The sequence below is a fragment of the Oligoflexia bacterium genome, assembly GCA_034439615.1.
Classification (GTDB): Bacteria; Bdellovibrionota; Bdellovibrionia; order JABDDW01; family JABDDW01; genus JAWXAT01.
Genome location: JAWXAT010000034.1, coordinates 1 through 105,246, shown reverse-complemented (window position 1 = coordinate 105,246; position 105,246 = coordinate 1). Strand labels below are relative to the sequence as shown.

The 105,246-nt window shown below is 39.1% G+C and carries 95 protein-coding genes and 3 tRNA genes; 49 read left to right on the top strand and 49 right to left on the bottom strand.

The genetic code is table 11. The features are described 5' to 3' along the window. The 5 genes from SGI74_08475 to queF all read left to right on the top strand — a co-directional run. The coding region (locus tag SGI74_08475; protein MDZ4677531.1) for a UDP-glucose 4-epimerase at nucleotides 1–370 on the top strand (370 nt) is incomplete at its 5' end. Further along, on the top strand, nucleotides 370–1,095 hold the full coding sequence (locus SGI74_08470; protein ID MDZ4677530.1) for a sugar phosphate nucleotidyltransferase: 726 nt from the start codon (nucleotides 370–372) through the stop codon (nucleotides 1,093–1,095). The genes SGI74_08475 and SGI74_08470, both read left to right, overlap by 1 nt. Next, nucleotides 1,070–2,041, top strand: coding sequence for a GHMP kinase (locus SGI74_08465; protein MDZ4677529.1), 972 nt, complete (start codon nucleotides 1,070–1,072; stop codon nucleotides 2,039–2,041). Before SGI74_08470 ends, SGI74_08465 begins: the two co-directional genes overlap by 26 nt. 29 nt (nucleotides 2,042–2,070) lie before the next feature. After that, on the top strand, nucleotides 2,071–2,664 hold the full coding sequence (locus SGI74_08460) for an SIS domain-containing protein (GenBank protein ID MDZ4677528.1): 594 nt from the start codon (nucleotides 2,071–2,073) through the stop codon (nucleotides 2,662–2,664). 26 nt (nucleotides 2,665–2,690) lie between these two features. Further along, the gene (gene queF / locus SGI74_08455) at nucleotides 2,691–3,056 is read left to right on the top strand and encodes a preQ(1) synthase (GenBank protein ID MDZ4677527.1); all 366 of its coding nucleotides are present in this window, start codon (nucleotides 2,691–2,693) and stop codon (nucleotides 3,054–3,056) included. A 20-nt stretch (nucleotides 3,057–3,076) separates the two neighbouring features. On the opposite strand, the gene SGI74_08450 is transcribed toward queF, so the two are convergent. Next, the gene (locus tag SGI74_08450) at nucleotides 3,077–4,669 is read right to left on the bottom strand and encodes a class I SAM-dependent methyltransferase (GenBank protein ID MDZ4677526.1); all 1,593 of its coding nucleotides are present in this window, start codon (nucleotides 4,667–4,669) and stop codon (nucleotides 3,077–3,079) included. Between the two features lie 285 nt (nucleotides 4,670–4,954). Between SGI74_08450 and SGI74_08445 the strand changes: the two genes are divergently transcribed. Then, entirely contained in the window at nucleotides 4,955–5,470 is a 516-nt protein-coding gene (locus tag SGI74_08445) for an NYN domain-containing protein (protein ID MDZ4677525.1), read from the top strand. 12 nt (nucleotides 5,471–5,482) lie between these two features. Here SGI74_08445 and SGI74_08440 read toward each other — a convergent pair whose 3' ends face one another. Then, entirely contained in the window at nucleotides 5,483–7,162 is a 1,680-nt protein-coding gene (locus SGI74_08440) for an RDD family protein (GenBank protein MDZ4677524.1), read from the bottom strand. A gap of 145 nt (nucleotides 7,163–7,307) precedes the next feature. Between SGI74_08440 and SGI74_08435 the strand changes: the two genes are divergently transcribed. After that, a tRNA-Arg gene (locus SGI74_08435) sits at nucleotides 7,308–7,384 on the top strand. 34 nt (nucleotides 7,385–7,418) lie between these two features. On the opposite strand, the gene SGI74_08430 is transcribed toward SGI74_08435, so the two are convergent. Together SGI74_08430 and SGI74_08425 are read right to left on the bottom strand one after the other, a co-directional pair. Continuing rightward, nucleotides 7,419–8,063: a transposase gene (locus tag SGI74_08430; protein MDZ4677523.1), complete on the bottom strand. Its 645-nt coding sequence runs from the start codon at nucleotides 8,061–8,063 to the stop codon at nucleotides 7,419–7,421. 240 nt (nucleotides 8,064–8,303) lie between these two features. Then, entirely contained in the window at nucleotides 8,304–10,166 is a 1,863-nt protein-coding gene (locus SGI74_08425) for a DUF6298 domain-containing protein (protein MDZ4677522.1), read from the bottom strand. 210 nt (nucleotides 10,167–10,376) lie between these two features. Between SGI74_08425 and SGI74_08420 the strand changes: the two genes are divergently transcribed. Both SGI74_08420 and SGI74_08415 read left to right on the top strand, forming a co-directional pair. Beyond that, entirely contained in the window at nucleotides 10,377–11,129 is a 753-nt protein-coding gene (locus tag SGI74_08420; GenBank protein MDZ4677521.1) for a response regulator transcription factor, read from the top strand. Next, entirely contained in the window at nucleotides 11,111–11,422 is a 312-nt protein-coding gene (locus tag SGI74_08415) for a hypothetical protein (protein ID MDZ4677520.1), read from the top strand. Before SGI74_08420 ends, SGI74_08415 begins: the two co-directional genes overlap by 19 nt. An 8-nt stretch (nucleotides 11,423–11,430) precedes the next feature. On the opposite strand, the gene SGI74_08410 is transcribed toward SGI74_08415, so the two are convergent. Further along, nucleotides 11,431–12,882, bottom strand: a complete 1,452-nt coding sequence (locus SGI74_08410) for a chemotaxis response regulator protein-glutamate methylesterase (protein ID MDZ4677519.1) — start codon at nucleotides 12,880–12,882, stop codon at nucleotides 11,431–11,433. Then, complete coding sequence (locus tag SGI74_08405) at nucleotides 12,875–13,333, bottom strand: hypothetical protein (GenBank protein ID MDZ4677518.1); 459 nt, start codon at nucleotides 13,331–13,333, stop codon at nucleotides 12,875–12,877. The genes SGI74_08410 and SGI74_08405 overlap by 8 nt, the downstream gene beginning before the upstream one ends. A 126-nt stretch (nucleotides 13,334–13,459) precedes the next feature. Here SGI74_08405 and SGI74_08400 point away from each other — a divergent pair, with 126 nt between their 5' ends. Continuing rightward, nucleotides 13,460–15,118 (top strand): methyl-accepting chemotaxis protein, encoded by a 1,659-nt coding sequence (locus tag SGI74_08400; GenBank protein MDZ4677517.1) that lies wholly within the window; start codon nucleotides 13,460–13,462, stop codon nucleotides 15,116–15,118. 476 nt (nucleotides 15,119–15,594) lie between these two features. Then, nucleotides 15,595–16,503, top strand: coding sequence for a hypothetical protein (locus SGI74_08395; GenBank protein MDZ4677516.1), 909 nt, complete (start codon nucleotides 15,595–15,597; stop codon nucleotides 16,501–16,503). Between the two features lie 352 nt (nucleotides 16,504–16,855). Here SGI74_08395 and SGI74_08390 read toward each other — a convergent pair whose 3' ends face one another. Continuing rightward, nucleotides 16,856–17,722, bottom strand: coding sequence for a hypothetical protein (locus SGI74_08390; GenBank protein MDZ4677515.1), 867 nt, complete (start codon nucleotides 17,720–17,722; stop codon nucleotides 16,856–16,858). A 224-nt stretch (nucleotides 17,723–17,946) separates the two neighbouring features. Between SGI74_08390 and SGI74_08385 the strand changes: the two genes are divergently transcribed. The 5 genes from SGI74_08385 to SGI74_08365 all read left to right on the top strand — a co-directional run bounded on the left by SGI74_08385 (nucleotide 17,947) and on the right by SGI74_08365 (nucleotide 22,307). Further along, complete coding sequence (locus SGI74_08385; protein MDZ4677514.1) at nucleotides 17,947–18,846, top strand: hypothetical protein; 900 nt, start codon at nucleotides 17,947–17,949, stop codon at nucleotides 18,844–18,846. Nucleotides 18,847–18,951: 105 nt separating this feature from the next. Beyond that, on the top strand, nucleotides 18,952–19,296 hold the full coding sequence (locus SGI74_08380; protein ID MDZ4677513.1) for a hypothetical protein: 345 nt from the start codon (nucleotides 18,952–18,954) through the stop codon (nucleotides 19,294–19,296). A gap of 122 nt (nucleotides 19,297–19,418) precedes the next feature. Next, complete coding sequence (locus SGI74_08375) at nucleotides 19,419–21,143, top strand: C25 family cysteine peptidase (protein MDZ4677512.1); 1,725 nt, start codon at nucleotides 19,419–19,421, stop codon at nucleotides 21,141–21,143. A gap of 69 nt (nucleotides 21,144–21,212) precedes the next feature. Then, nucleotides 21,213–21,569, top strand: coding sequence for an AgmX/PglI C-terminal domain-containing protein (locus SGI74_08370; protein MDZ4677511.1), 357 nt, complete (start codon nucleotides 21,213–21,215; stop codon nucleotides 21,567–21,569). A gap of 177 nt (nucleotides 21,570–21,746) precedes the next feature. Further along, the gene (locus tag SGI74_08365) at nucleotides 21,747–22,307 is read left to right on the top strand and encodes a hypothetical protein (GenBank protein MDZ4677510.1); all 561 of its coding nucleotides are present in this window, start codon (nucleotides 21,747–21,749) and stop codon (nucleotides 22,305–22,307) included. A gap of 63 nt (nucleotides 22,308–22,370) precedes the next feature. Here SGI74_08365 and SGI74_08360 read toward each other — a convergent pair whose 3' ends face one another. Next, on the bottom strand, nucleotides 22,371–23,906 hold the full coding sequence (locus SGI74_08360) for an ATP-binding protein (protein ID MDZ4677509.1): 1,536 nt from the start codon (nucleotides 23,904–23,906) through the stop codon (nucleotides 22,371–22,373). Nucleotides 23,907–24,068: 162 nt separating this feature from the next. Then, the gene (gene pepN / locus SGI74_08355) at nucleotides 24,069–26,756 is read right to left on the bottom strand and encodes an aminopeptidase N (protein MDZ4677508.1); all 2,688 of its coding nucleotides are present in this window, start codon (nucleotides 26,754–26,756) and stop codon (nucleotides 24,069–24,071) included. 169 nt (nucleotides 26,757–26,925) lie between these two features. Here pepN and SGI74_08350 point away from each other — a divergent pair, with 169 nt between their 5' ends. The 3 genes from SGI74_08350 (at nucleotide 26,926) to SGI74_08340 (ending at nucleotide 28,797) form a co-directional block, all read left to right on the top strand. Next, nucleotides 26,926–27,177, top strand: a complete 252-nt coding sequence (locus SGI74_08350) for a hypothetical protein (GenBank protein ID MDZ4677507.1) — start codon at nucleotides 26,926–26,928, stop codon at nucleotides 27,175–27,177. A 129-nt stretch (nucleotides 27,178–27,306) separates the two neighbouring features. After that, a complete protein-coding gene (locus tag SGI74_08345) occupies nucleotides 27,307–27,984 on the top strand; it encodes a DUF2306 domain-containing protein (protein ID MDZ4677506.1) in 678 nt (225 codons plus the stop codon). Between the two features lie 225 nt (nucleotides 27,985–28,209). Continuing rightward, entirely contained in the window at nucleotides 28,210–28,797 is a 588-nt protein-coding gene (locus tag SGI74_08340) for a hypothetical protein (GenBank protein ID MDZ4677505.1), read from the top strand. Here the strand turns inward: SGI74_08340 and pruA are convergent. The 8 genes from pruA to sthA form a co-directional block, all read right to left on the bottom strand. Further along, a complete protein-coding gene (gene pruA / locus SGI74_08335) occupies nucleotides 28,794–31,799 on the bottom strand; it encodes an L-glutamate gamma-semialdehyde dehydrogenase (protein MDZ4677504.1) in 3,006 nt (1,001 codons plus the stop codon). The two genes, SGI74_08340 and pruA, sit on opposite strands and share 4 nt — an antisense overlap. 48 nt (nucleotides 31,800–31,847) lie before the next feature. Further along, on the bottom strand, nucleotides 31,848–32,426 hold the full coding sequence (locus SGI74_08330; GenBank protein ID MDZ4677503.1) for a fumarylacetoacetate hydrolase family protein: 579 nt from the start codon (nucleotides 32,424–32,426) through the stop codon (nucleotides 31,848–31,850). Beyond that, nucleotides 32,423–32,875, bottom strand: coding sequence for a phosphoglycerate mutase family protein (locus SGI74_08325; GenBank protein ID MDZ4677502.1), 453 nt, complete (start codon nucleotides 32,873–32,875; stop codon nucleotides 32,423–32,425). Before SGI74_08325 ends, SGI74_08330 begins: the two co-directional genes overlap by 4 nt. Nucleotides 32,876–32,949: 74 nt before the next feature. Further along, nucleotides 32,950–33,435, bottom strand: a complete 486-nt coding sequence (locus SGI74_08320; GenBank protein ID MDZ4677501.1) for a hypothetical protein — start codon at nucleotides 33,433–33,435, stop codon at nucleotides 32,950–32,952. A 1-nt stretch (nucleotide 33,436) separates the two neighbouring features. Continuing rightward, nucleotides 33,437–35,323, bottom strand: a complete 1,887-nt coding sequence (locus SGI74_08315) for a hypothetical protein (GenBank protein ID MDZ4677500.1) — start codon at nucleotides 35,321–35,323, stop codon at nucleotides 33,437–33,439. A 1-nt stretch (nucleotide 35,324) separates the two neighbouring features. Then, nucleotides 35,325–37,250, bottom strand: coding sequence for a hypothetical protein (locus SGI74_08310; protein MDZ4677499.1), 1,926 nt, complete (start codon nucleotides 37,248–37,250; stop codon nucleotides 35,325–35,327). A 44-nt stretch (nucleotides 37,251–37,294) separates the two neighbouring features. After that, nucleotides 37,295–37,855: a hypothetical protein gene (locus tag SGI74_08305; protein ID MDZ4677498.1), complete on the bottom strand. Its 561-nt coding sequence runs from the start codon at nucleotides 37,853–37,855 to the stop codon at nucleotides 37,295–37,297. Between the two features lie 179 nt (nucleotides 37,856–38,034). Continuing rightward, nucleotides 38,035–39,441 carry a Si-specific NAD(P)(+) transhydrogenase gene (gene sthA, locus SGI74_08300; protein MDZ4677497.1) on the bottom strand — a complete coding sequence of 469 codons (1,407 nt, stop codon included), beginning with the start codon at nucleotides 39,439–39,441 and terminating at the stop codon, nucleotides 38,035–38,037. 121 nt (nucleotides 39,442–39,562) lie between these two features. On the opposite strand from sthA, the gene SGI74_08295 reads away from it, so the two are divergent. From SGI74_08295 to SGI74_08280, 4 genes are read left to right on the top strand one after another with little or no spacing between them, the layout of a single operon-like run. After that, nucleotides 39,563–40,156 carry a LemA family protein gene (locus SGI74_08295; GenBank protein ID MDZ4677496.1) on the top strand — a complete coding sequence of 198 codons (594 nt, stop codon included), beginning with the start codon at nucleotides 39,563–39,565 and terminating at the stop codon, nucleotides 40,154–40,156. 4 nt (nucleotides 40,157–40,160) lie between these two features. Beyond that, a complete protein-coding gene (hslO, locus tag SGI74_08290) occupies nucleotides 40,161–41,051 on the top strand; it encodes an Hsp33 family molecular chaperone HslO (GenBank protein MDZ4677495.1) in 891 nt (296 codons plus the stop codon). Between the two features lie 59 nt (nucleotides 41,052–41,110). After that, nucleotides 41,111–43,240 (top strand): FecR domain-containing protein, encoded by a 2,130-nt coding sequence (locus tag SGI74_08285; protein MDZ4677494.1) that lies wholly within the window; start codon nucleotides 41,111–41,113, stop codon nucleotides 43,238–43,240. After that, entirely contained in the window at nucleotides 43,237–44,907 is a 1,671-nt protein-coding gene (locus tag SGI74_08280; GenBank protein ID MDZ4677493.1) for a hypothetical protein, read from the top strand. Before SGI74_08285 ends, SGI74_08280 begins: the two co-directional genes overlap by 4 nt. 10 nt (nucleotides 44,908–44,917) lie before the next feature. Here the strand turns inward: SGI74_08280 and SGI74_08275 are convergent, their stop codons facing one another. The 7 genes from SGI74_08275 to SGI74_08245 all read right to left on the bottom strand — a co-directional run bounded on the left by SGI74_08275 (nucleotide 44,918) and on the right by SGI74_08245 (nucleotide 52,968). Beyond that, nucleotides 44,918–45,616 carry a class I SAM-dependent methyltransferase gene (locus tag SGI74_08275; protein ID MDZ4677492.1) on the bottom strand — a complete coding sequence of 233 codons (699 nt, stop codon included), beginning with the start codon at nucleotides 45,614–45,616 and terminating at the stop codon, nucleotides 44,918–44,920. A 2-nt stretch (nucleotides 45,617–45,618) separates the two neighbouring features. Beyond that, on the bottom strand, nucleotides 45,619–47,685 hold the full coding sequence (locus tag SGI74_08270; protein ID MDZ4677491.1) for an adenylate/guanylate cyclase domain-containing protein: 2,067 nt from the start codon (nucleotides 47,683–47,685) through the stop codon (nucleotides 45,619–45,621). A gap of 118 nt (nucleotides 47,686–47,803) precedes the next feature. Then, the gene (locus SGI74_08265; GenBank protein ID MDZ4677490.1) at nucleotides 47,804–48,874 is read right to left on the bottom strand and encodes a 2-oxoacid:ferredoxin oxidoreductase subunit beta; all 1,071 of its coding nucleotides are present in this window, start codon (nucleotides 48,872–48,874) and stop codon (nucleotides 47,804–47,806) included. Next, on the bottom strand, nucleotides 48,871–50,670 hold the full coding sequence (locus tag SGI74_08260; GenBank protein MDZ4677489.1) for a 2-oxoacid:acceptor oxidoreductase subunit alpha: 1,800 nt from the start codon (nucleotides 50,668–50,670) through the stop codon (nucleotides 48,871–48,873). Before SGI74_08260 ends, SGI74_08265 begins: the two co-directional genes overlap by 4 nt. 107 nt (nucleotides 50,671–50,777) lie before the next feature. Continuing rightward, nucleotides 50,778–51,284 carry a tetratricopeptide repeat protein gene (locus tag SGI74_08255; protein ID MDZ4677488.1) on the bottom strand — a complete coding sequence of 169 codons (507 nt, stop codon included), beginning with the start codon at nucleotides 51,282–51,284 and terminating at the stop codon, nucleotides 50,778–50,780. Nucleotides 51,285–51,310: 26 nt separating this feature from the next. Continuing rightward, nucleotides 51,311–51,889, bottom strand: a complete 579-nt coding sequence (locus tag SGI74_08250) for a hypothetical protein (GenBank protein MDZ4677487.1) — start codon at nucleotides 51,887–51,889, stop codon at nucleotides 51,311–51,313. Further along, nucleotides 51,886–52,968 (bottom strand): class I SAM-dependent methyltransferase, encoded by a 1,083-nt coding sequence (locus tag SGI74_08245; protein MDZ4677486.1) that lies wholly within the window; start codon nucleotides 52,966–52,968, stop codon nucleotides 51,886–51,888. The genes SGI74_08250 and SGI74_08245 overlap by 4 nt, the downstream gene beginning before the upstream one ends. A gap of 92 nt (nucleotides 52,969–53,060) precedes the next feature. On the opposite strand from SGI74_08245, the gene ppk1 reads away from it, so the two are divergent. Further along, nucleotides 53,061–55,211, top strand: a complete 2,151-nt coding sequence (ppk1, locus tag SGI74_08240) for a polyphosphate kinase 1 (protein ID MDZ4677485.1) — start codon at nucleotides 53,061–53,063, stop codon at nucleotides 55,209–55,211. Then, nucleotides 55,208–56,971, top strand: a complete 1,764-nt coding sequence (locus SGI74_08235; GenBank protein ID MDZ4677484.1) for a thioredoxin family protein — start codon at nucleotides 55,208–55,210, stop codon at nucleotides 56,969–56,971. Before ppk1 ends, SGI74_08235 begins: the two co-directional genes overlap by 4 nt. Here SGI74_08235 and SGI74_08230 read toward each other — a convergent pair whose 3' ends face one another. Then, on the bottom strand, nucleotides 56,972–58,471 hold the full coding sequence (locus SGI74_08230; GenBank protein MDZ4677483.1) for a class I adenylate-forming enzyme family protein: 1,500 nt from the start codon (nucleotides 58,469–58,471) through the stop codon (nucleotides 56,972–56,974). It abuts the gene before it with no gap. Nucleotides 58,472–58,577: 106 nt separating this feature from the next. Between SGI74_08230 and serA the strand changes: the two genes are divergently transcribed. Further along, nucleotides 58,578–59,804, top strand: a complete 1,227-nt coding sequence (serA, locus tag SGI74_08225) for a phosphoglycerate dehydrogenase (protein MDZ4677482.1) — start codon at nucleotides 58,578–58,580, stop codon at nucleotides 59,802–59,804. Here the strand turns inward: serA and SGI74_08220 are convergent. Further along, nucleotides 59,801–61,186, bottom strand: a complete 1,386-nt coding sequence (locus SGI74_08220) for an FAD-binding oxidoreductase (protein ID MDZ4677481.1) — start codon at nucleotides 61,184–61,186, stop codon at nucleotides 59,801–59,803. The genes serA and SGI74_08220 overlap by 4 nt on opposite strands. A 147-nt stretch (nucleotides 61,187–61,333) precedes the next feature. On the opposite strand from SGI74_08220, the gene SGI74_08215 reads away from it, so the two are divergent. After that, entirely contained in the window at nucleotides 61,334–61,600 is a 267-nt protein-coding gene (locus SGI74_08215) for a hypothetical protein (protein MDZ4677480.1), read from the top strand. Nucleotides 61,601–61,605: 5 nt separating this feature from the next. On the opposite strand, the gene SGI74_08210 is transcribed toward SGI74_08215, so the two are convergent. From SGI74_08210 to SGI74_08180, 7 genes are all read right to left on the bottom strand, one after another. Next, a complete protein-coding gene (locus SGI74_08210; GenBank protein ID MDZ4677479.1) occupies nucleotides 61,606–62,601 on the bottom strand; it encodes a serine/threonine protein kinase in 996 nt (331 codons plus the stop codon). Beyond that, nucleotides 62,582–63,811: an AmpG family muropeptide MFS transporter gene (locus SGI74_08205; GenBank protein MDZ4677478.1), complete on the bottom strand. Its 1,230-nt coding sequence runs from the start codon at nucleotides 63,809–63,811 to the stop codon at nucleotides 62,582–62,584. The genes SGI74_08210 and SGI74_08205 overlap by 20 nt, the downstream gene beginning before the upstream one ends. 40 nt (nucleotides 63,812–63,851) lie before the next feature. Continuing rightward, entirely contained in the window at nucleotides 63,852–64,136 is a 285-nt protein-coding gene (locus SGI74_08200; protein MDZ4677477.1) for a hypothetical protein, read from the bottom strand. Continuing rightward, a complete protein-coding gene (locus SGI74_08195; protein ID MDZ4677476.1) occupies nucleotides 64,100–64,390 on the bottom strand; it encodes a helix-turn-helix transcriptional regulator in 291 nt (96 codons plus the stop codon). The genes SGI74_08200 and SGI74_08195 overlap by 37 nt, the downstream gene beginning before the upstream one ends. Before the next feature lie 166 nt (nucleotides 64,391–64,556). After that, nucleotides 64,557–64,802: a Smr/MutS family protein gene (locus SGI74_08190; GenBank protein MDZ4677475.1), complete on the bottom strand. Its 246-nt coding sequence runs from the start codon at nucleotides 64,800–64,802 to the stop codon at nucleotides 64,557–64,559. A 61-nt stretch (nucleotides 64,803–64,863) separates the two neighbouring features. After that, on the bottom strand, nucleotides 64,864–66,186 hold the full coding sequence (locus SGI74_08185; GenBank protein ID MDZ4677474.1) for a nitrate/sulfonate/bicarbonate ABC transporter ATP-binding protein: 1,323 nt from the start codon (nucleotides 66,184–66,186) through the stop codon (nucleotides 64,864–64,866). Further along, on the bottom strand, nucleotides 66,187–67,932 hold the full coding sequence (locus tag SGI74_08180) for an ABC transporter permease subunit (protein MDZ4677473.1): 1,746 nt from the start codon (nucleotides 67,930–67,932) through the stop codon (nucleotides 66,187–66,189). It lies immediately after the preceding gene. 79 nt (nucleotides 67,933–68,011) lie between these two features. Here SGI74_08180 and fumC point away from each other — a divergent pair, with 79 nt between their 5' ends. Beyond that, nucleotides 68,012–69,406: a class II fumarate hydratase gene (gene fumC / locus SGI74_08175; GenBank protein ID MDZ4677472.1), complete on the top strand. Its 1,395-nt coding sequence runs from the start codon at nucleotides 68,012–68,014 to the stop codon at nucleotides 69,404–69,406. A 7-nt stretch (nucleotides 69,407–69,413) separates the two neighbouring features. Here fumC and SGI74_08170 read toward each other — a convergent pair whose 3' ends face one another. Beyond that, nucleotides 69,414–69,782 carry a hypothetical protein gene (locus tag SGI74_08170; GenBank protein ID MDZ4677471.1) on the bottom strand — a complete coding sequence of 123 codons (369 nt, stop codon included), beginning with the start codon at nucleotides 69,780–69,782 and terminating at the stop codon, nucleotides 69,414–69,416. Nucleotides 69,783–69,915: 133 nt separating this feature from the next. Here SGI74_08170 and SGI74_08165 point away from each other — a divergent pair, with 133 nt between their 5' ends. Both SGI74_08165 and SGI74_08160 read left to right on the top strand, forming a co-directional pair. After that, entirely contained in the window at nucleotides 69,916–70,794 is an 879-nt protein-coding gene (locus SGI74_08165) for a hypothetical protein (GenBank protein ID MDZ4677470.1), read from the top strand. Nucleotides 70,795–70,884: 90 nt separating this feature from the next. Continuing rightward, on the top strand, nucleotides 70,885–72,891 hold the full coding sequence (locus SGI74_08160; GenBank protein ID MDZ4677469.1) for a S41 family peptidase: 2,007 nt from the start codon (nucleotides 70,885–70,887) through the stop codon (nucleotides 72,889–72,891). Here SGI74_08160 and SGI74_08155 read toward each other — a convergent pair. Beyond that, entirely contained in the window at nucleotides 72,885–73,748 is an 864-nt protein-coding gene (locus SGI74_08155) for a 2'-5' RNA ligase family protein (protein ID MDZ4677468.1), read from the bottom strand. The two genes, SGI74_08160 and SGI74_08155, sit on opposite strands and share 7 nt — an antisense overlap. Nucleotides 73,749–73,753: 5 nt before the next feature. Here SGI74_08155 and SGI74_08150 point away from each other — a divergent pair, with 5 nt between their 5' ends. Continuing rightward, complete coding sequence (locus SGI74_08150; GenBank protein ID MDZ4677467.1) at nucleotides 73,754–74,692, top strand: radical SAM/SPASM domain-containing protein; 939 nt, start codon at nucleotides 73,754–73,756, stop codon at nucleotides 74,690–74,692. Here the strand turns inward: SGI74_08150 and SGI74_08145 are convergent. Together SGI74_08145 and SGI74_08140 are read right to left on the bottom strand one after the other, a co-directional pair. Next, a complete protein-coding gene (locus SGI74_08145; protein MDZ4677466.1) occupies nucleotides 74,646–75,350 on the bottom strand; it encodes a YebC/PmpR family DNA-binding transcriptional regulator in 705 nt (234 codons plus the stop codon). The genes SGI74_08150 and SGI74_08145 overlap by 47 nt on opposite strands. Nucleotides 75,351–75,367: 17 nt before the next feature. Further along, nucleotides 75,368–76,168 (bottom strand): MnmC family methyltransferase, encoded by an 801-nt coding sequence (locus SGI74_08140; GenBank protein ID MDZ4677465.1) that lies wholly within the window; start codon nucleotides 76,166–76,168, stop codon nucleotides 75,368–75,370. A gap of 25 nt (nucleotides 76,169–76,193) precedes the next feature. On the opposite strand from SGI74_08140, the gene SGI74_08135 reads away from it, so the two are divergent. Beyond that, nucleotides 76,194–76,958, top strand: coding sequence for a rhodanese-like domain-containing protein (locus SGI74_08135; GenBank protein MDZ4677464.1), 765 nt, complete (start codon nucleotides 76,194–76,196; stop codon nucleotides 76,956–76,958). 16 nt (nucleotides 76,959–76,974) lie between these two features. Here SGI74_08135 and SGI74_08130 read toward each other — a convergent pair whose 3' ends face one another. After that, nucleotides 76,975–77,415: a DUF1328 domain-containing protein gene (locus tag SGI74_08130; protein MDZ4677463.1), complete on the bottom strand. Its 441-nt coding sequence runs from the start codon at nucleotides 77,413–77,415 to the stop codon at nucleotides 76,975–76,977. 146 nt (nucleotides 77,416–77,561) lie between these two features. Then, a complete protein-coding gene (locus tag SGI74_08125; protein ID MDZ4677462.1) occupies nucleotides 77,562–78,398 on the bottom strand; it encodes an amidohydrolase family protein in 837 nt (278 codons plus the stop codon). A 50-nt stretch (nucleotides 78,399–78,448) separates the two neighbouring features. Between SGI74_08125 and SGI74_08120 the strand changes: the two genes are divergently transcribed. From SGI74_08120 to SGI74_08100, 5 genes are all read left to right on the top strand, one after another. Then, complete coding sequence (locus SGI74_08120; protein MDZ4677461.1) at nucleotides 78,449–79,273, top strand: SAM-dependent methyltransferase; 825 nt, start codon at nucleotides 78,449–78,451, stop codon at nucleotides 79,271–79,273. After that, the gene (locus SGI74_08115; GenBank protein MDZ4677460.1) at nucleotides 79,270–80,037 is read left to right on the top strand and encodes a class I SAM-dependent methyltransferase; all 768 of its coding nucleotides are present in this window, start codon (nucleotides 79,270–79,272) and stop codon (nucleotides 80,035–80,037) included. Before SGI74_08120 ends, SGI74_08115 begins: the two co-directional genes overlap by 4 nt. Nucleotides 80,038–80,046: 9 nt before the next feature. Further along, nucleotides 80,047–81,261, top strand: coding sequence for an MFS transporter (locus tag SGI74_08110; GenBank protein ID MDZ4677459.1), 1,215 nt, complete (start codon nucleotides 80,047–80,049; stop codon nucleotides 81,259–81,261). A gap of 56 nt (nucleotides 81,262–81,317) precedes the next feature. Beyond that, nucleotides 81,318–82,676 carry a hypothetical protein gene (locus SGI74_08105; GenBank protein MDZ4677458.1) on the top strand — a complete coding sequence of 453 codons (1,359 nt, stop codon included), beginning with the start codon at nucleotides 81,318–81,320 and terminating at the stop codon, nucleotides 82,674–82,676. Nucleotides 82,677–82,771: 95 nt separating this feature from the next. Then, nucleotides 82,772–83,623, top strand: coding sequence for a hypothetical protein (locus SGI74_08100; protein MDZ4677457.1), 852 nt, complete (start codon nucleotides 82,772–82,774; stop codon nucleotides 83,621–83,623). A gap of 3 nt (nucleotides 83,624–83,626) precedes the next feature. Here the strand turns inward: SGI74_08100 and SGI74_08095 are convergent, their stop codons facing one another. Further along, entirely contained in the window at nucleotides 83,627–84,487 is an 861-nt protein-coding gene (locus tag SGI74_08095) for a response regulator (GenBank protein ID MDZ4677456.1), read from the bottom strand. Nucleotides 84,488–84,625: 138 nt separating this feature from the next. Here SGI74_08095 and SGI74_08090 point away from each other — a divergent pair, with 138 nt between their 5' ends. Together SGI74_08090 and SGI74_08085 are read left to right on the top strand one after the other, a co-directional pair. Beyond that, nucleotides 84,626–85,792 (top strand): alpha/beta hydrolase, encoded by a 1,167-nt coding sequence (locus SGI74_08090; protein MDZ4677455.1) that lies wholly within the window; start codon nucleotides 84,626–84,628, stop codon nucleotides 85,790–85,792. A gap of 222 nt (nucleotides 85,793–86,014) precedes the next feature. Then, a complete protein-coding gene (locus tag SGI74_08085) occupies nucleotides 86,015–87,286 on the top strand; it encodes a matrixin family metalloprotease (GenBank protein MDZ4677454.1) in 1,272 nt (423 codons plus the stop codon). A 22-nt stretch (nucleotides 87,287–87,308) separates the two neighbouring features. On the opposite strand, the gene SGI74_08080 is transcribed toward SGI74_08085, so the two are convergent. From SGI74_08080 to SGI74_08055, 6 genes are all read right to left on the bottom strand, one after another. Further along, a complete protein-coding gene (locus SGI74_08080) occupies nucleotides 87,309–88,046 on the bottom strand; it encodes a hypothetical protein (protein ID MDZ4677453.1) in 738 nt (245 codons plus the stop codon). Between the two features lie 47 nt (nucleotides 88,047–88,093). Beyond that, nucleotides 88,094–89,299, bottom strand: a complete 1,206-nt coding sequence (locus SGI74_08075) for a S1 RNA-binding domain-containing protein (GenBank protein ID MDZ4677452.1) — start codon at nucleotides 89,297–89,299, stop codon at nucleotides 88,094–88,096. A gap of 10 nt (nucleotides 89,300–89,309) precedes the next feature. After that, on the bottom strand, nucleotides 89,310–91,610 hold the full coding sequence (locus SGI74_08070) for a Tex family protein (GenBank protein ID MDZ4677451.1): 2,301 nt from the start codon (nucleotides 91,608–91,610) through the stop codon (nucleotides 89,310–89,312). Between the two features lie 195 nt (nucleotides 91,611–91,805). After that, nucleotides 91,806–92,108: a hypothetical protein gene (locus SGI74_08065; GenBank protein ID MDZ4677450.1), complete on the bottom strand. Its 303-nt coding sequence runs from the start codon at nucleotides 92,106–92,108 to the stop codon at nucleotides 91,806–91,808. Next, a complete protein-coding gene (locus SGI74_08060) occupies nucleotides 92,030–92,959 on the bottom strand; it encodes a hypothetical protein (GenBank protein ID MDZ4677449.1) in 930 nt (309 codons plus the stop codon). Before SGI74_08060 ends, SGI74_08065 begins: the two co-directional genes overlap by 79 nt. 172 nt (nucleotides 92,960–93,131) lie before the next feature. Continuing rightward, on the bottom strand, nucleotides 93,132–94,655 hold the full coding sequence (locus tag SGI74_08055) for an alpha/beta hydrolase (protein ID MDZ4677448.1): 1,524 nt from the start codon (nucleotides 94,653–94,655) through the stop codon (nucleotides 93,132–93,134). Nucleotides 94,656–95,054: 399 nt separating this feature from the next. On the opposite strand from SGI74_08055, the gene SGI74_08050 reads away from it, so the two are divergent. The 3 genes from SGI74_08050 (at nucleotide 95,055) to SGI74_08040 (ending at nucleotide 97,633) form a co-directional block, all read left to right on the top strand. Next, nucleotides 95,055–95,582 carry a nucleotidyl transferase AbiEii/AbiGii toxin family protein gene (locus SGI74_08050; GenBank protein MDZ4677447.1) on the top strand — a complete coding sequence of 176 codons (528 nt, stop codon included), beginning with the start codon at nucleotides 95,055–95,057 and terminating at the stop codon, nucleotides 95,580–95,582. A 504-nt stretch (nucleotides 95,583–96,086) separates the two neighbouring features. Next, nucleotides 96,087–97,370 carry a DDE-type integrase/transposase/recombinase gene (locus tag SGI74_08045; GenBank protein ID MDZ4677446.1) on the top strand — a complete coding sequence of 428 codons (1,284 nt, stop codon included), beginning with the start codon at nucleotides 96,087–96,089 and terminating at the stop codon, nucleotides 97,368–97,370. Between the two features lie 86 nt (nucleotides 97,371–97,456). After that, nucleotides 97,457–97,633, top strand: a complete 177-nt coding sequence (locus SGI74_08040; protein MDZ4677445.1) for a hypothetical protein — start codon at nucleotides 97,457–97,459, stop codon at nucleotides 97,631–97,633. A gap of 279 nt (nucleotides 97,634–97,912) precedes the next feature. Here SGI74_08040 and SGI74_08035 read toward each other — a convergent pair. Next, nucleotides 97,913–97,994 (bottom strand) — tRNA-Leu (locus SGI74_08035). 187 nt (nucleotides 97,995–98,181) lie between these two features. On the opposite strand from SGI74_08035, the gene SGI74_08030 reads away from it, so the two are divergent. The 6 genes from SGI74_08030 to SGI74_08005 all read left to right on the top strand — a co-directional run bounded on the left by SGI74_08030 (nucleotide 98,182) and on the right by SGI74_08005 (nucleotide 103,336). Continuing rightward, nucleotides 98,182–98,352 carry a hypothetical protein gene (locus SGI74_08030; GenBank protein MDZ4677444.1) on the top strand — a complete coding sequence of 57 codons (171 nt, stop codon included), beginning with the start codon at nucleotides 98,182–98,184 and terminating at the stop codon, nucleotides 98,350–98,352. 316 nt (nucleotides 98,353–98,668) lie between these two features. Beyond that, the gene (locus tag SGI74_08025) at nucleotides 98,669–99,484 is read left to right on the top strand and encodes a hypothetical protein (protein MDZ4677443.1); all 816 of its coding nucleotides are present in this window, start codon (nucleotides 98,669–98,671) and stop codon (nucleotides 99,482–99,484) included. A 17-nt stretch (nucleotides 99,485–99,501) separates the two neighbouring features. After that, entirely contained in the window at nucleotides 99,502–100,083 is a 582-nt protein-coding gene (locus SGI74_08020) for a hypothetical protein (protein MDZ4677442.1), read from the top strand. A gap of 10 nt (nucleotides 100,084–100,093) precedes the next feature. Continuing rightward, entirely contained in the window at nucleotides 100,094–100,876 is a 783-nt protein-coding gene (locus SGI74_08015) for a hypothetical protein (protein ID MDZ4677441.1), read from the top strand. A 43-nt stretch (nucleotides 100,877–100,919) separates the two neighbouring features. Further along, a complete protein-coding gene (locus SGI74_08010) occupies nucleotides 100,920–101,804 on the top strand; it encodes a tyrosine-type recombinase/integrase (protein ID MDZ4677440.1) in 885 nt (294 codons plus the stop codon). A 62-nt stretch (nucleotides 101,805–101,866) separates the two neighbouring features. Next, nucleotides 101,867–103,336, top strand: a complete 1,470-nt coding sequence (locus tag SGI74_08005) for an ATP-binding protein (GenBank protein MDZ4677439.1) — start codon at nucleotides 101,867–101,869, stop codon at nucleotides 103,334–103,336. A gap of 40 nt (nucleotides 103,337–103,376) precedes the next feature. On the opposite strand, the gene SGI74_08000 is transcribed toward SGI74_08005, so the two are convergent. Further along, nucleotides 103,377–104,399 (bottom strand): hypothetical protein, encoded by a 1,023-nt coding sequence (locus tag SGI74_08000; protein ID MDZ4677438.1) that lies wholly within the window; start codon nucleotides 104,397–104,399, stop codon nucleotides 103,377–103,379. A gap of 214 nt (nucleotides 104,400–104,613) precedes the next feature. On the opposite strand from SGI74_08000, the gene SGI74_07995 reads away from it, so the two are divergent. Continuing rightward, nucleotides 104,614–104,687: transfer RNA gene (locus SGI74_07995), tRNA-Cys, on the top strand. A 153-nt stretch (nucleotides 104,688–104,840) separates the two neighbouring features. On the opposite strand, the gene SGI74_07990 is transcribed toward SGI74_07995, so the two are convergent. Further along, the coding region (locus SGI74_07990; GenBank protein MDZ4677437.1) for an HNH endonuclease at nucleotides 104,841–105,246 on the bottom strand (406 nt) is incomplete at its 5' end.

Genomic DNA, 105,246 nt, shown 5'->3' with positions numbered 1-105,246 from the left:
CTATAAACTGTTAGAAGTTTTGGGTGATGGAAAACAATCTAAAAGTTATCTCCATGTTGATGATTGTCTTGACGGAATGATTTTTGGACTTACCAATTCACATCAAGAGGTGAATCTTTTTAATCTCAGCAGTGATGGAATTTGCTCTGTTGCTAAAATCGCTGAGCTCGTTATTGATGGGATGAAACTCACAAGTACAATCAAATACACGGGCGGTTCTCGCGGATGGCCAGGGGATGTTGCAAGAGTTTATCTTGATGGAACAAAACTTCAAAATTTGGGTTTTAAACCAAAACTTGATTCTGCACAAGCTGTGAAAAAAGCCGTTTTAGATATTTTAAGTGATTCAGAATTAGGGATCAGTACTTAATGTCTATTCAAGCCGTAATTTTAGCTGGTGGTTTGGGCACACGCCTTGGCGCCTTGACTAAAGATACTCCAAAGCCATTAATGAAAATTCGTGGCAAACCATTTCTTCATTGGCAAATTGACTATCTTAAAAATGAAGGGGTGACTGATTTTTTATTTCTTACTGGTTTTAAAGGTGAACTCATTCATGAGTACTTTGGTGATGGTTCGCAATTTGGTGTTTACATTCAATACAGTCAAGAAGTGACCCCACTGGGTACAGGTGGAGCCCTCATTCAAGCTTATCAAAAATTAAATGAAAGTTTTTTACTACTTTTTGGAGATAGTTTTTTACCTGTTAATGTTAGCCAGGTTTTCAGCGGCCTTGAAGCGCCCATGACAGATGTTGTGATGACTGTTTACGATAATCGTGAAAATACCTCAGTACCATTTAACGTCGGGTTAGAGGGTTTACGAGTGAAACGTTATGAAAAAGTAGCCATTGGGGCTCAAATTTCCCCTGATTTGACGCATGTAGAAGCTGGTGTGTATGGAGTTAAAAAAACGCTGTTTAAAGGTCATGCCCTTAAGGTATGTTCATTTGAAAGTGAACTTTTAAAATCTGCTATTCAATTAGGCTCGGTGGCGGCAATTAAATGCTCGCAGCGATTTTTTGATATCGGCACTCCAGAGCGGTTAGCACTTTTTGAGGAACGAATCGGTGATTATTTCACGAACACCCTTTAGGTTAAGTTTTGCGGGCGGAGGTACTGATCTTCCTAGTTTTTATCAAGAAGAAGACGGTGCCGTACTTTCAACAGCACTTAATAAATATATGCACATCACAATTAATAAGCGCTTTGATAATACAATTCGATTGAGTTATTCAAAAACAGAAATCCAAAATCACGTCAAAGATATTGAACATCCTATTTTTAAATATGTGCTTAGTCAGTATTTGCCTCAAGGTGGGGTGGAAGTTATTTCAATGGCTGATATTCCAGCTGGCACAGGGCTTGGTTCTAGTTCAAGTTTTACCGTCGCCATGCTTCACGCTGTAAAAGGATACTTAGGTAAATTTCAAACTGCAGAAGAATTGGCCAGTGAAGCAAGTGATATTGAAATTAATAAACTTCACGAACCAATCGGAAAACAAGATCAATACATCTCAGCCTACGGGGGCTTACAGTTCATTCAATTTAAATCTTCAGGCGATGTAACTGTTGATCCGATCGTTTGTACCAGTGATACAAAAAATGCATTAGAAGCCCATTGCATGCTTTTTTACACCGGTCAAACACGAGCGGCTAAAAGTATTCTTCAAGAACAAAAAGAGAACACCAAAGCAAAGCGCCAAACATTAAGTGATATGGCTCAAATCGCTCGAAAAATGAAGACAGTCCTTGAAGCAAATAAGTCATTAGAGTCTTTTGGAAAGCTACTTCACGACGCATGGACGCTAAAAAAGTCTGTGGCCTCTAATATATCTAGTTCCCAGATAGACAAATGGTACGAGCAAGCCCTAAAGGCAGGTGCTTGGGGTGGTAAGATTTTAGGAGCTGGTGGTGGGGGATTTCTCATGGTATTTTGTGAACCAGGCAAACAAAATGCTGTGAAAAACGAACTTAAGGATCTTAAGCTTTTTGATGTAGAATTTGAAGCTCAAGGCAGCAAGATAATTTTTGTCGGTTAAATTTAAACCTCTAATTTTAGGAAATGAATATGAGTGAAATGCCATCAGATTTTACACCTACAAACTTTGCTAGCAATTATCTTAAAGAGGCACATTCAATTTTTGACGTGTATCTTGGTAAGGCATTTACTCAAGCTATGGAAGTCATGTGGGCGGCCTATGAAAAAGACAAGCAGGTTTTTATTTTTGGCAACGGTGGTTCAGCGGGAACCAGCTCTCATATGGTTAATGATCTTTCTAAGGGGACATCAGTTGAGAATAAAAAACGTCTCCGAGTGATGGGCCTTGCTGATAATATGAGTTTACTTACCGCATACGCCAACGATTGTGGGTATGAATCTATATTTGCTGAGCAGCTTAAAAATCTTTTAAATCCGGGTGATGTTTGTATTGCGATTTCAGCTAGTGGTAATTCACCAAATATAATTAAGGCTGTTGAATACGCACGTCTAAAAAAAGCACAAGTGATAAGCCTTGTAGGGTTTAGTGGTGGAAAATTAAAACCACTCTCAGATGTCGCTATACATTATGAATCGTATAATTATGGAATTTGTGAAGATGCTCAATTGATGTTTTCGCATTTATGTTGTCAATTTCTGCATGAAAAAATTAAGAGATCCTGATTTTAATTAAGCCTTTGGAGGAAGTTATGCTTCACGGCGAAGAGATGATCAAAAACGCCCAATTAGAGTGTTTTGAAAACCGCACCCAAGTACGAAGATACTGGATCGAATTCACTTGTCCTGAATTTACGTGTCTTTGTCCGCGTAGTGGGTTCCCAGATTTTGCGACTATTCAGATTAAATATTCACCCGATAAAAAATGTGTAGAGCTTAAAAGTTTAAAACTCTACATCAATAAATTTAGAAACATGAATGTGTTTCACGAAGATGTGACTAACATCATTATTGATGACTTGATTAAACTCCTTGACCCTTGGGAAATTGAAGTTGTGGGTGATTTTAGTGTGCGTGGTAATATCAAAACAGTGATTAGGGCTCATCATAAAAAATAAGTACTCGTTATAGCTTTTGGTTATAAATAAATCCAAAAACCTTTCATCACTGTGTTTCGCTCTAATGGAAATTCAAAGTCATAAGGCGGGTGACAACGCTCAAGCCTTATGACTTTTTTAATTGTGCGTTCAACCGACAACTCGAGACGTCTGCCTAAAAACTGGCTTGTGATTGATTCATCATTGAGTGTGAACAATAGTCGCCCGTGAGGGGCTAGGCATTTAAAGGCAAAGTCTAAAAGTTCATCAAGATTTTCATTAAGATTAAAAACCCCGTGTTTGTGACGTGAAAATGTGGGTGGATCAATAATTATTAAATCAAATTGACGCTCTCTTTTTAAGCATGCCTTTAAAAAGAAAATAGAATCTGCCACAAAAAAATCATATTGATCAGGGTTGAGTCCGTTGAGTTTAAAATTACATTTTCCCCAATCAAGAGTTGCACCTGAGGTATCTATGCTGATCACCTCATGGGCTCCGCCTAGGGCTGCGGCTAAACTAAAACCACATGTGTAGCTGAAAAAGTTGGCAACACGTTTACCTTCTGAACTTTGTAATACTTTTTTTCGATTTTCTCTCTGATCTAAAAATAATCCGGTGCTGAGGCCTTGGTTTGAGCGCATTTCAAACTTTATTTTATTTTCTGTGATCACCCATTTATCAGGTAGTTCAATTGAGCTATTAATGTTGTTATTCTCAAGGGCGACACTTAAGCCTCTGTTTTTCATGGTTCTGATAAACCATTTTTTGCATCCGATGCTTTCAGTTAACGTTTGGGCAAAATGGGGTTGGATGGTTTTCTCAGTATAGTTTTGGAATTGTAAAACATCTCCTAGTTTTTCTATGCACAATTTAGGCTTAAAATTTTTTGTCCATTCGCGATGTACAAGGCGAAAACTATCAGTGTTTTTCTTTTCAAAATTAATGAGAAAACGCCTTCGATCATAGCTTGATAAGAATTTTGCATGATCTGTGTCGGGTTTTTCTTTTTGAATAAATAAAGTGGGTAGAGGTGAGATGTATTTTTCACCTTCAAAATCAAGGCTTTTAGAGTGGAGCATTAACCGAACAAAGGGGTTTCCTCCATGCTCTGCATCTCCTAAAATTGGAATACCTGAAGCTTGTGCATGAATTCTTATCTGATGAGTTTTGCCACTTGAAATTTCTGCTTCATATAAAAATCCAAATGGTGATGTACCGAGTTTTGCAAATTTAGTGAAACTATTTGAAATGCCTTCAACCAATTCAAAACGATGGTTTCCGGTTTTTTCAATGCGACCTTCATATTTCCAGACAGATTCTTTAGATTCATGTGGAGAAATAAATATATATTTTTTTTTGGCAGACTTGAGTTTTTGTGTCCACTCCATGACCGCTTCTTTAGAGGTGGTTACTAAAAGACAACCCGAGGTTCCGTGATCGAGACGATGTACGGCCCACAGAGTACGATCGAAAAGTCGTTGCGCCATTTCTAAAAAGCCTTCTGTAACGCCGCCATCGGGCGTGTGGGTTGAGGCACCACTTGGCTTGTCTAATATGAGGGCATTGGAAAACTCTTTGAGAATCATGCGATAATACTGACACTGCGTAAGTCTTCTGGCAACTGAGCTCATAAATTTGACGCACGTGAGCTAATTATTTTTATAAAAAATGATATTTTCTTACATTAATGCTTTACCTTTAAGTAAACATTCTTTCTAATATATTCATCAGAAGTTCGCTCTCGTCGGAATAGAAGTAATTCGGTTCTGTACATTACGAGGGGCACAAGTTGGGGGCTGTACCGAGGTGGTACAGAGTAGTTTTTTTAAAACACGAAACTACAGGGAGAGGGGTTACAAGGTCAAAGACCTTGGTGCCCATGGATGGGCGATCTTCTTCATTAGTTAAGTAGGGCAATGTCAGCACACAAAAAAGGTCTCGTATTTCAAAAAGTAGGTATCTTCGTTGATGCCGAAAATATCGAAACATCTGGATGGAAACATCACAGCGGCCGAACAGATTACAAAAAAATCCTAGAAAATGTTGGCGATCGTGAAATCATCCGTATCATTTATTACAAGCCACAATTCAAAGAAATATCTAATGAGTTTGAAGTATTTTGGTCGCGTATGGGTGGAGAAGTAAAACGCCCTGTTAAAAACGCTGACTGTTTTCTCATTATCGATGCTGTCACACTAGCTGAAAAATTAGATGTAGTTATTATTCTTGGAGGAGATAAAGATTATCTCCCCCTTATTTGGTATCTGAAATCACGTGGTTGTCGCACAGAGATCTGGGCTTGGCCTGAAGCAACCAGCACTGATATGCAACAAGCTGCTGATGCGTTTTTCCCACTCACCAAAGAATTCATTATCCCAGGTGGCACCGAACCCGCTGGTGGGCGTAAACCCACTGGTAGCGTTACTCGCTAATTTTCTAATAACTTATTTTTTCTTTTTTTTCTTCTTCTTTACGAGGCTTTTTTCGCTGGCGATGGCTCGCTTTGCGTTGGCATTTTTAGGCATCAATTTAAAATGTGCAAGTTGCATTTGTTCTGGCTTTTTTAAGAGTAGAGACCACTGTTTGCCAAATTTTCCGATGGCTTGCTTCTGGGCCCATCCCCAAAGTGGATTATGAACACTTAGATTTTGAGAGCGTGCTACAAGATTTTGTGGATCTTGACTCTTTACTGCGATTGCAAGATCAAGGGCTTGAATAATATTTTTTTCAAATTCAGTTTGATTCACATTTTCAATAGCTGTTTTTGATTTCTCCCAATCAGCAAGTGGAACCATCACATCACTATTGGCTACTTTCCACCAATAACCCAATGATTGAGCTGTATTTGTATCAGGTTTTTCTTTAGCTCGACACCCAGCACTCCACTCAGACCAAAAAGGAAGTCGGGTACATTGACTAATGACTTGTGTGCAATCTGTTAAAGCCTGAGATTCGCAAGCTGTGTTAACGAGTGTATCAAAGAGAATTTTTTCAGATGCTCCCATATTGTCTTGTTCCAGAAATTCAACATCTTGAGCAAGAACTTCATAAGCTTTTTTAAAGTCACCCTTTTTTTGATTAAGCAGAGCTTGTTTAGTTTTCATGGCCAAGTACTGTGCAGAATTAAGAAGGGCTGTTTTACTTTCTTTAACTAAATATTCTAGTTCATCATTCACTGAATCAAGTTTTTCAAGATTTGAAATTACTTTTAAGACTAAGAGCGCACCTGGAGTTTGGGCATCAAGTGATTTTTCGCTTAAGAGTGCAGCCATGAGTTGGACTGACTGACATTCTTGCGAAGCTGTTTGCCCGGGCCTACAAAGCCAATCTTCAGTCACTTGAATATTTTCTTTGTAATAAGCATAACGATCAACAGATGGTAGAGTGCGTGCTTTTGAAAAATGAGTCATTGCACTTAAAAGTTTTTCATCATTTTTGGGCATGCCTTGATCAACGATTTGTGGAAGTTCGCCTATGAGCATAAGCCAAGAAAAACTCTCTATTTGTTTTCGATTACTTGGTGAGAGTGCTGTTGATTTTTCAGTTACTGAGTTGCTCAGTTTTTTGATATTTATTAAAAGTGAAACTGAGAGTGCGGATATCAGCAAAAAAGAAACGGTGATTGCCCATGCACGACCGACTTTGCGTTCAATAGGGCTAATGTAGTTTGGAAATACTTCGTCATGTACGACAACTGTTTCAGCGACGATGTCATGCCAAGCGCGTCTGTCACTGCGACTTAAAATTGTACTCCAGCTAGCACCTATGGTGAAAAATCCAAGCCACCAAGCCGTAGTTCTTTCTAAAATCTGCCAAGGAGAAAGTGGGTGATTGGGTTTTGCTGATTGAATGCGAAGTCCAAATGCTTTTTTGCCCGGCGTGGTATGCATTATAGATAAAAAGAGGCATTGAGTTGATAGAGAAACAAAGGGCCAAAATAGGAGCCAAGTTATCCACCAAAGTGTTGTCCATGCTTTTTCTGGAAATAGAAATGTTAGAATTGATCCTGTCGCGAATCCAATGAGGCCTTGATCAATCAATTGAGCGCCGAGGCGTAACCAGGGGTTAGCGATTTTCCATTGGTCAAACGCCCGACGAGTGAATTGTTCGAAGTTGTGCTTCATACTTAAGTTATCGTCTATGGAGCCGCCTCCCTTGAGGCTAGAAGTCTGGTTTTATAAATCATCTATTTCTATGATAAGTAGCAGGAATTCTTGACTTAAGGAGAGCCCAAGGGTACTCGATTACATTCGTTAGCCCAGTCATTAAGCGGCCGTAGCTCAGCTGGATAGAGCATCAGACTTCGAATCTGAGGGTCACAGGTTCGACTCCTGTCGGCCGCACCATTCGGTACCCGGTACCTTTTTCGTTAGCACTGCGTCAGAAAAGTTCGGTTTCGAGTCTACTTAGTTTTTTTGAGTCTTTATCAAGTGGGAGTGTGAAAATGCTTCTGCGCATTGCCTTAGTGGCATCTTCATAATCTTTTTTCAGCGGTTCCTCATTCAACCAGAGCAGAGTTCTTTCTGAAAAATTTGGAGAAAAAAGTAAAGTATCTTCCTCAAGTGGAATGAAGCTTTTTGTATTTCCCATAAGACTACTTAAAGTAGAGTACCTGTAATCTTCAACTCGATTACATAGCTTTGCTTTAACTGGATTCCTATAAACATATTTGTAGGCTGTTAAGTAATAGCGCTCATTTGTGATGAGAGTTTTATAATTTCGACCTCCGTAGACTTGATTGATTCTATGTGAAATTAGACCAATTTCTTTACTGGTTTCACGCATGAAATAATTCAATGCCGCTCCCACATTATTTTCCGTTGGTAGAAAAATAAGATGAAAATGATTTGGCATCAAAACAAAAGAATGAATTTTTATTTCAAAAATACTCGAAATTACAAAAAGATAATTCTCCATTATCAGCCATATTTCATCCATAGGAGCTTTAAACGCTTCTCTATTGTGTGCCCTAGCATTTATATGCAAAGGAAAAATATTTGAAAATGGAACGGCTTTTCTTGGCATCGTCGACTACAGATGCAATCCCAGCACTGTGCTGCTTGCTAAAAATAATGCATTTGACGCGTTGTAGTCCGAAAAAGGTACCGGGTACCGGATTTACCGGATTAGGGTACCGGATTTACCGGATTATATACTGTGATTCAATTTGAGCGATTTTAATGACACAACTTCTTTTAGGACGAATCGCTCCTCCGGGGAAGCTTGTGCCTATTGAACTCTCGTCGTTATGAGGTCGTTCTTTATTCACTTTGTCTGAGGGGCCCAGATTACTTGGGCTGGGCTACAAGTAGCAAAATATTTTCCACCGCCGCCCCAAACATGACCACTTCCTAAATGAATGTCATAGTTCTCAGAAAAATTATTTGAATTTTTCACAAGTAGCTCTTCATTATCCCAGGTGGCACAAAGACCTAAATCTGAGACATGCTCCGAAACCAGCCAGTGATAAAGACCTGGGTCTTTAACAAAGGGGCAATCTCCGCAGGCCATATCGTTTTTGTCAAAAATTTCTGAATACGTATTCATTGTTGTTGCTTGTGCGGCTTTTACTTTTGCGCCAAATTGATTTTCTATTGTTGGACAAGTTAAGTTTTTAAACTCGTTGTACAACATCGTTGAGCAAGAATGCGCAGGTGGTGCAGTGAGTGTCGCACTAAATGTAGGAGCAATATCAGATTTGATATGTAATACCCAACTCTCAGTAGATGAAGGCGGTGTTAATGAAAGTACACCTCCTGCATGCACTAAAGGTTTTGAATCTGCATAGCCGGCTACACGAGGGTTCCACCATTTTACTTGATAATTACCAGCAGCTACGCTGAGAGACTTTTTCGCGCTATTAAAATAGTAATAACAAACATACTCAACACCAGGTTGGATCATGCAATTGCCACCAAAGCTATAGCGCCTGTTTGGAGCTGCATGAATAAAATCCCATCCGGATTGTTTAATAAACTTTTGCATATTTAAGATAATTCCCGGAGCATCAATAGATACGTCTGGCTCTTCAATATGAATGTGTCCACCGCTGAGCAAGGTCATCCAGGTAGCATTTCGTAAACCCGGTTCATTTTTAGTATGATTTCCAAATTCATCATTATTGATAGGTTTTGCAAAACCCCAACGACCTTCGATATAACTGCTCAAATTGTACGGGTACCGTTCAATCTCACCCAGTGGATGAATATTAATAATATCAATATCTGATGTCTTGTAGAGATCTTCTAATTCATTATCAAGACTGCTGTAAGATACTAACCTAGTTTTGCCTGGATACTTAGTCGCAATATAATTTTTAATGAACTGACCATTTTGTGTTGCCCAAGTTGCGTCAGAAAAATCATCATGTTCGTTTTCGACTTCGTACACAACGTTGAAACCGATTGTTTCATCAATCATTTTTTTAATATATTCTTCTTGAAACTGGCGAAGTTTCGGTCGTTTTGCCGACTCATAAAAAGTGGGAAACCCACTACCACTTGCATTACTACTCTCAAGACTATTAATATTATTATTAGTAGCCCATGGATTATAATTCCACGCAGGTGCCTTCATGCCAGAATGTTCAAACAACATGATTTCAGAAACAATGCCAGCCTCTGTTGCTTGTTTTAATGTAGCTCGAAGTCTTGTCCAATACTCGTCATTCCATTTTGTTAAATCATATATTCGGCGTTGACTTGATGGCACATCAATATTCATGTCGCAAGCTTCGCCGTCTTTTATGTTCAAACCAGAAATTTGAACCCACGGAAAAATTCCACAAGCTTTCTCCCATGGCAAAAAGTGCCAAATACGTGTGTAATTCAAACCAGAGGCTTTCACTTTTTCAAAATTATTAACAACAAGAGATACTCGCGAAGTTGGCACTAACCCTTGATAACCCACAAATACAATGGGGTTGCCGGTTGCGATATCTTGAAAATATCTTGGGTTCTCAGGGTGTAAACGCAGTGAACTGAAGGTCTCATTTGGAATAGGTTTTGTTTTTGCGCTATTACCGCCTTCAGAAAGTAGTGTCGATCGCTTTAGTTTAGTACCAGTGCAAGCTGTCATGCTGATTGAAATAACCAAAAGGGCCAGCATTAGCAGATTTTTATTCTTCATTTTTTGACCTCATACTTAAGTAGTGCCATACTAAGGTATCGGTCGAGTATTGATTTTTTGTAGTCTAGTTTATGAAAATTACCAACTAATAGCGAGTCTGCCAAACTAAAGTCTAGTATTGTACTTAACTGGTTTTTAGCTTTTTAGTTCCTTAGCTCATTAATCTACAAGATAATTAGATAAGTATCATGCATCCCCAGGGGCTTGTGAATGAACATATCGCTTCCACATAAAGTTTTAATTATCGATACAGATGAAATAAATTGCAATGCCACACGAAACAAACTTACGCCTTATTACAATGTGTCTATCGCTACGACTGAAGAACAAGGTTATCAGCTGGCCATGAGTGAAATGCCACATCTAATTTTAATAAATCTTCAAATGCCAAATAAATTAGCATTAACGATGTGCAGAAATATTCGTAGCGATATTCGAACTAAACATATTCCCTTGCTCGTATTATCTGAGCAAGTTGAATTGCAAGAAAAAGTTTTAGCATTTCAAAATGGTGCAGACGATGTTATTTTGAAAACTATAGAAATTGAAGAATTGCTGGTTCGCATTGATTCAAAAATAATGCGTTTTATCGAATACATGAACTCTGATTTTAAAAGTATCATTACATGCGGCAATCTTGAGCTCAATCCAATCACGATGGAAGTTTTAATTAACAAACAGATTGTTGAATTAGGACACGTTGAATATAAATTGCTTAAGTTTTTACTTGAGAAAATGCCTTCAGTACAGAGTCGTGATCAGATTTTATCTAGTGTATGGAGAGATACTTTCGTATTGGGTCGTACAATTAATGTACATATTTTATCTTTGAGGCGTAAGCTGAAAAACTTTGACCATTCAATTGAAACGCTTTACGGGGTTGGGTATACTATTAAAGATAAAAAACTATTGAATTTAAAAACTTTTATAGGTGAAAAAGACATATGGGATACAAAACCATGAATATAGATACGAAGAATAAAAGGAAGAAAATTAGGTTTGAGGCAGAGCCTAACACTTTAGCTCTCATATCGTTTAATCATGAAGCTAAAAAATTTACACCTGAAATTATCGCATTAGTTTTAGAAGAATCAATTAAAGGCTATAAACTAGTTGCAGTTCAAAACCGTGAAATTATGGTCGGTGAAAAACTAAAAATAAAAATAAACAATCTGCCAATTTTTTTTGTTGAAATTCGTTGGATTAAAAAAATTGAAAAAAAAGTTATTTCATTTGGCGTATTGATTATCGAATAAATTAAATTTTAAGCACTTTTTTTATTTGTACTGAATTTTTCTAATAACAATTGAACAATTTCATTTAGAGGGCAAACTTGCACTACCGCCCCCTTAGTAATAGCTGCCCGTGGCATACCAAACACAATACAACTTGACTCATCTTCAGCAATTGTAAATGAACCAGCTTTTCGCATTTCAAGTAAGCCAGCAGCACCATCGCTTCCCATGCCAGTGAGAATGATGCCTAGGGCTTGTTTACCTACTATGTGTGCCAATGAACTAAATAACACATCGACAGAAGGTTGGTGTCTATTCACAGGTGGATCGTTGGTAATGTGAACGCGAAAAGTGCCTGCAGACTTAATAACAGACATTTGTTTTCCGCCAGGTGCTATTAGCACTCGATTATGAATAATTTCATCTCTATCTGTAGCTTCTTTTACTTCAAAAGAGCAAATGCGATTTAAGTGTTTAGCAAAAGCGTCAGAAAACAATGTGGGAATATGCTGAACGATTACTATCGGCGGAATATCTTTTGGGAGTTGAGCTAAAATATGTTCGATTGCTCGAGTTCCACCGGTTGAAGCTCCAATTCCTATGATGAGTGATTTGTCTAGATCTGAAATAATTTTATCAGAATTTTTTATTTCAATATTAGGAGGTGTTTTTTTTGCGACGATTACTTTTGAGGCTGCTTTAACTTTCTCGATTATGAGTGGTGTAATTTCACGGAGCTCATTCCAAGAAGGTTTTTGAATATAATCAACAGCACCAAGGCGTAATGCTCGTAACACTAAATCGCCGTCCTCCATACTTAATGAGGAGACTAAAACTGTTGGGATTGGTGTTTTCTGGAATAACTTTTCAATAAGTGTCACGCCATTCATTTCTGGCATATGAATGTCCAAAGTCATAACATCAGGCTTTAGTTCTTGTAGCATACTTTCAACTTGAAGTGGGTGACCTGTTTCTCCGACGATATGGATTTCATTATCTGTAGATAAAATTTCTCTCAATATTTTTCGAATAACTTTAGAATCGTCAACAATAAGTACTTTTATTTTTTTATGAGTGTCCAAATGAATCGGGTCAGTTTCTTTTTTAACTCGAAGTTTTCCATTCTCAGTATGATAATACGCCTCTAAGTCATTTGATTCGATTAAAAACTGACCTTGTATTTTGAGATTATGCTGTTTTGTAAACTCTCGCATTAATTTAATTGTTTTCTCATTCCCAACTATTTTTACATGGAGCGAATTATTTGGAGCGGGTTTGAATGTGTCTAATAATTGAATGAATAGATTTTCGGGTAGTGGATCTCTAGAATTCCAGCAAACCAAGCCACCAAAAGAGTTTGTTGGATTATTTAAACAAATAATTGAAATATCACTGCCTTTAACATGATATACCGTCGGTACATATGAAAATTTTATTTCATTTGATTTTACAAGTACCGCGGTTTCTAACAATTTATTCATCCTTACTTAAAAAAATATCAGAGCTATACATAATGCTAGTAGCTGGAACAATATCTGTAATTAATTCTACATCAGCACCATTTAGAGAATGTTTAATTGTTTCTTCAAGAATAATTTGTGCTGATTGCCATATTGTGAATTTATTAAAGTCTGCATTTGTAATTTCACTAAGTATAATTATTGATGTTTTTTTAAGGCTACTTTGTAAGTGCAACTCATTCATAGACTTTGAAATATCTGATACATAAATGGTGCCAGCTTTAAGCGTCATGGGCAGTTGTAGTGTTTCAACTGAAAGTGACATTGTCGCCCTAAACGAATCACTCAACGCTTGCAATGTATCTTGATAATTAGCGACGAAGACAATTGTAGGCGGGGAGTGTGATGAGATTTTCTTAACAATAGAAAGGAGTTTTTCTTTATCTTCGAATTTCAGGTATATTATTCTCAATTTACTTTCTGGTTTTTTAATTGAGATATTAACAGCATAGCTTTTTGTAAGTTTATTCGAGCCTAATGTACTTTGATTGGTTAATTTGTATGCAAAGTACAATAAACTCAAGATCGAATTCAAGAAGTGATCGGTAATGTTGAAGGTATAGTTCGTCGAAAATTGATTACTCCAGAACAAAAAATTCAACTCAGTGTGTATGCTGCACTTCTCAAGCAATCAGATCTTGATCGTATCAATGGCAGTGCACAAACAGCATTAAATGAAGATGCTAATTTTTATGGTACAAGCGCATCGTTTCAAACGAAGGTACCGCCCTTTTTAACTGCGAACACGGTTGCGATGGAGTCTTTTATCACTTTGGTTAAAAGAATTGCTGAAGAGCCAAATGTTTCTGTGAGCCCAGAAGATTTCTTAAAAGCGGGCGATGATGCTCTTAATGCAAGCTATAGATTATGGGATGTTTCAGTTTTAGAGCTTGATAATTTACTTGATATTCGTACAGCTAGTTTAGTTGATGGGCGTACTCGTTCGTTGGTGTTTAGTGCTGCTGCACTTTTTGCTACACTTTGTGTGACACTTCTTATCATGCGAAGTTTAAAGAAAAATATGAAGAACATATCAGAGGCCGTTTTTCAATTAAAGAACGTTGCCGGTGAAACCAATTCTTCAAGTATTCAACTCGTAGCTACATCTCAAGAACTTTCAAGTGCTGCAACAGAACAAGCATCAGCAATTCAAGAAACAGCCGCTACCCTCGATGAGATCAGTGCTATGGTGGCAAAAAGTGTTGAGAATGCAAATAAATCTTCAGCAACTGCGGGTACAAGTCAAATTGCTGCTAACAAAGGCAAGAGTGCTGTGGATGATATGATTCATGCAATCGAAGATATCAATCAAAGTAATGATGACATTATGAAGCAGGTTGATGCTAGCAATCTGCGTATTACGGAAATTATTAAAGTAATTGCTGAAATTGGGAATAAAACAAAAGTTATTAACGACATAGTATTTCAGACAAAACTACTTTCATTTAATGCGTCAGTTGAAGCCGCAAGAGCAGGTGAACACGGTAAGGGTTTTGCTGTTGTAGCTGAGGAAGTTGGTAATTTGGCTCAAATGAGTGGAACCGCGGCTCGTGAAATTTCAGACATGCTTGCTGCAAGTATGCAAAAAGTAGAAGGTATTGTGACTGAAACAAAAACAAAAGTACAAGGCCTCATTGCCGTGGGTAAATCAAAGGTCGAATCAGGAACAGTAGTGGCAAAGCAGTGTGGTGGAATTCTAGAAGAAATTGTGACGAGTGTAAGTGCTGTTAATATTTTGATTAGTGAAATCTTAACTGCATCGAAAGAGCAAGAGCAGGGCTTGAACCAAATAACAATTTCGATGAACCAACTCGACCAAGTAGCGCATCGTAATGATGTGTTAGCACAGAGTACATCACTGGCTTCAGATCAACTTTCTCATCAAACAAAACTTTTACAAAGTACGGTCTTATCGTTAGAAAAAATTCAGCATGGTTCTAAGGCTCATGCTGTAGAATCAATGAATATTGCGGCTCAATCTGGCAAACCTCAAAATGTGATTGCCTTTACCAAAGATAATAAAAAAGAACATGGGCCATCAGCAGTGAATAAATTTAGTAAAGCAGAAAAAAATAATTTGCATGAAGCAGGACAAACTAAATTAGATGCACTGGCTAAAGATGCGCCAATGAAAAAAGCCTCGGGTGCCGAGAACGTAACTCCTGCAGAGAATGATCCGCGTTTTAAAGACGTGTGATAAAAATCGCTCAGAGTTTTGAGAATATCTCGGCGTTTTGAGCATTACTCAAAATCCTGAAAATCTCATTGCCACGTCACATCTTTGATATTCACAGCCGAATTGCTCGTGGATTTCATTGTCATGATGAAAACCAAGCTTCAAGTAAAGTTCGTACTCATTTTCTGATGCTTGATTATTATATTTGAGGTTTTGTTACAAGTTAGTTCGATTTCGATTTAATCGCAAATTCACCCTGTGATAAATGTTCGAAAATTTATATTAATTTTAGATTGACGTCTTTTCTGAAGGGCCAGTTTCAATTCTATTTAGCATTTCATAGCACTAATCACAAAATACTTTCCCGCTCTGGAGTTCGCATAACGTTGGGCGTTCTGGTGAGTAATAAAGGTGATAAATTTTTGTCTTGAGATGACCCTGGGGTGTCTTTAGAAAAACTCATGTTAGTGTATTCTAATACTTTTGTGGAGGGTGTGATGACGATAATAAGTGACGTTAAAAAACTTTCAAATCAAGTTCTTTATGTTCTGTTAAAATCAAAAGTTCAAGAAGAAAGAAATCTTACTTTAGAGATAATAGGGCTTCTGCGAGAGGTCAGATCAAGAAGACTTCATCTGGAAAGAGGGTATGAGTCTTTTCATCAATATTGTGTGAAAGAATTAAAATACGATGATGGGTCTGCTCATCGACGAATTAAAGCGCTTGATCTAGTCACACAAATTCCTGAAATTATTCAGAGCATTGAATCTGGTGCGTTGAGTTTGACAACAGCTTCTCAAGTGCAAAATTTCTTTAACCAAGAGGCTAAAAAGGATAAAACTTACTCCAAAGTTGATAAGATAAAACTCCTCACAAGTTTGGAATCAAAGTCCAAGCGAGAGATTGAAAAAACTCTGATGACATTGGCACCAGAGACAATTAAACAAGCAGAAAAGATAAAATACATATCTGAAACTCATCTCAAGCTAGAGCTTGTGATTAATGAACAACTTATGAAAAAGTTGGAGCGACTTAAAAACCTCACATCTCATAAGAACGCTACGATGACAGATCTCATTGAGGCGCTTGTAGATGAGGCCCTTAAAAAGAAAGATCCTGAGCTTAAATTAAAAAATAAAAATATTGAATGCAGAAAGGCAAACATAGAAAAGATGAAAGTGGAAAAGGCAAACATAGAAACGATAAACGTTGAAATTTCGAACGCTGATCTTTCAAATGAATGCTCTACTTCATCAAGTGATAATTCTGGACTTCAAATCATCACTCAGAATAATTTATTTACAAAAACTCCTCCGGAGCGTGTCTTAAAAGTCATGGCAGCTTCTCCGGAGAAGCTTAAATTAAAAGCTAAATCTCGTTACATTCCTTCTCATGTTAAGGATTAAGTTTGGTTGAAAGCAGAATCTCAATGCGCCTTTATTGATTTTATTTCAAAAACAAGATGTTCAGCGAGGCGGTTTCTTCAGATTGAGCATGTTACTCCGTATGCTTTAGGCGGAACATCGGAACTAGAGAATCTTACCCTGCTCTGTTCTAATCACAATAAACTTAGAGCAATTCATGCTTTTGGAAAAACTATGAATCGATTTTTGACTCAGGAGTGAGATTTTGAGGGGAGGGGGTGACTCAGGAGTGAGATTTTGTGCGGAGGTTTTTGATACAGTAATTTTTTGGTAAACAATATTTGTGCGGTAATCAGATTATTCGAGGGGGGATTATTATCATTTCATGTTTAATTTATTTAAACCCCAACATTTCAGTTGTTTGTTCAGAAAGAACTTCGCCGTTTGCATTGACGGCTTTTTCGTAGACGAAAACTGAGTCGCCACCGCAATTTGGGTTTGGTGAAGGGACTTCGTTGGAGGAAATTACAATTCGAGTAAAATCGCCAAGCCCTGCTTTTTTGGCATTATCCCAAAAAAAGGTTTCATAACATTCTAGCATTATATTTTTTTGTATAAATTTACGCTTAAAGGCTTTAACTGTCTGACCCGTTTTCGCAAATGTAAAAGTACCAACAGTTGAGGTGATTGTATTATTTGTGCCTGTATCAAAAGTTGTGCACCCTTTTGGTGGGTTGATAGTAAATCGTCCTAAATGAGCTGGGAAAAATTTTACATTGAAATATGGTATTCCACGTGTCGGATGATAGACGCGACCAAACATTACGGTTGAATCCTCTGAAGTTGGAATTTTAAGTCGCCATTTTTCTTGAACTGAAACGTTAGGTTGTAACTCAGGAATACCTGTGGAGTTGAGATAAGTTAATGTTAAGTCATATCCCTGTCCATTGGATTCATCGACGGTCAATTCTGTTTGTGTTGAAGTATTCATGTTTTTGGAAGATCGCCAAATTTTTATTCCTTTAACGAAACTAGTATTAACGCTTGAATCCCTTTTACTTAATGGCTCACCCGGTTTATTGCAACCATTTGAAAATCGCGATGGATCATCAGGATTAATAATACTCTGACTTTGGTAAACTCCCTGACTTTGAGTCGCATTTGCAATAGATGTAGTAACTAAAGTTGAGATAACTAAAGTTGAGATAATTAAAGTTGAGATAATTAAAGTTGAGATAATTAAAGTTGCTCTATTTTTCATAATACTTTTTGTCTCCAAAAACGGTGCCTATCACCTTTATTTGAAAATCCTCAAACAGGAGTTCCTAACTTGTTTGCAAATGCGTGCCAGGCATGTAGGTCGTTATAGTAGAAGGTTTCGACGCCAAACTGTCTAATCCCCCACAATAAGTACGATTTTTGTCACCAAATTTTTCCAGCTTTAGTATATAATTAGGATCATGTGACTTATGTCCGGGGGGGCCCATGGCATCTAGATTTTTATTGTTTTCAATTTTGTTAATTCTTTCATCTTATGCATATTCTCAAGATGCAAAACCATGGCTAGAAAAATATTCGTCTTGTTACCATGCGCTCAACAGTGCCCCCATGATTTATCAACAAAGTACGTTGAACGCTCATGATCCGTCTGAATTAAATCGAGATCAAATTAGACAAGCTGGTCGATATCAAAATGTAGAACATTTCTTGGGAAATAAAGATGGTAAAGACGGACTCTATTTGCTGACGGGGACTGAATCAATATTTATCCCACTCACAAAAAAATCGAAAGCTGTGAATATTGTCTCTAAAAAAAACCATCTCCATAGTTTTTACAAGCATGATCAATATTATGTAGAACTTAATGAACCTGGGAATGCGCCAATATATCTCAGCATAAGCATTGGACGTCCAACTGGGAAAAATAAAGAGTCTGCTGTGAAAAATGGAAGCACTGTAACTTCGCTTTTCATCAGCTTTAAGCCAGAACAAAAAAAGAAATATAAACAAATAAATGCAACTCATTCATTTGATCAAAATGTGAGAGACCAATTTAAAAATATGCTTCAGGGCAGAACTCAAAGAATGACCTCGGATTATTTATTACGTAAGGATGTAACTCATACATCAGAAGATGCCCACGTACTACTTGGTCTCTTAGGTGAACACTCCCCTATAAAACCAGTGCCTGCAAAAGTTTTTCATGATGCACTCACTACTTGTGAGGGTTTATTCTCAAAGGTTGATGATCAAGATCGCCCGCTTAAAGATCTTGTTGTGGCAGAGATTAAAAAACTCAAAAATGAGAGCGAATGTACAAATTGTACACGCTCTGGCAAACCTTCAAGTAATTCACCTGCTCAATCAACCGGCTCTGCTAAATAAATGCATATCCTTAAATCAATAATTTACAGTTTAGCGGTAATGGTTTTCATGGGATGCGCTTCCACTGTAGAAAAAAATAGTTCTAATCGACTTAAGCAATTTGAGATGAAACAAAATATCAGTAATGATGCAGCAAGGAGATTGGGTGTTCTTTTCAATGCGAAGGGGACTTATTTCCCCGGTGCTGGGTTACCAAACTTTAAATACAATGAGACTATGATGTTTCTCAATTTAGAACCATCGCCTTTAGTTAAAGATTTAAATCCTCGTGAAACAGTGAAGGTGAAGATTGCTTTTCAACAAGATAGTCTAATTGAAACCTTAGAAACAGCTGTTGAATACAACATCAAGTTAGAAGATGATAAAACGCCTACACGATTTGAATTTGTGAAGCTGACATACCCAAAAGAATCTATTCGCATTGCTGCGCCGTCTAAAAAATCTAAATAAGTTAATCTCTTTACTCTCTGACACCTAGACCTTCGGATGGTTTTGTACAAATGAATTTACAGCAATACCAAAGTCAATGAGAATTTTGGACATAACTTCATTAACGCCACGGAGGGGAACTAATGAGATTATCGTTATTGGTTATTGGACTGTTAATCACAGTTCAATCACACGGGGGATGGTTTACACTTAATAAAAGTTCGGTAGTAAAAGAACCACAAATGAAAGTAATTACTCAGGGGAGAGATACTTTCATCAACGTAGAAGTACCTGGTTTTAATATCAATAAGGTTTCAACAATAGCCGGGCAATTCGCAGAAATTCAAATTCCACGACACAGCTTTACAAGTGAAATTGGCGCACCACAATTGCCAGCAATTAGATTTCAAGTGGAAATTGATTCTGAGTCCGCTTCTTTAGAAGTAGTAAGTTCTAAAACTCACTCAATGGCTGGGCAAAGTACCGGCATTCAAGGTGATGTTGTTCCTGTGCAACTTCCACGAGAAAAACGTGCAGGGGTTGTTGTAAAGTTTCAAAAAAATGAATCTGTCTATAATAAGAATGCGTTATTTCCTTCTCAAGATGCACGCGTGATCAGCATCAATAGCATTCGCGGTCACAAAGTAGCTTTGATTGAAGTAACACCTGTGAAGCTTAACCCAGTAACCCGAGAATTAGAGTTTGTTGAATCATTGCAACTAAAACTCAGCGGTACGGGTGAAGTATCACAAGACGTAAAAGTTTCTGGTCAAGAATTTGATATTCTGGGTTCAGAAGCTGTGCTGAACTACGCAACCTCGAAGTCTGTTCCACGCTCAAAATTTCTATTAATCGTTGGGCGCGGTCTTGAAAACAGTGCAAGTCTTCAAAGCTTTATCGAAACTAAGCGCACTCGCGGGTTTGATATTGAATCAGTTCACATGGCCAATATCGGAACTACACCAGACTCTGTTAGAAACTTGATTCGTAAGCAGTACTTGGCTTCAAATGCGCAACTAGCACTCACCCACGTTATGATTGTTGGTGACATCGAGAATGTTCCTGCGCACTTCGTTGATGGTCATTACACCGATAGTTTCTACGCTTCAGTAGATAAGGTTTCATATATAGGCGATGAAACTGCACCTGACGTTGCTGTGGGTCGACTGGCTATTAAAAACAAGGCTGAGCTTGATGTTGTGGTTGGAAAATTAGTTCGTTATGAAAAAAACCAATTCACAAATACTGCCTGGATGAAGAAAATCGCTTGGCTCGCTACCGACGATCGCTACCTTGTTGCTGAAGGTACGCATAATTATGTTATTAATAATTATTCAACTACTGCCGGTGTTACGGGAATGTTTCCTAATAATACTCAAGCAGGAGGGGATCTTCTCTATGCAATTACGCATAGGGCGACGCAAGCCAATGTGGTTCGTTCGGTAAACGACGGCCGTTCTTTTGTTGTTTATTCAGGCCATGGCGCTGTAACATTTTGGGATGCTCCAAGATTTACACAATCTGATATCCAAAATATTACTCACCTTGAGGCAAACCCCTATGTAATGTCGTTTGCCTGCATCAGCGGATCCTTCGGTGCTTCTACTGACTCATTTGGTGAAACATGGTTAAAAGCTGCTCGTGGTGGTATCGGTTTTTTTGGTACAACCAACAGCTCTTATTGGGATGAAGACGATATCCTTCAAAAGGCTTTTTTTGATGGATTCTACCGCGATAAAATTAAGACTGCTGGAATGTTAAATATTTTTGGTCTTAATGCAGTAACAAAAGGATATCCATTAAAAGCTACGTATTACTCTCAAGTTTATAATCTCTTGGGTGATCCAACAACGATACTCAAGCAATAATTTAGGTAAGTAAGATTCATAAGCCGGCCTCTATCAACACGGAGGCCGGCTTTTTATTTTGGAGTAGAGATGTTTAAAACTTTGATACTTTTAACTCTCATATTTTTGAGTGCTTGCGCTCATCAACAAAGTCGAGGGTATTCAGATTCCATCCGCGATGTTGTAAATAAGAATATGAATGAAATGCGAAGTTGTTATGTCGAGGGTTTGCGAAATAATCCGGTTATTCAAGGCACTTTAGTTCTTCAGTGGGATATTAACACCAAAGGTTTAGTTGAGAAGGTATCGGTATTGAGTTCAACTTTGGAATCTATTGAAGTTGAAGATTGCTGCATGGAAAGACTTAAAAAATGGACATTCCCAGTTAAAGAAAAGCCCGAGATTACGACAGTGAAGTATCCATTTAATTTTAAAGCCAGTAATTAATTATATGCGTTCTGTTGAAAAACAAGAACATTCCGCTTGGTAAAAACGCGCCGTTTCTTTTCAAAGATCTAGACCACAGACTTGATATCAACCTATTGACTTCGATTTCAAACCTAGGTCTTATTGAGTTGGTATAAATGGATTTAAACTTAACTTAACAATTTATGGAGGCAGAACATGAAAGTTCTTAGCTTAGCAATCGCGCTGACTTTAGTATCCGTAGTAGGTAATGCAGCATCAATAACCAAACAATTACGTTTGGATGTTAAAAAAACAATTGAAGCTAAATTTAAAAAATCAGAAGGAAACGTAATGCAAATTCCTACTGCTTGTACTAACTTCACAGGCAAATGGACTGGTGTTTGTAAAGATGGTGATAACCAAGCTTCAACAAAAACCATCAACATCACACAAAAAGGTTGCACTGAATTTACTGGTGAGATTCCAAGTCTTGTTTCAAAAATTTCATCAGGTATTGATATGGACAGCAAAGAGAGCAGTGCAATCTGGGCGACCATTGATTGGGATAAAGACGGAAAAAATCTGTTCTTAATCTACGGTGCTTCAGGTCGTGAAATGGCAGCTGCTAATTCTTACTCTGCTTCACTACTTGTTGGTTACAAATTGACGGGTAGCAAACTCACAGTTGAAACCTCTGGTGTAGTATTTGGAACACAAGCTGGTCAAGCTGGTTCAGGTGATATTTCTGAAACCTGCACAATGACAAAAATGCCATAATTTATTTTATAAATGGTATACGCAACGGGGCCTCATTAGGTCCCGTTTTTATTTTCAAAGTATTTAGGATGATTGTGCGTCAATGTTTCGCGCAATGGTGAAGTAAAACGTGCTGCCATCACGACCATGGGACTCAACCCAAATTCGGCCAGCGTGACCTTCAACAATCTTTCGACAAACCGCAAAACTAATAGGCGAGTTAGGATGTTCTTCGCGCATCTGAGAATGTCTAAAAAGGCCGAAGAACTTTTTTGTCAATTGTGGATCAAGACCTTTTCCGTTTGTATGAATCCAAAAAACCCATTCATATTTGTTCTCTTGAGATGAAATGTTCACCTCTGGTGTTGTTGGGTCTGCCAGTTTTATAGAACTGGCAATGAGTTTTTGAAACAACTCGAGTAGTTGTTGGTGATTACCTAAAATAATAGGAAGTTTTGTATAAGTGATTTTAGTTTGAGTCTCAGTTAACTGTGATGTGAGTTTGTCGATTGATTCTTTAACAAGTTGATTACAATCTATGGCTTGGTTTTTTTCAGCATTTCCCTCAACCATAGAATAAGTTAAAAAATCATTAACCAGATTTCTCATAATGCTGGCGGAATCGAGCACATAGTTCACGTATTTTTTAGAATTCTGGTCAAATTTAGCAAATGAATTTTTCGTAAGTAGTTGCGTATAACTTGTGACCATGCGCAATGGTTCTTCAAGATTTTGAAACGCAACATAAGCAAATTGTGTGAGTTGATCTTTACTGACCTCAAGTGCATGAGAACGTTCTTTCAGAAATGAGAGTGCTTGTTTTCGTTCATTATCAATTATTGAAACCGCTTTTGAACTTTTCCAAATAATAAAAAGAAAAAGCCCCATATTAAGGCCGACGCTTAATACCTCTCCTGACGCTCGACTGACACCACTTTTATACGTTAACCACCACTGCATAATGACGATGATAAACGGCAATACAATAGCGGGGAGTATCAATCGTCGAAATAAATTTCCAGCTTTGCTGTCTTCGGTTATGTGCGCCATTAATCCGCGATCGGGACGTGCAAAGAGTAGAGCAATTGAAGTTAAGAAAAAGCCTATGGCTGAGTGAAGTGGCTTTGCCTCACCGGTGTAGCCAGCAAGTGCAAGTGCTGCAACGAGAGCAATAACACATGCTAAGAATTCTGTGGGTCTTGCTTCGCGTTGTGTGCGTTTATCCCAAAGTAAAAGGGCAAGGCCTGTGAATATGAAATTTAATGGTGCATGGGGCGGAAATCTTACTGGTCTAAAATCTTTCATCTGCTCTGAAGTATCAATCATGTAGAGATCAAAATGGGCCAAGTCAATGTAGCCAAGTGAATGTAAGAAAACTAATGAAGAAAAAAATGTAAGTGCAAGTGCTGATAAATAACCAAGACGAGAGCGTGTAGGTGTTCGGCGAGCTTTGTGGAGAAGTATTGAAATACTGGCAAGAATAAAACAAATTGCTGTAGGGATTCCCATAAATCGGAGCTGAGAGAATAAACCAGTAAGCCGTAGTGCCCCTAATGCTAATACGCAGCCAGTAGCAACGGTTGATACCAACTGCATGTGCGCAATGAGAGTTTTATTCACTTAAGTCCTCTTCCCCGAATAATCATTATAATTGTGCACATAATATGCCATGAAAAAAATAGTCAGATTTGTGACGGAGACTGAACTAAAATATGTACTAACAAAAGAGTCAGACTGACCCGATCTGAGTCAGCCTGACATATACAATCTGAAGTGTAGTAATTATTTTTTCGGAATTTTAATTTTAGTTAACTTATCAGATGCGATTTTTCTGACTTTCACACATCGCTCATCCTCTTGTTGAACAACGAGCAGCTCTTTTAAGATTACAGGCGTTAGTGTGGGTTTACTATCAAGATAGTTCTCCAGTTTTTTTGCACTCTCTTGAGTACACAAATTAGGGGCCAGTGTTGAAGCAAAGGTCTCTTGAAAATCAGGGCTAAATTCATTATTAATCTTTGGCAATACAGTGAAAAAAGCATCGGCAAACTCTGCTTTTAAATTTGCTTGATCGGGTGGAAAAAGACCGTTCATTGCAAAGCGTGCTTGATTAAGCGGAATTTCATTAGGCTTTGCAGTTATCTTCTCAAACCACTCTTTTTTCTTGGTTCGATCAGGTTTTGCTGCATCTGAATAGATTGACATCAAAAGACCTGCGTTAGAGGGGTCGTCTTTTGATTCTTGAGTTAAAAGCTCATTCACCCCTGGTGCATTTGTAAGTGCGAGTTGAAATAAAATCTTCCAACGACGATCTTGGTCTATAGGAAAATTTTTGAATTTAATTTCATTTTTTAAAACTTTAACCAATTTCAATTGAGCATCAATTGATTTTGCCACTCTTAAATATGAGCCAAACCAAGTCTTTTGAAGATCTGATCCAGCTGGAGCTTTTTGTGTTTGCTTCCAAAAGAAATCTTCTGCGCGTTTCGTATATTCTTCAAAGTAGGCCCGTGCTTCTTTTTCTTCTTTTGGCAAATACATTTGTAATGACGGATTATTAAGGCGACGACCATAGAGTGTGTTTGTGATAAGTTCTATAATTTTAATATCTTTTTCGCTGCCTAAATTATCAAAAACAAAGTTTGCATAGCTTGGGGCGTCGAGTTCGCCATCGCGAACCATATCCCATAATGTACTCCAGAGTTGTAGACGTGTAAGGGGATCATCAATTTTAGTTAAATATTTCTGTGTGTTTTCAAGTGTACGTTTATCAAGTTTAACTTTCACATAATCAAAATCACCGTAATTTGGAAACGCAATATCAGGGCAATCTTGCTTTTCTAATTCTTTAATGACGGTCTCTTTACCTTCGTAATGTGCTTGTACGACTTTATACATTTTCATTGCCGATGGGCCAGAAGACATAAACATCGCAATTTGAGTACGGTGGGAGCGAAGTGTTGAATGATCACTTGGAGCAGTTTGAATGAGTCTGAAATTTTGAATCTTATCGTTTTTGCAAGTATACTGAATTTCTACAGTGTTGAGACCTTCTTTTTGCAGCCATTCAGTTGTCCATTTTTTAAGATCTTTACCAGAGGCAACTGCAAGTGAAGTTGTGAAATCTTTTCTTTCTGTATTTCGGTATTGATATTTTTGAAAATAAAGTCGAACACCTTTTTTGAAGTTATCTTCTCCTAAATAAAAATCAATTTGCTTTAACGATGAAGCCCCTTTTCCGTAGGTGATTCCATCAAAGGCAACAAAAGCCGACTCAGAGTCGCGTACGGGGCCTTCGATTGGGTGGGTAGTAACCCATTGATCTTCAGTATACGCCCAAATTTTCGTGAAGAAAAAATTAACCCAAGCGAGTTTTTTAAATTCGGTGGCTTCGTTTATAGCAATGGTTGCCATGTAAGTTGCAAAACTTTCGTTAAGCCATAGATCGTTCCACCATTTCATGGTGACAAGATCTCCGAACCACATATGGGCCATTTCATGTAAAATAACTTCTGCCAACCTTAGTCGCTCTGATTGTGTAGATTTACCTCTTTGTATATAGAGCTCTGAGAATGTAACCGCTGCAAGGTTTTCCATGGCACCCATGTTAAAATCAGGTGCTATTACTTGATCATATTTTTTAAACGGGTAGGGAAACGCGAAATACTCGTCAAAAAATTTCAATCCCTGGCGCGTAATTGTGAACCAATCATTTGGAACTACATACTTTGCCAAACTTTGACGGGCAAAAAGTCTCAACGGTACGGCTCCTGCTTGAGAGTTCCACATTTTATAAGGGCCTGCATGAAGCGACATGAGATAAGTACTCATCACAGGAGAGGCTGTGAAATTCCATTGGGTCATTTTATTTTCTTTAGCAGTAGTTTTTTCTTCTCGCGTTGTCGAAATAACGGTCCAATCTTTGGGAGCCGTAACTTGCATCGTGATTATGGCTTTTAAGTCGGGTTGATCAAAACATGGAAATACTTGATTTGCATCGTAGGGCTCAAGATGAGTGTACATGTACACTCGTTTATCTTCTGGATCCAAAAATCGATGTAGCCCTGTGCCTGAAGTGCTGTAGACATGAGAAAATTTAACGATGACATTGTTAGTGCCTGTTTTTAAACTTTTGACAGGTAAAGTGATGAAGTGATTGTTGTACTCAACGATTGGTTGGACAACTCCATTAATTGTAAGTTCTTGAACTTTTCCTTCGAAAAAATCAAGGGTGAGTTTTTCAGGATTCGATATGATGTCAAAAGTGATATTTGAGATTCCTGTGAATTCTTTCTCATCCTGTCCAACAACAAAAGTAAGATCATATTTTACAGGTGCTTTTATAACCGAGGCTCTTGCTTCTGCGATTTCTTGAGTAAGTCCTTTTGATACAACACGATCTGATGCTAAGACCAAAGGACTAATCATAGAAATTAAAAGTACGATCTGAATAAGTTTGAGTGTTTTCATGGCTGAGGGAGCCTCCAGTAGAGTTAAAATCAACCAGATGAGTAAAGTTGCTTTAAGACTAATAATCAAGAAAGATGCGCCGCGCTAACTTTGAAAACAAATAGATTTTTTTGATCGCTTCGCACACTATGAATAAGTGGTATTTGATTAAACTTCTAAAGGAGAATTTATGAAAAAGCTCGTAACATTATCTGCTCTTGTATTTGCATTAAGTGCTGTTGGTTCAGTGAGCCTTGCTTGCCCCCATGCTGATAAAGCTGCAGCTAAAAAAACTTGTACCGATAAAGGTCTTAAAGCCGGTTCACCAGAATTTAAAGCCTGCTTAAAAGAAACACATGCTGCAACTTGCACTGAAGAAGGCTGCAAAAAAGAAAGCTGCAAAGAAGGTAAAGAGTGTGGCTGTAAAGAAAAACATGGTTGATTAGTTAATTAGCTAAAATATTTTTGTAAAAACCGCGATCCCTAATGATCGCGGTTTTTTTTAATGACACAAAGTTTGAGTCTCAATACAACTATTGCCATGCAAATTGGTACTGGCATGTCGTTACCTATGAAAATGGTTTTATACCCCCATGTGATCTGTGGGGTTATTGCTCTTTTTATCTTTATTATTCCACTCATTACAAAAAAAGGCGGCAGGGCTCATGTACTTTGGGGGAGATCCTACACGTTATGCATGACCGTAGTTATTCTCGGTGCGTTTATCATCACACCTTGGCGATTTTTTATCGATGAGCAACGCTCACCTAAAAGCCAAGAGTTTGCGGTGTTTTTACTTTTCGTTGCTATACTTTCAGCTTCAACGCTGCATTTTGGACTTCGCGCTTTACGCCACAAAAACAGAACTTTTAAAACTACAAAATGTATTGATGTAGCTCCTTCAAGTTTGCTTATCGCCACTTCTTTGTTAACAGGCCTTTACGGAATACTAAATGGAAGTACGCTTTTGACATGGATACCAATAGCGGGGCTTTTATCAGGGGTGCAAAGTTTAAAATACTGGCTAACGGCACCTACTGAGAAAATGCATTGGTGGTATGCACATATACAAGGGATGTTTGGCGCTTGTATTGCGACGGTAACTGCATTTTTTGTGACAGCTCTACCAAATCTAATGGGTCAAGAATTTCAGGCATCTTTACTGTTATGGTTACTACCCTCAGTCATCATGGTGCCTATTGAGTATTTTATTCTTAAGAATTATCGAGTGAAATTTGGCGATGCCTAATGCACCTCATCTGGCTAAGAAGTATTCACCTGCTAAGTAACTTTAGATATAAATAATACCAAGTAAAATCAAATATTTACATGATATACCCAAGCTTTATATGAAGAACCCTTAACACCCGTTAATGGGTGAGAATCGCTAAGCTCGTGATATCACTCATGGGCCTCGTTCTTGCTCTATAGACACTGTGTAAGGGTAAATTCACATAACAATAGGGGCAAATTCATGTATCAAGATCGCACTAAATTAGTACTCACATCATTCATATTACTGGCCTGTGTTGGGATTTCTGTCTGGGGCAATGAGATGACTTTTGATACTCAAGGCTCAAGCAAGGGTTTTAGAAATCCGGCCAGCTTTGTTCTCCAACAGATCAGATCAGGTACCATTGAATTAGAAAGAAAATTGGCTTCACAAATTGCTGCTATTAAAACACGCAAAATTGCGAGTATTGGCAGGCCTGCTGATCCGTTAGAGAATTTTAGATTTGGAATTTTAGAAGGCAAATACGCGCTCACCATGAATGGCGATAAAATTAGTGATATTGCATTTATTGATAATCCCAGTACCGAAGGTCGGCCTACAGCAATGGCTAATCGCATAGAGTTTTTAGAAAAATTCGGAAGCTTTTTTGGTACGACTAATCTTCCTGAAAAATTAGCTACAGATGTGCAAGGTACAAAGATCACGGAGACCTATCGTATGAAGACGTCTCGAGCTGATACAGATATTATGGTTAAAATCACAGTGGATGATCTTGATCGCCTACTTGATGTTAGAACTGAAAAAGTATCAGCCCTTAAACTTTTTTAATCGATGGCTTCTTGTTGAGGAGCAAAACCACGGCGCAATGTGTTTTCAGTAATGGTGCGTGGTTCAACGAACTGTAATAAATAATCAGGGCCGCCGGCTTTACTACCTACGCCTGACATTTTATAGCCCCCAAAGGGGTGTCTTCCCACAAGTGCTCCAGTGATTGAGCGGTTGATATAGAGATTTCCAACTTCAAATTCACGTTTTGCTTTTTCTAAATTTGCAGGGCTTCTTGTATAAACACCACCGGTGAGAGCAAATTCAGTGGAATTTGCAATTGCCAATGCATCATCAAAGTCTTTTGCCTTAATGACCGCAAGCACAGGGCCAAATATTTCTTCTCGGGCGATGCGTGCAGTTGGTTTGATGTCAGAAAATATAGTTGGCGGAACAAAATAACCTTTTGGTGGCACTTGCCCTTGAAAAACCATCTTGCCTTCAGTTTTTCCAACTTCAATTAATTCTAATATTTTCTTTTGCGCACTTTTATCAATCACACACCCAATGGCAGTCCCTGCGCTCTCGGGCATTCCGACTTTCATGCTTCTAGCACCTTCAACAAGCCTGCTTAAAAATTTATCGTAATTTTCTTCAAGCACAATAACGCGTGAACATGCCGAACATTTTTGACCTTGAAAACCAAAGGTTGAGTGGAGAGTACCAAGAACAGCCTCATCAAGATCTGCATCGCTATCAACGATAATGGCATTTTTGCCACCCATTTCAGCTACTACTTTTTTAACTGAGCGTTGGCCGCGTTTGGTGTGGCCTGCGCCGCTGATGATTTGAAGGCCTACTTCTTTTGACCCGGTAAAGACGATAAAATCAACGTGGTGATGGCCCACAAGATAAGCACCCACATCTTCGCCTAAGCCTGGAACAAAATTTACAACTCCTGGTGGTAAGCCGGCTTCAAGTAGGATTTCCATAAACCATGCAGCGATGATAGGGGATTGTTCTGCAGGTTTCATGATGACTGTGTTTCCGCATACGGCTGCACCTACAACCATGCCTGCAAGAATTGCTAGTGGGAAATTCCAAGGGGCAATGACCACCCCCACACCGCGGGGTTGATAAGAGTAAAAGCTCTCTTCGCCAGGAACAAAACTTGTGGCAAGAGGTTTACTCATTTTTAAAGCTTGCTGGTTATAATATAAGCAAAAATCAATAGCTTCACCGATGTCACCATCAGCTTCGCGCCAGGTTTTACCGACTTCAAATACTTCTAAAGCCATAAGTTCAAATTTACGATCGCGCATGATCTGAGCAACTTTTTCAAATATTTTCACACGCTCAGCCAAAGGTTTTTGGGCCCATGCACCACTTGCTGCACGCGCAGCTTCAATAGCTAAGTCAGCTTCAGTAGCTGTGGCTTGTGAGGTTTTGCCAATAATCATATCTGGATCTGCTGGGTTTTCAGAGGTGAGTTCTCGGGCTGTTTTGATATGTTTTTTTCCGATCACAAGGGGGTAACTTTGGCCGAGCTTCTTTTTAACTTTAATAAGTGCATCGGCCATAGCTGTACGATTAGTTGCTAAATTAAAATCAGTGGGTGGTTCATTCTCAAAATAATGAGCAGGTTTACGTTGAGTTTTTGTTTGATTGGTCGCAAATGCCTGCGTTGCACTGGCTTGTGTTGCTGCTTTTAATTCGTTGAGCGACTGACGTGGGTCTTTTAAAAGTTCAGCACTCGACGCACCACTTGAGAATTTAGCTCGTAAGAAAGATTCATTGGATGTGTTTTCTAAGAGCCTACGAACAAGATAGGCCATTCCAGGAATAAGTTCACCAACAGGTGCATACTCACGTACGCGCACACCCATTTTTGTTAGTGCTTTTTTAATAGGCTCAGCCATTCCGTAAAGCATTTGTACTTCAAAACTTCGTTTATCAATGCCGAGTCGTTCAGCTGTGACAAGTGCATGTGCTATTGATCGAATATTATGTGACCCAAATGCTGATTTAATAACACGATCATTTTCAAGCATGAGAGTGGAGAGTGTTTCATAGTTGGCGTCAGTTTCTTTTTTATTTGTAAATACAGGTACGGGCCAACCTCTTTGTTGAGCAAAAACAGTTTCGTAATCCCAATATGCACCTTTAACAAGTCGAATGGTAATGCGGCCTGTGCGTTTTTTTGCCCATTCAATTAATTCACGAAGATCTTTTTCTGAATCTTTGAGATAGGCCTGAATAACAAGGCCTAGGTTATTATGATTTTTAAATTCTGCTTCATCCATGAGGCTTTTAAATAATAAAAGTGTAAGATCTTTATGAAAGTATGACTCCATATCAAGATTAATAAAAACACCTAATTCAAGGGCTCGTCTAAATATAGGTTTTAGTTTTTCTTTAACTGTATTTATCGAACCTTCAGGGTCAATGGGGTCATATTGTGAAAACAGAGAACTTACTTTTACAGAAACGTTTACTTTAGAAATCGGCCCTAAATGATCACGGTCAATTAATGAATTCTCAGGCCATGATGCAGATTCACGAGCTAGTATTTCGATAAGTTCAATATATTTTTTTTGATAGCACCATGCTTCTGATTCGCTCACCGCAGCTTCACCTAAAATATCAACGGTGAAACATAAGCTATCTTTTCTCATTTTAATTAGATTTTTGAGTGCTTCATCTGGATTACTACCAGTAATAAACATGCGCGCCATTTGAGCGACATTTTTTTTCACTGACGAAGCTAAAAGCCCAGGAGCAAGTGAGCTTAACCCTAAACCCCAGCCCAAAATTGAGGGCATCTCTTGATCACCACCGGTGAAGTATTCTTTAAGATGTTTTGAAACTTCTTCTGAAGAGTTTAAATAGGGGAGAACATCGACAAAACGAAACATCTGAATTTTAAAATTTTCATTTTTCATGGACCAATCCATGATGCGCCCATACCACCAGTCTTTATTAAAAATACTAGCTGATTCGCCCTCCATGAGATTCATAATCTCTTGGCCGCGTAAAAAAATGGGATCTTGATTTGTCGTTGTCATGGTGTCCTCAGTTAAATTTTTTCAAAAACAATTAAAATTTAATGGCGGTTAAATAAATTTCCACTGCGCTTTACTTAAGCCTATTATTTCTGCATCGATAACATCACCCGCAACCACAGGGCCAACACCTTCTGGTGTGCCAGTGAGCACGATATCTCCGGGTTCTACTGGAAACGTTTCTTTTAAATATTCAATAATCACGGGAATCGAAAATAGCATGTCTTTTGTAAAGCCATGTTGTTTGAGTTGATCATTAAGTGTGAGTTTTAGTTCTAGGTTTTGCAAATCAATGTTTTTAGCTGATACCCAATTTCCTAAACCACAACTTTTTTTAAATCCTTTGGCTAATGACCAAGGTGTTTTTTTCTCTTGAGCCTCACGTTGTTTATCACGAGCTGTGAGATCATTTGCTACTGCAATTTCACCGGCCTCTAAATTTTCATTAAATCTAAAAGCGAGTTCTAATTCAAAGTGAACTTCTTTTGAATAAGCGGGTAGTTTAATTGTTTCACCACTGAGTGCAATACTTGCCGGAGGTTTAAAAAAAACAACCGGTGCCCCTTGGGGGACTGTGTTTCCTAATTCTTTTGCATGTTTTGCGTAATTGCGACCGATACAATAAATCATGCGAGCATCCAACGATCACCTTTTTTTAGCAAGACGGCAGCTTGAGCTTTTCTCAAATCAACGCTGTAGCCTGTCAGGTTTTGAATCAGTTCTGGAATAACATCTCCATGACTGCAAACATAAAGGGTGTCGTCTACGGATTTAACCTTTTGGGCTAATACATCAATTCGTTTATTAAATTCTTTTGAAGATTCAGTATCTGTTTGCTCATTTAAAAGAGGCTCAATTTTAAGTTTTATGTCGTGAGATTGGCATAGAGGTTCGATGGTTTCTTGACAGCGTATTTTGGGGCTTGACCAAAATTGAACACCTTTAGGAAGCTCCCCCTTTTTATAAGTCTGAATAAGTTTTTGAACCTGTTCGCGCCCTTTAGGAGATAAGCCATTATCTGTTGAACGAAGTGTTGTATCGCGATGGGCATGTCGTAAAACGACAATGGTTTTAACCATGGAATTCCTCTCTTAATTTCGAGGGGAATATGCAACGATATTAAAGATTTGGCTAGGTTATTTTTTATATCAAACTAATCGCATGTTTCAGACGGGACATCGTCACAAAATAGGTCATGAACTGACTGGTCATTGTCGCTACAAACCTCGAATCCAGGGGGAGGAGTTACATCATCACATTTACTTTGACTAGGTTTGCCATCATCGCCTGGGGGGCAGCCGGTAATCGTTGTACCCCCATCAATTGACCAGCATGGGGCTGTCATTGTTTCGCAAGAAGTTGTTTTACAAGAGCCTTTGATGCGTTCGCCTTCTACGGTGAAAGTATCTGGAAAATAATCTGCGCAACCCGTGTTGGCATACTTATAATCTCCTGGCCCACCCGATTTATTACAATAGGTACATCCGCATTCGCCCCCAGACCCGCCAACGGGGGGCGGCGTAGGCAAACACACTCTGAGTTTTTCAATGTAGCGACATGGCCCTGTTTCTTCAGCCCAGGTTTGTACACCAAAAGTGAAATTGATCAGAAAAATGAAAACCCAAATGATTGTGCGCATATTATTTCCCACGTACTGGTCCCACTAATTCAAAATCTGAGGTTTTTATGCGAATATTTTCTTTTACACCAAATTTCATTTTAAAAACATACGCCCAAATTTCGACATCTAGAAATGCTTTGTTTGCAGGTATTGAATAAAAATAAGCCATCATCACATTTTCACCCGCAGCATGAGAAAGTCGATGTTCTTGTACTACGCTGTTACCATCGGTATTTATATATGCGGGTGCATTGTATGCCACTGTTGGCACTAACGGATTATTTGAAACGCTAAACGAATATTCAGCTTGTTTTCCGCCATCGCAAACAGTGCTGCCTTTTACAACTTGTGGTAATGAAACTTTTACTTCGAGTTCTGGACCAATAGGTGGCTTTAAATCTGATTCGTCATAATAAGGTTGTCTACCTTTTTGAATTTTACCCTTGATCGTCAAACCAGGGCCATCAATGTTGTTGGCATCGTGCGTGCCAGCTAAACTGCCTTTAATAATTTCAATTATATCTGGAATTCCGTCACCAAATTCTTTGCGTGAGAATTGCAGTCGTGTAACTGATTCACCATCTAAATAGCTGGTTGAGAGGCCCATAGCCTCTTCATCACATTTACTGATTGCAAAGTATGGATCTATATTTATCATTGATTCTTTTGTGGGTTCGCAACTCATGCTGCTTAAATCTACACCTGGCTCTTTGCAGCGCTTGGTGACACAGACAGAATCTAAGAGGTGATATTTGTTATTTCTGCGATTTATAATGCCCTTTGGAATTCCAAATGAAGATTCATCCCTATCTAACACACCATCTGCGTCTGAGTCAGGGAGAAGAACACCTTCTTTCATTTTTGCTGTGAGATTAACAATAGTAAAATTTATCGGCTGATAGAGAAAACGATCCGGTGTTGCTGCAAAACTGCAAAGATCAGCGCCTTGAATATTGCCTACATTTTTGGTTGAGTCGGTGCCTCCCGCAATCGTCATTTTACTTAAAACTATATCTGCTTTTTGAAAATCTTTAGCTAGTTGAGGTTCATCTGGATGGCCTGGGGTAACAATACGATTGTAATATACGGTTTGAAGTAACATTCCACCGGTCATTTCTTTGGCCACTGTGACAATATCCTGAACTCGATGTGCATATCCATTCGCTATTTCATTATTTTGCGCGATAATGAGTGGGTCATCACCTTCGAGGATCTCTGCATTCCCATCGACATTAGTGGGGGCTCCGTCACTGATAAAATATGCAAAGTAATGCTGATCTTTTAAAGTGTTGGGTGCAGTGAGTGCTGTTTTACTTAGGTCATCTCTGATGAGCTCATCTAGGGCTTCTAAAGCTTTGGAATAACTAGTTGATTTCATTAGAGAGTTTTCGAAAGTGGCGCAAGAGATTCCTGGGGTTTTAGCCAGATTTGAATTAACTGTGTTAATGTCTTTTAGTTTTTGGATTATATTACTTTTGTTCAAGTCAGCGCGATTGATAAATTGTTTACTTACTTGGTTGGTAGTTGGGTCAATTAATTCTTTTGAAAAAGCAAGAATGGCATATTCATTAGTGCCATTATCGCATGTTGGATTTTCCATAAATTCTTTAATTTTATCAAAGCGCTTTCCTTCGTGGTCTGTTCCCTTGCTTGGAAGCACTGCTTGACCAAAACATTCTCCGATATTTGAAAATGACATATCGACAATAAAAACGATTTTTTTAGGTTTACCTGCTGCGCCAGAGTTTTGTGCGCAAAGATTTCCTGATAAACTACTTGGGCTGGTAATGCTGGCTAATGTTGATGATTTTTTCGTAAGCTTCGCATCGCCGCAATTCATGTATCCAAGAATAATGGTTGTGAAAAAAACAATGGCTAGTGATATTTTTAATAAGGATGTTTTCATATCAATAGCTCACCTGTTTAAAGATTGAAGTCTTCAATTTTGGTATCACAGGGTTTGTATAATTCACATTTGGCAATCGCCCGATAAAGAAAATGCTCTCGCCTTGTTCTTGTGATACGAGCCTTAAAAGTATAACGACTTCATTCATACCTGCTGAATGAATAATCCCACCGAGCATTGAGTTTGGCAGTATGCCGAAACGGGGGTTGCCAATACCTCTCCAAAGGGGGTTTGTATTACGAGTCACTTCCAAGGTTTGAACTAAGGGTACTGCTTTAATTTGTAAAGTATAACGAGGTTTAAGATTTTGACTTGTGGTTTCTTTAAAACTAGTCTCGACTAAAAATCTCGGATCAACACTTAAGAGATCTGCGTGACCAACAACACCTTTGGCGAATGAATAAAAATTTGAAGTTGTGTCAGATTTGAGTTCTCGATCGTTTGAGTACATTCTTGTTTCGTAGAGAAACTCATAGAGATCCGGAATTCCGTCAGAATCACTGTCCATTTCTAGATCACTGGTTCCGAGGCTTAATTCTTCGCATTCATTCAGGCCATCAGCATCGGAGTCATTATTTTTATCGCAACCATTAATCTTACATGTAAAACCTCTGGCTTCAATTCCGTCGAGGCAAGTACCATTAGAGCGAGCATTTGTTGGTGAAGTGGTAATTTCATCTTTGTCAGCTACCCCATCAACATCAGAGTCAATAATCAGAGTACCTGTTGAGTCTACTCGAGCATTGAGATTAAGTACGGTGAAGTCAGCAATTTTATAAGTTTTTGAATAATACGACATCCCACCAACTTTTGTAGGTAGTACAGTTGGGCTTGATGAAGTGAAAATTTTTAAATTCATTCGATCTTCAAGATATTGTAGTTGGTTAATCTTATCTTGATTTTTGACTAGATCAGAAATTTTTGAAATAGGTTTGCGCAAGTCTTCATCAATATTTTCAAGGTGTGGTTGCACTAATTGTATTTTTGTTTTATTACCAAAACCTCGCACACGTGGCATGTCAAAAATCTGTTGTGCTTTATACCAAGATTTATTGGGGTCATTATCGTCGGGGTCTCCAATTTTAGGTTTGACTTTATTAACCCATGTTAGGCATTCTGTTCTCATATATTCAGCACCAGCACCAGCAACAAATTCACCCTTGGCATTACAAGGCGATACTAGTTTATTAAAATCACTGACACGAGGTCGACGAACACCATCGCCAACGATGACAACATCCCACCTTGCATGTCTGGCGTTTTCGCCTAGTCTGTAAAACTCAACCTTCATTTTGTCATAAGCCCAGAGCAAACCCTTATAGACAAAACTTGTTCCCATGGGGGTTTCATTGGGTGCAGCGGCCACGGCGTTTTGTTGTTCTTTTTCCAAAATATCGACATATTTAAGAGCCTGATCTGGTGTTCGAAAATCTTCCATGTAAAATGCGTCTTCTGAATCTTTTTTTGGTCTATTATGGCTTCCACCTGCATATGGTACGATAAGAATTTTTAAACCTTCGCCGGAGTTGCCGGCATATTCAGGAAAAGCTCGTAGTGATTCGATCCATTTTTTGATCCAAACAAAGCGATCACCTGTACGATCAAAGCCTTTTGCGCAATCAGTCGCAGACCCATTTTCAACATATTGTGGGTGATCTACTTCATTGACGCATGTGCCTTTAATCGCTGAACTGCTTGTATCGACGATAACCACTAAACGACCATAGCTGTTGATTGCTACTGGTGGCGAGAGCATCAGCTTAAGTGCCGCTTGTGAGCCAATCACTACAGATGCGCTTACAGATTTAGTTTTAAGTTTTGAGTCACCGCAATTTTGAAAAACCAAAATTGTGATTGAAAAAGACAGAGTAATGGCGATGATTGGTCTAATAGCTTGCCATTTTTTTAGAAATCTAAAAGATTTCATATTAACTTTGCCCACTTTGATCAGCGCCCGCTGATCACAAAAGCTTACTGAGACAATGAACGAGGGTCAGAACAAGCACCCCATTCCTTTTCATTGGCTCCATCACAAATGAACGCACATTCTTGAAAACGAAGTTGTTTTACGCCGTCAAATGTAAATGGAATTGTACCATTTGTAGTCGTAGAATCACCTGTTCTCCACCACACGATGCGGTCTGGATTACCCATAAAGCCAGTGTCGCAAAGTTTAGAGCGAACATATGCAACGATGTTTAGTTTACATTCGTCAAGTGTTGCCACACTCCATGACGTTGGAGGTGAGATGGCAATATGATTATAGCTATTAGGCACAACATTATTAAATTTTCCTAAAACCTCAATTGTTGCTGAGCATGGCTTACAATTATTTCCGCAAGTTGTTGTGGTTGGAGGTGCAGGTGGCATTACGGGAAGATTAAATGGTGGATCCCCTGGGTCTTCATCCGCAGAACCAATTGCCAATTGACCTTTGCCGTCACCGCCCGGTGAACCGCAATTTTGATAAAAGCCAAATAACATCATTGATAAAACGATGAAGCCCATAATTGGAAAAATCTTAGTATTCATAATGATCTGCCCTCCGCAATAAAAACTACTGCCCTACTAAGGTATGATTCGGTACGTGAGTCTTAAAACTTTAGTCCTTTTTGACATTATAAAAGCAAGGGATTTCAATGGCTTGGCTCTGGGCCTGTAAAAAACTTCGTCGATATTTTAAAAAAGGTGCTCTCAAGACCTCTATAATTTTAGTACCTGATCTCTTGGTCTTTGAATGTTTTGTTTAACCCATTAAACGCTGCGATTTTGTACGCCTCAGCTAATGTGGGGTAATTAAAAATATTTCGAATAAGTGTGCGCATGTCGCCACCAAGGCGCATAACCATTTGACCTAAGTGAATGAGCTCACTCGCTGAGTTGCCAATAATATGAATGCCATAAATCTTATGGGTTTTTGGGCAAAAACAAATTTTTAGTAAACCCACAGAGTCAGCGATGATTTGACCGCGGGCGGTTTCTAGATACTCAGATCTTCCAACTTCATATTCTGTTTTTGAAGCGATTAATTCTTCTTCTGTTTTTCCAACACTTGAAATTTCTGGGATCGTATAAATTCCGTAAGGAAATTCATCTGGAAATTCACCATGAGGAATATTAAGTGCATGACAAATGGCAAGACGCCCTTGTTCAAAACCCGATGACGCAAGACTTGGAAATCCGATGACGTCACCAACCGCGTAGATGTGTGGCGCATCACTTACATAATTTTTATTAACTAAAATATGCCCTCGATCATCTGTTTTCACACCGGCAGCTTTAAGATTTAGTTTATCAGTCTGTGGGCCTCGACCCATGGCATAGAGTAAATTAGTTGATTTTATTTTACGCCCACTTTTCAAAGTGGTTTCAACTTTACCATCAGATGTTTTTGCGATGGTGACAAATTCATCTCCCAAATTAAGGCGACATCCTTGAGAGATTAATGATTTTTTTAACACCTCTGTGATTTCTTGATCCATAAATGGCAAGATATCGCTTTTTTTATCAACCAAATGTACATCTACACCAAGGGCTGAGAACATGCTTGCATACTCACAACCAATAACACCGCCACCAATAACGGTGAGTGATTCAGGAATTTCGGCCATGTTTAAAATACTATCGCTGTCACAAACAATTTGATCATCAAAAGGAATTTGTGCAGGGCGAACGGGGCGTGAGCCAGTTGCGATGAGAAAATATTTTCCTTCAATTACAATTTCGCCACCTTCACTGGTTTGAATGCGCACATGTGTTGGATCAATAAACGAACCAAAACCCTGATAAACACTGATCCCATTTGAGCGAATGGCATTTGAGATGATTTCATTTTCATTTGAGATAACTTTATCTTTACGCGCAGAGAGTTCTTTAAAAGAAACTTTTTCTCTCACGGCACGTCTTGTGAGCTCAGTTCCACCGAGTCTAAATGTGTAGATGTTGTAAATACTTTCTCTTAAAGCTTTACTCGGAAGGGTGCCGGTATGAATGCAGGCTCCTCCAAAAACGGTTTCTTTTTCAATCAGAGCAACACGTTTTCCGAATTTTGCTGCCTGAATCGCGCCGCGCTGGCCTGCTGGTCCTGAACCGATTACGATAAGATCAAATGATTTCATACCTTTAGAGTACTTGACGGTATCTCAGCTTTCAAGCGCCAAAAGGTACAGGAGTGCCTATTGACATGAGTCGAGTCGAAGTAGAAACTCTAAAATTCGTTAAATTATGGAGGTTATTAAAATGAAAGGTTTACTGGTTGGTGTTGGAGCGATTTTCGGATTAGGACTCATTCTGATTTTGTTTTACATGGGCGCATACAATGGTCTTGTTTCAAGACAAGAAAATGTAAACGAAAAATGGAGCCAAGTTCAAAACGACTATCAGCGTCGAGCAGATTTGATTCCCAATCTTGTGAACACGGTTAAAGGTGTTGCGCAGTTTGAAAAAGATACGCTTAGAGAAGTTGTTGAAGCGCGTGCACGAGTTGGGTCGATTCAAATGACACCAGAAATTTTAAACAACCCTCAACAATTTAAACAATTCGAAGCGGCTCAAGGTCAATTGACTCAAGCGCTTTCACGATTGATGGTAGTGGTTGAAAAATATCCTGACATAAAAGCAACGGCAAATTTTAGTGAGCTACAATCTCAATTAGAAGGCACCGAAAATAGAATTACAGTCGCACGACGTGATTTTAATTTAGCTTTGAAAGAATACAATACTTCTGTTCGTTCATTTCCCACAAGTGTCATAGCTGGTATGTCTGGATTCAAAGAGAAAGCATATTTTGAAGCGACTGCTGGTAGCGAAAAAGCTCCTGAGGTGAAGTTTTAATCATATGAATAAAACAGTTATTGAAAGATTCATTTCTGATGATGGCACGGTTGTAGCCTCATCAGTTATTGCAACTTCTGTTATTGAAGAAGCACGCATGATTCATAATACCATGCCTGTCGCGAGTGCTGCTCTAGGCCGAGCTTTGATCGGTGCTGGGTTACTTGCAACTTTTATGAAAGAAAATGGCCGCATCGCACTTTATTTTAAAGGCGACGGTCCATTAGGTAATCTTTTTGCCGAAGGAAGTTCCGATGGAAGTGTTCGTGGGTTTGTAAATAATCCCCAGATACATGTTCCGAGTAAAAACGGAAAATTAAATGTCGGTGAAGGTATCGGTAAAGGAATGCTCAGTGTGGCAACATCTTTACCCCATGAAAAACAACCCTATACTGGAACCGTTGAAATTCAATCGGGTGAGATTGGCGAAGATATTGCTTATTATTTACTTCAATCTCAACAAGTTCCATCAATCGTTGCACTTGGAGTATTTGTTGAGCCAGATAATTCTGTAAGTGCAGCAGGTGGTACGATCGTACAAGTTATGCCTGGTGTAAAAGATGAAACACTCGGTCTTTTAGAGAAGCGTGTTAAAGAAATGAAAACCGTCACTGAACAAATTAGGGCTGGTGCTTCGACCAGTGACCTGGCTTTTGAAATATTAGAAGATCTTAAATTTAGAAAACTAGACCAGACCTTTAGCTTTCATTATTCATGTCAATGTTCTTCCGTCAGAGTTGAACGTTCGTTACTTTTATTAGGCTCAAAAGAACTCCAAGAATTGGTGGATAAAAAAGAATCTACAGAAGTGCGTTGTGATTTTTGCGGACGAAAGTACAGCGTCGATTTAGACACTCTGATTGGTCTACTTGGATTATCAAAAAAGAAGTCCTAACGCATCACCCAAACTATCTTATTTTGCTAAGTAAAACAGAAAATCTCCGATAAGAATGTATGACTTCTTATTCAAGAAAATTGCTGATTGCAGCAGCGCTCAGTGTGACGGGTGTTGCTTCTTCTTATGGCTGGTACAGATACGATCTTTCACTTCACAGTCGCGGTGATGAAGGAAATAGAAAACTTCTCGCCCATCTGAGTATGGCAAAAAACGAAGTTCAAAAACGTTCTGTTAAAAGAGTTATCTGGCAACGCATTGGTGAAGATGATCCGTTGTATTCTGGCGAAGCTGTTAGAACAGCACCTGATGGCGAAGCAAAAATTATTTTTGTTACCGGTGCAGAGGTGGATCTTGAACCTGATTCTGTTGTTGTTATCGAAGAGAGCGGCGACAAAGTAGCTTTAGATTTCGTAAAGGGTAATGTGTACGTCAAAGGTAATGGCGACACTAGTAATTTGGCGTTGAAATCCGGAAACACAAGTATCTCTTTAAACAACGCAGATTTGTCTTTGGGTAGAAAAAGCGGGTCTGGTCAAGGTTTAGATGTTCAAGTTTATAGTGGTTCAGCGCAAGTTAATTCAGGCGATAAAACTCTAACACTTGATAAAGACAAATCCGGAAATATCAGTGCAACAGGCATGGATATCACACAACAATTTTTCAAACTTAAAACACCAGCACCTAATGAGCGAGTTTATGTTCGCGTTGATAAAAAAGAAGCTGTGCTTTTTAGTTGGGTTCCGTTAACAGCTGATTTTGATGTAAAACTTGAAACGGGTACTAAGCGTGAAGTATTAAAACCCTATGGCCAAGTTGTTCCAGGTACAAAGGGTGAAATTCAAGCTCTGCTTGGGCCGGGCTCCCAGTTTTGGCGCTTAGTTGCTACGAATAAAAAAGATCCAAAGCAGGTTTATTTTTCTACGGTGAGTAAAGTTTTGATTGTCGCTGACTTTCCACCAAAACTTTTATCACCAGCAAAAGATGCCTTGGCAAGTTTAAACCCACAAACAAAAAGTTTAGATTTGCGCTGGGCTAACCCTTCTAAATTAGTAAAACTTCAAATTGAACTTTCTAAAGATGCAAGCTTTGCTAAACCCATTTTTTCACAGCTCGTTGAAGATACCGGTGTATTTGCTGTCTCACCTAAAGATGATGGTGAGTACTACTGGAGAATTTCTGGTTATCGCCCAGGTACTGCCTTACAGTTGGTGAGTGAGCCGCTGAAGTTTATGTTAAGAACAAAATTTCAATTAATACCACCTGAGTTAAAGCTTCCTGCGTCTGATGCACGCATTTCATTTGAGACAATTACAAACGGTGGAGCTTATTTGGTGTGGGAGAAAGTTCCTGGAATTAATAAGTTTCATCTACGTGTTGAAGAAATGATTTTAAAAGGATCACCAAAAAAATCTGAGTTGCTTGTTGATAAAGAAATTTCTGATGTAACTCAATTGCGCATACCGCAAGCAAAATCAGGTTCATATAAATGGTCTGTAACTTCAGTAGATCATAAAGGTGAAGAATCAAAGCCAAGCCTTGTTCGTTATTTTACAGTTGAAGAATTACCGCGCCTAGCCTGGGCAGATGGCAAAGATCAAGATAGCTTTCTCTACGTAACTGAGAAACCTTCATTAAAAGTTAGTTGGAAAGCACTTGGCGGTATAAAAGCTGATAAATATAAAGTCACAGTAAAAACTGATGGCGCTGAAGATAAAGTCATTAGTACAACTCAGCTTAATCAACAAGTTGATGTGGCAGGAGACGGTTTATTTCGTGTGACCGTTGAAGCCTTTGATATAAAAGGTGTGCCCATTGCGCGCACATCGACAAGAGATGTAACTGTTGGATTAAGACCCTTATTACCACCTCCACAATTTAGTGAGCGTATGCCCGCAGCCGTTAATGCGCATAAAAATGGTTCTGCTCAATTCTCTTGGAAGTCTGTTGAGGGTGCAAAAGCTTATCAAGTTCAAGTTAAGAGCTCAGATGGGCAAGTGGCAAAGAGTGAAAAGTTTAATTCAACCAGTGGCCAGGTTAAAGGCATTTTACCTGGAGAATATAAAGTAAGCGTTTCATCAGTTGATGAGTACGGAAGACCAGGGCCTCAAGGTGAAGAAAAAGTCTTGAGTGTTCCAGATGTGAGTGACTTGAAAGCACCGGGGTTTAAGAAATTTAAAATACAATGATACATAAGTTGAAGTGGAATATTTTAGCCTCGTATAATTCTCGGAAATCCGAACGGCGAAGCTCTGCCATTTTCATTTTACTTATATTGTTTTTGGCAATTCCTCCTGCAAATGCAGAACTCGCACGTCGAGCCCTTGAGCTAGAACTTGAAGATGTCGAAGGTGTCACGGGCTATGAACTTGAAGTAGTTAGAATTTTAGACAAAGACACAAAAAAACCACCTGTAAAATTTAAAATTAAAACCAGTAAATGGACTGCTAAGCTTGTTCCGGGTAAATATGAACTTCGAGTACGTTCATTAGACAGTCGCGGTGTACCGGGTGAGTGGAGTCCTGCTCAAGAATTCGCGGTAAAACTTCCACCTGTATCTATAATTAAACCTGCAATTGGAGTCGCTATAAAATCTGAGGAGACTCAATCAGATAAAGTTGAGTTTGAATGGAAACCAGTTGATGGTGCTGAAAAATATAAAGTTCGAGTTTTAAATAAAGCGGGCACAGTTGTAGAAGAAGTCACTGAAACTGGAACCTCTGCTAAACTAAAAATTCCTGTAGCTGAGAGTTATACTTGGCAAGTAATTCCATTAGCTCAAGGAGACCTCGAGGGTGAGGAGTTAAGTCCTCCGGGTAATTTTGAATTCCATGGTGCAACTCTTGAATTGCCGCGCATCTCTGAAATTGAAGATACAAACACAGCTCTTATGAATTGGGAGCAAGTTGAGTTCGCACAGAAATATGATTACATTTTAGAACAAAAAACAGAGACAGGTGATTGGAAGAATTTTGAACATAGGTTTCAAAAAACTCCAAAACGTACTTTGGCAAAACCACTTCCTTCAGGAAAATACCGTGTAAAAATTAGAGCTTTGGCTGATATGCGTGGCCCGTCAGAATTTGCGGTTAAAGAATTCACTTCACAAAATATTGGTTCAAGATCACCTGCTGCGGTTGAACAAGTTAAGTCTGAAGGTAGCTTTGGTTCAAAGAGTCAGTTTTTCGCAGTGGCAAGTTATTTTCTGAGCATGGTGAATTATACGGGGTTGAGTGCAGATACAAGTACCGGTGTAAATTACAACGCGATTGGTGGGACTGGTCGGTTGGGTGCAGGTGTTTGGTTTAGTAAAGATTCAAACTGGGGTTCGCTACTCATAGCCGATATGTCAGGCTTTACATTAAAAACTACAACTTACCGCTATGTAGCCGGATCACTAGTCGGTGTTCACAGATATCGCTTAGGTGCCATCGGGCAACTGCGAACTTATTTTGGAGCACAATATAGAGAGCTTCCTTTTTCAGAAGGTGATCCAACAAATCCTACAGAATTTGTTCAAAAAACAATTACTACGGCTGGCCCACTCTTAGGTGTGTCACTTGCCCATGGTTTTTCTCGTCGAATTGGTTTTCAAATAAATGTGCAAGCTTCACATTCGATGATGGGAATGAAAACTCCAAATGGTGGGGCTAATATTGCAACACCTAGTTATCAAGCGGGACTCTTAGGTTCGTTAAGTCTCTCGGATTCATTAGTAGGATTTATGGGTTACGCATACAAAGTTGAAGCTGCTAAATTTGCTTTCAAAGATGTGGGGCTTGCAGCACCTGAACAGGCAAATACGCTATCAATCACTGGGCACTACATCAATTTCATGCTCGAGTACGGATTCTAAAAAATTACTATCATTTAACTTTGCAAGTAAGTCCAATGACAAGATTTGCTGTAATAACAGGAATCATTAATGGAAAATAAGATGATCTCTCAATTTCAAAATCTTTTTTAAGTTCCGAAAAAATCTCTGCTGCTGTGCTAACATGTTCTGTTTTAATAAACCAATCGTAGGAAGTATTATAGGTTTTCTCAAAAATGCGTTTGGCTGAAATTTCTCTCGCCAGTTGATACGCTAAACCTCCCTCACACGGAATAACCGCAGAAATATAACCACCTGGTTTAAGAAGGCGTTTCATTTCAATAAGTGCTTTTGGTAAGTCGGGCATGTGCTCAAGAACATGGATTGCAATAATACGATCAAAGTACCCATCAGGTAGATTTAAGCCAACTTGCACATCACCCACGACAGATTTTAATTGGGGATAACGTTTGAGTGCGGTTTCCATAAAATTTGCGCGTATATCATTGATAAAATATTCTTGGTTAGTGAGGTCTTCGTAGGCAATGTGACTTCCAAGACCTGCTCCAATTTCAAGAGTGCGTGTCATTACATTGGGGTTAGGCTTTCGCATCATTGCAAATTTTTGATTCACTTTCTCAATGAAGCTGTACTTGGTAGGCAAAACTTCATGCCAGAGTTTCATGAAATCATGACGTATGCGTGTTTGTTCTTCGGTGAGAACGGGGATTTTTTTTGGCCATTGGGTCATGGTTAAGCGGCTTTCACCTTATCAGCAGCTTCAGCTGCATAGGCAGAGTACTTAGTCGTTACTTCGACATATTGACCCTGCTCATCAAGATAGCCTTTTACTTTAAATAATTTCAAAGGCTCAGTCTTACCTTTAACCACGGCTGTGCCTGCGAGTTCAAGTACAAATTGATCTTTTATACTGTCGCATGTTGCTTCACTTACAAGAAGATCTGTTCCATACGCTTTTGTTGCAGCTTCAATTCTTGAGGCCATGTTAACGGTATCGCCGATAACTGTGTATTCCATGCGATCATCACTGCCGATGGTTCCGGCAATAAGAATTCCTGTGTGTACGCCCATTCCAATTTTTATTTCAGGAAGTCCACGTGCGATTCGACTGTCATTAAGTTCTGCAAGTGCAATGCGCATTTGAATACAAGCCTTGATGGCATTGGCCGCATCATTGCCAAAACTTTCAGGTGCACCCCAAACAGCCATGATCGCGTCACCAATAAATTTATCAACAACACCTTTATGGGTATTGATAATACTAACCATGACTTTAAAATATTCATTGAGCATATTAACTACTTCTTGAGGTGTGATGTTTTCACTAAATGAGGTGAATCCACGAATATCACTGAAGAAAACTGTGGCTAATTTTTGTTCTCCTCCGAGTTTAAGTTCCCCTGACATCAACTGATTGGCGACACCTGTTCCGTGAAACTTATTAAAAAGATTTTTAACTTTATCGCGCTCTTTTAGACCGCCGACCATGTCTCCAAAAGCTGTTGCGAGTTCTCCAACTTCATCTTTTGTACTTACTGATACACATGTTTCAAAATTACCTTTTGCAATTTCTTTTGTGGCAAGAACCAATGCCTCTAAGGGGCGAGTGAGACTTGCAGCAAAAAGAACAATGAAAAATAAGGCAAGGGAAACAACAATTCCTGTGATCAAAAAAGCTTGTCGTCTTACAAACTGAGAAGGTTCAAGAATTACAGCTTCAGGAACTTGAGAAACAACTGTGGCGCCAAAAGGTGTTTTAACAAATGCAGCGACAAACGTTTCTTCAGTTTCTGGGTCTTCAAAACGAGATTGAAATTGCCCTACTTTTTTAGTCAAGGCTTGATATACAATAGGAATGTAATCAAGTTTTTTACCAGTTAAAGCTAGTTTCTCATCTGGATGTGCTAGCACATGACCTTCACGATCAATGAGATAAATAGTACGCTCACTTACTGTTGAAAATATCTTTTGAATTTTATCAAGCCTTACATCAGCTAAAACAACATGGGTGATATTGCCAAGATCATCTTTGACTAATGGTATACCAATAGTGAGTAACGGGGCTCCACCCTCAACAGTTGAGTTGCGAATTTCAACATCGCCAGCAAAATTTACTGCAATGGGAAATGGTTTTGCATTTCTTAAATTTTCTATGAAATTAGTTTTAAGATCATATTGTTTTAAGTATTCTTCGTTGATAATTCTTTTGATAACCACTGGTTTATTATCAACAAGTGTCAGAACTTCAACGGTTACGAGATCTCGATCTGATCTGAATGAAAGTTCAAGAGCTGCTTCTCGATTAGCTTCTGAATCAAATGTTTTATATAGAATACTACCAATAACTTTTGATTTATCAATTACGCCCTGAAAAGTTTCTTGTACTTCATCAGATACGGTTTTTGCTTGGTCACGGTTGGTGTCTTCTTCACGCTTTCCTGATTCTTGTTCAAACAAATGACTCGAACGAAGTGCAATCGGAATTGTTGCGCAAAGCATGAGCAGCGTTGTAATAAATGAAAGCTTAAGAGCAATGGGTATTCGCATTGCCTGCTTAACATGGGCGACAGCTGCTACCGGGATAGGTGGTGGTGTGGCGGGAGCAGGTACCGTTGCGTGTACAGTAGGTATCGTTGGAACATCTGGTGGTAATTCAACTGGCGTTTCAACAGCAACTTCCATTTGCACTTCTACTGGAATTTCAACGGTGAATTCATTCACCTCTGGCGTAGCCAAATCCGTAGGAATTGGAGGAAAATCAAAAGGAGGTTTTACTTCTGAATTCTCATCATCACTCATGCTTCTTTTTTCGGCATTTTATGGCCGTAACATCATGATTTTTTATTGTTTTTATTAAATAGGAATAAAAGACCCTAGGCCAATGGTCTAGTAGATCCACTAAAAGTCTGGGTAACTTTTAAGCAAAACCCTGCAAGATTTTATCAAGGGCTTCACTTCCGGGCCTTAGTTCTTTTTCTGTGAGCTGGGCCAGGGGAGTGTCAGTTAACGCCATGGTTTCTGTGAGGTGACGATTGGTGGTATTGACGTAGAATAGACCTGTTAAGAGCTGACCCTTTTGCTTTGATTCTTCAAGCATATTGATAGCTGCAAGTTTATTTGTAGGATCATATTCCAAAGCTAATTTTTTTAACGTCACAATACTTCCATCCGGGAATTCAACTTCTTTTAAACTACCTGGGGCGTAATCAACTTTAATTTCATCAGCACCATGAACAAATCCAATTTCATGAATAGGTGTGTCTTTTTCTTTTACTGCCAAATAACTACGAGATGAACCTTCGTGATTATTAAACGTAACACAAGGGCTGATACAATCGATAATTGCTGTACCTTTGTGGCTCATCGCACCTTTAATTAATGGAACAAGTTGTTTTGGGTCGCCGGAAAAAGAGCGCGCCACATACGAACAGCCCATTGCAATCGCAAGTTCACAGATATCAATTTGTTCAAAAGGATTTACAGTACCGTATTTAAGTTTTGAATCTTTATCTGCTGTAGCTGAAAATTGCCCTTTTGTTAAACCGTACACGCCGTTATTTTCAACGATGTACACCATATCTAGATTTCGTCGCACAAGATGGCAAAATTGCCCAAGCCCAATGCTTGCGGTATCGCCATCGCCACTCACTGCAATCATATTGAGTTTTGAATTAGCAACTTTTGCACCTGTAGAAACTGAGGGCATTCTACCGTGAACAGAGTTAAATCCGTGTGCTTGACTCATAAAATATGCGGGAGTTTTTGATGAACAACCTATTCCTGACATCTTTGCTACTTCGTGTGGATTAATTCCTAATTCATAAAACGAAGTGATGATGTGATTTGTAATACTATCATGCCCACAACCAGTGCATAACGTGCTCGGCGCACCTTTATAATCAGCTTTTGTTAATCCAACCTTGTTGGTAGTAGGGGCAGCTGGAGCAGCTGGAGTTACAGGTGCTGGTGCATCATTTGGTGGTGTCATGCTTGACCTCTTTCTTGGGCGAGAACATCATCGACAATGGAACGTGCATCTAATGGAAGACCATCAAAATATTTTACCGCGCGATTTTTGAGTCCGTCTTTACCCATCTCTAATCGTAAAATTTGTTCCATCTGACCATCGCGATTTTGCTCAACAACATAAATGCGATCGTTTTCATCATAGAATTTTTTAACATCATCTGTGATAGGCAATGCGCGTAATCGTAGGTAATTAGTTTTTAAACCTTGGGTGCGTAAAGAGTCACGAATCTCGTTCATTGCTAAATCTGTACTGCCATAGGCGATGATTCCCACTTTTGCACCAGCTTCAGTTAGTTTAATGCAAGACGGAACATATTTTCTTGCGGTATCAAATTTTTTCTTCAACCGATTCATAAGATTCACATAGTCTTCAGATTTCTCGGTGTATTTTGCTCCTTCATTGTGACCTGAACCACGTAAGAAGTAAGATGCTAGTTTGTGATCAGTGCCTGGAAGTGTTCGATAGCAAATTCCATCACCATCAACATCACGGTAGCGCTCAAATTTACCAGCTTTATTGAGGCCTTCGACGTCGAGAACTTTACCGCGATCAAAAGGCTTTTCAGGCATTTTAAATTTTTCACTTGTCCATTGATTCATTCCCAAATCAAGATCACTTAAAACAAAAATTGGTGTTTGAAGGCGATCTGCAATATCAAAAGCTGCATTAGACATTTCAAAACATTCTATCGGATTAGCTGGAAATAAAATTGGATGATGAGTGTCGCCATGACTGAGGCGATAAGTAAAGTCTACATCACCTTGAGCTGTGCGTGTGGGTAACCCGGTTGATGGTCCAACACGTTGAATATCAAATATTACTGTGGGAATTTCTGTAAAGTAACCAAAGCCTGTGAACTCTGCCATGAGACTAATACCGGGGCCAGCAGTAGCAGTCATTGAACGTGCTCCTGCCCAACCAGCACCTAACGCCATGCCCAGTGCTGCAAGTTCATCTTCAGCTTGAACCACAGCAAAATTTTTCTTTCCGGTTTTACTATCAACTCTGAGTTCTTCAAAATAATCAATCACGGCTTCACAGACAGAACTTGAGGGTGTGATGGGGTACCACGATACAAATGTACACCCGCCGTACACACAACCTAGAGCTGCGGCTGTATTACCGTCGATCATGATTTTCCCTTTATTCTCATTCATTTTTTCTACTCTAAAGGGATCAACTTTTTTAATATTTGCTTTTGCCCAATCGATACCCACTTGAACAGCTTTGAGATTACTTTCAACGACTTTTTGTTTGCTCGCGAAGTTATCGGTAACAGCCGTTTTTAAAACATCAAAATCTATTCCTAAAAGTTCAGTGAGCACTCCAACATAAATCATGTTGGTTAAAAGTTTTCTAAGTTTAATTTCAGTAAAGTTTTCTTCAGCGATTTTTTTAAATGGAACAGGGTAGTACGTTACGTCATCACGCATGCCAGTGACTTTTGGAAGTTCACTATTGTAAATTACAACGCCACCTTTATTTACTGATTTGACGTCGTCTAACCAAGTTGCGGGATTCAAAGCTACAAGAATATCTAATTCTTTTTTTCGTGCAGTGTATCCGTTTTTGTTTACGCGGATTGTGTACCAAGTTGGAAGGCCTGCGATATTGGACGGAAAAAGATTTTTTGCGCCAACAGGTATTCCCATTCGAAAAAATGTTTTAAGCAAAATATTGTTTGCTGATTGTGATCCGCTTCCATTGACCGTGGCCATGGAAATGCTGCAGTCATTGACAATTAATTGACTCATGGTTCTTAAATCCTTTTCTTTGAAAAAAGATGCGAACTTGTTTCTCGCCTGTTACGTGAGAGGAATCAATTCAAATTTTACAGCTTATTAGGTGATTACGCGGAGCATTAATTTGAGGGGTTCTTGATATTCTCAAGTTGAAGGAGAACTTTTTTGATTTCTTGATGCTCAGGAGCGTATTTGAGGGCGATTTTGAACTCAGTAATAGCCTCATCAATACGACCTTGGGCTGAATAAACACGGCCTAAATTAAGGTAAGGAAAATGCTTTGGCTCATAGCGTTTTGCCTTTTTGGCACTTTCTAACCAAGGAATAGCCTCAGTTAGCAGATTTTTTTGGATAAGGTAGCTACCGATGTCATTATATGGATTTCCAAAATCAGGATCAATTGCTATGGCTTTTTTGCATAATTCAATAGCTTCATCAGTTTGATTTTTAAGGCTTAGTACCCACCCTAAATAGGTGTACGCATCGGCTGAGGCGTCGAGCTCAATAGATTTTTGAAATGTTTCTGCAGCCACATCGAGATCACCAATTGATATTTGATGTTTTCCATCTTCAACCAGTTGTTTGGCTTTGTGTGTTTTGAGGCTATAAACTTTTGCTAATTCCATCAACTTCTCCCCGAAGGTTGATGAATTTATAACCTGTGCAAAGTAAGTATGGAAGCTGATTTTGTAGTACCGATAAGAATTTCTGCCACACAAATTGTATCCCAGGGTGAGGTATCCTGAAATCTCTTCATGAGCTGTTGGGTATGTGTAAACCATTTAGACGATTCTTCAAATTCAGTGTCCAGCTTTAAGTCAAACTTGAAAGAAAGTGGAGTGAGGAGTTTTTGTAGATCACAAATTGTGGGAAGAAAATATGTCTTAGAAGTTTCATTGAATTGTTCATCAATTAAACGCAAAGTTTCTCTCATTCGAGGTTCGGGGTCTAAGTTTTTGATTCTTCCTGTTTCATCTAAAAGATTTAAATTTTTAAATACTGAAGTCATGGCTCGTGAAGGTGTCGGGCATGAAAGGTCTTTAAGTCGCTCGCCTAATTGAAGTAAGCTTAAATTATTTTGTCTTGCCCATAAAAAAACTTGAAATCCTAATTGATGATAGGGCGCCCAGTTCCACGTAATTCTAAGATCATGTGCTGATTTTAAAAGACTTTGAAATTCATCGACCGTGTTGTTTGTCCATAGAAGGGGTGCAATGAATGAAGTACTCATTGGTGATTTACCTCTAATATAAAACGCGCCTGAACCAATTCATACAGAGTGTTATGTAATTCAGGAGGGATGATGTTTTTTTGCAGAGGCAAAACCTTACACAATGCTAAGCATTTTTGATGTTGGGGGGTAAGTTTAATTGTATTTCGAAGCAAAGTTGAATGGAGATTTGTTTTAAAACGCCAACTGATTAAGGGGTTGGTAATATATGAATTGGTCGTGTGATTAACTTTTTTTAATGGTGATACCCAAAAATTAAAAGACGTTGGCCATTGATCACTTGCCTCTAACCATTTAATTTTTTCAAAGGTAGTATAACCTGGGGTTTGTAATAGCAGCTTAATAATATTTTGTGAAAAATCCCAATGATGAAGAATGAGATCATTGGCGTTTAAAGTTTTTTCAAGTTCGGTAAGTGTGAAGCTGTTTTCACAAGCATGCAAAAAAGCATCGGTGAAACCTGAGTGGTTGTTTTTTTCAGGGTGCATCTCAAAAGTAAGTCTTAATGGGTGATCAATTGGTAATGTTGAGAGAAGGGCTGTGAGATTTTTAGCTGTATTGATGTTTAAAAGTTTGGCAAGGGCTTGGATCTTTTGAATGCGCCATCGACTACTTGTTGAATAAACCATCACACGAGCAAAGCCATTTGGTTTAAGTGCACGTCTTATTGCGGCAAAGCCTTTTTGGGGGTCACTGAGATGATGAATCACACCGTAACAATGTATGTAATCAAATTGTGATTGGTTTTGTTCACAAAAATTCAAGAGATCAACTTTATGAAAATCGACATTAAATTTTAAATGAAGTTTACAAAATCGCTTTGCATTGCTGATAGATTTTGAGCTGAAATCCACAGCTGTTACTCGTGTATGGGGATGTGCAATGGCGAAAGCCGCTGGCTCAGTCGTGCCGCAGCCCAGCAAAAGTATTTTCTTATTTTCATGCTTCTGAAAAACTCTGTAAACAAGGGCTGCCCCACTCTCATAGTTTGCATGGGCTACACTGGCTGGATTGATATGAGCTAGCCAACTTACTTTTGGGTAAGGAAATTTGTCGTATTGTGCCCGTACTTTTTCCATGGTTCTCCCTCTTAATATGCTCAATCTTGTGTGTACTTTTGGTCAAGGACATAACTTGAGGCCATAAGAATTTTAAGCTAGGCTATGCCTCCATGACTGAAAAAACAGCGACGCATAAAGCAAATAAAATTGAACTCAAACCTCTCACTAATCGTGAGTTGAGTTGGCTTGCGTTTAATGATCGCGTCATCGAAGAAGCTCAAGATGTGAGGTATCCTTTGCTTGAGCGTTTAAAATTCGTTTCTATCGTTAGTTCAAATCTTGATGAATTTTTTATGATCCGCGTTGCTGGCCTTGAACGCAAGGTGAAGCTCAGGCCACATGCCAAAGAAGACAATGGTCAACAAACTATTGATGTTTTGTATCAAATACGCGAGTGGGCATTAGAGCAAAAAGGGGATCAAGGTTTAGTGCTTCGTGATCTTTTAGAAAAACTAAAAGCAAAACAACTTTACATGCAAACTCAAATCAGCCCCACAGATTCGGCACTTTTAGATCATGTTAAAAAATTACAACCCCATTTAAAAATTCAACATTTCGCAGATCTTTCACAACTCAATCTTCTTGATGGAAGTCGTCTTTACGTGTTTGTGAGATTTAAAACTAAATTTGCAATTATTAGTTTAGCTGATACGGCTGATAGACTCGTGCGTTTACCAGGCGATGTTTCACAAGTTACACATCATTTTGTATTAGCTGAAAAATTAATTGTTGCAGGGGCTCAGCATTTGTTTCCGGATGAGCCAGTGCTTGAGGCCTTTCCATTTAAACTTATTCGCGATGCCGATGTGATCATTGACCCTAATACAGACCCAGAAGAACTTCTCACAACAGTTGAAGAGGCGATTCTTGCACGCGGCAGATTGACTGTGGTTCGACTTGAAGTTGATGCTCCTCATATTTCTGATGGGGCCCTTTTATTAGCCAACGCTTATAAACTCAATGCGCGTGCACTTTATCGGTATGATGCGCCACTTGATTTAAAAGTACTGTGGCGTCTTTATGATATCGAAGGTTTTGAGTCATTGCGATTTCCAAAAAGTAAAGCTGCAACAGTTACTCAACGTGTGCCTGATCTGGTTCAAATTATTAGAGGTCATGATATTTTACTGCATCACCCATATGATTCGTTTGATACGGTTGTGCATCTTTTGCAGGCTGCGGCGATTGACCCCCATGTCACTGAAGTTAGGCAAACACTTTATCGTACAGGTAGACAATCCCCCATAGTTGAAGCGCTGATACAAGCAGCTAAGAACGGTAAAAAAGTTACCGTGGCTGTTGAGTTGCGCGCTCGATTTGATGAGGCGAGTAATATCGAACTTGCCAAAGAGCTTAAAAAATATGGTGTTGTAATTTTAAAAGGATTTTCTGATAAAAAAATCCACTGCAAATTAACACAAATCATTAGAAAAGAAGGCGATAAAGAAACTTCATTTGTACACATCGGAACCGGTAATTATAATTCAAATACCGCAAGACTTTATACTGACTTGAGTCTACTCACCATTGACCCTGTGATAGGTCGAGATGCTGAGAAAATTTTTAAAGCAATTCAAATCGGAATTATTCCACGTAAATTTGAAAGTTTTGTAGCTGCCCCTGTTCAGTTGCATGATCAACTTTCTCAATGGATTCAAAATGAAATCAGACGTGCAAAATTAGGAGCCCCTGCTCATATTATTGCTAAAATGAATGCGCTTGTAGATATAAAACTTGTTGAGGCCTTGTACAGGGCTTCTCAAGCGGGTGTTAAAGTGGATCTTATTGTGCGCGGAGCTTGTATATTAAGACCTGGAATCCCCGGGCTAAGTGATAATATTCGCGTTATTAGTATTGTTGATCGTTACTTAGAGCACAGTAGAATTTATTTTTTCCAAAACGGGGGCAACCCACATATTTATCTTTCAAGTGCTGATTGGATGCCGCGAAATCTACATAATCGTATTGAAGTTGCGTTTCCAATTAATGATCCTGAATTAAAAAAATACATTCGTGACGTAATTTTAGAGACATTTTTAAAAGATAATCAAAAAGCTCGCATGCTTTTGCCTGATAGTAACTGGGTGCGGGTACAACCCTCACCTGGCGAACCACCACATCAAGCTCAAGAGGTTTTTCAGAGATTAGCAAAAAGTAATTATAAAAACACACCTCTTGAATCAAGATTCGTACTGCAAAAAGATGATGCTCTAAATATTCCTCCACTTCCTGAAGTGGCTAAAGGAGAATTGGTCAAATGATGGGTTTAAAAATGGTTTTCATTTATTTCGGAATTTTTTTTATGAGCTTATCTTCCCAAGCGGATCTTGAAGACATAGGTTTTACCCTCAATGAATCTCAAATCGAAGATAATCTTAAGTCGATTAGTTTTGAGGCTCCAAAAGGTCATCATTTTAATAAAGATTCACCAAATTTAGTTGAAAGCAGTGTTGGTAGTTCTAAAAAATCAACTTGGGTAAAAGCTGAGAAACTTGAATTTGATGGTGTTTGGTTAAAGGCTCGGTGGAACACTAAAATTGATCCATGTAATATTCGAGCAATGCTGTATGTTTGTGATGATAAAAAAACTTATTGTCTCCCACGTGCTCAAACATTTACTTGTGAAAATAAAAAAATAGTCATTTCAAAGTGGGATCGTTCTAAAGAATCTAAAACATCAGAGTCGGCTAATAAGACGGTGGCTCATAATAAGAGTTTTATTGATAATGACAGTCAAAAGGCTCTCGAATTAGCAAAGCAATCTGGCAAACCAATGATGATTGATTTTTATGGTGTGTGGTGTCCGCCATGTAATCAGTTAGAGGAGAATGTTTTTAATTCTAGTGAGTTTAAGAAAATCGAATCTCAGTTTGTGCTTTTAAAACTCGATGCAGATCAATCAACTTCATGGAATTTAAAATCAAAATATAAAGTACGTGGTTATCCCACAGTCATTTTTGCTTCATCTGATGGAAGTGAAGTGATGCGTATTGTTGGTGCTAGAGAGAAAACTGTATTTATTTCTGAAATGAAAAAAGCACTGAACCTAAAAGATCAATCGTTTGATAAACTAAAAAGTAAGGCGGATAATGAAAATAATTTGTCTGCAGCTTATTCAGTAGGTCTCACATATTTAGAGCGAGGTGAGTACAATGAGGCTCAGTCATATTTATTAAAGGCTAGTCAGAAATGGGCTCCTCGAGATTCTAAGAGAAATAAACTTCTCACAGCTCAAATAGGTGTTTGTAATGCAAGTGCCAATGATAAGTCGGCTACTGAATCACAAAAGAAAAGTTGTATCACGATTATTGAAACCGCACTTGCGTGGTTCCTGCGAGTTGTTGAGTCATTAGAGCGTCATGATCAACTTGCTTCACTTGCTGAGAGTGTGGGCGATAAAGAAAAAAAAGCGCTTACACATCAAAACGCCCTTAAATTGAGTGCGTGGTTTATTTCTAATTACAAGGCCATGAAAAATGAAGAATGGACACTTGCAGATCTGCATAGTTACCGGGCTTCTCAATTTGATGGGTTAGATAATAAAGAAGAAGTTGAAAAAGAGTATCATTTAGCCTATGAAGAGTTCTCAAAACTGATTAAAAAATCAGGGCAAAATGAGTCTACTGAGCGTGGGTATAATCTTGATCGACTTTATTGTTTATGGAAATCAGGTCAGCCAGAACAAGCGCATAAATTGTATGAAAAACTTCAAACTATTTATTCAACAGATTTTAGTTTTTTCTTTCAGCATGCAAGACTTCTTGAAGATGACAAACGTTACGATGAAGCATTGGTCAAAGCACTAAAAGCTTTAGAACTATCTTATGGTGATAATAAACTTAGAGTAGTTGCAGTGGTTGCCAGCATTTATGAAAAGAAAAAGAATAAATCAAAAGCACTTGAGATACTTAATGACGCGATTTCAAGAACTCAGCTTCCCACCGATAAAACCATCAGAACTCACCGCTATTATGACAAACTCGTAATCTTGAAGAAGAAATTTGAAGGATCCAGTAATTAATTAGGCAAATTCAAATCGTAGTTTGTATTTATCGATTTGACCGTGTGGATCAATTGGTAATTCTGCCATGAAAGCGATCATCTTAGGTCTTTCATGATCAGTAAAGTTGGCTTTACAAAAATTTGTGATGTCAGTACCTGAAATGTCTTGGCCGATTTTTTTCACGATGATGGCGGTGAGTTGGTTTTTTCCAATTTGATCTTTGGTCATGAGTATAGCAACTTGATCAACGCCCGGGCATTCTCTTAGTTTTGCTTCTATATGTTTTGGTACGATCGTAGTCGTAACGACTTTACAAATATTATCTTTACGATCTAAAAACCTGACCACATTTTTTTTATCTTTTTCAACAAAATCGCCGGTGAAATACCATGCTCCACGCATATTCACTTTTGTGTTTTCCTTGTCATTGAAATACGCAGTGGCCACACTGGGGCCAGAAATAATAAGCTGCCCAATTTGTGGTTTGTTACCTGGGATATCATCACCATTTTCATCAATAATTCTTGTTTTTACGCCTGGTAAAAACTGACCTACGCTGTCAAATGGTTCTGGTTCTTCAAATTGTCGTGCAGACACAGCCCAACAGCTTTCGACTGAACCATAGGTGTGAAGAATTTTTGAGTTAAACTCACTCAGCGCGAATTCTTCTACTCGTGGTGCAATGGGTGATGGAGCCGGGGTAAAGCTTCTAAAGAGCGGCATTTTAAGATTTATATTTTTAAACGACGTGAGCCATTCTTCAATGGTCGAGCCCTTCATCAATATGCGTGATGCTTTTGCTTCTAATAACTCTTTAGCTAAATCTTCAGGCGCTGTGATGTCAGTAATTAAAATCTGACATCCACTCATCAACGGAAAAATTAAACCGTGCATGAAATAAAACGGATTCATGAGCGAAGCATTGTATGTAAAAAAAGTGTCGATAGAACTTGGACGATAAATTGATTTTAACACAAGGGTAGCTTGTTGAACCATGGTGTGTGTCCAGGGTACAAGTTTTGGTTTTCCAGCCGAACCCATTGTTTCAAAAATGGCAACGATGTCATTGTCTGAAGCCGTCACACTTGTAGGCAAACGGTATGTTGTGTCGTATTCTCCCCAGCGCCTTGCTTCGCATTGAATAACTCGAATTGATGTCATGCGATTATTTTTAAGCATGTCTTGAACGCGTTTTACATAATCATCACTGACGATTATGGCATCAATGGCGAGTTCTTTGATTTTATCTACAATTAAAGGCTCAGGGCTGTTTGGATCAACGGGAACCGCAATGTTTTTAGTATTAGCTAAAGCAAAAAAAGTATACGCGATGTGCGGGCAGTTAGACATGTACACGAGAACTTTTTTGTTATGCATTATCTCGTTTTGCAAAAAATACGAATAGCGATTGATGTAGCTATAAGCTTCTTTGTAATTCGTGGCTTTTGATAAATATCTAAAAGCGGGTTTTATGGCGTTTTGATTTGCAGTTACGGCGAGTTTTTGTCCTATGAGCATTTTTTAAGGTTAACGATACGCGGTGTGTTGTGTCAACGACAAGAACAGTAGACGAAAGTCTAAAAGAAAGTTGACGCATGATTTCTAGAATTGTTTAATTAATGCGATGAAAAAAACTTCTTATCCCAAAGACCAAATTAAAATTCTTTTACTGGAGAATATCCATCCCATTGCACATGAGATGCTCAAATCAGAGGGGTTTGCTGTAGAAGGTGCAAAACATGCATTTACTGAGGATGAACTGATTAAAAAAGCCAGTGATGTGCATGTTCTAGGTATTCGCTCAAAAACTAAAATAACTCGAAAATATTTATTACAAACAAAAAGGCTTATGAACATCGGGGCTTTTTGCATCGGCACAAATCAAATTGATCTTAAAAACGCAAAGACTCACGGTGTAGTTGTATTTAATGCTCCATTTAGCAATACAAGAAGTGTCGCAGAACTTGTAATAGCTGAAATCGTAATGCTCTCTCGTCAAATTGGCGATCGTAGCTCACAACTTCATTTAGGTAAGTGGGATAAATCAGCGAGCGGTTGTTATGAAATCAGAGGTAAGACCTTAGGTATTATTGGCTACGGTCACATTGGTTCTCAAGTAAGTATTTTAGCCGAGAGTTTTGGAATGAAAGTCATCTACCATGACATCATTACTAAAATGCCCATCGGCAATGGCCGACAAGTTGCTAAACTTGAAACATTGTTGAAAGAATCAAATTTTGTGACATTGCATGTTCCTGAAACTCCTCAAACCCAAAATATGATTAGTAAAGATGAACTTAGAGCTATGAAAAAGGGGAGTTATCTTATTAACGCTAGCCGGGGCACTGTGGTAGATATTGCTGCGTTAAAAAATGCACTCAATGCAAAACACATTGCCGGTGCTGCTATAGACGTGTTTCCTGAAGAGCCCGAAAGTAATGATCAGGTTTTTAAAAGTGAGCTTCAAAAAATTTCAAACGTGATTCTAACTCCCCATATCGGAGGAAGTACTGAAGAGGCTCAAGCAAATATTGGTGTTGAAGTAGCAACGAGTATTTCAAAATTCATTAATAACGGAAGTACAACTAGTTCTGTGAATTTTCCTCAAGTAGATTTACCAGTACTTGGCGGAAGTCATCGTATATTAAATATTCATAAAAATGTTCCGGGTGTATTAAAAGATATCAATAGTATTGTGTCAGATCTCGGAGCCAATATTCAGGGGCAATATTTATCAACAGATTCAGATATCGGATATCTCATCATGGATCTTGATAAACAACTCTCTGATAAAGTGAAAGAGAAGATATCAGTACTTTCTACAAGCATTCGCACACGCATTTTATATTAAAAAATCTTACCTGGATTCATAATATTTAATGGGTCAAACACCTTTTTGATCGATTTCATAAGAGCAATTTCTTCTGGTGATCTTGTAAAATGCAAAAATGGTTTTTTTGTGAGCCCCACACCGTGTTCAGCTGAAATACTCCCACCGTATTTTTTAACAAGTTCAAACATCGCGACATCTGCTTGTTTTGTGTAAGCAAAAAATTCGTCTTTTGACATTTTCTCAGGTTTCACGAAATTTACATGGAGATTGCCATCACCGATATGGCCAAAATTAACCACTTCAAAGCCTGGATATTTTTGATCGATCATTTTTTGAAGATCTGTGCAAAATGCTGTAATTTTTGAAAGTGGCAATGAAATATCATTCTTATGGGCCACTGTGAGGGCCGTAATACTTTCAGCTATATTTTCTCTTAAACCCCAAAACTCTGTAGATTGTGCAGAGCTTTGCGCCATGACGCCATCTAAAATCAAACCTTCTTCCATAGCTTTTTCAACGAACTGCTCAAGTTTGTCTTGATCAGCAGGAGTTGTTTTCTCAATTTCAATCAGAGCGTAAAAGGGAAAGTATCCTGAAAATGGTGACTGCAAATGTGTGTGTTCTTGAACATACTTAAGACTGGATTCAGTGAAAAATTCATAAGCTGTGAGATTGAGTTTCATTTTTTGTACAAGGTCAAAAAGCAAAGTCACTTTTTCAAGTGAAGGCACTCCAAAAATCGATACTAAAAGTTCGTCGTGTTGAGTGGTTAGATTTAAAATGGCCTCAGTGATAATTCCAAGTGTACCTTCACTCCCAATAAAGAGATGTTTAAGGTCATAACCTGTGTTGTTTTTCATGCAGACGTTATCCATGTTTAAAACGGTGCCGTCTGCAAGTACAGCTTGTATGCCCAAAACCCATTGTCTCATCAGGCCATAGCGAATGACTTTAATGCCCCCTGCGTTGGTTGCGATATTTCCGCCAATTTGGCTGCTCCCACTTGAAGCAAAATCTACAGGAAAATAGAGTCCGGCATCCCAGGCGGCTCTTTGAAGCTCTTTTGTAACAACCCCAGCTTGGCAATGAATGGTTTTTTCAATTTTATTAATGTCATAGATCTTCTTCATGCGGGCTGTTGAAATAACCACTTCTTTTTGGGTGGCAACTGCACCGCCACTTAAGCCCGTTCGCCCTCCAGAGGGTACCACTGAGATTTTATTCTTGTGGCAGTAACGTAAGATTTCTTGAACCTCATCTGTGGATTTTGGCAAAACAGCTAATAGGGGGTCTGGCGTATAAGCCTTAGTATAGTCTTTTCCCCAAGCGGTTTTTTGATCGTCAGAGATGACATTTTCAGAGCCAATAATAGAGTGAAAATCTTCGATAATGGTTTTCATAGAATAAGTGTCTATCAAAGATCAGACGGGTGTCAAAAGTTTAGACGGTCAAAATCGCTATAAACTTCGGTGATTGAACCGATGCGGCATATCCCGTGCTCTATAGGGAGGTAAGCCATTACGGCAGGGGAATAAAGGGGAATAAAAATGAACTCAATAAAGATAATAAATTACGTAGCTGTTTTAACATTAATTATGGGCATTTCTTTATCAGCTCAAGCTGATAAAGCGAAAGCTGGAATTAAGAAGCTTAAAGTGACTCATGTTGTCTTCACAGCTGAAGATTTTAAAAGTAACCCTGAAGACATTGTGGTTGCAAATCATGAGGCACAAAGAGCACATACAATGAGAAGCTTACAAGAAAAGACTGATCAATTAGATGCCGATTTACTCGCCATAGACACTGTAGAATAATTAAATCAGTTCAGAGTCTTAATAAAATTTAGTTGTTTTTCTAAATCTAATAATTCAGATGACCAATATTTGTGAGTATTAAAATCTGGAAATATTCTAGGAAATGCAGGGTCTTTCCAGCGTTTCGCAATCCATGCAGAATAGTGAATAAACCTAAAAGCTCTCAGTGGTTCAACAAGTCTAAGACTTGTAAAATCAAATTCTCTCATTTCAGTATAGCCCTTTAAAAACACATCACGATCTTTGAGAGCTTGCTCGTCATTACCGGGTACCAAAAGCCAAAGATCTTGAACCGGAGGACCTGTGACCATGTCATCAAAATCTAAGAAAAATGGGCCGTCATTGTTGTAGAGAAGATTTCCGAGATGACAGTCGCCGTGAATGCGATGGGTTTTTATATTTGCAAACCACGGTGTAGAAATATCTAGGATTTCTTGAACCACCTGTTTATAGCGAGTGGCAATTTCAAGAGATAGCCAGTTATTTTCACTTAAGAACTTTAACGGGTTTACTCCGTAAGTTTCAGGTGTGAGTAATATTCGATGACTAGCTTTTTTACTTGCGCCAACATTATGAATACGTCCTAAAAAACGGCCTAATTGCAAAAGTTGTTGATCATTAAGTTCTTCAGGAGCCCGGCCTCGAAGTTTAGGGAACACAGAAAACATGATTCCGCCTTCAGCGGTACCAAGGGTGGAGCCATCTTGAAGTTTGAGAGGTTCAGCTACGGGGATTTCAGCGGCTGCGAGATCTTTTAAAAACTCATGTTCTTCTAAAATCGCATCACGTGTCCAGCGACCTGGGCGATAGAATTTTCCGACTACTTTTGAGTTATCTTCGAGCTCTACTTCATAGACACGATTTTCTAGACTATTAAGTGCATAACAACGCCCCGTAGAACGTTGTCCAACTTGTTCGATGGCAGATAAAATATGTTCAGGTGTTAGATCGTAAAAGAAGTCTGACATAGATAGTGGTGTATCATTGTGGTGATTCTTCATGCCACTTATTAAAACGCAAAAGCATCAAAAGCCCAGGAATAGCGACAACTGTGCAGATGATGAAAAACTCGACCCACCCAACATGTTTTGCAAGTAAACCAGTCGGGGCTGAAATGATGACTCGAGGAATTCCCATAAGACTGCTTAAAAGTGCATACTGAGTGGCCGTAAATTTTTTATTTGTAAGGCCTAGCATAAATGCAGCAAAAGCCGCACTTCCCATGCCTGCAGTGAGTTGCTCAACAACGATCGTAATCGTGAGCCAAGTATTGTCGGGGCCGATTTTGGCAAGAACTGAGAATAAAGCAGTTGATGCGGCTTGAAATATTCCAAAGATCCATAATGATCTTTTGAGTCCAATTTTTACAAGCAGTCCACCGCCGATGAATCCACCAAAAATCAAAGCAGCGAGACCTAATGTTTTTGCGATGGCAGCGTATTGAGTTTTGGTAAAACCAATGCCTAAAACAAATGGTGTCGTCATGCTTGCAGCCATGTTGTCGCCGATTTTATAGAGCAATAGAAAAATCAAAACTTCAATGGCTCCACGACGCTTAAAATAATCAATAAATGGTTCAATCACGGCAGCTTTTAGTGACCGTGGTGGAGCAATATTGCCAGGAGGATTTGGCGCAAAAATCGTAAACACCGTACATAAAAGCATAACCCCAGCTAATAAAAGATAGACCTGGTTCCAAGGAATTTGATCTGCAAGATAAAGTGCAAAGGCTCCTGAAATGAGAAGTCCCATGCGATACCCGAAGACATAATAAGATGAGCCGATTCCAAATTCTTGAGGCTTAAGTATTTCTCTTCTGTAGGCATCAACAACGATATCTTGACTCGCGCTAAAAAAAGTCACGCAAAGAGCGAGTACTGCTACGAGCCAGGGTGATTCCGCTGGTTTTGTAAAGCTAAGACCAGCGATAGCAAGGGCTAGTAAAATCTGTGTGATGAGTATCCACCCACGTCTACGACCTAGAAATGGTGGGGTGTAGCGATCCATGACTGGTGACCACAAAAACTTTAATGTATATGGAATTCCAACGAGTGAAAAAACACCGATGAGAGCAAGATCAACTTTTTCATCAGTCATCCAAGCTTGAAGTGTAGAGCCTGTCATGAGAAGTGGAGCTCCTGAGCTAAGACCCAGAAGAAAAGTGATGAGCATGCGCCCGCTAAAGAAGTTTTTCCAAAATGATGAGCTCATGAAATGAGCGTAGCATGATGGTATGGCGCATCAGCAAACATTATTTTCTGACGTGTCTAACACACCATTTCTGATTAAGTCTGAATTGCGGATCTTCAATATGCCATCGAATAACCGCAGCCAACGCTCGATATTTTAAAAGTTTAGGTCGTGATTTTACCCAATGGTGGCTCAGCGCTTTGTTTAGAACAGAATTCCAAATAACTTCAGAAAACATCATTCTTTTTTTGGGTCTGATTATATAGAGCAGTTCACAATCCATCATTTCTGCGGTTCGCTTAAGTACTTTTAAGGTAATGTTGCCACTTTCTTCATTACGTTCCATTCCATATTCGTGTACCCACCGCGCGACATATTTATTCTTTTGGCAACTTCACCACTTGATAAATACAGAGCTTGTCTAACTTTTCGAAGCCATCCCTCAGATTGAATTGGAACTGCCAGATTAAGAAAGGGTTTGATTTGATTATCTAATTCTTTGTGCTCGTAATTTCGATACCAAATGTAAAAGGCTTCAAAAATTTGCTTCGAATCTAACTCAGCATCATGAGGGGTTGCTTGATTAATTACATTCTTCATATGTCTCTTCCTTCGCATGACCTTTGAATGCTCCTATGGAGTTAGGCATCTAATAGGAGCCTAACTTCATAGGGTGGGTGAACGGATATCGGTGAAGTGGTCGGTCAGGCGGATGCTTGAAGTAACAGTGAAATGAATGGTTAAATGCAAAGTTCGATAGAAAATATTAATCTAAAAAGACAACCAAAACGCCTTCGTTGTTTTTTCCATTGGATAGTTTTTCGTATTGCCAGGGATATTTGGCTTGTTTGAGATAATCGATGACGACTTTTTTAACAACCCCTGTGCCCTTGCCGGTCATGATGCGTGCGCGTTTGAGATTGTTTTGATTCACCGACATAATGAAATTATCAACGGCATCAAAAACTTCGTCGGTTTTAAAACCATGTAAATCTAATAAGTCTTTTGCCATTTTGAACCTCAATATTTGTCAAAAATATTTGTCAGATTTTTCATCGCTCGACATTGAATTTTTATAAAGTTTCTTGGCCGACGTCGAGATACACTTCTTTTGTATCGTCGTTGTAACCAAAATATTCGGCAAATCGCCCCCAAGATACTAACGTCTCTACAATCTGATGAGGATTCTCATTGGGCAACCATTCACTCACTCGTTCAGTTAAGGTTTCAATCTGAATGCGTAAAGTTTCTTCGATTCTGAGTAAATTCGTAGTCAATTGAACGATCTTGAGTGCGCCAAAAAGTTCATGGAGTACACGCTTTCGCACGTTGATATCACCATCTACAAAACGTCTTCCTAGATCAGTCAAAATTACCATGTGTTTTGGCGTATCAACGAGATCTAATAGTTCAGCGGCTTTTACCATATACAAAGTCGTGCCGTAATCTTTTCCGATTTTTGGTCCGAGTTCAAAAATATCTGCTGTACCACCTTGATCAGTAATTGCTTCCACAAGACCAATAACGGCTCCGATTTGTACATTTGGAATTGTTTCAATGGGCGGTTCACGTACAACTTTGGGTATCATTGATGTGGCTGTGTAAGCAGAGGGTGTTGTCATATCAGGAATCACTGATTCAGCTATGAGTTCATGAATGCGCGATACCATTCTTCTAAACGCGGGGCCGTTTTCATCTCGCGGGTAAGCAAGATCATTTACCAGTTCGGCTCGAATATGACCCGGGTTTGACCCCATGATCAAAATGCGTTTGGCCATATAGACGGCCTCTTGAATATTATGTGTCACTAAAACCATAGTACGAACAGCTGTGTTTTTTGATTGCCAGATATTCACCATCTCCCAGCGCATTGTATCGGCAGTTAAAATATCTAGAGAACTAAATGGTTCATCTAAAAATAAAATGGGGCGTTCCATGACAAGGGCTCGAGCGATACCCACACGTTGTTTCATTCCGCCCGCAAGTTCTCGTGGATAAGCTTCTTCAAAACCTTCAAGGCCCACAAGATCGATTGCTTTTTTAACGCGAGCTCGAGCTTCACGTTCTGGTAACTTGAGCGGACTCAGTGCTAATTCAATATTATTGTAAACAGTTTCCCAGGGAAACAATGCAAACGACTGAAATACTAGAGCCACATCATAATTTGTACCCTCAAGTGGTTTTCCATTTGAAAGTACATCGCCGGAATCAGGTTTAAGGAGGCCGCACATAACACGTAGACAAGTTGATTTGCCCGAACCTGAAGGGCCCAGTATGGCAATAAGATTTTCTTGATCTAATGAAAGATTAATATCTTTAAGAACGCGGATTTCGGTTCCAGATTCTAAAACAAAATTCTTTGATACATTTTTAAGTTCAATAAACGGAGTTGCCATCTATATATCCATTCGGTAGCGCGTTTGTGAAAGTTTGTATAAGTACGCCCACAAAGTGCGATTCAAAAGTACTACTACTACTACCATGATTGTGAGGCTCGCTGCTAGCACAGGAAAATTAGCATTTGATGCAGCGATACTAATTTCTGCACCAAGCCCGTTGGCGGCGAAGACTTTTCCCTTATATACAATGTACTCAGCAACAATGCTCGCATTCCAAGACCCCCCAGTCGCTGCTGCAAGGCCTGGAACCAATGCTGGAAACACGCTTGGTAAATATAAAAGTTTCCAACGCTCTTTACGAGTTGTATTAATGAGCACTAATGTATCGTTTAGTTCACGAGAGATTTTTAAGGCACCCGCTAAAACATTAAACAGCACGTACCACTGAACAGCTAAAAACATCAAAATCATGGCAACGATTTCAAAATTCACACCTAGTTGCAGAAATATTCCTAAGACTAACGGATACAACATTGGAGCCGGAAACGACGCAAGTAATTGTATAATTGGCTGAGCAATGCGAATTCGTTTGGCTGATAACCCAATCCAGATTCCAACAGGAATAGCCCAAAGAGCGCAAAGTGTTACCGCACCCGCAATTCTAATAAAACTAAATGAGGTATTTTTAAGAAGTCTTAACCATGTCTCAAACGGAACAATCGATAACGTTTGAATGAGTTTAATTGAGCCATTTATAAGAATTATAGTGAGCACAATCCACAAAACTGGGGCCACGTACTTTAAAGACTTTGACCAAAGTTTCTTTTTAACTTCTTGCGGAACTTGTGGAAGAGTTTTTATGGGAATAACACTAAAAGCTCCATCAGTACTAAATTCTCGTCGTGCGATATAACGACGATAGAGATAGCGAATCCAGCGAATGATACGCGATTCTTTTAATACTAAAAGCATAAGTGGTTCAGTCGGGTCATTGCCGGGTGTTTCTTCTAAACGAAACCTTCGAACCCATGACAAAATCGGATGCCAAATTAGAAAATCTAAAACAATAATAAGTGAGAGCATAGCCACAATGCCATAAATGATGGCGTCGCCATTTCCTTGATTGATAGCTACGGCCATATAAGCGCCAATCCCAGGTAATCTGAATTGTCGATCACCTAAAGTGAACGCTTCACAGATACTTAAGAAAAACCATCCCCCTGCCATAGAGATCAAACTGTTCCAAGCAAGACCTGTAGCTGCAAAAGGCATCTCTAAACGCCAAAAGCGATCCCATGCATTAAAACCCATCATCTTTGCTGCTTCGAGATAATCTTCGGGAATTGATTTAAGAGAATTGTAAAAAGAAAAAACCATGTTCCACGCTTGGCTTGTGAAAATCATGATGATGGCTGCAATCTCTAGCCCCATATTTGTTCTCGGAAAAACAGCGATGAGTCCGATTACGAGGCCAGGTAAAAAACCTAGAACTGGAATACTTTGTAAGATGTCAGTGATGGGAATAAATACACGCTCAAAAGCTTTAGATCTTGCGGCCCAATACCCAACGATAAGAGTATAGGTAAGAGAAATAAGATAAGCGGCAAGACCTCGCATTGCAGAAAAAAGCGCATAACGCGGTAGTGCTGACACGGATAAATCAATTTCAGTGACAGGTTGATAATCGGCCTGCCAAAGTTCTCCAGTAGCGGTCAATGCGTAGATTGAAGCGCCTATCAACAAGAAGATGAAAATGTCTGGCACCGAGAGTAAACGGCGCGGAATTGATAACTGAAATGCCATGTTGTTAATTAAGCTTTTTTCTCAGTTGGTTTCAACCTGCTTTTTCAGTAAGCTAAAATGGATTTCAAGGAGATTAAACATGAAGCTACGTACCGAATCAGATTCTATGGGTAAAATTGAAGTTGCTAACGATAGATATTGGGGAGCACAAACTCAAAGATCTCTTCAAAACTTCAAAATTGGCGGCGATCGCTTTCCCCGTGAGATGATCAGAGCCTTTGGAATACTTAAAAAAGCAGCTGCACAGGTAAACAGTGAGTTGGGTCTTCTTGAAGATAAAAAAGCCAAGGTCATAAGCCAAGCTGCTGATGAAGTCATTGAGGGAAAACTCGATGATCATTTTCCTTTAGTTGTCTGGCAAACGGGTAGTGGTACACAAACCAATATGAACGCCAATGAAGTGATATCTAATCGAGCCATTGAACTTTTAAGTGGTGAAATGGGTTCTAAAAAACCCGTTCATCCCAATGACGATGTCAATAAAAGCCAATCATCAAATGATTGCTTTCCAACCGCGATGCATATTGCTGCCGTTGAACAAATCAATCATAAGCTTTTGCCTTCGCTTAAACTTCTACATAAGACCCTTAAAGCAAAATCAAACGAATTTGATAAAATTATAAAAGTCGGGCGCACACATCTTCAAGACGCAACACCTTTGACATTAGGCCAAGAATTTTCAGGCTATGTGGCTCAAGTTGAAAATGGAATAAAACGAATTGAACTGGTTTTGCCCGGTCTCTTAGAACTCGCTCAAGGCGGAACCGCAGTGGGAACGGGGCTTAACGCTCATCCTCAGTTTGCAGAAAAAGTTGCAAAACAGATTTCAAAACTTACTGGCCTTCCCTTTGTAAGTGCTCCAAATAAATTTGAAGCACTAGCGGCCCACGATGCAATTGTATTTGCAAGTGGAGCACTTTGTTCAGTGGCAACGGCATGTATGAAAGTTGCAAACGATATTCGTTGGCTTGCAAGTGGGCCTCGATGCGGTTTTGGAGAACTTAGTATTCCAGAAAATGAACCTGGTAGCTCCATTATGCCGGGCAAAGTTAATCCAACTCAAAGTGAAGCCCTAACAATGGTATGTGTTCAAGTTTTTGGAAACGACACAGCAATAAAAATGGCAGGGGCCTCAGGTAATTTTGAACTTAATGTTTTTAAGCCAGTTATCATTCATAATTTTTTACACTCAGTACGTTTACTTTCAGATGCTGTGGTGAGTTTTGTTGAAAATTGTGCTTTAGGAATTATAGCAAATGAATCAAAAATAAAATCTGATTTAGAAAAATGTCTGATGCTTGTCACGGCACTTAACCCCCATATCGGTTACGATAATGCGGCAAAAATTGCTAAAAAAGCACATGTTGATGGGACAACACTCAAAGAAGCAGCAATTGCATTAAAGATTCTAGACGCCGCAAGTTTTGACAAATACATGCGTCCTGAATTGATGACTAAACCCTCAGTTGACTAAGAAAAATTTAGTTCATGGGCTTACAGATCATCTCTATTTTGTGTGGTTTGTTATTAATGACAATTCGTAAAATGCTTTGCTGATTTTGATTAGCAGCAATAGTCAAATTTGAATGTTCACCTCTAAAGATATGCGCAATAGCTGAATTATTTGTCTGATTTTGCACAGCTGGTTCGACAAGTAGAGGTAAGATTTGATTTCTACCTTGTTTAAAAGCACTAATTTTATAAAGCAACCCTGATGAATGTTTTCGTGCATGAACGTAAGCATCGATGACTTGACCATCACATAACCAAATGACGCGTCCAACTCCCACTGCCAATGCATTTGTGCTTAACAATAAAATGGCCCCTAAAACTAGATGGTGAATTCTCATAGTTGTGTTCCCCTTATTCCCTGGCACCTTGTTAGAAATAACCAAGAAATAAGTCAACAACCTTAAGAATCTAAGTTGGTTGTGCTTTGAGTCATTTGACTTTGTGGCATCTTTGACGCATATTGACCGTGTTATGAAGTCTACAATCCAATTAGAACTCCCATTAGAACTACCGCGACATCCCGATAGGAATTTCGCCAAAGGTGGTCGAAGTTTTTATTTCTTCGATTTTGACGACAATGTTTTATACCTTCCGACCCCGCTTTATCTTTTTAATAAACACACTGGAGAAGAAAAAAGTCTTTCCACTCGTGAATTTGCATCAATTGGTGAAATCATCGGTCTTGATGGGCCTTGGAAGGATTATGAAATTAGATTTTGCGATCAAACAGGAAGTTTTAGGCGTTTTCGTCACAAACAATTAAGTCTCATAGATCGACTCTTTAAGCGCCGGCGACAACCATTAATTGAAGATCTTTTAAGAATACTTCCACAGCCCCATCATGAATGGCGCGGGCCGAGCTGGAATTTCTTTTGGCATGCTGTTCATAATGAACGACCACTATCTATTATTACAGCTCGTGGCCACAAACCTGAGACAATTCAAGAATCAATTGGAATATTAAAACGTCATAAACATTTGAGTCGTGATCCTAATTATTTAAGTGTGTATCCAGTGAGTAATCGCATTATTCGAGCTCAATTGGGTGACAAAGAATTTACGTGGCACACCTCAAAACTAAAACAAGAGGCCATTAAGTTTTCAGTACAAGAAGCATTTAAACGGTACGGTTTTAACCCAAATCATCAATTTGGTATGTCTGATGATGACCCCCTTAATATTAGGCTCATCATCGAAGCAATGCAGGACCTCAAGCACACATACCCTGATAATTCCTTTTATGTGATCGATACCCATGGGGGCCGGCTTCTTAAACAAGAAATTTTGATGGATAGCGTCCAAAAACCACAACCCTTGGTTGGCGAGCAACTGGGGCTTTTCAACAATTGACAATGCATGTTAATGCAACTCAGTGTTGCGCAAAACTCAAAGCACGCCTATTCTAAATATCAGCTTATAAACACACAAAGGAACATAACCGTGAAATTGAAACTGACTTTAGCGTCTTTTACTTCGTTAATCTTTATTTCAACCAGTGCCATTGCCGCACAGCTCGAATGTGCCACGGTATCGCCACTCATTAATGGCTTTCTCGCACAGCATCTTACGCACAAAAAACTTTCTCCTCAACTTGAAGAAAGAACAATCACTCAATTTGTGAAAATGCTGGATCCCTCAAAGCTTTATCTTCTTCAATCAGATGTTGAAGCAATTAAGACAAATCTTGGAGGAATTTTTGCTAAAATCGGTTCCAAAAAGTGTGACGATCTTGAATCATCACAAAAGATTTATGAAAAACGTGTGAGCGAAAGCAGTGTCTTTGCAAAAAAACTCTTAGGACCAACGTTTAAATTTAATGAAAGTACGTCTATTACTATTGATCCAGCGAAACGTGAATACGCAAAAACAAAAACAGAGTTAGAAGATCTTCAAGCCAGGTACATTCAATTTCAAATTTCAAATTACTTAGCTTCAGAGATGAAATTGGCTGAAGCAAAAAAACAACTCATACATCGTTATGAAGTCACATTAAAACATGTCACTGAGTCTAAAAAATATGATCTCTATGCCATTTTCTTAGATGCTTTCGCCTCAGCTTTAGACCCGCACTCTAATTTCTTATCAAAAGATGTGTTAGAAGATTTTGAAATCACCATGCGCTTATCACTTGAAGGAATCGGTGCAACACTTAGCTCTCAAGATGGTTACACCGTAATTGAGAACTTGATTCCAGGTGGAGCAGCATTCAAATCAAGTGAACTTGAACCAAAAGATAAAATCATCGGCGTAGCACAAGGTGATTCAGATAAATTCGAGCAGGTTATTGATATGCCGCTACGTGATGTTGTAAAACTCATTCGCGGCAAAAAGGGTACAAAAGTAAAACTCTCAATATTACGACAAGGTAAATCAACCACGCGTCATATCGTAAGTCTTGTTCGTGATAAAATTGATCTTAAAGATGAAGCTGCAAAAATAAGTTACATCGATAAAACTGTAGGCGATAAAAAATATAAAATCGGCGTTATTAATCTTCCATCTTTTTACTCTGATTCTGAAAGTGGTACACGCTCATGTTCAGCAGATGTGCGTAAACTCGTAGATGAAGCAAATGCAAGTAAAGTTGATGGCATTATCTTAGACCTTTCCAAAAACGGCGGCGGTGTTTTAGGTGAAGCCGTAAGAGTAGCCGGATTGTTTATTAAAAAAGGAAACATCGTTGAGACTCAAGACGCCGATGGCCGTGTTGAAAATCTAGCTGATCTGGACAGTGTTATTAATTACTCAGGCCCCATGGTGGTTCTCACCAGTCGTTTAAGTGCCTCAGCTTCAGAGATTGTTGCAGGAGCACTTCAAGATTATAAAAGGGCTGTTATCATCGGCTCTGATCACACCTTTGGTAAGGGAAGTGTTCAAGCTGTTATGAAGTTACGCGAAGATTTAGGTGCAATTAAAGTAACAACTGGAATGTTTTTCACTCCGAGTGGAGATTCTACTCAAGAAAAAGGTGTGTTGTCAGATGTACGGTTCCCGAGTCCTTATATAAGCAAAGAATTCAGTGAAGCAGCCCTTGATTATCCACTGGAGCAAAAAACATTGGCTTCTTTTTTATCTCCTGAATCAAATGATGTAAACGGAGCGACTCGCTATATTCCTATCACTCAAGATGCAATTAATGAGTTGAGGAAAAACTCTAAAGCGCGGGTTTCAAAAGACACTGAGTTTTTGAAGATTGAAACTGAGCTCAAAGACAGAGAGAAAAAAGGTGGCATCTTAAAACTTGCCGATATGATGAAAAAGACCCAAGAGTCGAATAAAGAAAAAGTTAAGAAAACTAAAAAAATCAAAGATGGTGTTGACCCTGATTACCTCACACAACCTTCTGTAAAAGAAAGTTTGAATATTTTAGTGGATCTCATCACATTTCAAAAAGACGGGATCACCTTAGCTAAAAAGGGTGATAAAGAAGACGCAAAACGTCAGTAAGAGATTGTGTCCAGCGGGGTTGAAATCTGATTTTCGCCAAATTCTTCAAGCAAAAGCTTTTGAAAGCTTAAGCTCAAAGGTGTTGAAATTAAATTTTTGGCAAAGGCAACCGCATCTTCAGGCGTAATACTTCTTGGAATATAACCAAGTGTAATATGTGGGTGATATTTCTCACCTTGAGTGTGGTTTTCAATTTTACTCGTCAAAGCCTCATGCCAAGCAATCAACTTTGAAGCACTTTCTTCATCAGGTACTAACCAGAGATACATATCTTCGTGTACTTCAATACGCGTAAATGTGAGTGATTGAAGTGAGGGAAGTTCTGCTGTTGGAACTGACTTTAAAAATTCTTTATTTATACTCAAAGCTGGTTCAGGAAATAACAGTGTTACGTGTGTAGGAACTTTTTTTGCCAGTGGATCAAACTTTGCTCTAACTTCATCGATTCCTTTAAGCGCTTCGCCCGTAGCAATGAGTAATAAATCACGTTGAATATAATCGGGTGGAGGCGGTGGTCTGCGCTGAGGTTGACGTGGAGCTTGACGTTGGGGTTGTCGTTGCTGCTGCTGTTGAGGCCCATTGCCTTGATTCGCATTGCGATTTCTTCCACGTCGATTGCGACCTCTGCGACCTTGGCCGGGGGCAGGTGGTTGACCGCTAGGTTGTGCGTTTGGTGTACCAGCTGCTGTTTGTGGGCGCTGATTGGGGCTTCTCTGACCTTGTTGTGGAGTCGCCGGGCGCGCCGGTTTTTGTTCATTATTTTGAGTGGGTTTGTCGCCCAGTTGTCTTCTTTTTAACATATTGGGCCAAGTATACATAAAGACTTTTGAGTTGCGAGAAGTTTTTGCTATAGCCATATTGTATGAAGTCGTTAGGCAGTAAACGTTTCCAAAAGGTCTATATTGAGATCAGCAATGTCTGTAATCTTCAATGTGAGTTTTGTCCTGAGGTTATTCGAGATAAAAAATTCATGGATGAAGAGCTCTTTACCAAGATAATCAAGGGGATTGCTCCACTCACATCGTCGGTTTGTTTTCATTTGATGGGAGAACCCATGGTTCACCCTGAATTTGGCCGTTATATTGAAATCTGCGCGGGTGAAAATATAGACGTTCAAATCACAAGTAACGGCGTATTACTCAATGAAAAACGATCTGCGTTTTTACTTAACCCTACTGTTAAACAGGTGAATTTTTCAGTTCATAGTTTTGAAGCAAATTTTCCGGGTAAAGATATCTCTCAATATCTGACTAAAATTTTTGCTTTTACACAAGAGGCTTTTGAGAAACGGCCTGATCTTTACATCAACTATAGACTTTGGAATTTACAAGACTCAACTGATCATTCACTCACCAATAAAATTGTTTATGAAAAAATCAAAGAGGCATTTAATATCGAGTTCGACTCTACAGTAGATGTCGGAATTAAAAAAAGTGTGAAGCTTTTAAATCGTCTGTATTTACACTTTGATAGTCGCTTTCAATGGCCCAATCAAAATCACCCTAAACGCCAAACAAAGGGGCATTGTTATGGACTCACTTCACATATGGGTATTTTAGCTGACGGTACTGTGGTTCCTTGTTGTTTAGATAAAGAGGGCGTTATTGCATTAGGAAATTGTCGCAGTCAAAATATTTTAGAAATTCTTGAGAGTGAACGTGTACAAAAAATGCATAAAGGTTTTAAAGACGGTAATTTAGTTGAAGATCTTTGCCAGCGCTGCACTTTTATTTCAAGGTTTGATAAAAAGAAAATTATGAAAGTGCGGCATGAACACGTCGAACATCATCATGCCCGCTGAGTTCGCCTAAAAGCTCCACAACTTGTTTTTTTTCTGCTTCACCTAGATCAACGGGGGTTTTTGCATCAAATGCAAATTCAGATTTATTAATTGTCCAACCACGGGCGGTGAGGGTTGCGGCCACAGTGCCGAGATCGCCAGATTCTGTTGAAAAACTGACCGTTCCGTCATCAAATTCTTCAACTGCTTGCGCTCCCACTTCAATGGCTTCGCCTTCAAGATCACTGGGCTTTGGATTTTTTGTACCTTCAATAATACCGATACGATTAAACATCCAACTCACACTACCGATTTCGCCAAGGTTGCCATCGTAATCACGAAATAAAATTTTAATTTCTGAAACAGTGCGGTTGCGATTATCGGTTAAAGCTTCAACTATAATAGCTACGCCATGTGGGCCATAACCTTCGTAAATCACGTCTTCGTAGTTTACACCTTCTAAAGTTCCTGTACCTTTTTTAACAGCGCGTTCGATATTGTCTCGAGGCATAGAGTTAGCTCGAGCTTCGACCATAGCTGCTCTTAATCGAGCATTGCCATCAGGATCTCCGCCACCAAGACGTGCAGCCACAGTTATCTCTTTTGAGAGTTTGGTAAAAACGTTTCCTTTTTTTGCAGCTTGTATATTTTTGTATCCTTGAATCCAACTTCGGCCCATTTAAAATTCCTTATCTCTTACATTGTCAATTCTGGGGATTTCAGACCGCGATTGTCAAACCATTGTGGAGCTAAAGGTTTATTAAGTGCATGAGGAATTGTTGCGGCTTGAGTGCCTTCCATACGAATACTTGGAATATCTGCTGTGCCCACATAAAATCCACTCTTAAGCATATTGAGGCGTATTGTTGTGGAACGACTGTATGTGAGAAGTACTGCTGAATTTGGCTCATGAACACAGTTTTTTCTTAAATCTCTAAAGACATCTTGTGTCCATACTTCTGTATTTGATTGAGGTGAGTAGAGATCGTAAAAAATTACCTCAGCAGGTGGTAAAGGATTTTTTATAAGATCTGGAAAATGACCCAATTGGAGATCCCACACTAAAGAGTTTTGTATGTCATGTACTTTGCCTGACGTTACTAATGTTTGAAGATAATCTTGATAACGTTCAATGTGTGGGAAGTGATAAGAATTCTCTAAAGCAAAACTCATAAGTGATAAATCGTTTTCAAAACTCACGATATGCAAAGGTCGAATGTTTTCATTAGTCATTTTAAGCTTTAAATAAGTATCAACAGCTGCAAGTGCATTAGCCGCGGCCCCTAAACCCACATCGTAAATAACTAAAGGAACTTTTGAAAAATTTTCGTTACAAAGTCGCTCTTCAAGCCCTGATTGGCGAATATAGAGCTCCTGAGCTTCTAGCCAGGGGCCTAATGGGTTATGCATGATCTCTCCATTCGCTTTATTACGAATAGAAAGCGCTCCCGTGCGCGTTGTTACGATTACAAATTGAGAATCCATCTTGAACTGCATAGCGACTCTAAGATAATTTAGGTGCATGTCAAATGTCACCAATATTACTAATATTGCTTTTTATCGATTTGTAAAAATCGCAGACCCAGAAGCCCTACATGTAAGGCTTTCAAGTTTATGTGCTGAATTAGGTCTTAAAGGAACCATCCTTTTAGCTTCTGAAGGCATAAATGGAATGCTCGCTGGTGAGGATAACAACATTTCAGCTATATTGACTCATTTTGAATTAGATCCACGATTTAAAGACATGCTTATTAAGCGTAGTTATTCTGATGCGCAACCATTTAAAAAGATAGTTATCAAAGTTAAAGAAGAGGTTATTTCACTTGGAATTCCTGAGGTAAACCCCATTGAACAAACAGGTAAATATATTAAGCCTCAAGAATTGCGTGAATGTTTAGAAAAGGGTGAAGATGTTATTTTACTTGATACGCGAAATGCCTTTGAAGTTGAAATGGGAACTTTTAAAAATGCTATAAACCCTCAAACTACATCCTTTGGAAAGTTTCCAGATTTTGTAAAAGATAAACTTGGCAGTATCAAAGATAAAAAAATTGTAACATTTTGCACCGGTGGAATTCGTTGCGAGAAAGCTACAAGTTTAATGCTTAAAGCTGGTTTCAACGAAGTTTATCAACTTGAGGGCGGAATTTTAGAATATTTTGCGCAGACTGATGGTAAATATTTTGATGGTTCATGTTTTGTCTTTGATGAGCGTATTTCTCTTGATCATAAACTACAGCCAGCAAAAAAAAAGGGAAAGGCCCATGCCTCTCCCTCAATAAAGTAGATCTACTTGGATTAAATTAATCAATTTTGTCTTTTGCTTTTTCAGCTTCATTCTTAATAGTGTCGCTAGTGTTATTAACACCATCTTTAATATCTTTTTTCACACTGCCATTGCCTGTAGCATTTCGTGTCTTACGGGCAATTTTACGGCCAGTTTTTTTGACACTAACACTAGCATCACCAGCAGTACCGGAGATTTTTTCTCCTGTGCTTTCTTCAGCAATAGCGTCTACACCAAATGCGAGGGGAAATCCCAAGCCAATGGCTAATGCAAGACCTAATGCTCCACGACCACCGCGGCCTTGAGCAAGAGATACCAAGAAGCTGATAACAGCCAGTACTAAGAAAACGATTAACAACATACGGCCGAGCTCCATTGAAACGCCGGCAACGTTGTTAGCTCCCAGTAAAACCGCCACTAGACCGATAACGAAAAATGCAATCGCTGCACGTAACATTTTAATCTCCTTTGTTATAATACATAAATGACTCGAGGGTTGATTTGAGCAACGCCCATGCCAACAAGTCACTATGCTTAAAAGCGATTAAATGCGTTTTAATATTTGTTGAGTCAAAATGGGTCATTGCTATGAGTCAAGTAGACTCATTTCACTTTAATATTAAAAACCCGTGCTGCGTTTTCATATAAAAATTCGCGATGATTCGCAGCTGGAATTGCCTTAAGCACGGCTTGTAAATACTTACCTGTGTCCGCTAAAGGAAAATCACTGCCGTACATCATCTTCTTTGAACTTTCCATATAACCAAATGCCCAACTGATAGGGCCGATTAAATATTTCTGCAAATCATCTTGTGAATATGACGAGATATCGCCAATGAGTAGTGCTGACATATCAACATATACATTGGGATTTTTATAAGCCACTTCACTCGCAGTGTTGATCCATGGGTTCCCGAGATGTGCCATAATAAAATTTACTTTGGGATAATCAACAGCTACTTCGTCAATGGTCATTGGATCAGCGTATTTTAGTTTACCTTTACTCGTATTGGTATCACCTGTGTGAAAAACAATGGGTATTTGATATTTTTCAGCTAATTTATAAATTGGTAAATATGCTTTGTCGTAGGCATATTTATAAATGTAACCAAGATAAATTTTAACACAGCCAAACTTTTTACTTTTTAAGCCAGCCTCGATTTTCACTAAATTGAATTTATCTTGTACACCTAAGCAATAAGTTGAATTTAAATCACCGATTTTCGGTGTCTCTGAATTCTCATCATGTGTGTGAGCAATAAATGCTTTGATCCCGTTGGCTTTTGCTTGCTTGAAAAACTCGTCTTGTGAGGCTTTGTCATCGACATGTATGTGGGCATCAATAATGGGGTAATCACGGGTAGCCGCAATTGCCTGTGTTGTTGTCATAGATGTAAAAATAACCAGACCAATAATAGATAAGATCTGCAATCGCTTCATAATACCTCCGCAAGAGTTGTGTTTAATTGGAAACATGCTAAAAATACTCCATGAAAGCACGAAAAAAAGTTGAAGCGAGTGAAATTTCTCGAGAACTACTACCCGAACAATCCCCAGCTCTCCTAAAAGAGCTTCATCTTCTCACTCGCGATGGCGATCTCAACGCAGATGCGCGCCGAAAACTTAAGCAAGTAAATCATCTCTGCACATTATTAAAACCAGCCCTTGACGATCTTTTCTCGCGATATGAGTCAGTACAAATGGTTGATGTGGGTGCGGGTAAGGCGTATTTAGGTTTTATTCTTTATGAGCTCTATTTTAAAAGCCAAGAGTCAGGTCATATTCTTTCAATTGAGAATAGAGCTGATCTTGTAGAAAAAGGTTCTGCCATGGCGGGTAAACTTTCATATAATCGAATGAAATTTATTAATTCTACCATCACTGACGCCCCACTTCCTGAGCGTGTCCATCTTGTTACGGCACTTCATGCTTGTGACACGGCTACTGACGATGCCCTCATCGCTGGAATCACTGCAAAAGCTGATTACATAGCTGTAGTGCCTTGTTGTCAGGCTGAGGTTGCTCAACTTTTAAAAGCACAAAAAACTCCAGCATGGCAAGAACTCTGGCGCCATGGCATTCATCGTCGTGAGTTTGGAAGTCACATCACTAATGTAATTCGAGCTCTCGTGCTAGAATCTCTGGGCTATCAAGTGAGTGTGACTGAACTTGTGGGATGGGAGCATTCCTTAAAGAATGAATTTATTTTGGCAAAACGTGTGCAAAATGAAAATAAAATGGCGCTGGGTCGCTTAAAAGAACTGCTCACGCCACTTAACATTCAACCAAAGTTGATTACTCATTTTAAGCTATGAATAAATCTGTTGGCGTTGTTTGTTCTGATCTTGAAAAAATTAAAGAAGCGAAATCTTTAGCTCTTAAATATGAATTGCCCTTTTTAGATTCTAAAGTTTTAGAATTCAATGACTCAAAACCAGAATTGATTCTTCATTTTTCAAAAACCAAAATTGAACTAATTGAAAACATTCCTAATGCTTCAGGGCCCGTATTTGTTGATTTCACAGATTCTACACTTAATTATCGCCGAACCCGTGGGGGGGCACAGCAAATCTTAAAAGCCATTGGTGGTGCTAACCAATTTGTTCTTGATGCAACTGCGGGTTTGGGTCGTGATTCATTTATTTTAACAAGCCTTGGTTGTAAGGTTATCGCACTTGAAAAATCTGTGGTGCTCTATACGCTCCTTGTTGATGGAATCAAACGGGCACAAGACAACCTTGAGATTTCAAAAATTATTAATTCAAATTTAGTAGTCTATTTAGCTGATTCAATTGATTGGCTCACAAAGTGTCCTCAACCAGTTGATGTGATCTATCTAGACCCCATGTTTCCACATAAGAAAAAATCAGCTTTGCCTAAAAAGGAAATGCAACTTTTGCAATTGCTTTTGGGAAGCCCTGAAGATGAGTCTGAAAGTTTAAGGCTACTTCAAAAAGCTAGGTCATGTGCAAAAAGAGTTGTAATTAAACGCCCAGCCCAAGCTTCTGAGCTTGAAAAAGATGTGACAGTCAGCTTTAAAGGTGAAAGCACACGCTTTGACGTTTACGTTCAAAATTAGGGGAATCGCATGCACAAGAATGCAAGAGGGGCCGTAATAGTTGCCGCTTTAGGATATTTCGTTGATGTCTATGATCTTTTAATTTTTAGTATCTTACGTATTCCAAGTCTTAAGGCTCTGAATGTTCCAGAAGATCAACTTCTCTCTACTGGTGTGCATCTACTTAATATGCAAATGGCTGGTATGCTATTGGGCGGGATTTTCTGGGGCGTGTTAGGCGATAAACGGGGCAGGCTTTCTGTACTTTTGGGGTCAATCTTTTTGTATTCAATTGCCAATATCGCAAATGGCTTTGTCACAACGATTCCTATGTATGCATTTTTGAGATTCATTGCAGGTGTTGGTTTAGCTGGTGAACTTGGTGCTGGCATTACGTTAGTGAGTGAGCTGATGCCTAAAGAAACACGGGGGTACGGAACAACCATTGTTGCCACAGTTGGTGTTGCTGGTGCTGTGTTTGCCGCAATCGTCGGAGAATATCTTGATTGGAAGTCGGCCTACATAGTTGGAGGTGCCTTAGGTTTAGGACTCCTTGCACTACGCATTGCTGTGAGTGAATCAGGAATGTTTCATGGACTTAAAAAAAGAACCGACATTAAACGCGGTGATCTTATTGCCCTTTTAAATTCTAAAGAAAGAGCTAAAAGATATCTGAGCTGTATACTCGTTGGTGCACCGATTTGGTTTGTTATTGGAGTATTGGTAACGTTTTCGCCAGAGTTTGGCCGCGAGTTTGGTATTGTTGAAAAAGTGAGTGCGGGGCGAGCCGTTATGTTCTGCTACATTGGGCTTGTAGCGGGTGATCTTGCCAGTGGATTATTAAGTCAAATGTTAAAAAGTAGACGTAAAGTTCTATTTATTTTCATCACACTTACTGGTCTATCGATCGTGCTATTTTTATTTACACGAAGTCAAACAGCTCAAAATCTTTATTACATGTGCTTCCCATTAGGTTTTGCTGTCGGGTATTGGTCTGTTTTTGTTTCTAACGCTGCTGAACAATTTGGTACTAATTTACGTGCAACAGTAACAACGACAGTGCCTAACTTTGTGCGTGGTGCAGTTGTGCCCATAACATTTGGTTTTGAGTATCTTAAAGCGCCGCTGGGTATCGTTTACAGCGCTTTGGCGATTGGCGTGGTGTGTCTTATTGTGGCGTACTTATCACTACTGCCGCTGAAAGAGTCATTTGGCAAAGATCTCGATTACATTGAAGAGGTTTAATAGTACTTGATTTTAACTTGACTCCTTCCTAAAATTCTCTACGGGGAGGAAGTTCAATGAAAACAAAATTTTTTACAACAGGGCTGTTGTTTGTATTTTTGTTATCTATTAATGCTTTCGCAAATGGAATTGAAAATGCGCCACCTGCATTTAGTATAAATGGTGGAAAAGCAATCTACGTAGATTTTAAAGATGCTAAGTATGAAATTGTCTATGATCTCAAAAATAAGACAGCAGTTGCTACTTCAACAATAAATTTTCAAAGCTTTGAAGAAGGTATGCCGATTTTTGATTCGGTTGCCGAGCCGGTTTCTGTTTCAATTGACGGAAAATCTGTGATTCAAGGTTTAATTAGTGACCCTCAATCGCAAACAAAAATGCGTCTAGTAAAGCAATCTTTTGCTCCTGGTATGCATAAAATGGTGGTGGTAACAAATCTTGCGCCAACATTTGCGACTAATGGTGTGCGAAATCTTTTTGCCATGACGGATCTTGATGATCGTGGATATTTAGAAAAATATCTTCCAGCAAATCTTGAATACGATCAGGTGGGAATGACTTTCACCATCGATATTTTGGGTATTCAAGGGGAGCAAGATTTTTTCACAAACGGTCAATTATCTAAGTTAAAAGATTCTAAATGGATGATTGAGTTTCCTGAATACTTCACTTCATCGTCTTTGTATTTTCATACAGCGCCAAAAGGACAATTTCACTTAAAAGATTTTAATATCGCCTCAATGGACGGACGTTCACTTCCTGTTCGTGTTTATGGTGAGAGTCTCGACACTGTGAATCGCTTTATTCCTGCTATAGAAAAATCGATCAAAGGCCTTGAGGTTAAATACGGCCCTTGGAGACATTCATCTGTAACAGTTTATGCAAGTTCTACTATGGGTGGAGGAATGGAGTACTCAGGTGCTACTGTTACTTCAATGTGGGCATTGAACCATGAACTCACGCATAGTTATTTTGCCCGAGGTGTAATGCCGGCAACTGGTAATTCAGGTTGGATTGACGAAGCCATTACCACTTGGAGTGATGAAAACCCTGGTCAAGTTTCTACATTTAATTATGGAAGCACTGGCATGGGTGGGCGCTCAGTCTATCGTCGATACACTGATGGTCAAGCATATCGCGCGGGTGTTGCATTCATGTCGTTCATGGATTTTTTAATGCAAAAACAAGGTGGCTTAAATGTGTTTCTTAATAAGTTGTTGCAAACAAGTTTAAGAAAAACAATTACCACTCCGCAATTAGAGGCGGGCATGTCTAGCTTCGTAGGATTTTCTTTAAATAAGTATTTTAAAGATTATATCTATACAGGCGGATCACCCTTTAATCGCGTCGTAAAACGAGTGGAAAATCCATATCATCCTCGATTAACTGAAAATGATATTAAAGCGCTTGAGTAAGTATTTGATTTTATTGAGTTAATTTTACGCCGCTAGGCTAAAGTTTTGCCCCAAAAAACCGAATAGACTAATGGGTTTAAACGTGTGGAGTTTTTATGGGCAAGATTCACTTAGCGGCATTTTTTTTATTCACGTTACTTCTTGTATCAAGTTTTCAAAACTGTGGTGGCTCAGAAAATACACTAAATCAAGCGTCATCTACTGCGACAGATAAAAGTGATGCAGGTTATGGCCCTGATCTCAATGCAACTAATCCTGCTAGTAATGTGACAACACATACACCCAATAATGGAATGCCAAGTTCTGTTAACAGACAAAGTATTGCACCACGCCCGATTGCAAACATGGGGCTAGATTCTTTTTATGATGATGAACAAGGTCGTGCACTTTGCGAAGCACAAAATGATTCTTTGGGTAGACCCTGTTGTTGTATTGCAAACGGCGTAGACACAAGTGGTGGTTCGCGTAACGGGCAAAAATTAATCAAACGCGCATGTAATATTGATTCAGAAGCAAATAAAAGTCAGTGCTTGAATTGGAATTGGTCATGCAAACGATTTAATCACGGTAACACGCAATACTTTGAGCGCACTGCTGCGGGTTTTCAGGAATGTCTTAGTTACCCAACTGATTTATTGGGTAAGCCCGCACTCACGCCGCCATGCACTCATCATTGTTGTCATTCTAAATACATGAAATATAATTGTTATGCAGATGATGATGACTGGTGGGAAGATAAATCCCGTCAACGTCGTTGTCTCAAGGTAGATGGCTCCCGTGAAGCACCAGAGGGAGAAATTAATGGTTGTATTCATCCAAAACCAAATACACCACCTCCTGGAACCGGGGGGACAACTCCACCTCCAGGCTATGGCCCACCCAATTGCGATTTGCAACCTAATGCAAGAGCGTGTGGTGGTGGACCTCGTACGCAAAGAGAAAATTAAATTCTAAAATTTAATGTTGATTTCTTGGATCCATTTTTGCCCAGTAACATCTTGCATGACATCAACTGCACCCGTGACGGTTCCGTGGCTATCTAAAATAGGGCAGGCAGAGTTTAAAATTATTTTTTTAGAACCATCAAAGCATTGAATTTTAATGATTTCATTTTGTGAAGTCTGACCAATATCAATGGCGCGTGCTAAAGCCCATTCATGTGACTTTATGGGGGATCCACTTTCAAACCACCAGCCAGTATATTCATCATAATGATCTATCTCGACTAACTTTGAACCGCACCAAATCTTTTTTGCCTCTTGATTGACTTGATAAATCTTACCTTTACTATCAGCGACCAAGATGCCGATGGGCAAGTTGTCGAGAACTGTTCTGACATTTTTTTCTAGACTTAGAATTTTTTGCGTTTCAATTAAGAATTGATTTTGAATATTAAGTCTGCGTGATTTTAAATAGAGGTTTGCGTAAATTCCAACTTTTGCTTTTAATATATCTGGATTAAATGGTTTTGGAACATAGTCAATTGCTCCGGCATTATAGCCTTTTATGACATGGGGATCTTCCTTAAAGATGGCTGTCACCATAACAATAGGTACATCACGACCGCGTTCAAGGAGTTTGATATTAGAAGCTGTTTCGTAACCATCCATATCGGGCATTTGAATGTCTAATAAGATTAACGCGAAATCTGTTATTTTAACTAATTCAATGGCCTCTGCTCCCGAATTGGCCATAAACAATTTGTATTCAGGTGCTTCTTTAAGTACAGATTCTAATACAAATAGATTCTCGGGACGGTCGTCCACAAGAAGAATATTTGCTCGAATGTCATTAATAGAATTAATCGTCATATCACCCGTAGAGCAATGGTTAATAAGAGCATTTTGAACTTTGCCGCCTATTGCTATTGCACAGTACGCTCATAATAACGTTTAGTGCGAGTAATTTTTCTTTAATCGACCAGTAACATCTGGCAACCTGGTGGCGCAATGAGAATTTGGGTTATTTACATTTTAATAATCGGTTTGTTTGGTCTGTCGCTTTTTAACTTGATCACACTTCCATATATATTCGCATGGAAACTTTCGATCTTGACAACACAGATGGGCATTTGGTTTGCGCTCATAGCACTCATAGGTCTTTTCATTTTATACAACTCTAAAATTGATACTAAAGTTAGACTTATGCTCACGGGGTTAACACTCATTGCGATAGTTTCATATCTTGCACCACTTATGGCTGTGGTAAGGCAACAAGATCAGTGGCGCTTAGATCTTGAGCAAAGCTTTGGATCAACGACAAATCCGCGTTCATTATGGTCGCTGAAAACGACACTCTTCGGCAGAGGTGAGCTAGCAATTCCATTTGTGCGTGGGAATTATAATATCGATGCTCCAAATGAAATTCCAATCAACATTGATCGTTATTTACCCTTGAAGTCCGTTGATTCTTCACCCTGGATTTTGGTAATTCACGGAGGCGGTTGGGATTCTGGAAACTCCGAACAGTTGCCTGATCTCAATTCTCATCTCGCCAATCTTGGATACACAGTTTTTTCAATCGACTATCGCCTTGCACCGAAAGTTCGTTGGCCTGAAATAAAGTCTGACGTACTAAAAGCTATCGCCTATATTAAGTCACACTCCCAAGCCTGGAACATCGATGCAAATCGGTGGGTAATTTTGGGTCGCTCTGCTGGCGGACAAATCGCTGGAGCTGTCGCATATTCACTCAAGGGAGTTGATCGTCCTCAAGGTTTTGTTTCGCTGTATGCTCCAACTGATCTCACATTTGGTTACGAAGTCGGATATGAAGATGATATTTTAGCATCACGAGGGCTGATTCGTGCATTAATGGGTTCACCACCTTTACAAAATTCCGATCTCTACAAAACCGCGTCGATGATTGAGCAGGTATCGATAAACTCCTGCCCCACACTTCTCATTCACGGCAAACTCGATACACTTGTGTGGTTTAAACATGCCGAACGCCTTTCATCACGGCTTAAAGTAATCGGCGTAAAAGCAGCGGCGCTCGTTGTGCCATGGGGCCCCCACGGTTTTGATTTTTTCTTGAATGGCCCTGAAGGGCAAATATCAACAGCCGCGATCGAGCATTTTCTTGATCGTATGTTGCCAGTCAAACAGCTGCGATAAGATTAAACGGTTTGCAATTACTGCGAATGAGCAGGTGCAACCTAACGCCACTAACAAATAAAGGCACCTACCATGAATATTCTTCACTCACTTTAGCATTATGCATTTTGCAGGCTTGTATATCACATTACAGCAAAATAACTTTTGGCCTCTGATTTGTAGAGTTCAGTAGTATACAGCTTTTAATATGCACTTATGCACTTATGCACTAACAAGGTTTCAATGCTCAAAAAATCAAAACTTTATCTGGCCATAGCAGGCCTTACATTAACATTAGTAACCTCGTGTAGTCCTAAGAACTCAGATCCTGCTCCCCATCACCCTAAAGTGGTTAACAACACTTATTTCATCAATGGTGATCCTCGCGAGTTAATTGCAGATTCTGAACTCAATACGCAATCCCCATTCACTAGCCAAAATATAAAAAATTTTGATGGATTTTATCTCACTATGGCTCATATATTTGTTGATAAAACTAAATTTGAATCAGCTGAAGAAATGGCAGCTCAAGAAACTAAATCAAGTGAGCAGTTGGTTCGAGACAGGAAGGCCCCTGAATATAGCCCGGTTGATCATGCTGAAAAATATGTTTGGAAAACCCTTCACAATGGTGAAGTAGTTTTACAAACCAATAACTCACAAAATGATAAGCCTTCAATGTGGAGACCATTGGCACTTAATTTTCACTTTACTCCAGACATATCTGATGGTCGCCTTCAACTTAAGGCAATTAGCAGCGCAAGTACTAATGCAGTAAAATCTCAAAGCTCTGTAGAGATTAAGCATTACTCAGTCCATGAATCAGGAAATGCCTTCTCCCTCTTGTTTTATGCTAAAGAGGGTGATTCCAAATATCTTCTCAGTTACTGGTTTACAAAGCGTGATAACAACACACAGTTTTCACGCAGAGAAGCTCTTTCTCCTTACACTTTAATTATGGGCCCAAAAGTGGATGTTCATTGGCCACAGAAACAAAAATTAACAATGCAAGTATGCGGCGTGAATCAACCTGAACTACTCCATGGAATCAAGCGTGGAATCAATACCTGGAAGACGGTTTTAACTAACAGGCTTTCGCTAGAAACTGAGATTAAATCTAAATGTCCGCCTTTTTCAGATCTCAACACACACACTATTCGTATCATTGATAAATACAAGATGATGCAAACCGAAGGGTTTGCTATGGATATTGTAGGGCGACCAGAACAGGGTTTGATTGATGGAGATATCCACTTGCTTATCGATGCTACTACAATTTCTGTATTAGAAAATTTGACCATCGCCGTCCGCCTAGAGATTTCTGACAAGTTAAAGAGTTTTGAAGACGCCATTACTCTCGTAATCGCTCATGAAATGGGTCACGTTCTTGGTCTGCAACATCAATATGAATCTGATAGTATTATGAACTACAATTGGGATTATCTAAAGAAGCAGCCCGGCGAGTTTCTTACTCCTTATGACCGCAGCGCTATTCAGACTTTATATACTTTGTAACATTTGAATTGAGTTGGCAATTTTAAAACAAAATTCCTAACTGTAATTTAAGTAACAAAAGTCGTGGAAAATAAGCCATGTATTTTATCGAATTTTCAACGGCATCTTTATCTGCTTGATTACTACTGGCATCTAAAAAACCTGCTTGGCGTTTTGTGATAATCACAGGCTGGGACCAAGAGATCCAATCAATGCCTAAAGTGATGTTATGTTTAAATGTCCATCTGTTTCCTATGCCCACATTAAAACCTAATGCCTGAACAGCGATCAAATCCATAGAGGGATAAGCACCACCAGAAACACGACTCATTAATTTATCGCCAAGATTTAATGAAAAATTAAAGTAGGTGAGTCCGTAATTTAAGTTAAAACTGTTACTGCCAAAATATGATCTTCCAATAATAGAGAATCTTTCATCGGTCATTTTAACAAGATCAGTGATTAAAAAAGGAACCGACATTGTGCCGCGTAAATATTCAAACTCCCAGCTTTTATCAAGATCTCGAAGAAGGCCAATCGTTAAGCCATATTTTCCTGGAATTAATAAATCCAAGAATGAATAGTTGAGAAGTGCAAAATAATTAGCTTGTGACCGGCGCTCACGGGTTTCACCAAGAACTACTAAAACTTCATCTGCAGTTTTTTTAATATCTTTGGTGGCTTTGTCAGCGATGGTAGGCTCTACTTTTTGCTCAGCTCCAAATGTTGATGTCGGGTAAGCTATTAGAATTAAGAAGGAAGCTAACCAAATTTTTTTCACATTCATAAAAATATTTAAACCTCAATTGTTATAAGATCGGTAAATAATTATTTTTTGATTTTTACATCTTTAAGTAAATCACCAAAAGATCCAAAACCTTTTTGAGAGTTGGAGCTGGAAAGGGATTTACCTGAGAGATCAAATTTTTCAATAGGTGGGGAGAGTGAAATTCTTTTTTCTTCAAAACGTATTTCATCAATTTGCACTTTTACTTTATCGCCTTTTTTTGCGCGCTCAAAGATATGCGTCTCACTTGAATCTGCATACTTAGATTTTGGAAGTAACCCCGTTACTCCCGGCATGACGTTTACAAAAATGCCGTAGGGTTCTTTTCTTTCAATAATCCCTTCAAAAATGGTTCCTACAGGAAAATCATTCACAACTCTGAGCCAAGGATCTCCTTCGCCTCCACCTTGTTTTAATGAAAAAGAAGCTTTGAGCCTTCCTTCAAAATAGGCGGCATCCAGAAGTATGACTTGAACAGTTTGACCAATACTTACTATATCGCGAGGATCATTCACTCGGGCCCAAGCCAATTCCGAAATAGGAATCAACCCTTGAATTGATCCATGCACTTCAATAAAAGCTCCAAACTTTTCAAGGCGCGTGATTTTACCCTGAAAGATGTCGCCTTTTTTGTAGCGCTGCAAAAAATCACCTTCAGATTCTTGTTTTTGCAAATCTAAAATACGACGGCGCGACACAACGAGGTTACGGCCATTTTGATCAAACTTGGTGATGAGAAACAAATAACGTTTGCCTAAGTAGTCTTCAGGCATATCTACATGAAAATCCATTTGGCTTATTGGGCAAAATGCGAGTTTGTCTTTTACTTCAACTCTAAAACCACCTTTAATTAGCTCTGTGACTTTACCATCAACGGGGAGCTCTAATTCAAAAGCTTCCCCAAGATCGGTGGCGCCACCTGATGAATTAGTTGTACCTAGGCGCTTAAGAAGTATCTCGGCATCTCCAACGCGCACAACTTTAACTTCAATAACATCGCCTACTTTGAATTTTACTTGGTTATCACTATCAAGAAGATCCGCGATGGGAAGTGCTCCATCTATAGGGGTTCCAGTGCTGATAAAAGCTTCTTGATTGCCAATTGTAAGAATCGCGCCTTTTAATTTATCGCCAGGGTGCAATTTTTTTTGATCTAGATTTTGATCTTCTAAAAGGTTGGCAAAATCCGTAGATTTTGACTCAAGATCTTCGTCTCCGAAAAGATCAACTGCTTTTTTCTTTGCCATAAATGTATCCTTAATTCTTTTTAAGACCCGTAAGGCCTGCTAAACTAGCAAATGCATTATTCATAGAAACTTTTTCCTGTGGCTTTGCTACAGGTTGTGATTTACCAGCACCTGACGGTTTTGTGATCGAACCCACAGCGGCATCCATTTTCATGGTAAGTGCAATTTGATTTTTTTCAAGATTCACTTCAATAACTTTAACTTGAACTTTATCACCGGGGCTCACAACAGAGCGTGGGTCTTTAACAAATGTATTACTTAGTTGAGAAATGTGAACGAGACCGTCTTGATGAACACCAATGTCAACAAAGGCTCCAAAATTTGTAACATTCGTCACAATGCCGGGGCAGATAAGGCCTGGTTTAAGATCTTGGATGGCATGAATATCATCACGATACTGAAACGCCACAAACTCGTCACGGGGGTCACGGCCGGGTTTTTCAAGTTCATTTGCAATATCGTTTAAGGTGAAAGCGCCAATCTCTGTTGATAATTGTTTATTGCTTTTAAGAACACTTGCCCCTGAACCGATAAAGTCAGTGATTTTTTTGCCCATACTTTTTGCTAATTTTTCTAAAAATGGATAACGCTCCGGGTGGATACCGGTATTGTCTAGAGGATTTTCGCTATTAGGAATTCGTAAAAAGCCCGCACTTTGTTCAAAAACTTTTTCAGAAAATCGTGGGAGCTTTAAAAGTTCAAGGCGCGATTTAAAAAGCCCTTTTTTATCTCGATGACTGACAATAGTTTTTGCCAAAGATTCACTAATGCCTGAAATATGACTGAGTAAATGCATGGATGCCGTATTGAGGTTTATGCCCACCGCATTCACGCAAGAATCCACCACGAAATCTAAAGATTTTTTAAGTTCTGTTTGTGAAACATCATGTTGATACTGACCAACACCAATACTTTTAGGATCAACCTTAACAAGTTCTGCCAAAGGATCTTGTAACCGCCTAGCAATAGAAATGGCCCCTCTGACTGTAAGATCTAAATCAGGAAATTCCTCGCGTGCTACTGCACTTGCACTGTAAACACTGGCTCCAGATTCACTCACCATGACAACCGGAACTTTAATATCGTTTTTCTTAAAACATTCGCGAATAAATGTTTCAGTTTCACGCCCAGCTGTACCGTTACCCACAGCGACAGCTTTTAATTTAGTTTTTTTAGCTATTTCACATAAGATTTTTTCAGCGTGAGAACTTTCGCCTTGAGTGTGAATCACTGTACTTGTTTGATATTCACCTGAATCAGAAACTAAAGCTAGCTTGCAACCTGTACGTAAACCAGGGTCTACACCCAATACAGATTTTGAACCAAAGGGTGAAGCTAGAAGTAACTTTCTTAAGTTTTCAGCAAACACTGAAATTGCAGCTTCATCGGCAATTGTTTTTAAAGTTTTATGTACTTGGTTTTCAACACTTGAGAGTACGTGTACTTTATATGCTAAAAGGGCAGCTCGTTTTAAAATAGCAGCACCGGGTGCAGTGGGTACTTTAAGTGCTAATTTTTCAAAATGTGTAACGTTACTCTCGTGAAGCTCGGGTTCATCGGGTGAGCCATCAATAGTTAAAGAAAGTTCTTCTTCTGTCCACCCACGGCGCATCGCCAAATAGCGGTGAGAGTTTTGTGGATTTTGAAGAGAGGTAATCGCTTCAGAATGCTCAAAGTAACGTTCAAACTTACTATGAGGCTGTGCTTTTTTAGCCTTCGAGGTGATAACGTGTGCACGTTTAAAAATAGCATCTCGTACATAATCCCTGAGTTCTGTTTCAAGTGAGAACATTTCTATTAAGATGTCTTGGGTTTTTTCTAAAACAGTTTTTACATCTGTAAGTTCAAATTTCTCATTAATAAATTCTTTTGCTTTATCTTCTAAAGAAATATTTCCTAGTTTCTCTTTTCCTTGGCAAGTATTCCAAATCCATAAGGCCAAAGGTTCAAGGCCTGCTTCTTTTGCGAGAGTTGCTTTAGTTTTTCGTTTTTGCTTAAATGGAAGATAGATTTCTTCAAGCATCGTTAGATCAAAAGTGCTCGAGATGAGTTTTTTAAGTTCAGGTGTTAATTTTTTCTGGTGTTCAATTTCACCTAAGATATGGGTTTGACGTTTAAGAACCATTTCCATTTCTTCTTTTGCGTCGATAACTTTTTGTATCATGACTTCATCTAAATTACCCGTAGCTTCTTTACGATAACGGGCGATAAAAGGAACTGTTGAGCCTTCATCAGTCAGCTTTAATACGGCCTCTGCACTGTGAAGTGAAATGCCTGGTAGTTTTTGTAAAATCCAAGTTTGAAAGTTCATGAGTGTTATCTCGAGCACACGGTTTTATAAATAATTGAGACCTTTATACTTTATAAAATTCGTGGAGCACAAGGTTTTAATTTCAAAGCTTGTTCTCAATTATGCAGAACGTTCTCACCAGCTTAAAATTTAACGACTACCGGTGCTGCGCTTGAGTTTATGATATTTGGATCCACACCCAACTGCCCTTGTTCGTTAGATCCCCAGCATTTGACTTCGCCAGTGAGCATCTCCAGAGACAATACTTACAGCCTTACTTATTAGGCCTTCCACCAGTTTTGGAGTTCCAGTGGTCAAATAGCTAATAAACCCCTCAGATGGCGAAACCTGACTTCCAACAACTCCCCAGCATTGGATTTGACCATCGTTTAAAAGGGCGCAGGTGTTGTTCATGCCAGAGGATAAAGACTTGGTAGAACTTAATAAATTGTTAACCTCTTGAGGCTCTTTTTGTGTTGTGGAATAAAAAAATCTGTTCGTGTTTCTCCATTGCCCAATTGTCCATATCCATTTTCACCCCAACAAAACACCGCAGTGTCTGTAGGATTAGATATTTTTGAAGCTAAAGCGCATGTATGAAATCCACCAGCGCTTAATTCTATGATTTTATAAAACTGAAGATCTAAATATGTGGCCAAAATTGCGTTTTGAGAAAACCTGCCATTATTTTTAATATTTTCTGTATGGGGTTGGAATTCTTTACTACCCAATTGACTTGATTGATTATCTCCCCAGCATTGAACTTTATCATCTATCAAAAGGGCACACGTATGGGCAAATCCTGCTGTGATTTTTACGGCTTTGTTCAATAGCCCCGTCACTAATTTTGGCAGCGGACTTTGAAGTTGTAGCCCATCACCAAGTTGACCAGATTTATTTCTTCCCCAACATTGGATTTCACCATTGGCAAGAAGTGCACAGGCATGCTGACCGCCAATAGATATTTGAACAGCTTGAGCTTTTAAACCTGATACAAGTTTGGGATACGAACGCGTTCGATATGATTCATCACCAAGTTGGCCAAAAGAATTATCACCCCAGCAAATGATACGACCATCTGAAATGAGGGCACATGTGAAATCATTGCTATGGGTTGTACTATCGCTAGTATTCCAAGGAGCCATATGATTTTTATTTCCGCTGATTTGCGTGACATCAGAGCCTGAAAACGAGATAGAAGAGTGATGAAAAGGTGTTCCAGAACCTAAAGAGATATTCGCTGTGGTGATATTCTTGGTTTTAAATTTAGCAAATTTGTCTTTTGCTGAATCACAGTTCTGAAAGCCAATAATAACAATGGCCAAAAAGGCTATTAAAAGAAACTTAAACAATCTTGGTTTCTGCCGCATCGGTCACTCCCCGGTGTAGTACATGTCTATATCGGACAAAAGACCTGGTTGCTTAAATCTGTGTTATTCCGCAGCGATAATGTCCCGCTCAGGCTGGGCAAATGTAAGATATTTAGGTTATCAGGCGACAGATCAGGCGTTATGGTTTTTCACTCTTAAAACAGGAATAAATTTATTTAAAAGTCCAATACCGAGGCTTAGAATGATCTATTGGCTTTAAGTTGTATCTCTGCTCTGGAGAATACCCGTAAATAAGCAAATACTTAATATCTTCAAGAACTGGTAATTTTGATCCGTAATAGGAATGGCCTAAACCAAACATCGAAGTGTCAGTAAGACTAGCATCTATAGTTTGAATCCCCTCAATTAAAAGGTTCATCAAACCAAGTCGCTTATGCTTATGTAACCACTTTGATGCCATTAACGCCTTATCATTTCCGGAAGAATAGACTGTCACTCTTTTTGCTGCATCTTTAATCGCATAGGAAATATCTTTAAAAGTTCCGGCATCAACGTCGGGGGCAGCTAATATAACTTCTTGGAAAGTTTTAGGCCCCACTGCTCGACTTTTCCAAAGGGACTCAATAGCATTCGTTAATGCTCTATTTCCCATGCTATGTGCAATGAGATGAATTTTTTGTGCACCAGAGGTTTTAACAATATCATTTATAAAAGTACTTAAGTGTCGGTAGCTCCATTCAACATTGGCTTCGTCGACCGGATATCTCCAAATTTTTGCTTCACTTGGCCAGCTATAAAGTATCGGGGCTCCTTGAAATTGTATATCAAAAGCAATTTGCGCTGTTCTTCGCAAAGCCTCATCGAAAGTTACATTGTATCCATGAACAAAAATAAATAGATCTTTATTGTAAGCTGTAGAGACCTTCGCTTTTATTTTTTGAAAAAAAGTATCAGCCCCTTCAACTGCGACAGACTTCACCATCACATGCTGATCAGGATTGTTTCGAAATTCCAATGAATATACCGAAGGAGCTTCAAGCTCGCCTGGCTTATGAGACTTTGGAATACTCACGTCAGCAACACCGAGGGTGATCTGGCTATTTTCATTTCTGTCACCCGTAAATTGCAAACCTGCTCCTGTGTTTAATACTTTACGATCGGTACCGAAAAACACCTTCACTGTGTGGTGTTTATTCATATCTGCAGGTGACTGGCCAGTGGTCCCTGGTTGCGATGGAAAACCACCACCGATAACGTCGACAGGTTTTGAATGCAATTCGCTAAGAATTTTACTAAATGGAATTACTTCTGCAACAATGTGCGGGTCAGAATTAAAACCTATAAACATTTTTATCAAATCGCCAACAACTTGGTTTTCAGAAATAGGCAACGTAATAAGCTCTGGTACACTTTCGCGCGAACAGGGTTTAGCAACCTGTATAATTGAAGTTTGTAAGTCAAAGTTGAATTGCTGAAAACTCATGAGTGATTTGGTGTTCGTATCAACAATACTAACAGCACAACCCCTAAGTTCTTTGTAGGTTCCAGCTTCGGTTACAGGATTATTGATACAAAGAAACTGATTTGCAAACGGGCCATTGGGATTACCTTTTTGTGTGAGCCCAATTGCGATTAAGCAACCCCGCTCAATAGCTTGCGAAGTAACATCAAGGCGTGAAGTCGCAAAAGCCGTGGAACTAAATACAGTGAGCAAGAGGCCAATTATTAATTTCATTTTATTCTCCAGTTGATTCACCGATCTGTACTGCAATTTTATGACCTTAAATAGACTCTTAAATTAGATTTGCCGAAGTGTAGGAACGTACTATTTGTAAGATTGTCTAAAGTAATGACAGTTCGACCACTGTATGTGTTGGTGCGGGTAACGTCTATTTAAGGGTGGTTGGAAGTGATCTAGATGGTGCCACTGAGAAGCTAAGCTTTAGTTTGCACCAAGACCTGTTGGCAAAAGTCATCGGGATCGGGGTGAAATCTTGCGGAACTTAATGTTTATGCTACGTAATGCTACTCGCGAGGTTTTGATATGTGTGTTTTCGGTAACTTACGAACTAGACTAAGTACCGAGCATTCCTTTCAAGATGAAATTTAATCTATCTGGTCTTATACTTATACCATGATCAACTTAAGAAAAACTTTAACAATATCCAGCGCGTGTCTTCAAGCTCAGGGCATTGAACACGCGCTCATAGGTGGTTTTGCATTGGCAGCACATGGCATCAACCGAGCTACTGCCGATATTGATTTTTTAGCTGATGGCAAAAAGAAAAATATTATTATTGAGAGCCTTACAAAGAGTGGTTTCAAACTTGTCCACCAAACAGATGATGTTTTACAATTTCAAGGTGTTGGAAATTTAGATATTATTTTAGCCAATCGACCCCTCAGCCAAAAAATGTTGAGCCTGGCACAAGATTCAGAAAAGCTTTCAACCCGTGTAGTTATGCCAGAAGATATAATTGGTCTCAAAATTCAAGCTTACAAAAATGAACCGACACGTGAACTTCAAGATAAAGCCGATATTCAAGCACTTATTTTAGCTCATAATAGTTCTATGGATTGGAAAAGAATAAAAGAATATGCAGATCTCTTTAATGAATGGGAAGTTATTAAAAAATTAGGTGGTAACAGTGACATTAGATGAATATTTAGATTTTCTAGAGCAATATTGGGAAATATTTGGTCCCATTCCTCCAATTAAAATAAAACCACCATTTAAAATCGCACTTCTGTAATTGCCGAGTGTTCGCGCGGCGTAGTTCGCGTGGTTTATAAGGCTTGTCATACTGGATAAGTCGGAATTAGCTCAAAAATACTAAAGCCTGCATCTGCGTCAGACAATCAAACCGACATCAGCGTATTAATTGGTGATAAGCCTAGTTTGAACAATAAGTGGTGCCTATCTAGGATATGGCATCGTGATATTAAAAAATTGCATAGTGATCCGAAGATCGAAGAAATCAGGACAAAAACAGATATTTTTTTGAATTGTAAGACCGATAGACTCCTCACAAATTTTATGGCAAGAAGCCTTCACAAACGGCTCAAACTTTAAGTTTGAGCCGCACCTAACACATTAAAACAACAGAGCAATGTGAAATTCTGCACCCGAGCTGCCGAATTTTTCGTCTGTAGGATTGGACACCTTATGGAAGCAGCCCTTAAATATCGATCGTACCCAAATGTTGTAAAAAAAGAAGTCGCTCGCGCTCGAAATGTCTATCTCTTTCCAGACATGAAGATCCCGCGCACAACCGCTCAATACTGGGTTAAAACACAGAGGCAAACAGACACAACAAATGTTATCGAGTTTGAATCTGTTTACAGAAAAAAATCTGAATTTTTAGAGAATGAACTTGCCAAAGAAAAGTCTATGCGCCGTTTACTTGAGACGGTCAGAAAGGTATTCCCATTTGACTTTCGAACTAAGCAGTTAAGAAGCAAGCAGTCTCGAGCACAAATCGTAGCAGCTATTCAAGAAAGTCTAAAGCACAACAAATTAAGCCACTGTCTTGAAGCCATAGGGCTTACCAAAAGCTCGTACAGGCGGTGGGCCTCTGAGATTTCTCTTTGTAATAATACAAAGAGCCCGTGCGAGCGAAGAAAAGCTTCGCAGTTAACTGAAGATGAAATCTCATCGATGAAAAAAATTGTCACTGCCAAGAAATACGCCCATATCTCGATCGCATCTCTTCACCTGCTTGCACAAAGAACTGGTGAGTTATTTTGCTCTGTTGATACCTGGTACAAGTACTTCAGAGTGTTTGAGTGGTGTAGGCCTTGGAGATTAGAGAAAAAGGAATTTAAGAAAACAGGTATTAGAGCCACAAAGCCCAATGAAATCTGGCATGTTGATGTCACTGAAGTGGCAATCGCACCTAACGTAAAGTTTTATATTCAAGCCATCATCGATAATTTTTCTAGGTATGTTTTGGCGTGGCGAGTGACAAACGAGATCACAGCCCAAGAAACAGTCGAAACTCTAAAGCTTGCCCGTCAGAAATCTAGAGAATTACTGGGCACGGATATTTCTTCAGATGTAATGATGGACCCAGGAAAAGAAAATAATAATGGAAAGGTTATTCAATTTATCACGTCAAACAGACTTCGGCGTATTCTTGCTCAAGTTGATGTGCATTTTTCAAACTCAATGATTGAGGGACTGTTTCATTCACTCAAGAATCGATTTTTGTATCATCAAAAAATTAAGAGTGGCGAAGATCTCTTAAGAAAAGCAAATTTTTATTTTAGGCAGCATAACGACGTCGTGCCATTGGCAGTCCACAAAGGTGGTGTACCTATTGAAATTTTCAAATCTCAGTGGGACGATCCTGAGCGAACCAAACTTCAAGAGAATAAAAAGTCTGCATTTCTAGCCAGGAAGGCTAAAAACAAACAACCACCTTGTGCGAGCTGTCCAAGTCTAAATTAGAAAAAAGTTTTCTTAAAACACCTGCCTTACAACAAAATCGGAATCGCATAACTATTACCGGCCAACGTTTTTCAAATTTCTGACACTTGAATCGACTAAAAAGTTATCGTGTTGAGATGCAACTTGTCGACGAAAAATTCGGCAGATCAGGTTCAGAAAGTTCAAAAATCGAGAACACAAAAGAAAGTGAACTGATAGAAAAAACTCTTATTCAACTTGCGCTTACAAAAAAGTACAGTAAAGCTTTGAAACACGCAGAATAAAAGGCGATTTTACAATCTCTCGAGAGAAAACACAGATGAAATATTTCTTAAAACCTCTTTAGATTGCAATGGGTTAACAACTCTCAAATAGATATCGTTGCCTTGATGACACTAGGTTCCCGAGGCAGCTGATGGAATTGAGCCCCAAAGCAAAATGGCCGTGGATTTAAAATCCAAGGCCATCTCATTATCTTCTGATTTCCGGAGTATCAGTAACTCAATTCCTTTAAACAGAGCCGCTCGATCCCATGGGGTTAGCGGTGCGTCTGTCAGGACGATTGGTGCGCGAGGGGGGACTTGAACCCCCACGCCGAAGCACATGCCCCTCAAACATGCGTGTCTACCATTCCACCACTCGCGCGCGACATATAAAAATCTAACAAAGGGAACCAAGATTTAACTTCAGCGCGTCACTGAGTCAACTGTTAACACCAATTGAAATTTCACTGGAATTTTTATTAACCGGGCCGACTTACGTAGGTGTCAAATCTATATCAATACTCCTCAAATTGGATGAGGGGTATCAGCGAAGCCAAGGAGGGCGACTTTTGACTCTTATAGATCTTTTAAAGGTGAAAGAAGAGTTTGAAGAAATAAATCGCCGCTACAGAAATACGCACACGCTTCAATCACGTTTAGAATTGGTTGAGCGTGTGAAAAATCTAATGCTGATGATCAAAGATTTCGAACCTGACGTAGGGGACAGCGTCTTAAAATAAATGCCCTCATTGGTTCCTCCATTTGGGATGCCCGGGAGAAGAGATGCTTCCGGGCATCTTTTTATTGTTTTTCAGCTGTCTAATGCGTTTACACCTGCTAAGCACCTAAATTATTTTTCTAACATACTAAAATCACACGTGAATAGTAGATTTTACGCCAATATTTAGACATTGCCTGTCAGGGTCTCAGGCTGTAATTCATAGCTCCGAGTTTACCGTAGACCAATCATAACAACTTAATATCACTGAATTATTTTGAGTATCAATAATCTTGGTACAATCGTCGCAATGAGTCACATGTAGACAGGAGTAATTTATGTTTAATAGAACGAGTAAAATCATAAGCGCCTTACTACTCACATTTGCCGTAGCTTTTGTAGGTTGTGGCCAAGGTAAGCAAGTGCTCTCTAAGCCTAGTGATAACACAGCGGCTGGCCCAGGTGGCAGAGGCCTGGTACCGGGTACCACTCCTATTCCTGGCACATCACCTGTTGGAGGTGCTATTCCAACACCTCCTCCGATTTCATCTGGTGCTACAGCATCATTGGTAGTTTCAGGTGATCAAAATGCAACATTAAAAGATTATGTCGGTGGACCACTTGCTCAAACGGGCCCGGCTCAAATCAATATAAGTGTTTCGCCAGACAGCGGCGTTTATTTAGGCGAAATGCATATTCGGTTTTATGAACAAAATTTCGGCTCACTCATTTTACATAGCGCCGCATTTTATAACGGCAATCACATTGATCGCGGTAACAATGTTCATATTCTTACAGTTGATCCTACAACCGGAAAACCAACTTATCGCATCATGTTTGAAGACCAATACGGAATGCTTGTTTTGCTCCTTACGCCAGTAACAGGTACTGACGTTTCAAATATGACGGGAACTGTTTGGTATCGAAATTTTCAAGCAGCACCCAATACAAATCCACTTTTTAATGGGCAATGGAATGGCAGCACTTGGATTCCACCAAATCCTAAAGCTTATTGCTGGACAGGTGTTATTGGCCCTTCATCACCTTATTACTGTGTAAATCAGAGCGTTCCACCTGCGACAACGGGTGCAACGGCCGTGAAATTTTTAGGAACAATACCTTCAATTGATGGCCATGCGGCTCTGGGAATTTAATGAATATGGAGTTATTTATGAGTAAAAAATATTTTTTCTTAGCCTTTGCATTCGCTGCAGGGATTTATTTGACGGTTCCGGGTTGCGGAAACAAATCAAGTAATAACAACCCCGCTTCAAATGTAGGCATTATTCCAATTGGTGGAATATGCCAACCAGGCCAACCCAATTGTGTTCCTGGCGGAGTTGCTCCAGCGGGTGGAATTCCATTACTCAATGGGCCAGCAGTAACTTCATTAGATTCTAACGGATCAATTATGGTTTTAAGTTTTGGCGCTCCAAATATTACTCCCGGGCAAGCTTATGCGGGCCCTGTGAGTGTGAGCGGTACTGTGACATTTGGCCCTGGCGGATGTATTTCATTACCACCAGGACAACAAATTCCAATACAAGGTCAAGGCTTTTGGACAAGCGGATTCGCTGGTTCAATCGCAGGAGTTCAAGCAAATCTGCAATTGGCAAACAATAGTTCTTTAGCAATGAACGTGACCATCCAGTACGGAGTTGATACCCATCTTCCGGGTTCACCCACAGGTTTTTATATGCAAGGACAAGTCAGTATCCCAGGTTGTTCACCCATTACCTACACTGCACTGTGAGGATTAGAAATTGAAACTCATTTATTTTGCACTCTTAGCATCATTAATTACAGCAGGGTTAAATTGTAGCACGCGTAAACGCACGGCGGAATTAGAGGTCGGCAAAGATGCTGTAGAAGCAAAGCTGAGTCAACTTTCGTCAAAAATTAATGCTTCAACTTTTCCTGAAGATGCAGTGATTAAAGAAAACATGAAAACATTTATCAAAATGCACGCTGAGCCAGGGTCTACAATGTTTTTTGCTGAGTCACCAGGAAGTATGGGCCCCATCGATATTGTCATGCCCCTTAAGCACAACGGATTTTTTGACAACGCTCAAGAATCTGTGAAAGAAACAAATCTTACTAAAACATATGCATTTTTTGTAATTACCAATAGAGCTAACGGTGTTCGCGGCGCTTTAATAATCGCAGGAAAAGACAAAGCCACCCCCGCTGTTGTTGCGGCACCTACTCCCACCCCCGTGCCGGGTGCAACACCTGCTCAGGTGGTACCTGCCGCAGCACCATCGAATGCTGGTATTGACGTGAATTTTGTGCGCATTGGCATCAATGATGATGGGGTTTTAGTACCTGGAAGAAACATTGCGTTGAACCCTGGTGTCTATACTGAAAATGATTTTGGAATAGAACTTAATTTACATAATAAATCAGCACTCATAGTTCGTAGCGACGATATTCTTGATGAAGAAGGTGATGTCGATTTAACTGATGTCATTAAACTTCAACTCAGCCGCATCATTAATGGTAAAGAGGTGTTTTTAGGCCAAATGATTCTCACACAACCTGAGTAATACCTCTTTGCATATTTAAAAAATTCCCAATAGACTATTTCTCATGGAACTTCCAAACCTCACTGATTTTTTAACAAGTGTACTTGTAGAAAAATCAGGATCAAAAAACACACAAAGCAGTTACGCACGAGATTTGAATCTCTTTGGAGAATTCATAAACGAAACAAATGCGCGTGTAGATAATTTTTCTCAAATTAAATTTCAAACATATTGTACTAAAAAGGGTTTGGGTCGTCGTTCTCAGGCCCGTGTAATTTCAACTTTGAGAAGTTATTTTCGATATCTTCAAAGACAGGGTCTCATTAAAGAAGTTCCAAAACTTGAGATCACTGAACATATTAGAACTTTGCCCGAAACGCTTACTGAAGAACAAATTAAATCATTGATGCGTTCAGCAACCACAGAAAAAGATGAGTATCGCCAATTAAGAAATAAAGCGGTTCTTACTCTGCTCTACGCAACAGGGTGTCGTGTTTCAGAGCTATGCGCACTTGATATGGTTGATGTGCAACTTGATCTTCGAGTGATGCGCATATCTGGTAAGGGTGCAAAACAAAGGGTTGTGCCGTTGGTGACAGTGGCTATTGAAGCACTTAATGAGTATTTAAATATTCGATTAAACATGGTTGATCCGTCAGAAAAATCACTTATAGCTAATGATCGTGGTCATAGACCAAGTCGTATTGATATATTTCGATGGCTAAAAAGATGGTCGTTAGAGGCGGGGTTTAAGAAAAATGTTTCACCTCATAAGCTTCGCCATGCCTGTGCAACTCAGCTTTTACGTGAGGGAGTAGATTTAAGATCTATTCAAACACTCTTGGGGCATGCCAGCATTGCAACCACTGAGATTTATACCAAAGTTGAAAACTCTGATCTTAAAGAAACAATCGATCAGCATCATCCGTTGTCCGATACTTCGAACTGATTTTTGACCATCTCCTATTTAAATAAGTTTTAGCCTGGCAATTAATTGCAATTCATAAATCTATGATATTTTATTCAGCAACGCTGGTTGGCGTTAAACCAATCGCGGTAGAAATTGAAATTGATCTCTCATCGGGGTTACCATTTTTTCAAATTGTAGGGCTTCCAGACGCGGTACTTAAAGAAAGTAAAACGCGAGTGAAAAGTGCCATCATTCAAGCGGGTTATAAGTTTCCGTATGAAAAGCGTGTGGTTTTAAATTTAGCACCTTCTAAAGTTCGAAAAGAGGGGAGTGGTTTTGAGCTCGCATTAGCAGCGCGCATTCTTGCAACATCAGAGCAAATAGAAGTACCTCCAAAGTCTGTGATGTTTTTGGGCGAGTTAGCACTTGATGGTCATGTGCGGTGTGTTCCTGAAGTAGAAGCCCTTGCCTTTGCACTTTTAGAGAAAAAAGAAATTGAGATCATTGTAGTTCCTACGGAAGTAGCACCTGCATTGGCGCAAAGTCTGAATACACATGTTGTGGGAATAAAACATATTCAAGAACTTAGACAGCCACAGTGGTGGAATCAAAATACATTTTTAAAAACAGATGAGAGTGCACTAAGTAGTGAAGTCACTGACTTAAATAATAAACAAAGTATTCAAGAAAATTTAGACCTGAGTAAATTAAAATTTTCACGATTTTGGGCAAGGCATCTAGAAATAGCTACTGTAGGGCGGCATCACTATTTGCTTAGTGGTCCGCCGGGTTGTGGAAAAACATTTTTTGCCGAGAGTTTAAAAAGATTTTTACACCGATCTGGTGATGAGATCGATATTGAACAAAAAGCTTTAGATGCCCTTTATAAAAGACATCCAAAAGAGATTCCTTGGGCATCACCCCATCATTCAGCATCTATTGTTGGTTTATTAGGCGGGGGAGTGCCACCAAGGCCAGGTGCACTTACTAAAGCCCACGGTGGTGTTTTGTTTCTTGATGAATTTTTAGAATTTAATCCCTCAGTTTTAGATTCACTACGAGAGCCTTTTGAGAAAGGATTTGTTGAAATCTATAGGGCTGGCCTTCATGTGCAGTTTCCTAGTCGCGTGCAAGTGATTGCTGCTTCAAACCCTTGTCGCTGTGGATACTGGGGGCATTTTGTAAAGGCGTGCGGTTGTCTTGAAATAAATAGACTAAAATATCAAGCTCGAATGAGTGGGCCGCTTTTTGATCGTTTCGATGTAAAAGTATTTTGTGATTCCCCTATGGGTAATGAAGAGAAAATTTCATCACAAGTGATTTTAGAAAGAATTAAAAAAGCTTTGGAGTTTAAAAGTAAGTGTGGCGATATTAAATTTTCAAAACATGCTCAAGATTTTTTAGAGCATAAACAAGATGCAGGCTCTTTAAATTACCGTTCATGGTTGAAGGTTAAAAGTTTAGCTCAGACTTTGGCAGTTTTAGATTTTTCACCAGAGGTTAAGATGCAAAATTTAGAGGAAGCATTTAGGTATTCAGAAATTATATTTGATGTCAAAAAATTGAAATAATATATTTTTGGGGATTAAACTGTTTGTTTTAGAAATTAGATTATTTATTTGAAAATACAGAAATGAATAACCAAAACTCATCGAGAGTTTTTACTACTACTTCTGCTCCGTCTTTATCTTTTATAATCACTCTTTGAGGATTACCTTTAAATTCAACAAATTCTAAATATTCTTGTGATTGATCAAATTCAGCGCGTTGCTTTCTTAAAAACGGTGGAAAGTTACCTTCTGGAAAAAATTTAGGCACAACCACTTGATCTAAATGATCAAGCTGAGGAATTGTTTTCTCATGAACATCACCAAAGGCATATTTAACGGTTTCTGTAAGATTGTGATACTGAGGTGTCTTTTTTCTGTTGTACATGTCATAGCTTATTTTTCTAATTCCGCCCTCGAGTGACTTATTTATTCGATAAAGTCCGCCTTGATCCATGCGATCAAGATAAGCATGAATTACACCTTGCTGTGCCATAAGTTTTGGGTAGGGTTTACCAAGTTTTTTTGAGTACATTTCTTCCCACCATGTACCTGGTATTGATGGGCCATCATGACCAATAACTCCACTGGTGAGTCGTTGCCAAGCTTCGTCAGAAATGCCTAGTTTTTTTGCCATTTCGTCTGCTTCAAACATACTCATGCGACTGTGTTCTAAAAATGCAGTTAAATAATCACCGTTAAAGAAAGTATCTTTATATTTATCAATGATGTGTTGGCTCTTAGCCATGTCAGAAATGTAAAGAGATGAAATGATTTCATCAGGGTTTAATCCGATTTTTTCTAATTCAGTGCGATTAGATCTAATGATGTCGATCATTCTGCGAACGTGTTTTAGATTTTCATTTTTAGATGGATACCCAGCTTTGAGATATTCACGAATAACAAGCGCCGTGAGATCACGAATTGCTTGTTTTTCAAAATCGATATTTGGATCAGAACTTAAGATTCGTCGCATTCCATTTGTGCAAAAATCAGAATCAAAAAGTAAATTTGAAATTGCGCCACTTACGCCTTGACGATCTGCCGCCAGTACATGGGGGGTGGATAAACCGACCGTTAAGGCCATAATTATGGATACTATGAGATTGAGAACTCTAAACATCTCTAACCCTTGGTAAGGACCAAAAACGACACTTTCGTACAAAAGTAGTCTTTTTGGGCGGATTAAGTTCGCTCTATTACTTATAAATAGAGTCAACGCTGTTAATGCAAATCAAGCACCATAATTTAGCCTTTACATCAACTGGTATGACGCATATTTTGTGTGAGTTCAAATTAATGGTGACGTAGCCAAGGGGTTAGGCCGCGGTCTGCAAAACCGCTTACGTGAGTTCAAGTCTCACCGTCACCTCCAAATTTTTAAGGGTTCTTGGTTCTTCCCCATAAAACGGGGCAACAGACTTTTGCAATTAATTTATTTTCACTTCACTGATTACGGTTTTTCGAGCAATTCAGATCATTCTGCGACGATTAATGATTTTGACTGACCATTAACTCTCTGTGACCCTCAACTCTCCAAATAACGATCCATTGTCGATTTACCAAAGGTGTGAAGTGCTTTGAGTTTATTGTGATTTGAACAAAGTAGAGTCAGGTTATCTAGCGTTGCGGCTCCCCCTAAAGCAAATGGAATAATGTGCTCGGTTTGAAGAAAACGCGAAGCAGTACAACGAAGCTTTGAAACTGGATTAATAAAAGTGCACTGAGATTTGGCTCTCACCCACACTTGGCGTTTAATGTGAGCGGGAATGTAGCGAGAGCGTGGAGAAGCTGGATTGCACTTCTCTGGGAAAGCTTTTTTCACCGCTTCAGCTTTGGTTAAATTAACATTGTCTAATTCAGCATTCGCTTCATGAGCTTTGCGCAAATCTTGAGCTTTCTTGTTCTTTGCCAAAATCTTCAAAGCTTTAACT

Excerpts from the sequence above, each read along its gene's own strand:
- SGI74_08470 (MDZ4677530.1), top strand. The coding sequence starts at position 370 with ATGTCTATTCAAGCCGTAATTTTAGCTGGTGGTTTGGGCACACGCCTT.
- SGI74_08460 (MDZ4677528.1), top strand. The coding sequence starts at position 2,071 with ATGAGTGAAATGCCATCAGATTTTACACCTACAAACTTTGCTAGCAAT.
- queF (MDZ4677527.1), top strand. The coding sequence starts at position 2,691 with ATGCTTCACGGCGAAGAGATGATCAAAAACGCCCAATTAGAGTGTTTT.
- SGI74_08450 (MDZ4677526.1), bottom strand. The coding sequence starts at position 4,669 with ATGAGCTCAGTTGCCAGAAGACTTACGCAGTGTCAGTATTATCGCATG.
- SGI74_08445 (MDZ4677525.1), top strand. The coding sequence starts at position 4,955 with ATGTCAGCACACAAAAAAGGTCTCGTATTTCAAAAAGTAGGTATCTTC.
- SGI74_08440 (MDZ4677524.1), bottom strand. The coding sequence starts at position 7,162 with ATGAAGCACAACTTCGAACAATTCACTCGTCGGGCGTTTGACCAATGG.
- SGI74_08430 (MDZ4677523.1), bottom strand. The coding sequence starts at position 8,063 with ATGCCAAGAAAAGCCGTTCCATTTTCAAATATTTTTCCTTTGCATATA.
- SGI74_08425 (MDZ4677522.1), bottom strand. The coding sequence starts at position 10,166 with ATGAAGAATAAAAATCTGCTAATGCTGGCCCTTTTGGTTATTTCAATC.
- SGI74_08420 (MDZ4677521.1), top strand. The coding sequence starts at position 10,377 with ATGAACATATCGCTTCCACATAAAGTTTTAATTATCGATACAGATGAA.
- SGI74_08415 (MDZ4677520.1), top strand. The coding sequence starts at position 11,111 with ATGGGATACAAAACCATGAATATAGATACGAAGAATAAAAGGAAGAAA.
- SGI74_08410 (MDZ4677519.1), bottom strand. The coding sequence starts at position 12,882 with ATGAATAAATTGTTAGAAACCGCGGTACTTGTAAAATCAAATGAAATA.
- SGI74_08395 (MDZ4677516.1), top strand. The coding sequence starts at position 15,595 with ATGACGATAATAAGTGACGTTAAAAAACTTTCAAATCAAGTTCTTTAT.
- SGI74_08390 (MDZ4677515.1), bottom strand. The coding sequence starts at position 17,722 with ATGAAAAATAGAGCAACTTTAATTATCTCAACTTTAATTATCTCAACT.
- SGI74_08385 (MDZ4677514.1), top strand. The coding sequence starts at position 17,947 with ATGGCATCTAGATTTTTATTGTTTTCAATTTTGTTAATTCTTTCATCT.
- SGI74_08380 (MDZ4677513.1), top strand. The coding sequence starts at position 18,952 with ATGAAACAAAATATCAGTAATGATGCAGCAAGGAGATTGGGTGTTCTT.
- SGI74_08375 (MDZ4677512.1), top strand. The coding sequence starts at position 19,419 with ATGAGATTATCGTTATTGGTTATTGGACTGTTAATCACAGTTCAATCA.
- SGI74_08370 (MDZ4677511.1), top strand. The coding sequence starts at position 21,213 with ATGTTTAAAACTTTGATACTTTTAACTCTCATATTTTTGAGTGCTTGC.
- SGI74_08365 (MDZ4677510.1), top strand. The coding sequence starts at position 21,747 with ATGAAAGTTCTTAGCTTAGCAATCGCGCTGACTTTAGTATCCGTAGTA.
- pepN (MDZ4677508.1), bottom strand. The coding sequence starts at position 26,756 with ATGAAAACACTCAAACTTATTCAGATCGTACTTTTAATTTCTATGATT.
- SGI74_08350 (MDZ4677507.1), top strand. The coding sequence starts at position 26,926 with ATGAAAAAGCTCGTAACATTATCTGCTCTTGTATTTGCATTAAGTGCT.
- SGI74_08345 (MDZ4677506.1), top strand. The coding sequence starts at position 27,307 with ATGAAAATGGTTTTATACCCCCATGTGATCTGTGGGGTTATTGCTCTT.
- SGI74_08340 (MDZ4677505.1), top strand. The coding sequence starts at position 28,210 with ATGTATCAAGATCGCACTAAATTAGTACTCACATCATTCATATTACTG.
- pruA (MDZ4677504.1), bottom strand. The coding sequence starts at position 31,799 with ATGACAACGACAAATCAAGATCCCATTTTTTTACGCGGCCAAGAGATT.
- SGI74_08330 (MDZ4677503.1), bottom strand. The coding sequence starts at position 32,426 with ATGATTTATTGTATCGGTCGCAATTACGCAAAACATGCAAAAGAATTA.
- SGI74_08325 (MDZ4677502.1), bottom strand. The coding sequence starts at position 32,875 with ATGGTTAAAACCATTGTCGTTTTACGACATGCCCATCGCGATACAACA.
- SGI74_08320 (MDZ4677501.1), bottom strand. The coding sequence starts at position 33,435 with ATGCGCACAATCATTTGGGTTTTCATTTTTCTGATCAATTTCACTTTT.
- SGI74_08315 (MDZ4677500.1), bottom strand. The coding sequence starts at position 35,323 with ATGAAAACATCCTTATTAAAAATATCACTAGCCATTGTTTTTTTCACA.
- SGI74_08310 (MDZ4677499.1), bottom strand. The coding sequence starts at position 37,250 with ATGAAATCTTTTAGATTTCTAAAAAAATGGCAAGCTATTAGACCAATC.
- SGI74_08305 (MDZ4677498.1), bottom strand. The coding sequence starts at position 37,855 with ATGAATACTAAGATTTTTCCAATTATGGGCTTCATCGTTTTATCAATG.
- sthA (MDZ4677497.1), bottom strand. The coding sequence starts at position 39,441 with ATGAAATCATTTGATCTTATCGTAATCGGTTCAGGACCAGCAGGCCAG.
- SGI74_08295 (MDZ4677496.1), top strand. The coding sequence starts at position 39,563 with ATGAAAGGTTTACTGGTTGGTGTTGGAGCGATTTTCGGATTAGGACTC.
- hslO (MDZ4677495.1), top strand. The coding sequence starts at position 40,161 with ATGAATAAAACAGTTATTGAAAGATTCATTTCTGATGATGGCACGGTT.
- SGI74_08285 (MDZ4677494.1), top strand. The coding sequence starts at position 41,111 with ATGACTTCTTATTCAAGAAAATTGCTGATTGCAGCAGCGCTCAGTGTG.
- SGI74_08280 (MDZ4677493.1), top strand. The coding sequence starts at position 43,237 with ATGATACATAAGTTGAAGTGGAATATTTTAGCCTCGTATAATTCTCGG.
- SGI74_08275 (MDZ4677492.1), bottom strand. The coding sequence starts at position 45,616 with ATGACCCAATGGCCAAAAAAAATCCCCGTTCTCACCGAAGAACAAACA.
- SGI74_08270 (MDZ4677491.1), bottom strand. The coding sequence starts at position 47,685 with ATGAGTGATGATGAGAATTCAGAAGTAAAACCTCCTTTTGATTTTCCT.
- SGI74_08265 (MDZ4677490.1), bottom strand. The coding sequence starts at position 48,874 with ATGACACCACCAAATGATGCACCAGCACCTGTAACTCCAGCTGCTCCA.
- SGI74_08260 (MDZ4677489.1), bottom strand. The coding sequence starts at position 50,670 with ATGAGTCAATTAATTGTCAATGACTGCAGCATTTCCATGGCCACGGTC.
- SGI74_08255 (MDZ4677488.1), bottom strand. The coding sequence starts at position 51,284 with ATGGAATTAGCAAAAGTTTATAGCCTCAAAACACACAAAGCCAAACAA.
- SGI74_08250 (MDZ4677487.1), bottom strand. The coding sequence starts at position 51,889 with ATGAGTACTTCATTCATTGCACCCCTTCTATGGACAAACAACACGGTC.
- SGI74_08245 (MDZ4677486.1), bottom strand. The coding sequence starts at position 52,968 with ATGGAAAAAGTACGGGCACAATACGACAAATTTCCTTACCCAAAAGTA.
- ppk1 (MDZ4677485.1), top strand. The coding sequence starts at position 53,061 with ATGACTGAAAAAACAGCGACGCATAAAGCAAATAAAATTGAACTCAAA.
- SGI74_08235 (MDZ4677484.1), top strand. The coding sequence starts at position 55,208 with ATGATGGGTTTAAAAATGGTTTTCATTTATTTCGGAATTTTTTTTATG.
- SGI74_08230 (MDZ4677483.1), bottom strand. The coding sequence starts at position 58,471 with ATGCTCATAGGACAAAAACTCGCCGTAACTGCAAATCAAAACGCCATA.
- serA (MDZ4677482.1), top strand. The coding sequence starts at position 58,578 with ATGAAAAAAACTTCTTATCCCAAAGACCAAATTAAAATTCTTTTACTG.
- SGI74_08220 (MDZ4677481.1), bottom strand. The coding sequence starts at position 61,186 with ATGAAAACCATTATCGAAGATTTTCACTCTATTATTGGCTCTGAAAAT.
- SGI74_08215 (MDZ4677480.1), top strand. The coding sequence starts at position 61,334 with ATGAACTCAATAAAGATAATAAATTACGTAGCTGTTTTAACATTAATT.
- SGI74_08210 (MDZ4677479.1), bottom strand. The coding sequence starts at position 62,601 with ATGAAGAATCACCACAATGATACACCACTATCTATGTCAGACTTCTTT.
- SGI74_08205 (MDZ4677478.1), bottom strand. The coding sequence starts at position 63,811 with ATGAGCTCATCATTTTGGAAAAACTTCTTTAGCGGGCGCATGCTCATC.
- SGI74_08200 (MDZ4677477.1), bottom strand. The coding sequence starts at position 64,136 with ATGGAACGTAATGAAGAAAGTGGCAACATTACCTTAAAAGTACTTAAG.
- SGI74_08195 (MDZ4677476.1), bottom strand. The coding sequence starts at position 64,390 with ATGAAGAATGTAATTAATCAAGCAACCCCTCATGATGCTGAGTTAGAT.
- SGI74_08190 (MDZ4677475.1), bottom strand. The coding sequence starts at position 64,802 with ATGGCAAAAGACTTATTAGATTTACATGGTTTTAAAACCGACGAAGTT.
- SGI74_08185 (MDZ4677474.1), bottom strand. The coding sequence starts at position 66,186 with ATGGCAACTCCGTTTATTGAACTTAAAAATGTATCAAAGAATTTTGTT.
- SGI74_08180 (MDZ4677473.1), bottom strand. The coding sequence starts at position 67,932 with ATGGCATTTCAGTTATCAATTCCGCGCCGTTTACTCTCGGTGCCAGAC.
- fumC (MDZ4677472.1), top strand. The coding sequence starts at position 68,012 with ATGAAGCTACGTACCGAATCAGATTCTATGGGTAAAATTGAAGTTGCT.
- SGI74_08170 (MDZ4677471.1), bottom strand. The coding sequence starts at position 69,782 with ATGAGAATTCACCATCTAGTTTTAGGGGCCATTTTATTGTTAAGCACA.
- SGI74_08165 (MDZ4677470.1), top strand. The coding sequence starts at position 69,916 with ATGAAGTCTACAATCCAATTAGAACTCCCATTAGAACTACCGCGACAT.
- SGI74_08155 (MDZ4677468.1), bottom strand. The coding sequence starts at position 73,748 with ATGGCTATAGCAAAAACTTCTCGCAACTCAAAAGTCTTTATGTATACT.
- SGI74_08150 (MDZ4677467.1), top strand. The coding sequence starts at position 73,754 with ATGAAGTCGTTAGGCAGTAAACGTTTCCAAAAGGTCTATATTGAGATC.
- SGI74_08145 (MDZ4677466.1), bottom strand. The coding sequence starts at position 75,350 with ATGGGCCGAAGTTGGATTCAAGGATACAAAAATATACAAGCTGCAAAA.
- SGI74_08140 (MDZ4677465.1), bottom strand. The coding sequence starts at position 76,168 with ATGCAGTTCAAGATGGATTCTCAATTTGTAATCGTAACAACGCGCACG.
- SGI74_08135 (MDZ4677464.1), top strand. The coding sequence starts at position 76,194 with ATGTCAAATGTCACCAATATTACTAATATTGCTTTTTATCGATTTGTA.
- SGI74_08130 (MDZ4677463.1), bottom strand. The coding sequence starts at position 77,415 with ATGTTACGTGCAGCGATTGCATTTTTCGTTATCGGTCTAGTGGCGGTT.
- SGI74_08125 (MDZ4677462.1), bottom strand. The coding sequence starts at position 78,398 with ATGAAGCGATTGCAGATCTTATCTATTATTGGTCTGGTTATTTTTACA.
- SGI74_08120 (MDZ4677461.1), top strand. The coding sequence starts at position 78,449 with ATGAAAGCACGAAAAAAAGTTGAAGCGAGTGAAATTTCTCGAGAACTA.
- SGI74_08115 (MDZ4677460.1), top strand. The coding sequence starts at position 79,270 with ATGAATAAATCTGTTGGCGTTGTTTGTTCTGATCTTGAAAAAATTAAA.
- SGI74_08110 (MDZ4677459.1), top strand. The coding sequence starts at position 80,047 with ATGCACAAGAATGCAAGAGGGGCCGTAATAGTTGCCGCTTTAGGATAT.
- SGI74_08105 (MDZ4677458.1), top strand. The coding sequence starts at position 81,318 with ATGAAAACAAAATTTTTTACAACAGGGCTGTTGTTTGTATTTTTGTTA.
- SGI74_08100 (MDZ4677457.1), top strand. The coding sequence starts at position 82,772 with ATGGGCAAGATTCACTTAGCGGCATTTTTTTTATTCACGTTACTTCTT.
- SGI74_08095 (MDZ4677456.1), bottom strand. The coding sequence starts at position 84,487 with ATGACGATTAATTCTATTAATGACATTCGAGCAAATATTCTTCTTGTG.
- SGI74_08090 (MDZ4677455.1), top strand. The coding sequence starts at position 84,626 with ATGAGAATTTGGGTTATTTACATTTTAATAATCGGTTTGTTTGGTCTG.
- SGI74_08085 (MDZ4677454.1), top strand. The coding sequence starts at position 86,015 with ATGCTCAAAAAATCAAAACTTTATCTGGCCATAGCAGGCCTTACATTA.
- SGI74_08075 (MDZ4677452.1), bottom strand. The coding sequence starts at position 89,299 with ATGGCAAAGAAAAAAGCAGTTGATCTTTTCGGAGACGAAGATCTTGAG.
- SGI74_08070 (MDZ4677451.1), bottom strand. The coding sequence starts at position 91,610 with ATGAACTTTCAAACTTGGATTTTACAAAAACTACCAGGCATTTCACTT.
- SGI74_08060 (MDZ4677449.1), bottom strand. The coding sequence starts at position 92,959 with ATGCGGCAGAAACCAAGATTGTTTAAGTTTCTTTTAATAGCCTTTTTG.
- SGI74_08055 (MDZ4677448.1), bottom strand. The coding sequence starts at position 94,655 with ATGAAATTAATAATTGGCCTCTTGCTCACTGTATTTAGTTCCACGGCT.
- SGI74_08050 (MDZ4677447.1), top strand. The coding sequence starts at position 95,055 with ATGATCAACTTAAGAAAAACTTTAACAATATCCAGCGCGTGTCTTCAA.
- SGI74_08045 (MDZ4677446.1), top strand. The coding sequence starts at position 96,087 with ATGGAAGCAGCCCTTAAATATCGATCGTACCCAAATGTTGTAAAAAAA.
- SGI74_08025 (MDZ4677443.1), top strand. The coding sequence starts at position 98,669 with ATGTTTAATAGAACGAGTAAAATCATAAGCGCCTTACTACTCACATTT.
- SGI74_08020 (MDZ4677442.1), top strand. The coding sequence starts at position 99,502 with ATGAGTAAAAAATATTTTTTCTTAGCCTTTGCATTCGCTGCAGGGATT.
- SGI74_08010 (MDZ4677440.1), top strand. The coding sequence starts at position 100,920 with ATGGAACTTCCAAACCTCACTGATTTTTTAACAAGTGTACTTGTAGAA.
- SGI74_08005 (MDZ4677439.1), top strand. The coding sequence starts at position 101,867 with ATGATATTTTATTCAGCAACGCTGGTTGGCGTTAAACCAATCGCGGTA.
- SGI74_08000 (MDZ4677438.1), bottom strand. The coding sequence starts at position 104,399 with ATGGCCTTAACGGTCGGTTTATCCACCCCCCATGTACTGGCGGCAGAT.